The organism is Bradyrhizobium sp. AZCC 1693 (genome assembly GCF_036924745.1).
GTDB lineage: Bacteria > Pseudomonadota > Alphaproteobacteria > Rhizobiales > Xanthobacteraceae > Bradyrhizobium.
Window position 1 is genome coordinate 3,123,355 of record NZ_JAZHSD010000001.1, and the last position, 112,414, is coordinate 3,235,768.

General features: G+C 63.7%; 116 protein-coding genes (1 of these 116 cut by a window edge). 58 read left to right on the top strand and 58 right to left on the bottom strand.

From position 1 onward, the window contains the following. The 3 genes in view from V1293_RS14880 to V1293_RS14890 are tightly spaced (at most 20 nt apart) and all read left to right on the top strand, a layout consistent with a single transcriptional unit that may run on beyond the window. On the top strand, positions 1-464 hold the end of the coding sequence (locus V1293_RS14880) for an FAD-binding oxidoreductase (protein ID WP_334510637.1). It extends 976 nt beyond the left edge of the window; 464 of the gene's 1,440 nt are visible here — the last part of the coding sequence; its start codon lies beyond the left edge, outside the window; the stop codon is at positions 462-464. A 20-nt stretch (positions 465-484) separates the two neighbouring features. After that, on the top strand, positions 485-922 hold the full coding sequence (locus tag V1293_RS14885) for a GNAT family acetyltransferase (protein ID WP_442894352.1): 438 nt from the start codon (positions 485-487) through the stop codon (positions 920-922). A 16-nt stretch (positions 923-938) separates the two neighbouring features. Then, entirely contained in the window at positions 939-1,520 is a 582-nt protein-coding gene (locus tag V1293_RS14890; protein WP_334510639.1) for an NUDIX domain-containing protein, read from the top strand. 61 nt (positions 1,521-1,581) lie between these two features. On the opposite strand, the gene V1293_RS14895 is transcribed toward V1293_RS14890, so the two are convergent. Then, positions 1,582-2,346 (bottom strand): SOS response-associated peptidase, encoded by a 765-nt coding sequence (locus tag V1293_RS14895; RefSeq protein ID WP_334510640.1) that lies wholly within the window; start codon positions 2,344-2,346, stop codon positions 1,582-1,584. Positions 2,347-2,450: 104 nt separating this feature from the next. Between V1293_RS14895 and V1293_RS14900 the strand changes: the two genes are divergently transcribed. The 5 genes from V1293_RS14900 (at position 2,451) to V1293_RS14920 (ending at position 4,945) form a co-directional block, all read left to right on the top strand. Beyond that, positions 2,451-2,924, top strand: a complete 474-nt coding sequence (locus V1293_RS14900; protein WP_334510641.1) for a hypothetical protein — start codon at positions 2,451-2,453, stop codon at positions 2,922-2,924. 99 nt (positions 2,925-3,023) lie between these two features. After that, complete coding sequence (locus V1293_RS14905) at positions 3,024-3,443, top strand: NUDIX hydrolase (RefSeq protein ID WP_334510642.1); 420 nt, start codon at positions 3,024-3,026, stop codon at positions 3,441-3,443. A 63-nt stretch (positions 3,444-3,506) separates the two neighbouring features. Then, positions 3,507-3,884 carry a TIGR02301 family protein gene (locus tag V1293_RS14910; RefSeq protein ID WP_334441483.1) on the top strand — a complete coding sequence of 126 codons (378 nt, stop codon included), beginning with the start codon at positions 3,507-3,509 and terminating at the stop codon, positions 3,882-3,884. A 6-nt stretch (positions 3,885-3,890) separates the two neighbouring features. Then, complete coding sequence (locus tag V1293_RS14915; protein ID WP_334510643.1) at positions 3,891-4,529, top strand: HAD family hydrolase; 639 nt, start codon at positions 3,891-3,893, stop codon at positions 4,527-4,529. A gap of 149 nt (positions 4,530-4,678) precedes the next feature. Further along, a complete protein-coding gene (locus V1293_RS14920) occupies positions 4,679-4,945 on the top strand; it encodes a hypothetical protein (RefSeq protein ID WP_334510644.1) in 267 nt (88 codons plus the stop codon). Positions 4,946-5,085: 140 nt separating this feature from the next. Here V1293_RS14920 and V1293_RS14925 read toward each other — a convergent pair whose 3' ends face one another. Beyond that, positions 5,086-6,420 carry a dihydroorotase gene (locus V1293_RS14925; protein WP_334510646.1) on the bottom strand — a complete coding sequence of 445 codons (1,335 nt, stop codon included), beginning with the start codon at positions 6,418-6,420 and terminating at the stop codon, positions 5,086-5,088. Between the two features lie 137 nt (positions 6,421-6,557). Here V1293_RS14925 and ygfZ point away from each other — a divergent pair, with 137 nt between their 5' ends. The 3 genes from ygfZ to V1293_RS14940 are packed head-to-tail and all read left to right on the top strand — an operon-like array spanning position 6,558 to position 8,684. Next, the gene (gene ygfZ / locus V1293_RS14930) at positions 6,558-7,439 is read left to right on the top strand and encodes a CAF17-like 4Fe-4S cluster assembly/insertion protein YgfZ (protein ID WP_334510647.1); all 882 of its coding nucleotides are present in this window, start codon (positions 6,558-6,560) and stop codon (positions 7,437-7,439) included. A gap of 10 nt (positions 7,440-7,449) precedes the next feature. Continuing rightward, positions 7,450-8,076, top strand: a complete 627-nt coding sequence (locus tag V1293_RS14935) for a DNA-3-methyladenine glycosylase I (protein WP_334510648.1) — start codon at positions 7,450-7,452, stop codon at positions 8,074-8,076. Further along, entirely contained in the window at positions 8,073-8,684 is a 612-nt protein-coding gene (locus V1293_RS14940) for an HD family hydrolase (protein ID WP_334510649.1), read from the top strand. Before V1293_RS14935 ends, V1293_RS14940 begins: the two co-directional genes overlap by 4 nt. Here the strand turns inward: V1293_RS14940 and V1293_RS14945 are convergent. Further along, complete coding sequence (locus tag V1293_RS14945) at positions 8,665-8,883, bottom strand: hypothetical protein (RefSeq protein WP_334510650.1); 219 nt, start codon at positions 8,881-8,883, stop codon at positions 8,665-8,667. The genes V1293_RS14940 and V1293_RS14945 overlap by 20 nt on opposite strands. Here V1293_RS14945 and V1293_RS14950 point away from each other — a divergent pair. Together V1293_RS14950 and V1293_RS14955 are read left to right on the top strand one after the other, a co-directional pair. Beyond that, positions 8,875-9,381, top strand: coding sequence for a tyrosine phosphatase family protein (locus tag V1293_RS14950; protein ID WP_334510651.1), 507 nt, complete (start codon positions 8,875-8,877; stop codon positions 9,379-9,381). The genes V1293_RS14945 and V1293_RS14950 overlap by 9 nt on opposite strands. A 237-nt stretch (positions 9,382-9,618) precedes the next feature. Further along, entirely contained in the window at positions 9,619-12,339 is a 2,721-nt protein-coding gene (locus tag V1293_RS14955; protein ID WP_334510652.1) for a DUF2339 domain-containing protein, read from the top strand. Between the two features lie 102 nt (positions 12,340-12,441). Here V1293_RS14955 and V1293_RS14960 read toward each other — a convergent pair whose 3' ends face one another. The 8 genes from V1293_RS14960 to V1293_RS14995 all read right to left on the bottom strand — a co-directional run bounded on the left by V1293_RS14960 (position 12,442) and on the right by V1293_RS14995 (position 23,046). After that, positions 12,442-14,130: a methyl-accepting chemotaxis protein gene (locus V1293_RS14960; RefSeq protein WP_334510653.1), complete on the bottom strand. Its 1,689-nt coding sequence runs from the start codon at positions 14,128-14,130 to the stop codon at positions 12,442-12,444. Positions 14,131-14,299: 169 nt separating this feature from the next. Further along, on the bottom strand, positions 14,300-14,533 hold the full coding sequence (locus V1293_RS14965) for a DUF6894 family protein (RefSeq protein WP_334510654.1): 234 nt from the start codon (positions 14,531-14,533) through the stop codon (positions 14,300-14,302). A gap of 188 nt (positions 14,534-14,721) precedes the next feature. Next, positions 14,722-15,321, bottom strand: a complete 600-nt coding sequence (locus V1293_RS14970; protein ID WP_334510656.1) for a hypothetical protein — start codon at positions 15,319-15,321, stop codon at positions 14,722-14,724. A 162-nt stretch (positions 15,322-15,483) separates the two neighbouring features. Next, complete coding sequence (gene acuI, locus V1293_RS14975; protein WP_334510658.1) at positions 15,484-16,470, bottom strand: acrylyl-CoA reductase (NADPH); 987 nt, start codon at positions 16,468-16,470, stop codon at positions 15,484-15,486. A 45-nt stretch (positions 16,471-16,515) separates the two neighbouring features. Next, positions 16,516-17,766 carry an MFS transporter gene (locus tag V1293_RS14980; protein WP_334510660.1) on the bottom strand — a complete coding sequence of 417 codons (1,251 nt, stop codon included), beginning with the start codon at positions 17,764-17,766 and terminating at the stop codon, positions 16,516-16,518. Positions 17,767-17,974: 208 nt separating this feature from the next. Next, positions 17,975-19,405 carry a cell wall hydrolase gene (locus tag V1293_RS14985; protein WP_334510661.1) on the bottom strand — a complete coding sequence of 477 codons (1,431 nt, stop codon included), beginning with the start codon at positions 19,403-19,405 and terminating at the stop codon, positions 17,975-17,977. Between the two features lie 519 nt (positions 19,406-19,924). Beyond that, positions 19,925-22,798, bottom strand: coding sequence for a pyruvate, phosphate dikinase (gene ppdK, locus V1293_RS14990; RefSeq protein ID WP_334510662.1), 2,874 nt, complete (start codon positions 22,796-22,798; stop codon positions 19,925-19,927). A 92-nt stretch (positions 22,799-22,890) separates the two neighbouring features. Next, positions 22,891-23,046, bottom strand: a complete 156-nt coding sequence (locus V1293_RS14995; RefSeq protein ID WP_334510664.1) for a DUF3096 domain-containing protein — start codon at positions 23,044-23,046, stop codon at positions 22,891-22,893. Positions 23,047-23,291: 245 nt separating this feature from the next. Between V1293_RS14995 and V1293_RS15000 the strand changes: the two genes are divergently transcribed. Beyond that, a complete protein-coding gene (locus V1293_RS15000; RefSeq protein WP_334510665.1) occupies positions 23,292-23,645 on the top strand; it encodes a DUF1236 domain-containing protein in 354 nt (117 codons plus the stop codon). Between the two features lie 290 nt (positions 23,646-23,935). Here V1293_RS15000 and V1293_RS15005 read toward each other — a convergent pair whose 3' ends face one another. The 7 genes from V1293_RS15005 to V1293_RS15035 all read right to left on the bottom strand — a co-directional run bounded on the left by V1293_RS15005 (position 23,936) and on the right by V1293_RS15035 (position 30,301). After that, the gene (locus V1293_RS15005; RefSeq protein ID WP_334510666.1) at positions 23,936-24,538 is read right to left on the bottom strand and encodes a class I SAM-dependent methyltransferase; all 603 of its coding nucleotides are present in this window, start codon (positions 24,536-24,538) and stop codon (positions 23,936-23,938) included. 3 nt (positions 24,539-24,541) lie between these two features. Continuing rightward, on the bottom strand, positions 24,542-26,686 hold the full coding sequence (gene glyS / locus V1293_RS15010) for a glycine--tRNA ligase subunit beta (RefSeq protein WP_334510667.1): 2,145 nt from the start codon (positions 26,684-26,686) through the stop codon (positions 24,542-24,544). Then, positions 26,686-27,621 (bottom strand): glycine--tRNA ligase subunit alpha, encoded by a 936-nt coding sequence (locus V1293_RS15015; protein ID WP_334510668.1) that lies wholly within the window; start codon positions 27,619-27,621, stop codon positions 26,686-26,688. The genes glyS and V1293_RS15015 overlap by 1 nt, the downstream gene beginning before the upstream one ends. A 211-nt stretch (positions 27,622-27,832) precedes the next feature. Further along, positions 27,833-28,021: a hypothetical protein gene (locus tag V1293_RS15020; RefSeq protein WP_334504901.1), complete on the bottom strand. Its 189-nt coding sequence runs from the start codon at positions 28,019-28,021 to the stop codon at positions 27,833-27,835. A 120-nt stretch (positions 28,022-28,141) separates the two neighbouring features. Beyond that, complete coding sequence (locus tag V1293_RS15025; RefSeq protein ID WP_334510669.1) at positions 28,142-29,053, bottom strand: S49 family peptidase; 912 nt, start codon at positions 29,051-29,053, stop codon at positions 28,142-28,144. Positions 29,054-29,313: 260 nt separating this feature from the next. Beyond that, a complete protein-coding gene (locus V1293_RS15030) occupies positions 29,314-30,081 on the bottom strand; it encodes a tRNA1(Val) (adenine(37)-N6)-methyltransferase (protein WP_334510670.1) in 768 nt (255 codons plus the stop codon). Continuing rightward, a complete protein-coding gene (locus V1293_RS15035; protein ID WP_334510671.1) occupies positions 30,074-30,301 on the bottom strand; it encodes a putative signal transducing protein in 228 nt (75 codons plus the stop codon). The genes V1293_RS15030 and V1293_RS15035 overlap by 8 nt, the downstream gene beginning before the upstream one ends. Positions 30,302-30,434: 133 nt before the next feature. On the opposite strand from V1293_RS15035, the gene V1293_RS15040 reads away from it, so the two are divergent. Continuing rightward, complete coding sequence (locus V1293_RS15040; RefSeq protein WP_334510672.1) at positions 30,435-31,442, top strand: polyprenyl synthetase family protein; 1,008 nt, start codon at positions 30,435-30,437, stop codon at positions 31,440-31,442. A 91-nt stretch (positions 31,443-31,533) separates the two neighbouring features. Here V1293_RS15040 and V1293_RS15045 read toward each other — a convergent pair whose 3' ends face one another. Further along, the gene (locus V1293_RS15045; RefSeq protein WP_334505689.1) at positions 31,534-32,709 is read right to left on the bottom strand and encodes an IS481 family transposase; all 1,176 of its coding nucleotides are present in this window, start codon (positions 32,707-32,709) and stop codon (positions 31,534-31,536) included. 152 nt (positions 32,710-32,861) lie between these two features. Here V1293_RS15045 and V1293_RS15050 point away from each other — a divergent pair, with 152 nt between their 5' ends. Then, positions 32,862-33,491, top strand: coding sequence for a LysE family translocator (locus V1293_RS15050; protein WP_334510673.1), 630 nt, complete (start codon positions 32,862-32,864; stop codon positions 33,489-33,491). On the opposite strand, the gene V1293_RS15055 is transcribed toward V1293_RS15050, so the two are convergent. The 3 genes from V1293_RS15055 to V1293_RS15065 form a co-directional block, all read right to left on the bottom strand. Further along, positions 33,488-34,372 carry a 4-(cytidine 5'-diphospho)-2-C-methyl-D-erythritol kinase gene (locus tag V1293_RS15055; protein WP_334510674.1) on the bottom strand — a complete coding sequence of 295 codons (885 nt, stop codon included), beginning with the start codon at positions 34,370-34,372 and terminating at the stop codon, positions 33,488-33,490. The two genes, V1293_RS15050 and V1293_RS15055, sit on opposite strands and share 4 nt — an antisense overlap. 27 nt (positions 34,373-34,399) lie before the next feature. After that, positions 34,400-36,181: a tetratricopeptide repeat protein gene (locus V1293_RS15060; RefSeq protein ID WP_334510675.1), complete on the bottom strand. Its 1,782-nt coding sequence runs from the start codon at positions 36,179-36,181 to the stop codon at positions 34,400-34,402. 263 nt (positions 36,182-36,444) lie between these two features. Further along, entirely contained in the window at positions 36,445-38,103 is a 1,659-nt protein-coding gene (locus tag V1293_RS15065) for an electron transfer flavoprotein-ubiquinone oxidoreductase (protein WP_334510676.1), read from the bottom strand. Positions 38,104-38,236: 133 nt separating this feature from the next. Between V1293_RS15065 and V1293_RS15070 the strand changes: the two genes are divergently transcribed. After that, entirely contained in the window at positions 38,237-39,073 is an 837-nt protein-coding gene (locus tag V1293_RS15070) for a uracil-DNA glycosylase (RefSeq protein ID WP_334516726.1), read from the top strand. A 16-nt stretch (positions 39,074-39,089) separates the two neighbouring features. Here the strand turns inward: V1293_RS15070 and V1293_RS15075 are convergent, their stop codons facing one another. The 5 genes from V1293_RS15075 to V1293_RS15095 form a co-directional block, all read right to left on the bottom strand. Further along, entirely contained in the window at positions 39,090-40,598 is a 1,509-nt protein-coding gene (locus tag V1293_RS15075) for a glycosyltransferase family 39 protein (RefSeq protein ID WP_334510678.1), read from the bottom strand. Between the two features lie 80 nt (positions 40,599-40,678). Then, positions 40,679-41,470 (bottom strand): ribonuclease HII, encoded by a 792-nt coding sequence (locus tag V1293_RS15080; protein WP_442894239.1) that lies wholly within the window; start codon positions 41,468-41,470, stop codon positions 40,679-40,681. A gap of 58 nt (positions 41,471-41,528) precedes the next feature. Continuing rightward, the gene (locus tag V1293_RS15085) at positions 41,529-42,101 is read right to left on the bottom strand and encodes a GNAT family N-acetyltransferase (protein ID WP_334510680.1); all 573 of its coding nucleotides are present in this window, start codon (positions 42,099-42,101) and stop codon (positions 41,529-41,531) included. A 60-nt stretch (positions 42,102-42,161) separates the two neighbouring features. Next, on the bottom strand, positions 42,162-42,617 hold the full coding sequence (locus V1293_RS15090) for a VOC family protein (RefSeq protein WP_334510681.1): 456 nt from the start codon (positions 42,615-42,617) through the stop codon (positions 42,162-42,164). 121 nt (positions 42,618-42,738) lie between these two features. Further along, positions 42,739-43,899, bottom strand: a complete 1,161-nt coding sequence (locus V1293_RS15095) for a PA0069 family radical SAM protein (RefSeq protein ID WP_334510682.1) — start codon at positions 43,897-43,899, stop codon at positions 42,739-42,741. A 187-nt stretch (positions 43,900-44,086) separates the two neighbouring features. On the opposite strand from V1293_RS15095, the gene V1293_RS15100 reads away from it, so the two are divergent. Further along, complete coding sequence (locus V1293_RS15100) at positions 44,087-44,659, top strand: glycosyl transferase (protein WP_334510683.1); 573 nt, start codon at positions 44,087-44,089, stop codon at positions 44,657-44,659. A 151-nt stretch (positions 44,660-44,810) separates the two neighbouring features. Continuing rightward, positions 44,811-45,743 (top strand): bifunctional helix-turn-helix transcriptional regulator/GNAT family N-acetyltransferase, encoded by a 933-nt coding sequence (locus V1293_RS15105; RefSeq protein ID WP_334510684.1) that lies wholly within the window; start codon positions 44,811-44,813, stop codon positions 45,741-45,743. 126 nt (positions 45,744-45,869) lie between these two features. Here the strand turns inward: V1293_RS15105 and moaB are convergent, their stop codons facing one another. Beyond that, the gene (moaB, locus tag V1293_RS15110; protein ID WP_334510686.1) at positions 45,870-46,433 is read right to left on the bottom strand and encodes a molybdenum cofactor biosynthesis protein B; all 564 of its coding nucleotides are present in this window, start codon (positions 46,431-46,433) and stop codon (positions 45,870-45,872) included. Positions 46,434-46,616: 183 nt separating this feature from the next. Further along, positions 46,617-47,555, bottom strand: coding sequence for a KPN_02809 family neutral zinc metallopeptidase (gene ypfJ / locus V1293_RS15115; RefSeq protein WP_334510687.1), 939 nt, complete (start codon positions 47,553-47,555; stop codon positions 46,617-46,619). A 280-nt stretch (positions 47,556-47,835) separates the two neighbouring features. Between ypfJ and V1293_RS15120 the strand changes: the two genes are divergently transcribed. From V1293_RS15120 to V1293_RS15130, 3 genes are all read left to right on the top strand, one after another. Beyond that, complete coding sequence (locus tag V1293_RS15120; RefSeq protein WP_334510688.1) at positions 47,836-48,969, top strand: site-specific DNA-methyltransferase; 1,134 nt, start codon at positions 47,836-47,838, stop codon at positions 48,967-48,969. A 240-nt stretch (positions 48,970-49,209) separates the two neighbouring features. Beyond that, a complete protein-coding gene (locus V1293_RS15125) occupies positions 49,210-49,536 on the top strand; it encodes a hypothetical protein (RefSeq protein ID WP_334510689.1) in 327 nt (108 codons plus the stop codon). A gap of 161 nt (positions 49,537-49,697) precedes the next feature. Then, the gene (locus V1293_RS15130) at positions 49,698-50,384 is read left to right on the top strand and encodes a glutathione S-transferase family protein (protein ID WP_334510690.1); all 687 of its coding nucleotides are present in this window, start codon (positions 49,698-49,700) and stop codon (positions 50,382-50,384) included. 55 nt (positions 50,385-50,439) lie between these two features. On the opposite strand, the gene V1293_RS36155 is transcribed toward V1293_RS15130, so the two are convergent. Then, positions 50,440-50,649 (bottom strand): DUF1127 domain-containing protein, encoded by a 210-nt coding sequence (locus V1293_RS36155; RefSeq protein ID WP_442894240.1) that lies wholly within the window; start codon positions 50,647-50,649, stop codon positions 50,440-50,442. A gap of 19 nt (positions 50,650-50,668) precedes the next feature. After that, positions 50,669-51,100 (bottom strand): nuclear transport factor 2 family protein, encoded by a 432-nt coding sequence (locus V1293_RS15135; RefSeq protein ID WP_334510691.1) that lies wholly within the window; start codon positions 51,098-51,100, stop codon positions 50,669-50,671. 90 nt (positions 51,101-51,190) lie between these two features. Between V1293_RS15135 and V1293_RS15140 the strand changes: the two genes are divergently transcribed. Beyond that, positions 51,191-52,111: a LysR family transcriptional regulator gene (locus V1293_RS15140; protein ID WP_334510692.1), complete on the top strand. Its 921-nt coding sequence runs from the start codon at positions 51,191-51,193 to the stop codon at positions 52,109-52,111. A gap of 12 nt (positions 52,112-52,123) precedes the next feature. On the opposite strand, the gene V1293_RS15145 is transcribed toward V1293_RS15140, so the two are convergent. Then, positions 52,124-52,741: a glutathione S-transferase family protein gene (locus V1293_RS15145; protein WP_334510693.1), complete on the bottom strand. Its 618-nt coding sequence runs from the start codon at positions 52,739-52,741 to the stop codon at positions 52,124-52,126. A 98-nt stretch (positions 52,742-52,839) separates the two neighbouring features. Here V1293_RS15145 and V1293_RS15150 point away from each other — a divergent pair, with 98 nt between their 5' ends. After that, positions 52,840-53,148, top strand: a complete 309-nt coding sequence (locus tag V1293_RS15150) for a hypothetical protein (RefSeq protein ID WP_334510694.1) — start codon at positions 52,840-52,842, stop codon at positions 53,146-53,148. A 95-nt stretch (positions 53,149-53,243) separates the two neighbouring features. Further along, on the top strand, positions 53,244-54,533 hold the full coding sequence (locus tag V1293_RS15155) for a flavin-dependent oxidoreductase (protein WP_334510695.1): 1,290 nt from the start codon (positions 53,244-53,246) through the stop codon (positions 54,531-54,533). A gap of 132 nt (positions 54,534-54,665) precedes the next feature. Here V1293_RS15155 and V1293_RS15160 read toward each other — a convergent pair whose 3' ends face one another. The 3 genes from V1293_RS15160 to mutY all read right to left on the bottom strand — a co-directional run bounded on the left by V1293_RS15160 (position 54,666) and on the right by mutY (position 58,257). Continuing rightward, the gene (locus V1293_RS15160) at positions 54,666-56,051 is read right to left on the bottom strand and encodes an FAD-binding oxidoreductase (protein WP_334510697.1); all 1,386 of its coding nucleotides are present in this window, start codon (positions 56,049-56,051) and stop codon (positions 54,666-54,668) included. Positions 56,052-56,645: 594 nt separating this feature from the next. Then, positions 56,646-57,065 (bottom strand): PaaI family thioesterase, encoded by a 420-nt coding sequence (locus tag V1293_RS15165; protein WP_334510698.1) that lies wholly within the window; start codon positions 57,063-57,065, stop codon positions 56,646-56,648. A 76-nt stretch (positions 57,066-57,141) separates the two neighbouring features. Continuing rightward, a complete protein-coding gene (gene mutY, locus V1293_RS15170; protein WP_334510699.1) occupies positions 57,142-58,257 on the bottom strand; it encodes an A/G-specific adenine glycosylase in 1,116 nt (371 codons plus the stop codon). Positions 58,258-58,329: 72 nt separating this feature from the next. Here mutY and V1293_RS15175 point away from each other — a divergent pair, with 72 nt between their 5' ends. The 12 genes from V1293_RS15175 (at position 58,330) to V1293_RS15230 (ending at position 69,811) form a co-directional block, all read left to right on the top strand. Continuing rightward, complete coding sequence (locus tag V1293_RS15175; protein WP_334510700.1) at positions 58,330-58,614, top strand: type II toxin-antitoxin system RelE/ParE family toxin; 285 nt, start codon at positions 58,330-58,332, stop codon at positions 58,612-58,614. Beyond that, a complete protein-coding gene (locus V1293_RS15180; protein WP_334510701.1) occupies positions 58,586-58,906 on the top strand; it encodes a HigA family addiction module antitoxin in 321 nt (106 codons plus the stop codon). The genes V1293_RS15175 and V1293_RS15180 overlap by 29 nt, the downstream gene beginning before the upstream one ends. A gap of 31 nt (positions 58,907-58,937) precedes the next feature. Further along, on the top strand, positions 58,938-59,417 hold the full coding sequence (locus tag V1293_RS15185) for a DUF721 domain-containing protein (RefSeq protein ID WP_334510702.1): 480 nt from the start codon (positions 58,938-58,940) through the stop codon (positions 59,415-59,417). Positions 59,418-59,533: 116 nt separating this feature from the next. Continuing rightward, complete coding sequence (locus V1293_RS15190; protein ID WP_334510703.1) at positions 59,534-60,190, top strand: DsbA family protein; 657 nt, start codon at positions 59,534-59,536, stop codon at positions 60,188-60,190. A gap of 227 nt (positions 60,191-60,417) precedes the next feature. After that, on the top strand, positions 60,418-63,882 hold the full coding sequence (smc, locus tag V1293_RS15195) for a chromosome segregation protein SMC (protein WP_334510704.1): 3,465 nt from the start codon (positions 60,418-60,420) through the stop codon (positions 63,880-63,882). A gap of 157 nt (positions 63,883-64,039) precedes the next feature. Next, positions 64,040-65,029, top strand: a complete 990-nt coding sequence (locus V1293_RS15200) for a small ribosomal subunit Rsm22 family protein (protein ID WP_334510705.1) — start codon at positions 64,040-64,042, stop codon at positions 65,027-65,029. Between the two features lie 74 nt (positions 65,030-65,103). Continuing rightward, positions 65,104-65,634, top strand: coding sequence for a hypothetical protein (locus tag V1293_RS15205; protein ID WP_334510706.1), 531 nt, complete (start codon positions 65,104-65,106; stop codon positions 65,632-65,634). 190 nt (positions 65,635-65,824) lie between these two features. Further along, positions 65,825-66,385, top strand: a complete 561-nt coding sequence (locus V1293_RS15210; protein WP_334510707.1) for a LemA family protein — start codon at positions 65,825-65,827, stop codon at positions 66,383-66,385. A 164-nt stretch (positions 66,386-66,549) separates the two neighbouring features. Further along, entirely contained in the window at positions 66,550-67,764 is a 1,215-nt protein-coding gene (locus tag V1293_RS15215) for a M48 family metallopeptidase (RefSeq protein ID WP_334510708.1), read from the top strand. A gap of 125 nt (positions 67,765-67,889) precedes the next feature. Beyond that, positions 67,890-68,642 carry a hypothetical protein gene (locus V1293_RS15220; RefSeq protein WP_214486557.1) on the top strand — a complete coding sequence of 251 codons (753 nt, stop codon included), beginning with the start codon at positions 67,890-67,892 and terminating at the stop codon, positions 68,640-68,642. Between the two features lie 59 nt (positions 68,643-68,701). After that, a complete protein-coding gene (locus tag V1293_RS15225) occupies positions 68,702-69,370 on the top strand; it encodes a hypothetical protein (RefSeq protein WP_334510709.1) in 669 nt (222 codons plus the stop codon). Between the two features lie 108 nt (positions 69,371-69,478). Further along, positions 69,479-69,811 carry a GIY-YIG nuclease family protein gene (locus V1293_RS15230; protein WP_334510710.1) on the top strand — a complete coding sequence of 111 codons (333 nt, stop codon included), beginning with the start codon at positions 69,479-69,481 and terminating at the stop codon, positions 69,809-69,811. A gap of 147 nt (positions 69,812-69,958) precedes the next feature. On the opposite strand, the gene V1293_RS15235 is transcribed toward V1293_RS15230, so the two are convergent. From V1293_RS15235 to V1293_RS15245, 3 genes are all read right to left on the bottom strand, one after another. Further along, the gene (locus V1293_RS15235; RefSeq protein WP_108518430.1) at positions 69,959-70,498 is read right to left on the bottom strand and encodes an adenine phosphoribosyltransferase; all 540 of its coding nucleotides are present in this window, start codon (positions 70,496-70,498) and stop codon (positions 69,959-69,961) included. A gap of 16 nt (positions 70,499-70,514) precedes the next feature. Beyond that, the gene (locus V1293_RS15240) at positions 70,515-72,680 is read right to left on the bottom strand and encodes an anthranilate synthase component I (RefSeq protein WP_334510711.1); all 2,166 of its coding nucleotides are present in this window, start codon (positions 72,678-72,680) and stop codon (positions 70,515-70,517) included. Positions 72,681-72,996: 316 nt separating this feature from the next. Continuing rightward, positions 72,997-73,632 carry a hypothetical protein gene (locus tag V1293_RS15245; RefSeq protein ID WP_334510713.1) on the bottom strand — a complete coding sequence of 212 codons (636 nt, stop codon included), beginning with the start codon at positions 73,630-73,632 and terminating at the stop codon, positions 72,997-72,999. On the opposite strand from V1293_RS15245, the gene V1293_RS36160 reads away from it, so the two are divergent. Both V1293_RS36160 and V1293_RS15250 read left to right on the top strand, forming a co-directional pair. Next, positions 73,601-73,813 (top strand): DUF4253 domain-containing protein, encoded by a 213-nt coding sequence (locus V1293_RS36160; RefSeq protein WP_442894241.1) that lies wholly within the window; start codon positions 73,601-73,603, stop codon positions 73,811-73,813. The genes V1293_RS15245 and V1293_RS36160 overlap by 32 nt on opposite strands. 121 nt (positions 73,814-73,934) lie before the next feature. Continuing rightward, entirely contained in the window at positions 73,935-74,942 is a 1,008-nt protein-coding gene (locus tag V1293_RS15250) for a VOC family protein (protein WP_334510714.1), read from the top strand. A 7-nt stretch (positions 74,943-74,949) separates the two neighbouring features. Here the strand turns inward: V1293_RS15250 and V1293_RS36165 are convergent, their stop codons facing one another. From V1293_RS36165 to petA, 6 genes are all read right to left on the bottom strand, one after another. Next, complete coding sequence (locus V1293_RS36165; protein ID WP_442894242.1) at positions 74,950-75,249, bottom strand: type II toxin-antitoxin system RelE/ParE family toxin; 300 nt, start codon at positions 75,247-75,249, stop codon at positions 74,950-74,952. Further along, entirely contained in the window at positions 75,237-75,464 is a 228-nt protein-coding gene (locus tag V1293_RS15255) for a hypothetical protein (protein ID WP_334510715.1), read from the bottom strand. Before V1293_RS15255 ends, V1293_RS36165 begins: the two co-directional genes overlap by 13 nt. Positions 75,465-75,546: 82 nt before the next feature. Beyond that, positions 75,547-76,446, bottom strand: coding sequence for an NAD-dependent epimerase/dehydratase family protein (locus V1293_RS15260; protein WP_334510716.1), 900 nt, complete (start codon positions 76,444-76,446; stop codon positions 75,547-75,549). A 54-nt stretch (positions 76,447-76,500) separates the two neighbouring features. Beyond that, positions 76,501-77,175: a dienelactone hydrolase family protein gene (locus V1293_RS15265; RefSeq protein ID WP_334510717.1), complete on the bottom strand. Its 675-nt coding sequence runs from the start codon at positions 77,173-77,175 to the stop codon at positions 76,501-76,503. A 237-nt stretch (positions 77,176-77,412) separates the two neighbouring features. Continuing rightward, positions 77,413-79,485 carry a cytochrome c1 gene (locus V1293_RS15270; RefSeq protein WP_334510718.1) on the bottom strand — a complete coding sequence of 691 codons (2,073 nt, stop codon included), beginning with the start codon at positions 79,483-79,485 and terminating at the stop codon, positions 77,413-77,415. 66 nt (positions 79,486-79,551) lie between these two features. Beyond that, positions 79,552-80,082 (bottom strand): ubiquinol-cytochrome c reductase iron-sulfur subunit, encoded by a 531-nt coding sequence (gene petA, locus V1293_RS15275; protein ID WP_334510719.1) that lies wholly within the window; start codon positions 80,080-80,082, stop codon positions 79,552-79,554. Positions 80,083-80,490: 408 nt separating this feature from the next. On the opposite strand from petA, the gene V1293_RS36170 reads away from it, so the two are divergent. The 8 genes from V1293_RS36170 (at position 80,491) to V1293_RS15310 (ending at position 84,695) form a co-directional block, all read left to right on the top strand. Continuing rightward, positions 80,491-80,697: a DUF433 domain-containing protein gene (locus tag V1293_RS36170; RefSeq protein WP_442894243.1), complete on the top strand. Its 207-nt coding sequence runs from the start codon at positions 80,491-80,493 to the stop codon at positions 80,695-80,697. An 11-nt stretch (positions 80,698-80,708) separates the two neighbouring features. Further along, positions 80,709-80,924: a hypothetical protein gene (locus V1293_RS15280; RefSeq protein ID WP_334510720.1), complete on the top strand. Its 216-nt coding sequence runs from the start codon at positions 80,709-80,711 to the stop codon at positions 80,922-80,924. A 189-nt stretch (positions 80,925-81,113) separates the two neighbouring features. Further along, positions 81,114-81,593, top strand: a complete 480-nt coding sequence (locus V1293_RS15285; protein ID WP_334510721.1) for a tRNA (cytidine(34)-2'-O)-methyltransferase — start codon at positions 81,114-81,116, stop codon at positions 81,591-81,593. Beyond that, the gene (gene queE, locus V1293_RS15290) at positions 81,593-82,225 is read left to right on the top strand and encodes a 7-carboxy-7-deazaguanine synthase (RefSeq protein ID WP_334510722.1); all 633 of its coding nucleotides are present in this window, start codon (positions 81,593-81,595) and stop codon (positions 82,223-82,225) included. Before V1293_RS15285 ends, queE begins: the two co-directional genes overlap by 1 nt. Positions 82,226-82,241: 16 nt before the next feature. Next, positions 82,242-82,607, top strand: a complete 366-nt coding sequence (locus tag V1293_RS15295) for a 6-carboxytetrahydropterin synthase (protein WP_334510723.1) — start codon at positions 82,242-82,244, stop codon at positions 82,605-82,607. A 6-nt stretch (positions 82,608-82,613) separates the two neighbouring features. Beyond that, entirely contained in the window at positions 82,614-83,501 is an 888-nt protein-coding gene (gene hemF, locus V1293_RS15300) for an oxygen-dependent coproporphyrinogen oxidase (RefSeq protein ID WP_334510724.1), read from the top strand. Between the two features lie 69 nt (positions 83,502-83,570). Further along, entirely contained in the window at positions 83,571-83,822 is a 252-nt protein-coding gene (locus V1293_RS15305) for a YodC family protein (protein WP_334510725.1), read from the top strand. Positions 83,823-83,966: 144 nt separating this feature from the next. Further along, the gene (locus V1293_RS15310; protein ID WP_334510726.1) at positions 83,967-84,695 is read left to right on the top strand and encodes an HAD family hydrolase; all 729 of its coding nucleotides are present in this window, start codon (positions 83,967-83,969) and stop codon (positions 84,693-84,695) included. 6 nt (positions 84,696-84,701) lie between these two features. On the opposite strand, the gene V1293_RS15315 is transcribed toward V1293_RS15310, so the two are convergent. Genes V1293_RS15315 through V1293_RS15335 form a run of 5 tightly spaced genes read right to left on the bottom strand, consistent with a single transcriptional unit; the run spans position 84,702 to position 88,258 of the window. Further along, positions 84,702-85,463: a TSUP family transporter gene (locus V1293_RS15315; protein WP_334510727.1), complete on the bottom strand. Its 762-nt coding sequence runs from the start codon at positions 85,461-85,463 to the stop codon at positions 84,702-84,704. Continuing rightward, on the bottom strand, positions 85,460-86,719 hold the full coding sequence (locus V1293_RS15320; RefSeq protein WP_334510729.1) for a CCA tRNA nucleotidyltransferase: 1,260 nt from the start codon (positions 86,717-86,719) through the stop codon (positions 85,460-85,462). Before V1293_RS15320 ends, V1293_RS15315 begins: the two co-directional genes overlap by 4 nt. Next, entirely contained in the window at positions 86,716-86,979 is a 264-nt protein-coding gene (locus tag V1293_RS15325) for a DUF6111 family protein (RefSeq protein ID WP_334510731.1), read from the bottom strand. Before V1293_RS15325 ends, V1293_RS15320 begins: the two co-directional genes overlap by 4 nt. Beyond that, positions 86,976-87,626 carry a CoA pyrophosphatase gene (locus tag V1293_RS15330; RefSeq protein ID WP_442894353.1) on the bottom strand — a complete coding sequence of 217 codons (651 nt, stop codon included), beginning with the start codon at positions 87,624-87,626 and terminating at the stop codon, positions 86,976-86,978. The genes V1293_RS15325 and V1293_RS15330 overlap by 4 nt, the downstream gene beginning before the upstream one ends. Before the next feature lie 20 nt (positions 87,627-87,646). Continuing rightward, on the bottom strand, positions 87,647-88,258 hold the full coding sequence (locus tag V1293_RS15335) for a DUF1285 domain-containing protein (protein WP_334510733.1): 612 nt from the start codon (positions 88,256-88,258) through the stop codon (positions 87,647-87,649). Positions 88,259-88,519: 261 nt separating this feature from the next. On the opposite strand from V1293_RS15335, the gene V1293_RS15340 reads away from it, so the two are divergent. From V1293_RS15340 to V1293_RS15355, 4 genes are read left to right on the top strand one after another with little or no spacing between them, the layout of a single operon-like run. Next, a complete protein-coding gene (locus V1293_RS15340; RefSeq protein ID WP_334510735.1) occupies positions 88,520-89,521 on the top strand; it encodes an AAA family ATPase in 1,002 nt (333 codons plus the stop codon). Continuing rightward, positions 89,521-90,465: a DUF58 domain-containing protein gene (locus tag V1293_RS15345; RefSeq protein WP_334510737.1), complete on the top strand. Its 945-nt coding sequence runs from the start codon at positions 89,521-89,523 to the stop codon at positions 90,463-90,465. The genes V1293_RS15340 and V1293_RS15345 overlap by 1 nt, the downstream gene beginning before the upstream one ends. Next, the gene (locus V1293_RS15350) at positions 90,465-93,275 is read left to right on the top strand and encodes a DUF4159 domain-containing protein (RefSeq protein ID WP_334516727.1); all 2,811 of its coding nucleotides are present in this window, start codon (positions 90,465-90,467) and stop codon (positions 93,273-93,275) included. Before V1293_RS15345 ends, V1293_RS15350 begins: the two co-directional genes overlap by 1 nt. Before the next feature lie 3 nt (positions 93,276-93,278). Beyond that, a complete protein-coding gene (locus V1293_RS15355) occupies positions 93,279-95,342 on the top strand; it encodes a hypothetical protein (protein WP_334510739.1) in 2,064 nt (687 codons plus the stop codon). Positions 95,343-95,368: 26 nt separating this feature from the next. Here V1293_RS15355 and zigA read toward each other — a convergent pair whose 3' ends face one another. Further along, complete coding sequence (zigA, locus tag V1293_RS15360; protein ID WP_334510741.1) at positions 95,369-96,574, bottom strand: zinc metallochaperone GTPase ZigA; 1,206 nt, start codon at positions 96,572-96,574, stop codon at positions 95,369-95,371. Between the two features lie 301 nt (positions 96,575-96,875). Between zigA and V1293_RS15365 the strand changes: the two genes are divergently transcribed. From V1293_RS15365 to V1293_RS15375, 3 genes are all read left to right on the top strand, one after another. After that, positions 96,876-97,277 (top strand): DUF2946 family protein, encoded by a 402-nt coding sequence (locus V1293_RS15365; protein WP_334510742.1) that lies wholly within the window; start codon positions 96,876-96,878, stop codon positions 97,275-97,277. Between the two features lie 105 nt (positions 97,278-97,382). Beyond that, on the top strand, positions 97,383-99,767 hold the full coding sequence (locus tag V1293_RS15370) for a TonB-dependent receptor (protein ID WP_334510743.1): 2,385 nt from the start codon (positions 97,383-97,385) through the stop codon (positions 99,765-99,767). A gap of 115 nt (positions 99,768-99,882) precedes the next feature. After that, a complete protein-coding gene (locus V1293_RS15375) occupies positions 99,883-101,673 on the top strand; it encodes a cation:proton antiporter domain-containing protein (protein WP_334510744.1) in 1,791 nt (596 codons plus the stop codon). 50 nt (positions 101,674-101,723) lie between these two features. On the opposite strand, the gene V1293_RS15380 is transcribed toward V1293_RS15375, so the two are convergent. The 4 genes from V1293_RS15380 to V1293_RS15395 form a co-directional block, all read right to left on the bottom strand. After that, positions 101,724-102,236 (bottom strand): GNAT family N-acetyltransferase, encoded by a 513-nt coding sequence (locus tag V1293_RS15380; RefSeq protein WP_334510745.1) that lies wholly within the window; start codon positions 102,234-102,236, stop codon positions 101,724-101,726. Between the two features lie 68 nt (positions 102,237-102,304). Then, on the bottom strand, positions 102,305-103,240 hold the full coding sequence (locus V1293_RS15385) for a glycosyltransferase family 2 protein (protein WP_334510746.1): 936 nt from the start codon (positions 103,238-103,240) through the stop codon (positions 102,305-102,307). Between the two features lie 47 nt (positions 103,241-103,287). Further along, positions 103,288-104,439, bottom strand: coding sequence for a hypothetical protein (locus tag V1293_RS15390; protein ID WP_334510747.1), 1,152 nt, complete (start codon positions 104,437-104,439; stop codon positions 103,288-103,290). Positions 104,440-104,499: 60 nt separating this feature from the next. Continuing rightward, a complete protein-coding gene (locus V1293_RS15395; RefSeq protein ID WP_334510748.1) occupies positions 104,500-104,988 on the bottom strand; it encodes an NUDIX domain-containing protein in 489 nt (162 codons plus the stop codon). Positions 104,989-105,083: 95 nt separating this feature from the next. Here V1293_RS15395 and V1293_RS15400 point away from each other — a divergent pair, with 95 nt between their 5' ends. Beyond that, on the top strand, positions 105,084-105,974 hold the full coding sequence (locus tag V1293_RS15400; RefSeq protein WP_334510749.1) for a metallophosphoesterase family protein: 891 nt from the start codon (positions 105,084-105,086) through the stop codon (positions 105,972-105,974). Positions 105,975-106,006: 32 nt separating this feature from the next. On the opposite strand, the gene V1293_RS15405 is transcribed toward V1293_RS15400, so the two are convergent. The 4 genes from V1293_RS15405 to V1293_RS15420 form a co-directional block, all read right to left on the bottom strand. Further along, positions 106,007-106,708, bottom strand: coding sequence for a glycine-rich domain-containing protein (locus tag V1293_RS15405; RefSeq protein WP_334510750.1), 702 nt, complete (start codon positions 106,706-106,708; stop codon positions 106,007-106,009). A gap of 24 nt (positions 106,709-106,732) precedes the next feature. Continuing rightward, positions 106,733-107,290 carry a hypothetical protein gene (locus tag V1293_RS15410; RefSeq protein ID WP_334510751.1) on the bottom strand — a complete coding sequence of 186 codons (558 nt, stop codon included), beginning with the start codon at positions 107,288-107,290 and terminating at the stop codon, positions 106,733-106,735. Positions 107,291-107,555: 265 nt separating this feature from the next. Then, positions 107,556-107,765: a DUF4170 domain-containing protein gene (locus tag V1293_RS15415; RefSeq protein ID WP_057850593.1), complete on the bottom strand. Its 210-nt coding sequence runs from the start codon at positions 107,763-107,765 to the stop codon at positions 107,556-107,558. A gap of 19 nt (positions 107,766-107,784) precedes the next feature. Further along, positions 107,785-109,422 carry an isocitrate lyase gene (locus V1293_RS15420; RefSeq protein WP_334510753.1) on the bottom strand — a complete coding sequence of 546 codons (1,638 nt, stop codon included), beginning with the start codon at positions 109,420-109,422 and terminating at the stop codon, positions 107,785-107,787. Between the two features lie 346 nt (positions 109,423-109,768). Between V1293_RS15420 and V1293_RS15425 the strand changes: the two genes are divergently transcribed. The 3 genes from V1293_RS15425 to V1293_RS15435 all read left to right on the top strand — a co-directional run bounded on the left by V1293_RS15425 (position 109,769) and on the right by V1293_RS15435 (position 112,347). Then, entirely contained in the window at positions 109,769-111,214 is a 1,446-nt protein-coding gene (locus V1293_RS15425) for a helix-turn-helix domain-containing protein (RefSeq protein ID WP_334510754.1), read from the top strand. A gap of 329 nt (positions 111,215-111,543) precedes the next feature. After that, positions 111,544-111,792, top strand: a complete 249-nt coding sequence (locus V1293_RS15430) for a hypothetical protein (RefSeq protein WP_334510755.1) — start codon at positions 111,544-111,546, stop codon at positions 111,790-111,792. 264 nt (positions 111,793-112,056) lie between these two features. Then, positions 112,057-112,347 (top strand): hypothetical protein, encoded by a 291-nt coding sequence (locus V1293_RS15435; RefSeq protein ID WP_334510756.1) that lies wholly within the window; start codon positions 112,057-112,059, stop codon positions 112,345-112,347. The last annotated feature ends 67 nt before the right edge of the window (positions 112,348-112,414 follow it).

Here is a 112,414-nt window from a genome sequence, read left to right on the forward strand (position 1 = left end):
TGATCGCGGCGAATCTTTCCCAGCGCGCGGGGTTCTGGAAACTCCGCGACGAAATGTCGGCGGCGCAGAAGCCGGAAGGCGGTTCGATCAAGCACGACATCTCGGTGCCGGTTGCGGCCGTTCCCGCCTTCATCGAGGAAGCCAATGCGGCGGTGGTGAAACTCATTCCGGGCTCGCGACCGGTGCCGTTCGGCCATCTCGGCGACGGCAATATCCACTACAATGTCAGCCAGCCGATCGGTGGCAACACCGCCGACTTCATGTCGCGCTGGCACGAGGTCAACGAGGTCGTGTTCGCGATCGTGCTGCGGATGGGCGGATCGATTTCGGCCGAGCACGGCATCGGCGTGCTCAAGCGCGACGAACTGCCCGACGTCAAGGACAAGGTCGCGATCGATCTGATGCGCTGCATCAAGGCGATGCTCGATCCGCTCGGCATCATGAACCCCGGCAAGGTGCTGTGACCGTGACTGCTGCGAAGACAATTCCTGCGCTCGCCATCGCCGACATTGCGGATGCCGACGTCGCCACCGTGATTGCGCTGTGGCAGGCCTGCGGCCTGACGCGGCCGTGGAACGACCCCGCCAGCGACATCGCGCTCGCCCGTCGCGAGCCGAATTCAACGATCCTGATCGGCCGCGACGGTAACGCGATCGTGGCGACCGCGATGGTCGGCCATGATGGCCATCGCGGCTGGGTCTATTACGTCGCCTCCGATCCCGATCGTCGCGCGAGGGGCTATGGCCGCGCGATCATGAACGCGGCCGAGGATTGGTTGCGTGCGGCCGGCATCGCCAAATTGCAATTGATGGTCCGGCGCGAAAACGCCAAGGCAGGAGCATTCTACCAATCAATCGGTTACGCCGAAGCGCAGACGATTGTTTTCGCCAAATGGCTCGACGGCCGCGAGCCGACGCCGTGACGGCCAAAGGAATTCGATGACCATCTCCGATCGCGTCCGCGTCAAGAACGTCGAGATCCTCTCCGACGATTACTACGTGCTGAAGAAGACCACGTTCGAATATCGCCGCGCCAATGGCGAGTGGCAGGCGCAAGCCCGCGAGACCTATGACCGCGGCAACTGCGCAACGGTGCTGCCCTACAATCTCGCGCAGCGCACCGTGATATTGGTGCAGCAGTTTCGCTATCCGGCCTATGTGAACGGCTACGACGATCTCCTGATCGAGGCTGCGGCCGGCGTGTTGGACGGTGAAGCGCCCGAGGTACGGATCCGCGCCGAGGCGGAGGAGGAAACCGGTTATCGGCTCGGCGAGATCAGGAAGATCTTCGAGGCCTTCTCGAGTCCCGGCTCGGTCACCGAGAAGCTGCACTTCTTCGTCGCCGAGTACGAGCCTTCAATGCGCATCAGTAGCGGCGGCGGCCTCGCCGACGAAGGCGAAGACATCGAGGTGCTGGAGCTGCCCGTCGACCAGGCGCTCACCATGATCACCGATGGCCGCATCGTGGACGCGAAGACGATCATGCTGCTGCAATACGTCGCGCTGAATATTTTTAAGTGAGGACCGCTCTATCAACTCGTCGTCCCTGCGAACGCAGGGACGACGAGAGAGTGAGCAACCCTCAAAACAACGAGCCCTGCCCGTCATCCTCCGGCGCGACCGTCACCTTGCGTGGCGCGGCCCGCTTCGCGGGCTTCGGCTCCTCCGCCGTCGGCTCCTCGTCGGTGATCGGCAACAGCAGTTGCGCGTCGTCATTGACGACGCGGTTGACGCGGGTGGAAATCTCGTGCCAGGCGAACTCGCCCTCAGTCGGCCCGCGCAGCAGCGGCATGACGTCGTCGCCATCGTTGGTCCGGCCGTCGAGCCAGCGCTCGAATTCCTCGGGCGCGATCGTCACGGGCACGCGGTGATGCAGCGTGGCGAGATCGCGGCTGGCGGGCGCGGTGACGATGGCGACGCTGTCGGTCTCCTCGCCGTTCGGCCCCATCCAGGTTTCGGCCAGTGCGGCAAAGCCGACCGGCTGACCATCGCGGCGATGGATGAAAAACGGCCGCTTGCGGCCGCTCGCCTCCTGCCATTCGTAATAGCCGTCGGCCGGGATCAGGCAGCGCCGCCGCTTGATCGCATTCTTGAACGCCGGCTTCTCCAGAACCGTCTCGGAGCGCGCATTGACCAGGAGCGTAAATTTGCGAGGATCCTTCACCCACGACGGGACCAGTCCCCAGCGCATCAGCCGAAAATGGCGGCCGCCATTCTCCAGGATGACAACCGGAACTGGCTGAGTAGGCGCAATATTATACCGCGGCGGGAAACTGGGCTGCTCGATATAGCCGAAGATCTGCCGAAGCGCCTCAGGTGGTGAGGTAATGACGAAACGTCCGCACATTATCTGATCAAGATAAGCCTCTGTTTAACGTGTGTTAACCCCAGATGTTAACAGTGGGATAGATGACCTCAATGGCCGCCACAGATGTGCGATCCGATCGCCCCATGCCGCCACCGACAACGGCCCGTATTGACGAGGCGCGTGCGGATCAATTGCGCGCGGCCAACATCAATCCCCGCACCGGGCTCGCCACCGACTACCTGAATCATTTCAACGAAGCCGTCATGCTGCTCGAAATGGTGCCAGACATGCCGGAATGCGCGGAGGATTTCCTCACCTGGACCCCGCTGTCCTACGCCGAGCATTTCTGGGCCTCCAACTTCAAGGCCCGCGACCTCGCGATCGAGGCCTATGAATGCGCCGACCCCAAGGTCCGCGCCAATTTCGACAATCTCACGGCTACCATGACCTCGATCCTGACCGCGGTCGGCAACGCCATGCGCGAGGCCCAGCAGGACAAGACCCGCGCCACGCTGGCCGAGCAGGCCACCGCCTGGGTCAAGCCGCTGGTGGCGCTGGCCGGTGGCGTCATCAACGGCAACACCGATGTCGATGTCGAATCGGTCATGTCGAACTAGCCACGCCACGCCTCACTCCGTCCCGTCGTATTAGACCTGCGCGGACCGATCGGGCATGATCGTTCGCCCAGCAAGTTCCCTGCTTACCGGATTCCCCCCTTGGCTTCCCCTGTCCAGCCGACCCACCCCCAACTCGCCGTCAGCGGCGCGATTTTTCGTGACGGCAAGGTCCTGCTGGTCCGCCGCGCCCGCTCGCCGGGCAAGGGCTTCTACTCGTTCCCCGGCGGCCGGGTCGAATTCGGCGAATCCCTGCACACGGCGCTCCATCGCGAGGTGGACGAGGAAACCGGCCTGAAAATCGAGATTCTGGGCCTCGCCGGCTGGCGCGAGGTGCTGCCCGGGGCCTCTGGTGGCGGGCACTACCTGATCATGTCGTTCGCGGCGCGCTGGACGGCCGGAGAGCCGGTCCTGAACGACGAGCACGACGATTTCAAATGGCTGGCACCGGATGGGCTCGGTGACCTCAAGGTCACCGGCGGCCTCCTGGAGGTCATCGAGGCCGCCCGGAAGCTGGTCTAGGCAGCCGTTCCCGGAGCTTCACACCTTGCCTCCGGCAGATTGAGGGGGCATATCGGCCCTCAAATGCTCAAGCACGCCCTCGCCGCCCTCATCCTGATTTCGGCCTGCCATGTGGCCCCCGTGCGGGCCCAGGATGCCGCCGCGCCATTTGACGGCGATCTGCAGCGGCTGGCCGAGATTCTCGGCACGCTGCATTACCTCCGGGGCATCTGCGGCTCCAATGAAGGGGCGAAATGGCGCAACGAAATGCAGGCGCTGATCGACGCCGAAACCCCGTCCGGCGACCGCCGCGCCCGCATGATCGCGGGCTTCAACCGCGGCTATAACGGCTTTCAGCAGACCTACCGGACCTGCACGCCGGCTGCTTCGGTCGCGATCCGCCGGTATATCGAGGAAGGCTCGAAGATCTCGCGCGACCTCACCGCGCGCTACGCGAACTAGGCAACCATGGACGCGATCTATTTCGACCTCGACGGAACGCTGACGGACCCCAAGCCCGGGATTACCCGCTCGATCCAGTATGCGCTGCAGAAGCTCGATCATCGGACGATGCCTACCGAGGACGAACTGACCTGGTGCATCGGCCCGCCGCTGCGCGCGAGCTTCGTCAGGCTGCTTGGCGCGGAAACGTCGGCCGATCTCGCCGTGTCGTATTATCGTGAGCGATTTTCCGACGTCGGCCTCTATGAGAACGGCGTCTACGACGGCGTCGGCGAGGTGCTGACGTCGCTCTGCGCCTCCGGCCACCGGCTGTTCGTCGCCACCAGCAAGCCGCATGTGTTCGCCGAGCGCATCATCGATCATTTCGGGCTGCGCGATCACTTCGAGCGCGTGTTCGGTTCCGAACTCGACGGCACCCGTGTGGACAAGTCGCATCTGCTCGAATACGCGCTGAAGCAAGCATCGGTCGATCCGGCCAAGACCCTGATGATCGGCGACCGCAGCCACGACATGGTCGGCGCGAAAAACAACGGCATGAAGGGCATCGGCGTGCTGTACGGCTACGGCAGCCGCGACGAGTTGCTGGAGGCCGGTGCGCACCATGTTTGCGCAACCCCGGGAGCGATCCTCGGCTGCATTCCGTGAAACGAGCGGGAACTTTTTCGCCGCCTGAAATTCGAGCAGCGCCGTTAACCTTTCCTAAAGATGTGGTCTAGGCGAGCCCGCGGCGCGTGCTAGAGCTTGTCGCGATAGGATGCGTTCCGCCCTGGTTCGCGCAGATTTCGTTGAGCTTCATGAGCCGCCCAGCCTCCTTCCCGACCGCCCGCGACCCGCTTCCCGATCTCGAGCAGAAGCAGACTGCCCTGAGCTACCTGAGCGAGGCCTGGGCGGAAGCGCGGCACGATGGCGTCGATGGCGACTGCCTCGCGCAGGCGAGCCTGTTCACGGCGCTGGCCGAACTGGTCTCGACCTACGGCGAGGACGCGGTGGCGAAGTTCGTCGATGGCCTCTCGGCTCGCGTGAAGAACGGCGAGTTTTCGCTGAAACTGGCGAAGCAGTGAACTTGCACTGCTGTCATCGCCCGGCTTGACCGGGCGACCCAGTACGCCGCGGCTTCTCGATTCAATCATTGCCGTCTCTGGAATACTGGATCACCCGCCTTCGCGGGTGACGACACTTTCGCGTGGGGCGACACTCTGCCCTACGCCTTCAACGTCTCCAGAAACCGCACCGGCTCGCCGGTTGACGGCGTCGTCACCTCGCCCTGCCACATCACGCGCCTGCCGCGCACGAAGGTGCCGACCGGCCAGCCGGTGACGCGCACGCCGTCATAGGGCGTCCAGCCGGCGCGCGAGGCCACCCATTTGTTGGTGATGGTCTCGCTTCGCTTGAGATCGACGATGGTGAAATCGGCGTCATAGCCCGCGGCGATGCGGCCCTTGCAGGCGATGTTGTAGAGCCGCGCCGGGCCGGCGCTGGTGAGATCGACGAAGCGCGCCAGCGACAGCCGCCCGGCATTGACGTGATCCAGCATCAGCGGCACCAGCGTCTGCACGCCCGTCATGCCCGAGGGTGAAGCGGGATAGGTCTTGGCCTTTTCCTCCAGCGTATGCGGCGCATGGTCGGAGCCGAGCACGTCGATGATGCCCTGCTCGATGCCATACCAGATACCATCGCGGTGATCGGCCGAGCGCACCGGCGGGTTCATCTGGGCGCGGGTGCCGAGCCGCTCGTAGCATTCGGGCGCGGCCATGGTGAGGTGATGCGGCGTCGCCTCGCAGGACGCGACATCCTTGTGGTCGCGCAGATACTCGATCTCCTGCTTGGTCGAGATGTGCAGGACGTGGATGCGTTTTCCCGTCTCGCGTGCGAGATTGACCAGCCGCTGGGTCGCCATCAGCGCGGCGGTCTCGTCGCGCCACACCGGATGCGAGCGCGGATCGCCCTCGATGCGAAGCGGCTTACGCTCGTTGAGGCGATATTCGTCCTCGGCATGAAAGGCGGCGCGGCGGCGGATCACCTGGAAGATGCGGCGCAGGCTTTCGTCGTCCTCAACCAGTAGCGCGCCGGTGGAAGAGCCGATGAACACCTTGACGCCGGCGCAACCCGGCGCGCGCTCCAGCTCGGGGAGATCGGCCACATTCTCACGGGTGCCGCCGATAAAGAAAGCAAAGTCGCAATGCATGCGGTGTCGGCCGCGCTTCACCTTGTCGGTGAAGTTGGCTTCCGTGACGGTCAGCGGATCGGTGTTCGGCATTTCGAACACGGCGGTGACGCCGCCCATCACGGCACTGCGAGATCCAGTTTCAAGGTCCTCTTTATGCGTCTGGCCCGGCTCGCGGAAATGCACTTGCGTATCCATCACGCCGGGCAGGATGTGCAGTCCCCTGCAGTCGATCGTCTCGGCGGCGGACGCCTGCCCCAGCCCGCCGATCGCGACGATCCGGCCGTTGGAAATGCCGATGTCGCGGATGCCCTCGCCGTCCTGATTGACCACAGTGCCGGATTTTAGAATGGTATCAAATCGTTGATTCATCGCTGATTCATTGATCCTCGGACGCCCGCTTCGGGGCTTGTTGGCGGCACCTTAGCGCCTTAACTTCGGATGGGATATCCGCGACCGGTGTTTCCCCAGGAACTTCAAGAGAACGTCAAAAGAGGCCATTTTAACTGATGAAAGCAGCGTTTCTTCCAGACCGGGGCGTGGTCAAGGTCAGCGGCGAGGATGCCCGCACCTTCCTCAATGGCCTCGTCACCACAGACGTCACGCTGCTACAGCCAGGGCTCGGCCGGTTCGGCGCGCTGCTGACGCCGCAGGGCAAGATCACCGCCGATTTCCTGATCACCGAAGCCCCCGCCGGCCATGGCGGCGGCTTCCTGATCGATGCGCCCCGCGCGCTGGCGCAGAACCTCGCCGACAAGCTCGGCTTCTACAAGCTGCGCGCCAAGGTCGCGGTGGAGAACATCTCCGACAGCATGGGCGTGCTGGCCGTGTGGAACGGCGAGCCTGCGATGAAGCCCGATCTGGCGTTCGCCGATCCGCGGCATGAAGCGCTGGGCTGGCGCATTCTCGTGCCCGAAGATCTCAAGCAGAAGGTAGCCGATCTGATCGGCGCCGAGCTCGTCGACAGCGACGCCTACGAGGCCCATCGCATCGCTACGGGCGTGCCGCGCGGCGGACTCGATTTCATGTACAGCGACGCATTTCCGCACGAGACCAATATGGATCGCCTGCACGGCGTGGATTTCGACAAGGGCTGCTATGTCGGCCAAGAGGTGGTGTCGCGGATGCAGCATCGCGGCACCGCGCGCACGCGGATCGTGCGCGTTACTCTCGAAGACTTTTCGCCGGAGACCGGCGTCGCCGTTCTCGGCGGCGACAAGCGGCTCGGCACCATGGGATCGACCGCCGGCGGCCATGGCCTCGCGCTGGTCCGGATCGACCGCGTTGCGGACGCGCTCGATGCGGGACTGCCGTTGACCGCCGGCGGCCTTGCGATCCGCCTGACCGACCCGAACGACGTTCGCACCCCACCGAAGCAGACCGTCGCATGAGCAAATTCCTATGAGCCGCTCCGCGCGCCTGCACCCCGACGGCAAAACACGGTGCCCGTGGCCGGGCGAAGACCCGTTCTACATGGCCTATCACGACACCGAGTGGGGCGTGCCCGAGTATGACGACCGCGCGCTCTATGAAAAGCTGATCCTCGACGGCTTTCAGGCCGGGCTGTCGTGGATCACGATCCTGCGCAAGCGCGAAAACTTCCGCAAAGCGTTCGACGATTTTCAACCGGAAAAGATCGCGCGCTACAGCGACAAGAAGATCCACGCGCTGATGAATGATGCCGGCATCGTGCGCAACCGCGCCAAGATCGAAGGCGCCGTCAACAGCGCCAAGGCCTATCTGAAGATCATGGAAGAAGGCGCCGGCTTCTCCAAGTTTCTGTGGGACTTCGTCGACGGCAAGCCTGTCGTGAACCAGTTCAAGACCACGGCCAGCGTGCCGGCCTCGACACCGGCCTCGATCAAGATTTCAAAAGAGCTCGGCGCGCGCGGCTTCAAGTTCGTCGGCCCAACCATCGTCTACGCCTTCATGCAGGCCACCGGCATGGTCAACGATCATCTGGTCACCTGCTTCTGCCACGAGAACTGCAGCGGCAAACTTCGCAAGCCCCGCCTCAAGGCCAAATGACGACGCTTAAAACGCCCAGCATCGCCAACCGCGCCTGGCAGCGGATGTTGTCGGGGCGGCGGCTCGATCTGCTCGATCCTTCCCCGCTCGATATCGAGATCGCCGATATCGCCCATGGCCTGGCGCGGGTGGCGCGCTGGAACGGGCAGACCAGCGGCGCGCATATTTTCTCGGTGGCGCAGCACACGCTGCTGGTCGAAACCGTGATGCGCGAGCAGATGCCGCGCGTCGACGTCCGCTTCCGGCTCGCAGCACTGCTGCACGACGCGCCGGAATACGTCATCGGCGACATGATCTCGCCGTTCAAGGCGGTGCTCGGCGGCGACTACAAGGTGGTGGAGAAGCGCCTGCTGGCGGCGATCCATATTCGCTTCGGCCTGCCGCCAACTCTCGCCGATGAAATCACCAAGGCCATCAAGGCGGCCGATCGCGGGGCGGCCTATCTCGAAGCCACCCATCTGGCGGGCTTTTCGGAAGGAGAGGCCAAGCGCCTGTTCGGCAGGGACCCCGGCCTGCCCGAGCCCACGGTGCGCGATTATCTGACGCCGTGGACCGCGGCCCGGGCCGAGAAGCAGTTTTTGGCGCGATTCAAGCTGTTGCTCGGTTGATCGCCCCGCGCAAACCTGCTTTCACCGCTTCACCCGCGGGCCTATAATTGCGACAAAACAGGATTAGAGCGGGACGACGTTTCTTCGAATCGCCATCCCGCTCGATCTCTTTGATTTGAGCATGATCTTTTCGGAAAACCGGTATCCACTTTTCCGGATCATGCTCCAGGGAACGCTTCGAAGGATCGCCATGCTTCATGTCTGTTCGCTTGCCGCACTTCCCGAGACCGTAAGAGCCACCGGCGCCAGCCATATCCTCACCGTGATGGCCAATGTCGATCAGGTGCTGCGCCCGGCTTCGGTGCTCGAGGCCAATCATCTGCGGGTGTCGATGGACGACATCACCGAGCAGATGGACGGTTTTGTCGCGCCGGCAGATCATCATATCGAGAGGGTGCTGAATTTCGTCCGCAATTGGGACCGCAGCGCGCCGATGGTGGTGCATTGCTATGCCGGCATCAGCCGCTCAACGGCCAGCGCCTTTGCCGCCGCCTGCGCGCTCAATCCACACCGCGACGAGATCGAGATCGCCCGGCAAATTCGCGCCCGCTCCGCGATTGCTTCTCCCAACCGGCTGATCGTCAGCCTCGCCGACAGGGCGCTGGGGCGCGAGGGCCGGATGCTGCGCGCGCTCGACGAAATGGGCCCGGGCAGCATGACCGTCGAAGGCCGGCCGTTCCAGCTCGATCTGGAATAGAACCTGTGCGCTCCTGAGGGATATGGCACGAAAATGCCATATCCTTTGCTGCGAAGCGTGCGACATTGCCTCCCGGGCTTGATTTGAACTTTTAGCGGACAAAGCCGCACACAGGATTGCAACCGGGCTGCCGACGTGGCCGGTTAACGGCTAGTCATTCGTTTTGACGCGTTTTCTTCACGCGAACCGGTACCCACTTCGCTTGAAAACGCTTTGGAACGCCCGCCTGGAGGCTCCATGTTCGACGACCCCTTCGTTTTCTTCGCGCTCGTGATTGCGATCGTCGCCCTGATCTTCGCGCGGAAGGCCATGAACCAGGTGGCGGAGCTGCGCCAGCGCCTGGAGGCGATCCAGGCGGCACCGGCGGCCGCCGCTGCGCCCATGCCTCCGCCGCTCACGCCGTTTGAAGCGTTCGAGCAGACCCTGCCGCCGGCCTCGACCGCGGCCGCACCGACACCACCGCCCATCGTTCCTGACGTAGAATCTGTCGCGCCTGCTGCGTCCTCCGCAACTTCAGAGCAGGCCGCAGGCGGCGCAACACCACCGCCGCCACCGCCGCTGCCGCAGCCCGATCGTGGCTTCGAGGAAACGATCGGCACCCGCTGGGTGGTGTGGATCGGCGGACTGACGCTGGCACTCGGCGGATTCTTCATGGTGCGCTATTCGATCGAGGCCGGCCTGCTCGGCCCCGGCGTCCGCACGATGCTGGGCGGCCTGTTCGCGCTGGCCCTATTGCTGGCCGGCGAATGGACGCGCCGCAAGGAAAGCATCTCCACGATCGAGGCGCTGCCGATCGCCAACATTCCGGCCATCCTGACGGCCGCCGGAACGGCTGTGGCGTTTGCCACGGTGTATGCGGCCTATGCGCTGTACGGCTTCCTGGTGCCGGCCACCGCCTTCATCCTGCTCGGACTGGTCGCACTGGGCACGCTAGCCGCAGCGCTGCTGCACGGGCCGGCGCTCGCAGGTCTCGGCGTCGTCGGCGCCTTCGTCACGCCGGTCCTGGTCTCATCAGGCAAGCCGGACTTTTGGGCGCTCTACATCTATCTCGCGATCGTCACCGCCGCCGCCTTCGGCCTGGCGCGCGTGAGGCTGTGGCGCTGGCTCGCGGCCACCACGATTGTGTTCGCGCTGTTGTGGACGTTCCCCTGCCTGCAATGCGGTCCATCGATGGTCGGCCCGCATGCGTTCCACGTGCTCGCCGGTTTCATTCTCGCCGCGCTGCTCGTTGTCTGCGGTTTCATGTTCGGCCCGCCCGCCGACGAGGGGCTGGTCGAGCCGATCTCATCCGGCTCGCTTGCGGCCTATTTGCTCGGCGCCACCCTGATCGTGCTGAACAGTTTTCATGCCGACACCGCGATGATCGTGTTCGGCCTGCTGGTGGCCGGCAGTCTCCTGGTCGCCTGGCGCAGCGATGCCGCCGCCGGCGCGGTCGGGGCTGCGGCTGCATTGGCGTTTATCGTATTCGCCGAATGGGCCATTCGCGCCAATCCCGACATGCTGGTGCTGCCTGGCGGCCCGTTGCAAGGCATCGGGCCGAGCGCCACGGACGGATCGGTGTCGCTGCATTTGATCTCGGCCGCGATCTTCGCTGCAGGTTTCGGCGTCGCGGGATTCCTTGCGCAGGGCCGTTCGACAGGACCGATCATACCCGTAATCTGGTCGGCCTCGGCCGTCTTCACGCCGCTGGCGCTTCTGGTCGCGCTCTACGCCCGCATCGCGCATCTCGACCGCTCGATCCCGTTTGCGATTCTCGCGGTGCTGCTGGCTGCAGCCTATGCCGCCGCGACCGAGATCCTGAGCAAGCGCGATGATCGTCCGGGACTACAAGCCTCGATCGCGCTGTTTGCGACCGGCACGCTCGCTGCACTGGCGCTGGCGCTGACCTTTGCGCTGGAAAAAGGCTGGCTGACGATCGCGCTGGCGCTGATGTCGGCTGGCACCGCATGGATTTCGACGCAGCGGCCGATCGCGTTCCTGCGCACGCTCGCCGCCATCCTCGCCGGCATCGTGGTGCTGCGGATCGGCTACGAGCCGCGCATCGCAGGCGAGGCCGTCGGCACCACGCCGATCTTCAACTGGCTGCTGTGGGGCTATGGCATCCCCGCCGCATCGTTCTGGGCCGGCAGCATCTTGCTGCGCCGTGGCGGCGATGATGCGCCGCTACGGACGGTGGAGGCGGCGGCGATCCTGTTCACGGTGCTGCTGGCGTTCATGGAAATCCGCCATGCTGTGAACAATGGCGACGTCTATCGCCAGAGCGCCGGGCTCACCGAGGTCGCGCTGCAGGTTTGCGTTGCGCTGGCCATGGCGATCGGGCTGGAACGCCTCCGCATCCGTACCGGCAGCGTCATTCACAATGCCGGCGCTATCCTGCTCACTGCGTTTGCCGGCCTTGCCGCGGTGTTCGGGCTGATGTTGCTGGAGAACCCGATTCTCTGGTCGATCGATGTCGGCGGCGTCGTGATCAACCTTTTGCTGCTCGGCTACGCCCTGCCTGCGGTGCTCGCGCTGCTGTTGTCCCATGCTGTGGCGGGCAGACGCCCGACCGGCTATGCCAACACGATCGCGGCCGGAGCGCTCATTCTCGCGCTCGCCTATGTGACATTTGAGATCCGGCGGATCTACCACGGCCCGGTCACGGCGCATGGTCCTACCACCGGCGCCGAGCAATATACCTACTCGATCGCGTACCTGGCGTTCGGCGTGGTGTTGCTCGGCATCGGGATTCTCTTCAACTCGCAGCGCGCGCGGCTGGCGTCAGCGGTCGTCATCGCACTGACGATCCTGAAAGCCTTCCTGATCGATATGTCGACCCTGACCGGCGTCTATCGCGCGCTGTCCTTCATGTGCCTGGGGCTGGTGCTGGTGGCGATCGGCTGGCTGTACCAGCGCATCCTGTTCCGCAGGCAAGCGGCATCGCCGCCGCCTGCACCGGCTGCTTCCTCGGGAAGCTGATCAACCAGAGCGTTTTCAAGCGAAGTGGCAACCGGTTCGCGTTAAGAAAACGCGTCAAACCAAGAATCCAGAGCTCTGTTTCGATACCATCGAAACGGAGCTCTAGGCGGCGCGCACCGACTCGAGGAACTTGGCGACCTCGAGCTTGAGACGGTTGCTGTCGCCCGACAGCGACTGCGCCGCGGAGAGAACGTGTGACGAGGCCGTCTCCGTCTCGGTCGCGCCGCGCTGCACATCGGTGATGTTGGCGGAGACCATCTGCGTCCCCTGCGCGGCCTGCTGCACGTTGCGGGAGATTTCCTGCGTTGCCGCGCCCTGCTCTTCCACGGCAGCCGCGATCGCCGAGGAAATTTCTGACAGCTTTCCGGTGGTGCCCGAGATCTCCTGGATGGCGCCGACCGAATCCTGGGTTGCCGCCTGGATACCGGTGATTTGCTGACCGATCTCGCCGGTGGCCTTGGCGGTCTGTTCTGCCAATGCCTTCACTTCGGACGCAACGACCGCGAAGCCACGGCCGGCTTCACCGGCGCGTGCCGCCTCGATGGTGGCGTTGAGCGCAAGCAGGTTGGTCTGGCCCGCGATGTTGTTGATGAGCTCGATCACGTCGCCGATGCAGGCGGCGGCTTTCGACAATTCGCCGACCCGATCGTTTGTCCTTGAGGCCTGATCCACGGCTTCGCTGGCCATGCGCGCTGATTCCTGCACCTGCCGGCTGATCTCGTTGACGGAGGATGCCATTTCCTCGGTGGCGGATGCGACCGACTGCACGTTGGTGGAGGCCTCTTCCGAGGCTGCCGAGACGGTGGTGGCGAGTTCCTGTGCGCGCTCCGCGGTCGAGGTCAGCGTGCCCGCGGAAGCCTCGAGTTCGGTCGAGGCCGAGGACACGGTTTCGACGATCTCGGCGATCATGGCCTCGAAGTGCCGCGTGATGCCGTCGACGCGACGGCCGCGCTCGATCTTGGCTTCGGCATCGCAGGCGGCAGCTTCATCGGCAGCCTTCTTGGCGACCAGCGCATCCTTGAATACCTGCAGGGCGTCCGCCATGGCGCCGATTTCGGTCTTCTCACCGCAGCGCGTCACTTCGGCCGTCAGGTCGCCGCTTCCCAGCGCCCGCATCGGCTTCACGATCGAGGCAATCCCGCTCGAGAGGTCGCGGACCAGATAGATTCCAACGCCGACACCGCAGATCATGACAGCGGCGACAATGCCCAGGACGAGCCAGAATGCGAAATTGTAACCTTCGGCGGCCTGCCGGGTCGCGGTATCCGCGCCCGCATTGTTGAGGTTGATGTCTTTTTCCAGGAACGCATCGGATTCGGCGGCGATGACCGCAACCTTCCTGGAGATGGCTTCGCTCGCCTCATGGGGAATCCGCCCGACGCTCTGGCGCGACAACTCGATCACTTCCTGGACGCCGGTGATATACTTTTCCCAGGCGCGCGCCCAGTTCTCGTAGATCGAGCGCTCTTCGGGAGAGCTGATCATCGGCTCGTAAGCCTTGCGATCTTTCGCGATCCTTTCGAGGATGCCGGCCAGTCTCTTGTCGTTGGCGGCCTTCGCTTCCAGCGTTTCCGCCATGACATGGGCACGGAGCGCAATACGAAACAGATTGATATCCGCACGCAGTTCACCGAGCACCCGGACGCTCGGCAGCCAGCTCGAGGCGATTTCCACCGTATGGGCGTTGATCGCCTGCATGCTGCGGATCGCCAGCAGGCCCATGCCGGACATCGCAATCAGCATGAAAGCGATCACGGCGATGACCTTGGCGCGGATGGAAAGTGCGGACATGGCTGGCTCTCTCAAACGTTGGAGACAGGCGCCGCTGAATTATGAGGAACTGCCATCAATCTTCGATGCGCCGGGAATATTCGGCAACCGTACGCATCAGGTCGCAAGCGATGGTTAATTCGCAGGTCCGTAAAATTACCGGGGTCCGATGCGCACGCGGGATGGAGCGCTAACCGACGGATTCGGCGACCAGGCGAATCCTGAACACGGGTTTCTTGGCTTCGTCCAGAAGCTCCATTTGCCATTCGGCATTCTGTTTCAGGCTGCGCGAAAGGCTGCCGAGCAGGTTACCGCAGACGTTTGTCATCTCGGTCCAGGCGGCCTCGCGGCTTTCGAATTCGGATCCTTGATCGGACGCGCCGGCATAGCTGCCATGGCTGATCCGAAAAAAATACAGCGGCATGATTGATCTCATGTGTTGGGCCGCCTCCCGGCCTTCTCTGCCGGTCACCACTTGGAATGAGATTCGCTACCAGGACATGAATCCGCCAGCCCGTATGACTACGGGTTGGCGTGCGCCGGATGAGGGATGCCGGATGATTCACAGCCGCGCGACCGCTCTCGGGCCGGCTGCACGCGGTGCTTCCGCGATCAGTCGGTCGAGCGGCGGAGCTCCGGCGCGCTCTCGGCCTTGGCCGGCTCCGCCTTCGGCTCGGATTTCACGGGCTCGAGCTTGGCGCTTTCGACCGGCGGCGTTTCGACGCGCCCCGTTACTTCGGCACGTGCGTCGACCGCGCGCGACGGCTCCTCCCGGCGATGCAGCGAGCGCGGTCGCGCCACGGAGCGTGCCATCAGCATCTGCGAGGCGCCCTGATGGCGGAAATCGCAATAGGCGAAGCCCATGCCGGAAACCGAGCCGCGGAATGAGCGATCGTCGCGCTTGTCGAGATTGAAGCACGGCTCGAACGGCAGCCCCTTGATGGAAGCGCAGACGGCCTGTCCGCGAACCTGCAGTGTGTTGCCGGGCAGGCGTACGTGGCGGATCGGCCCCGAGCCGCTGAACTGTACCGAGCCGGCTGCGCCGAGATCGTCGAGGATGCGGCCGGCACCGCGGGTGCCGTCGAAACAGGTAAAGGCGAAGACCTTGCCACTCACGAACCTGCGCGCCTCGTCGGCATTCATGCTCCCGGCCAGCGCAGGAATAATCATCGCACTGGCCGTGACGGCCCCCAGAACCAAACGCGCAAGCATGCAGCTACTCCAACTTAACAAGAGCGCGGGCGCCCGCCTCGGCTTGAGCATGAAAACCGGGACCCCAGTTTGCCGGACCATGCTACAGGCCTCTTTACCCGCTGCTTACCATATCAACAGTGGCAACATTGGAGCAGGTTAGTTGGTAAAGTCTGAACGCCGTTAGAGAATTTTTACCACGATTCGACCGCGGACCTGGCCGGCAAGGATTTGAGCGCCGGTTCCGATGACTTGGTCGAGAGTGATTTCCTGAGTAATTTCAGCCAGTTTACCCTTGTCCAAATCGCTGGCAAGACGGTTCCAGGCAAGCTTGCGCTGGGGCAACGGACACATCACGGAATCGATGCCCAGAAGGCACACCCCGCGTAAAATGAAAGGCGCGACCGAGGACGGCAGGTCCATACCGGCGGCGAGGCCGCAGGCGGCAATAGCGCCGCCATATTTGGTCATCGACAGCAGGTTGGCGAGCGTGGTCGATCCGACGCTGTCGACGCCGCCCGCCCAGCGCTCCTTCGCCAGCGGCTTGGCGGGCGCTGCGAGTTCGGCACGGTCGATCACTTCGGCGGCACCGAGCCCCTTGAGGTAGTCGGCTTCCGACATCCGCCCCGTGGACGCGATGACGTGGTAGCCGAGCTTGGACAGCACGGCAGTGGCGACCGAACCGACGCCGCCGGCGGCGCCGGTCACCACGACAGGGCCGCTCGCAGGCGTCAGGCCATGCTTCTCCAGCGCCAGCACCGACAGCATCGCGGTGTAGCCGGCGGTGCCGATCGCCATCGCTTCGCGCGTCGAGATGTTCCCGGGCAGCCGTACCAGCCAGTCGCCCTTGACGCGCGCCTTCTCGGCATAGGCGCCGAGATGGGTCTCGCCCATGCCCCAGCCGTTGCAGACGACCTTGTCGCCGGCCTTCCATTCCGGATGCGAGGATTGTGCGACGGTGCCGGCGAAATCGATGCCGGCGATCATCGGGAAACGCCGCACTACAGGCGCCTTGCCGGTGACGGCGAGGCCATCCTTGTAGTTCAGCGTCGACCACTCGACCGCAACCGTGACGTCGCCTTCCATCAACTCGGCTTCGTCGAACTGTGTCAGCGCGGCGGTGGTACCCTTCTCCGCCTTGTCGATCCTGATGGCCTTGAACGTTCCCATGGCGAACTCCCCGGACTTTTTGTGTGCTGGGGAGTGTTTACCGCATCAGGCGGGTTGTGCAACCAGGCGCGCTACCGGCTGCTCGACGATCGGCAGGTTGATCAGCGCCGACAGCACGCCGAACATGATCGAGAGCCACCAGATCGGCGTGTAGGAGCCGAACTGCTCGAACACCACGCCGCCGAGCCAGACACCGAGGAAGCCGCCGACCTGATGGCTGACGAAGGCGAAGCCGTACAGCGTGGCGAACCAGCGGGTGCCGAACATCAGCGCCACCAGCGCCGAGGTCGGCGGCACCGTCGAGAGCCAGGTCAGGCCGGTGGCGGCGCCGAATACGATCGCCGAGAAGGTGGTGATCGGAAACGAGATGAATGCCATGATCGACAGCGCGCGGGCGAAGTAGATGAGCGAGAGAATATAGCGCTTCGGATATTTGCTCTGCAGCCAGCCGACGCTGAGCGAGCCGATGATGTTGAACAAACCGATGGCCGCGACCACCCAGCCGCCGGTCCACGCCGCAACCCCGCGATCAGCCAGATAGGCCGGCAGATGTACGGTGATGAAGGCGAGCTGGAAGCCGCAGGTGAAGAAGCCGAGCACCAATAGAACATAGGAGCGATGGCCGAACGCCTCCGCCAGTGCGGTCTTGAACGATTGCTGGTCGCCGACAGGCTCGTTCGACGACGTCGAAGGCGGCGTCGCGATCGCCAGCGACAGCGGCACGATCAGCAGCATCAGCAGAGCGAACACCGTCAGCGCCGCCTGCCAGCCGAAATTGTCGATCATCGCCACGCCGAACGGCGCGAACAGGAATTGCCCGAACGAGCCCGCCGCGGTGCCGGCGCCGAGCGCAAAGCCGCGCTTCTCCACCGGCAGCAGCTTGCTGAACGCCGACAGCACCAGATTGAACGAACAGCCGGATAGACCGAAGCCGATCAGGACGCCGGCGCCGAGATCGAGCGACAGCGGCGCCGTCGAATAACGCATCAGCAAGAGACCGCCGGCATAGAGTAGCGCACCGACGATCATCACACGCAGGATACCGAAGCGATCGGCGATGGCGCCCGCGATCGGCTGGCCGAGGCCCCACAACAGATTCTGCAGCGCCAGCGCGAGGCCGAAGACGTCGCGTCCCCAGGTGAATTCGCGGCTCATCGGCTGGACGAAAAAGCCGAGGCTCGAGCGCGGCCCAAAACTCAGCAGCGCGATCAGGCATCCGCAGATGATGATGACCAGCGGCGTCCGCCAGGTGCCAAGGGCCGCGGATGGACGAAGGTCGCCGGTCGTTACAGCCATGTCAAAACCCCAGAAGGCCAATCGGATGCGCCGATTGGACTTAATGCATCTGCATGAAAACCCCAAGGGGAGCGATGCAAAAATTCTCGCTGCAGGGCAGCCCTGCAAAATCGGCGAGTGCAATCAGAACAATTTATCGGTGGTGACGGCGGCCCGCCAAGACGTCGTCCCTGCCTAGTGCGCAATTGCGCACGGGCGCAGGGACGAGCTACCGTTTCGCACTCGCCTGCTCGGCCGAGCTTTGTGCGGCTTCGGCGAGCCTGGCGGAGATCGCTGCGGTTTCGGCCTGGCTTCCCCAGCTCGGCGCGTCACTGCCGTTACCCCAGGCGCGCGGCCGGTAGAAGGTGTGCACGCCGGTCTTGTACATCTTCTTCATTTCATTGACCCAGGACGGCCGCACCCAATAGGCGTGGTAGTGCGTCGACTTGTCGACTTCCGGCAACCACAGCTGGCCGTCGAGCATCGCTTTCGCGATTTTTTGCGCGCGCTCCCACATGTCGGGCTCGCGGATGACGTCCTTGTTGTTGTCGCAGGCAAAGGTGAACTGGCACGCCAGATGACGGTGCTTGTTCTGGTAGACCACGCCGCACACGGTTTCGGGATATTTGCCGGAGAAGGCGCGGTTCAGCACCACCTGCGCCACCGCGATCTGGCCCCGCACCGCTTCGCCGCGGGCTTCGAAATAGACCGCCTCCGCCAGGCACTTCTCCGACTTGGCGCGCGACTTGTCGTCGAACAAACCGAGACGTTCGGCGGGCGTCTTGGCGCGCTGGTTGTCGGAATTGACCTCGCCCTTCGGCGCAACGCTCTCGCCCATCTCGCCGGCCCGCACCGGACCGTCGGCATCGACCGGCAACGAGGCCATCACCTTCATGTCGGGATCGGGTACAGCGCCCGGCATCACGATGACGGGCTCTTCGCCGGGCTGCCAGCGCTCGATGCTCTCGGGCGAGCCGAGCGACGAACCAAAGAACAGGCTCGAGGTCTTGAAGGAGAAGCCATCGCGCGGGGGCGTAGCCGCAGGTGCTGCCAGCGGGCGCTTGAGGTCCTCGCCCGGCTTGGCTTCGAGCGAGAGCGACATATCCAGCGGCGGTGCGCTCAGCGCGGCCTGCAGCTCGGGATCAAGCGGCGCGCGCTCGGCGGACGGCGCCGTCTCGGCGGTCTTGGCGCCCTTGACCGATGTATTCGATGTCGCGGGATCCTCGGTCGCCGGCGCGCGCCCGGCGGGGCTTGCGGTTTCCGCAGGCGGCGGCGTCACGACGAGGCGATCGCCCTTCAGCGTGCGATCGACCTTGGGAAAATCGGCAGCGTGATAACGCGGCGGCGGCGCGACAAGCGGATTGCGCGTCACTGATCCCGTGATGTGGATGCCTTGATTGTCGAGGCTCGCCAGCCGATAGGTCGCGGTTTGCGGCGAGGACGTTCCGATCGGACGGCCGAAGGAGAACGTCGCGACCTGAATGGTGCCGGCGGAGGAGAATACCCGCTTCTGCCAACGCTCGGCGACGCCGGGCTGGCGCGCCAGTAGCGAAGCGATATCCTGATATCCGATCTCGGTCGGCATCAATGCGAAGACGCAGAGACCGAGGCCGAAGGACGCGAACCGCGCGCCCTTCGGCTGGCTACGCAACACAAACATTGTACGCTCACGCAACGCTTACACGATCGAACGTCAGTACATCCGTGCAATTCGACCTAATTTGTTGGTATCGAATTTAGGTTGCCGGGGAGTTAATCGGCGTGACCTGCGTACTACACGCAAGACATCACGGGATTTTCGCGGATCGCATGAGAAACGTTGGTAAACAGGCGGGCGACAAAAGTGGTAAACATCCCGTCAACGAAATTGATGAAGAAATTTTTGCGCATGTGCGCGAAGCTCACCCACATCGCCTGCGAGTTCCAATTCACTCTATCGTGCTGAAGTGTTCAGTCGTCATTGCGAGTCAACGGGTCGCGCGCGCGCCCGATGACGGGCTCCGCGAAGCAATCCATCGCGCGGCATAACGGATGGATTGCTTCGTCGCTTGCGCTCCCTTGCGCAAATGCTTCGCGTTTGTCGCAGGCAACGACGACTCTCACGTGCGCGTCAAAACGCAAATGCCCGGGACAAGCCCGGGCATAACGTCGTCTTCGTGATTGTCAGTATAGAGAAAGCTTATGCTTGGCTCGCAACCGTCTTGCCGAGCGCGGCCTGCGCGGCGGCGAGGCGGGCGATCGGCACGCGGTAGGGCGAGCACGAGACATAGTCGAGACCGATCTCGTGGCAGAACGCCACCGAGGCCGGATCACCGCCATGCTCGCCGCAAATGCCGACCTTGAGACTGGGCCGGGTCTTGCGGCCGCGGGTGACGCCGATCTTCACTAGCTCGCCGACGCCATCGCGATCGACCGAGATGAACGGGTCGATTTCCAGGATTCCCTTGCTGACATAGGTGCCGAGGAAGCTGGCGGCATCGTCGCGGCTGATGCCGTAGGTGGTCTGGGTCAGGTCGTTGGTGCCGAACGAGAAGAACTCCGCGGTCTGCGCCACGTCGCCGGCCATCAGGCACGCGCGCGGCAACTCGATCATCGTACCAACCTGATAGGCGAGCTTCTTGCCGGTCTCCTTCATCACCGACTGCGCGGTGGCGTCGATGCGCGCCTTGACCAGGTCGAACTCGGCCTTGGTCGCGATCAGCGGCACCATCACCTCGAGGCCGACGGCCTTGGCGGTGCGTTTTTCGGCTTCGACCGCCGCCTCGAAGATCGCACGCGCCTGCATCTCGGCGATCTCAGGATAGGCAATGGCGAGCCGGCAGCCGCGGAAGCCCAGCATCGGATTGAACTCGGCGAGATCGCGGGCGCGATCGGCGAGCCGGCGCGGATCGGTGTTCATCGCGCGCGCGACTTCCTCGATCTCGGCCTGGGTGTGCGGCAGGAACTCGTGCAGCGGCGGATCAAGCAGACGGATCGTGACGGGCAAGCCCTTCATGATCTCGAACAGCTCGACAAAATCCGCGCGCTGCATCGGCAGCAGTTTTGACAGCGCCGCGCGGCGCGACTGCTCGTCCTCGGAAAGGATCATCTCGCGCACGGTGCGGATGCGGGTTTCCTCGAAGAACATGTGCTCGGTGCGGCACAGCCCGATGCCCTCGCCGCCGAATTTGATCGCGGTGCGCGCATCTTCCGGCGTGTCGGCATTGACGCGGACGCCGAGCTTGCGAACCTGATCGGCCCAGCCCATCAGGGTACCGAATTCGCCCGACAGTTTCGGTTCGATCATCGGCATCCGGCCGGCCAGCACCTGGCCCAGCGAACCGTCGATGGTGATCACGTCGCCGGTCTTGAAGGTGCGGGAGCCGATGCTCATCGTGCCACGGCCGTAGTCGACGCGGATGGCGCCGCAGCCGGAGACGCAGGGCTTGCCCATGCCGCGCGCCACCACGGCGGCGTGCGAGGTCATGCCGCCGCGGGTGGTGAGGATGCCTTCAGCCGCGTGCATGCCGTGAATGTCTTCCGGGCTGGTTTCGACGCGCACCAGGATGACGTTGCGGCCGTCGGCCTGCAGCTTGGCGGCTTCGTCGGACGAGAACACGATCTCGCCCGATGCGGCGCCGGGCGAAGCCGGCAGGCCGGTCGCGATCACGTCGCGCTTGGCTGCGGGATCGATGGTCGGATGCAGCAATTGATCCAGCGAAGCCGGATCGATCCGCATCACCGCGTCCTTCTTCGAGATCAGGCCTTCATTGGCGAGCTCGACGGCGATGCGCAGCGCCGCTTTCGCCGTGCGCTTGCCGCCGCGGGTCTGCAGCATCCACAACTTGCCCTGCTCGACCGTGAACTCCATGTCCTGCATGTCGCGGTAGTGCTTTTCGAGCAGCGTGTAGAACCGCGTCAGTTCCTTGAACGCCTCCGGCATCGCGCTTTCCATCGACGGCTTGTCGGAGCCGGATTCCTGGCGCGCTTCCTCGGTGATGTCCTGCGGCGTGCGGATGCCCGCCACCACGTCCTCGCCTTGCGCGTTGATCAGGAATTCGCCGTAGAGCTTGCTCTCGCCGGTGGAGGGATTGCGGGTGAACGCGACACCGGTCGCGGACGTCTCGCCCATGTTGCCGAACACCATGGCCTGCACGTTGACGGCGGTGCCCCAGGATTCCGGGATGTCGTGCAGGCGGCGGTAGGTGACCGCGCGCGTATTCATCCAGGATGAGAACACCGCGCCGATCGCGCCCCACAATTGCTCGTGCGGATCCTGCGGAAAATCCTTGCCGGTCTCGCGCGCCACGGCTTCCTTGTACTTGCCGACCAGTTCGACCCAGTCGTCGCCGGAGAGATCGGTGTCGAGCGTATAGCCCTGGCCATCCTTGAAGGTGTCGAGGATGTCCTCGAAGTGATGATGCTCGAAGCCGAGCACCACGTCCGAATACATCGTGATGAAGCGGCGATAGCTGTCATAGGCGAAGCGACGATCGCCGGAGAGCTCGGCGAGCGCTTCAACCGTCTTGTCGTTGAGGCCGAGATTGAGCACGGTGTCCATCATGCCCGGCATCGAGGCGCGGCCGCCGGAGCGGACCGAGACCAGAAGCGGATTCTTCGAATCGCCGAACGCCTTGCCGGTCAGCTTGCCGACATGGTCCAGCGCCTTCTCGACTTGCGCCTTCAATGCGGGCGGATAGGATTTGTCGTGCGCATAAAAATACGTGCAGACCGAGGTCGGAATGGTGAAGCCCGGAGGCACCGGCAGGCCGAGATTGGCCATCTCGGCGAGGTTGGCGCCCTTGCCGCCCAGCAGGTCGCGCAGGCCCGCTTTGCCCTCCGCCTTGCCGTCCCCGAAGGTATAGACCCACTTGCCGGATTTTACCGCCTCCATGGCCGGCTTGCGCACGGCCGCCTTCTTGGCGGCGACCTTGGCGACCGGCTTGGCCGGGGCCTTCTTCAGCGCCTTGCGGGCGGAAGGGGCAGCGGCGGCGGCCTTGGGTCGGGCCGATGACTTTGATTTCGCTGCAGATTTTGCTGCAGCCTTCTTGGACTTCGCGACGGCTTTGGCCATGGATTCCAACTATCCGAAAAAGGGAGAAGATTGCGCGCCTTACACCATTTTGAGGGGTTCCGCGCAAGCCGCGAAACCTCGCTTTTCCCGCGCTAGAACTTGAACATCCTGAACACGCCCAGGCCGGCCAAGCCGACTACGATCAAGTAGATGGCGACGATGAAATTGAGGAACCGCGGCATAATCAGAATCAAGACTCCCGCGATCAGGGCGACGATCGGGGAAATGTGCGCAGCAGTGATAGTCATTGAAGTCTCCGGGATGATGGGGGGCGGGAAATCGAATCGAGGGCGGCAACTTAGCCGCTGGCGCGGCGCGGGAATAGCAAGACGCTTAAGCCCTTCAAGGGGTTCCAGCCTCCGCAACAATTCCCCAGAAATGCCGCGTATGAGACCGCGTTTTTGCCGGAACAATGCCGCACGGGATGAATTGGCCCGCATTGTATGCGCTGGCGAAGAAGCCGGCGCCTCTTCTCGCGACGAAGGAGTTGACCATGCGGAACAGACTGTTTGCCATTGCGGCGATCGCCGGCGCGATGGCGGCCCCGATCGCGGCCCAGGCGCAGACCACCGGGGTCAGCGGCGGAAATACGGTCGTCATCGGCGAGCACGAAGGCATCGCTGCCGACCAGCGTTCGGCCTTCCGTGAATACATCGTGCGTGAACGGGTGCCGAACTACACAATTTCCGAGCGTGTGACGGTTGGCGCCGTGCTGCCGGAAACCGGCGTTACCTATTACGACGTGCCCCAATCGTTTGGCATCACGCCCTATCGCTACACCGTCGTGAACGGCCAGACGATACTGGTCGAACCGCGATCGCGTCGCATCGTTCAGGTGGTCGATTGACCTCAGTAGCCTGAACGATTGGTCCGGGCGCCGCGCAAGCGGATGTGCGCGAGATACGACCGGACACGAAGCCCCGTCCGGCGTCCCCTCCGGACGGGGTTTTCTTTGCAAACAACTCTCGTGTCCCGGACGCGGTGCAGCTTGGGCGATGCAACGCATCGTCCGGCAGCGCGGCTCCGCAGAGCCGGGACCTGCATGTCGATGGGCCTTACGTATCGGTGAGCAATGGGCCCCGGATCAGCAGCGCACCGCTTCGCGCTGCGCAGCATCCGGGGCACGGGCAGCGAGCGCTATTCCCGGATTTCCAGTCCCGGCTTCTTCACGACGAGCCGGTGAATCTTCTTTCCCGATGACGCGCTGACCGCCTCTTCATCGAGCAGCACCGTCGTTGCCTTCAGTTCCGCCAGTACTATCGCCGGATCGAAGGCCACGTACAGCCGGCCCTGCGCGTCGCGCTGGTCGGCGCCCTCGGTGACGCGCCAGCTCAGATAGAGAATGCCGCTGGGCTTGACGATATCGAGCAGACGGCGAACCGACGCCGCAATCTGCTTGCGGTCGAGATGCATGATCACGGTTTCGCACAGGACGTTGTCGAACGTGCCGACGCCGCGCAGCTCGGGCAATTCGGCATGCGCGAACTTGAACGAGGGATATCGCCGGCGCGCCTCGTTGAGCAGGCCCTCCGAGGCATCGAAGCCGGCAGCTGAAAACCCGTTCGCGTGGAGCCAAGCGACCTCGCGGCCGCAGCCGCAGCCGATATCGGCCGAAGTGCCGCCGCGCACGAAAAACCGCTCGACGACTTCCTGCAGGTCGACAGGCGCCGGCTGATCGTGCCAGTTCTTCGCGAACGCCGCCGCATCCAGTTCGTAAGCGGCGAGCGTCTGACGGTCCATGATCTAGCCTTCGATCTTCGAAAAATCCGCAACCGCGCGGGTCGCCGCGCGGATCTCGTTCAGGAGCTTTAGTCGGTTCTCGCGCACCTTGGGTTCATCGTCATTGACCTTGACCTTGTCGAAGAACGCATCGACCGCCGGACGCAGCTTTGCCATCGCGCTCATTGCGCTGGCGAAATCTTCCTTGGCGACGGCGGCGCCGGCTTCGCTCTTGACCTGATCGATCGCGCTGGCGAGCGCCTTTTCCTCAGGCAGATTGTAAAGCCCGGCATCCGGGGCGCCGTCAAACCTGCGCTTGTCCTTTTTCTCCTCGATCGCAAGAATGTTACTCGCGCGCTTGGTCCCTGCAAGCAGGTTCTTGCCGTCGTCGGTGTCAAGGAACTTTCCGAGCGCATCGACGCGGCGGACCACCAATAGCAGATCGTCCTGACCGCCGAGCGAGAACACGGCATCGACGAGATCGTGACGCGCGCCCTGGTCGCGGAGCTGGACTTTCAGGCGGTCGGCGAAGAAGGCGATGACGTCCATTGCGATTTGCGGAACCTGCTGCCCCTTCCAAGGTACCGAAATATAGCCCGCCACAGGCTTCGCCACTTGCTGGTAAATGCGACGAGCAGGCTCCGCGAGAAGCAAAGCGGTGCCAACCCGCAGGTTGTTTTCAACAATCAGCCTGATCGCACCCAATGCAGCGCGACGCAGCGCATATGGATCCTTGCTTCCCGTCGGTTTTTCGTCAATCGCCCAAAAGCCAACAAGCGTGTCGAGCTTGTCTGCAAGCGCGACTGCTACACTTACCGGATCAGTCGGCACACGATCCGCCGGCCCTTGCGGCTTGTAGTGCTCCTCACTGGCGACAGCGACGGAAGCATCTTCGCCCTGCGCCTGCGCGTAGTACTTCCCCATCAAGCCCTGCAGCTCGGGGAATTCGCCGACGACTTCAGTGAGCAAATCGGCTTTCGCCAGATGGGCGGCGCGCTTGGCCTTTTCGACGTCGGCGCCGACCAGCGGCGCGATCTCCGCCGCCAGCCGCTCGATCCGCCTGATCCGCTCCGCCTGCGTGCCGAGCTTCTCGTGAAACACGATCTGCTCAAACTTCGGCAGGCGCGCTTCGAGCTTCGTCTTCACGTCGGTGTCGTAGAAGAACTTCGCGTCCGACAGCCGCGCGCGGATCACGCGCTCGTTGCCGCCGATGATGGTCTTGCCACCATCAGTAGCTTCGATATTGGCGGTGAGGATGAACTTGTTGCTGAGCTTGCCCGTCTTGGGATCGCTGACGACAAAGCATTTCTGGTTGTTGCGGATGGTGGCGCGGATCACCTCATCCGGGATCGACAAAAATTCCTTGTCGAAGGAGCCCATCAGCGCGACCGGCCATTCGACGAGACCGGCGACCTCGTCCAGCAGCACCTGGTCCTCGACCAGTTCAAAACCTTGCGCGAACGCCAATTGCTTGGCGTCCGCCAGGATGATGTCCTTGCGCGCCTGCGAATCGAGCACGACCTTCGCGGCCTTCAGCTTGGCTTCGTAATCCTCGAAGCGGCGCACCGAGATCGCAGCCGGCGCCATGAATCTGTGGCCGAACGTGGTCTGCCCGGCCTCGATGCCGTCGACGGAAAACTTCACCACGTCGGGCTCTTCGGTCTCCGGACCAAAGGTCGCGATGATCGAATGCAGCGGCCGCACCCAGGAGAGCGAGCCTGATTTCGCCGAACGCTCGCCCCAGCGCATCGATTTCGGCCACGGGAAGGTTCTGACGATGACCGGCAAAATCTCGGCCAACACATCGATCGTGGCGCGTCCCGGCTTTTCGATCAGCGCGATGTAGAAATCGCCCTTCTTCGGGTCGGTTTGAATCTTGGCGTCTTCGATCCGGGCCAGACCTGTCGCCTTCAGGAATCCCTGGATCGCCGCATCGGCGCCGCCGACGCGCGGGCCGCGGCGCTCTTCCTTCAGGTCGGATTGCCGCGCCGGAACGCCGTGCACGGTGAGCGCCAGCCGCCGCGGCGTCGCGAACGCTTTTGCGCCCTCATAGACGAGGCCTTCGGCAACGAGCTTGTCGGTGACCATGCGGCGCAGGTCGTCCGCCGCCTTCGCCTGCATGCGCGCGGGGATTTCCTCGGAGAAGAGTTCCAACAGGAGATCAGGCATCAGACCGCCCTGCCAGCTTCGGTGTGAACCCAGGCGTCGCCGCAGGCTTTTGCCAGTTCGCGCACGCGCATGATGTAGCTCTGCCGCTCGGTCACCGAAATCACGCCGCGGGCATCCAAAAGATTGAAGACGTGGCTTGCCTTGATGCACTGGTCATAGGCCGGCAGCGCCATCAGATGTTCTTTCCGATTGCTAGTCTCATTCCACCCGGCCGCGAGGTATTTCCGGCAGGCGTCTTCCGCCATCTTGAACTGCTCGAACAGCATCGCCGTATCCGCGTGTTCGAAATTGTGCCGGGAATATTCCTGCTCGGCCTGCAGGAAGACGTCGCCATAGGTGACCTTGTCGGCGCCGTCGCGGCCGTTGAAGTTGAGATCGTAGACGCGGTCGACGCCCTGCACATACATCGCCAACCGCTCGAGCCCGTAGGTGAGTTCGCCGGCGACGGGCGCGCATTCGACGCCCGCGACCTGCTGGAAGTAGGTGAACTGCGACACCTCCATGCCGTCGCACCAGCACTCCCAGCCCAGCCCCCACGCGCCGAGCGTCGGGCTCTCCCAGTCGTCCTCGACGAAGCGGATGTCGTGCAGACTCGAATCGATGCCGATGGCAGCTAGCGACTTCAGATACAGGTCCTGAAGGTTCGGCGGCGATGGCTTCATGATCACCTGAAACTGATAATAGTGCTGCATCCGGTTGGGGTTTTCGCCGTAGCGGCCGTCCTTGGGCCGCCGCGAGGGCTGCACATAGGCCGCGTTCCAGCGCTTCGGGCCAAGCGCACGCAGCGTCGTCGCAGGATGGAAGGTGCCGGCGCCCATTTCCATGTCGTAGGGCTGCAGGATCACGCAGCCCTGCTCCGCCCAGAACCGTTGCAGGGCAAGGATGAAGCCCTGGAACGAACGTTCCGGGCGCATATGGGCAGGGAGTGCGTCCATCGGCAGAATCGGTCTCGCAAAGGGGGTTTAAGAAGCGCGGGACCGTATCGACGCGGAGGCAGGGAATCAAGGCGGTGCCGGTGGTATGGCACCGCGGTGTCATTCCGGGCTGGCGCGCTAGCACCAGACCTCAGGTGCGCAAGGGCGCACCGGGGAATATCGAGATTCCGGGTTCGTTGCGCTTCGCGACACGCCCCGGAATGACCAGCAGCTAGCCCGGCCGATAAGCGCCGGTGACGGGGTCGCGGCGCAGCGTCGGAATATCGCCCGTCTGGGCCTCGGCGACGCGTGCCAGGCGCGCTTCTTCCAATTCCCTGTTGATCCGGACGGCAGTCTTGTAGGCCCATCGGACCACGGCAAGCCCACCCAGGGCACCCGCGAATGCGATCAGCGGCGGCATCGGTCGATCCTTGTCGTTCACGTGTCAGCCCCCAATGGATGCATTCTCGCCCAAGCCAGCCTGCGCCGCAATTCCGCTTTTGGGACTAAATGGCGCGGCTCGTTGACCTCGAGTTGATTTCTAGAACCCGAATTTGGCCCAAATCGCCCGGGTTTCGAGCGCGGAAATCAGGTCATCCGGCAGTCCCCCGATACCGTCGAAGGCAGCCAGCGAACCTGCCCCCGGCGACCTCCGGCCCAACAGCCCGGCGAGCATGCCGCTTGCGGGCGCGATGACAGGCGTCAGCACCTTCTCGCCATAGCGCTCGCGCAGCGTCGAGCGGAGATCGCCGATCTTGTCCGCCAAGCCCAGCGACACAGACTTCTCCCCCGCCCAGTACTCGCCGGTGAACAAGACGTCCTCGGCTCCCTTGAGCCGCTCACCGCGGCTGCCTTTGACCAGCGCGATGAAGATGGCGTGGATCTCGCGCTGAAGCGCCTTCAGGCGAGCCACGTCGTCGGGATCTTCCGGCAGGAACGGGTCAAGCATCGCCTTGTGCTCGCCTGCCGTATAGAGCCGCCGCTCGACGCCGATCCTCTTGATCAGGTCCTGAAAACCGAAACTGCCGCCGACCACGCCGATCGAGCCGAGGATCGAGGACGGATCGCAGAATATCTCGTCGCCCGCGCAGGCGATCATGTAGCCGCCCGAGGCCGCTACGTCTTCGACGAACGCCAGCACCGGCAGCTTCTTTTCCGCTGCAAGCTGCCTGATCCGCAAATAGATCTGCCGTGACTGCACCGGTGAGCCGCCGGGCGAATTGATCACCAGAGCCACCGCCTTGGCGTGTCTGGTGGCGAAGGCGCGTTCGAGCGTTTTGGCGATGCCCGCCAGCGTCAGGCCGGGCCGCAACGGCGTCACCGCACCGATGACGCCCGACAGGCGCACCACCGGGACGACGGGGACGTCGCGCCGGAATTTTGCCGGAATGAGTTGCTTCACCCCGTCAATGAGGTTCGGCAATCCCGCGCGATCACTTATTTGTTCACTCATGCCGTTACCTCGAATTAACCATTTTTTATCGCGCCACTGTCATTGCAAAGACCGAAACGCCTGTTTGGGCCGGAACGCCTTTTGCATTGCAGACGTTAAAGCTGCAATGGGGCAGCGGAGACTGACATGAAAATCTACCTGCTGATAATGCTCATCGGCAGCCTTCTGGCCGCGATCCACTTTACATCGGCGCCCAAACAACAGTCAGAGACGCTTCCGCAATAGCGTCCTGTTCCGGGGATTGGGCGTGCGAGCCCCCCTTACGGATTGGCGAGCGGCAAGCTCCCCTTCCCGGCTAGTATCTCCTGCACCCTTCTATCGGGTACGCCTGGCTCTTCATTGAGCATCAGGGCGGGATGGATTTGCGTCGGTGCCCGCCCACCCTTGGTGGCGCGAACCAGGATGCGATTGGCAGGCGCCTGCGGCTCGCCGTGAACCGGCAGGAGCTGCAAGCTCCCGAAACCGTGATCGAGCGCCGAGAGCACCTCGGCAATTCCGTCGGCGCGCCAGATCAGCGTCAGCGCGCCCCTCGATTTGAGAATGCGCCGCGCCGCGTGAACCCATTTCGAGAGCGTCGTTGCGGTCGCCATGTGCGCGATCCGGCGCGCGGTGTCCGGCGAGACGCGATGCCGCGCGGGATCGTTGAAGGGCGGATTCATCAGCACCGCATCGACGCTATCAGGAGCTAATCCGGCAGCGGCAAAGGCTGTGGCATCCGCTTCCACGTCGAGTACGATCACGTCAGCTTGAATCGCATTCGCATCCGCATTGGCGCGCGCAAGGCCCGCCAGCGCCGCATCGATCTCGACCAGGACAAGATCGATGCCGGCCACGCGTCTGGCAACCGCCAGGCCTGCGGCCCCGACGCCGGCGCCGAGATCGACGACGCGGTCGCCCGAACGGGCCGCGGTTGCGGCCGCCAGCAGCACCGCATCGTGACCGGCGCGGTGTCCCGATTTCAGTTGCTTCAGACGCAATTGCCCGCCGAGAAACGCATCCTCACTGAATTCGAGGACGGGATCAGTCATCGGGACGCAATTCGTGAGCCAGCCCGGCCTCGGCCAGCAACCGGCGCGCCGCGCGATTGTCGTCCTCGTGAACCAGGATACGGCGCGGCAGAATGCCGAGCGATCCCTCGATGACGCTCATGTTCTGGTCCAGCACCAGATGATGGATATTGGCGCCGTCGAGCAGCGCGCCGACCGCGGAAACCAGCACGATATCGTTGGTCCTGACCAATTCCCGCAACTGACACGCTCCTTTTCGTCCCGGGTGCGACGGCGGCATGGACCTGTCAACCACTTCGTGCCCTTGCCGCCCTAGCCGGCACTTTCTATTGTAGAACAAGGATAGTGCGAATTGGCCAAAATTGGAGACCCGCGTGGCGGTTATTGTACCCTTCGAAAGCCCGAACGCTTCGATAGATGCGCTGGTCGGGCTCGTCGCCGCCGACATGGAGCGGGTCAACGCCACAATCCTGTCGCGGACGGGGTCGGAAGTCACCATGATTCCGGAGGTCGCCAACCACCTGATCTCATCCGGCGGCAAGCGCCTGCGCCCGATGCTGACGCTGGCGATGGCCCAACTCTCCAACTATTCCGGCGACGGCCATATCAAGCTCGCCGCCGCGGTCGAGTTCATGCACACCGCCACCCTGCTGCATGACGACGTGGTCGACGAAAGCGAGTTGCGCCGCGGCAAGCTGTCGGCGCGGATGCTGTGGGGCAATGAGGCGAGCGTGCTGGTCGGCGACTTCCTGCTCGGCCAGGCCTTCCGCATGATGGTCGAGGTCGGCTCGCTGCGCGCGCTGGACATTCTCTCCTCCGCCGCGGCCACCATCGCCGAAGGCGAGGTGATGCAGCTTGCGGCCGCCAAGAACACCGCGACCACCGAGGACGAATACCTCGCCGTGATCAGGGGCAAGACGGCAGAACTGTTCGCCGCGGCTTGCGAGGTCGGGCCCGTGATCGCCAACCGGCCGAAGGCCGAGCAGACCGCCTGCCGTTCGGTCGGCATGAATCTCGGCATCGCATTCCAGCTCGTCGACGACGTGCTGGACTATGGCGGCAAGGCCGCGAAACTCGGCAAGAACATCGGCGACGATTTCCGCGAGGGCAAGATCACGCTGCCGGTGGTGCTGGCCTTCCGCCGCGGCAATGACAGCGAGCGCAAGTTCTGGGTCAAGGCGCTGGAGCGTGGCGAGATCGGCGACAGCGACCTCGATCACGCCATCGGCCTGATGACCAAGCACCGCGCGCTGGAAGACACGATCAGCCGCGCCCAGCATTACGGCGCGATGGCCGTCGACGCGCTGGCGCTGTTCCCGGCCTCGCCGATGAAGACCGCGCTCGAACAGGTCGTGGCGTTCTGTTTGGCGAGATCGCATTGATTGCCGCTTCCGTCATACCCCATATCCAGTACGCCGCGGCTTCTCAATGGAACACTGATGCCTCTGGAATACTGGATCACCCGCCTTCTGTTTAGTCCGGAGACATGGCTGACACCTGTTCGGACACATCACTGACAGGTTGGTCATTGGTCAAGTCGATCGATGCGACCTGCCAACTGGCAAAGAAGATACCGTAGTGGCCGTCGCGATCGAGCGGGCGGATGGCAAGGCGCTCGCCGACGAAGGCTTTCGGAACTTTCCAGAACTGTCCCTTGAAAGAGATGTAGCTTCGGGTCGGCGAGACGGTCCGAACCGTCTCGCCGAGGTCGTATTGCACCTCCGGAATACGGGCCGGCATCGCACGTGAACTCGGCCGAAAGCGGTCGGCGGGGACGCTCATATCGAGGCCTTGGTGAGGCCGCTCCAGATTGTAGACCATGCGCCAGGCGTCGAGGGCGCGCTGGACCTCCGGCAGGGTGCGGAAGGGGCGCATGGCAAACACTTCGGCGTTGAGGGTGCGATGGAAGCGCTCGTTCTTGCCGCGGCCCTGCGGGTGGCACGGTCTGGCATGCACCACCCTGATGCCGAGCTTGAGCAGCCACACCTTCAGCCCGGTCCAGCGACCGCCGGACGTATCACCCCAAGGTGAGCCGTTATCGATATAGAAGGCCTCCGGCAGGCCATAGCGGCGGAACGTGGCCGTCAGATGCTCCTGCACCGTGGGACGCTGCTCGTTCTCACACGCCTTCAGGCACGGGACATAGCGCGAATGATCGTCGATCACCGTCAGCGGATGGCATCGCGTCCCGTTGGCGAGTGGCATGTGGCCCTTGAAGTCCATCTGCCACAACTGATTGGGAGCTTCCTTCTCGAAGCGATGGCCTGGATTGGGCGGCGCATTCTCGCTCGGCTTGATCCGGTCGTTCCGACACAGGATCCGATGCACGGTGGACGGCACTGGCACAGCCTGCCCATTGCGCTTCAGGCAATGGGCGATCTTGCGTGCTCCCCAAGCAGGATGCTTGTCGCGCACAGTTACGACCCGCGCCTCCACGGCAGCGGCGCTGCGCTTGGGCATCCGCTTCGGACGACGGGACTGATCCGAAAGCTCCCGATCGCCGGCCTGCCATCGCCTCAGCCATTTGTAGCCCACATCAGGACTGATCCCGAACCGCCGGCAGAGCTCCCGGCGGTTCGCTCCTTCCTGCAAGGCAAGTCGCACGAACTCGCGTCGCTGATCCATTACTGACACCTCGCTCCACGGCATGGACGGCTCCCGAATCGACCAATCCAGCCAATTTTGATGTGTCAGCTATGTCTCCGAACACCCGTCAGTGATCTGTCCGGGCTAAACACTTCGCGGGTGATGACAGCGCGTGGGTTTCGCTGCGCTCTACCTATCCTACAACGGAGATCGCATTGAACGGCACCAATTTCACATTGTTTCTCCTGGCCGCACTTGTCATCGCCGCCGTGCCCGGCCCTGGAATCTTTTACGTCGCCGCGAGAACGCTGTCGGGCGGCAAAAGCGCGGGTATCGCCTCAACATTCGGGACTGCGCTCGGCGGGCTCGTGCATGTGATCGCGGGCGGGCTTGGCGTCTCGGCGATTATCCTTGCCAGCGCCGAACTGTTCACCGCGCTCAAATTCGCCGGCGCGCTCTATCTGGTCTGGCTTGGCATCAAGACGTTTCGCGAGGCGCGCAAATGGTTGCCGCAGCAGGCCAGCACCATCGGCGATGAGCGGGCGTTTCGGGAGGGCGTGCTGGTCGAAGCGCTCAATCCAAAGACCGCGGCGTTCTTTCTGGCCTTCATTCCGCAATTCCTGGACCCGGCCGGCAGCTATCCGGCGCTCCAGTTCATGGCATTGGGCCTGATCTCGGTGGCGCTCAACACGCTGGCCGATGTCGTCGTGGTGATGATGGCCGCCACGGCGCGCGCCGGTCTCACGCGCCATCCGAATTTGCTTCAACGATTGCGACAGGGCTCGGGGCTGTTCATTGCGGGCCTCGGTATTTCACTGGCGCTGGCGCGGCGGCCAGCTACCTAGCTCAGCGTTCCCGCATGCACCCACCAGCCGGGGTGATCGCGCCGGAGCTTCTCTGCTGCACGGCCGGCTTCGGCGGTGTTCTCATAGATTGCAAAGCAGGTGGCGCCCGATCCGGACATCCGCGCCAGCCAGGCGCCGTTGGTGGCGTTGAGCGCCGAGATCACCTCACCGATCAGGGGCTGGACGCGCATGGCGGGCGCTTCCAGATCGTTTGAACTGGCGGCGAGCGCTTCGACCCAGTCTTCGAGCGAGGCGTCCTCGCCGGGCCAGCGGTCCTGCAGCAACACGTCGGTGGCGCCGACCAGCAATTCGCCGTTGCGAAGGCCAAGGGCGTTAAAGACGTCGCGGGTGGCGACGGGAACGCCGGGATTGACCATCACGCAGGGCATTTTCGGCAAGCTGAGCGGCTGCAGCGTTTCGCCGACGCCGGTCATGACGCAGCCGCGCGAGTTGACGCAGACCGGCACGTCGGCGCCGGTCAGTTGCGCGACCTCGATGATGCGGGGATCGTCGAGCGCGAGCCCGTTCAGCTGCGAAAGCAGCCGCAGCGCCGCCGCGGCATCGGCCGAGCCTCCGCCGATTCCGGCCGCCACCGGCAAGGCCTTGTCGAGCGAGAAGCTGCCGGCCTTCATGTCCGGTACGCGCTCGGCCAACAGGCGCGCGGCCTTGAGCACCAGATTGTCCGACGCCTCGCCGCAGGCCTGCGCCAGCGGTCCCGACATCTTCAAATCCAGATCGGAACCCGGCGTCAGCGTCAGCCGGTCGGCGCAATCGGCGAACGCCACCACGCTTTCGAGATCGTGAAACCCGTCTGCACGGCGGCCATTCACCCGCAAGGTCAGGTTGACCTTGGCGCGAGCCTCGTCACTCAATACCGGCATTGCCGAACAGCCCCCACAATCCTTCCGTCAACCGCCCCTGCCGTCTTCTTTCTTCTTGTCGGCGGAAGCCGCAGAAGAAGTATCGTCGGACAGACCGTTGGCAATCTTGGCTTCGATCTTCGGCAATTCCTCCGCCTCGGGCTTGAGGTCGCGGGCATGGGCCCACTGGAATTTGGCTTCCAGCGTCCGCCCGACGCGCCAATAGGCATCGCCGAGATGGTCGTTGATGGTCGGATCCTCGGGCTTGAGATCGATCGCGCGCTCGAGATTCTTTACCGCGTCCTCAAAGTTACCGATCCGGTAAAACGCCCAGCCGAGCGAATCCACGATGTAGCCGTCGTCGGGGCGCTGATCGACGGCGCGCTTGATCATCTTCATGCCTTCGTCGAGATTGATGCCCTGGTCGATCCAGGAATAGCCGAGATAGTTCAGCACATGCGGCTGCTCGGGCTGCAGTTCGAGCGCCTTGCGCATGTCGACCTCGGCCTTGTTCCACTGCTTGGAACGTTCCTCGCAAATGCCGCGATAGTAGTAGGTGACCCAGGTGTTCTTGTCGGTCACCCCGGGCATCGCGTCGATCGCCTGCGTATAGGTCGTGGCGCAATCGCCGAATTTCTTGCGGCCGCGCTCGATGTTGCCGAGCGCCATGATGGCTTCGATATCTTTCGGCGCTTCCGCGGTGACGCCCTTCAGGATCTTGATCGCCTCTTCGCTGCGGTCGGCGGCGTCGAGATTGGTGGCAAGCTGGATCTGCGCGTTGCGCTTGAGCGGCGAACTCGCCGGCATGCGCTCGTAGACCTTGATCGCCATCTGGGGCTTCTTCACGGACTCGTAGAGATCGGCGAGCGACAGCAGCGCCAGCGGATGACTGGGCTGCAGGTAGAGCGCGAGCTGCAAATAGACCAGCGCCAGATCCTCGCCGCCGCGGCGGGTCAGCGTGGCGCCAATGCCGTACAGCGCCTCGGCCGCGCCGGCCTGCGCCGAATCGACCAGCGGCGGCAGCTTCTTGCCGGCCCTGGTGTCCCGCAAGCCTTCCTGCACCAGCGGATGCCGCGGCAACTTCTTGTCGAACGCCTCGTAAATGCCGGCCGCCGCCGCGCCATCCTTGTTGCGCGACAGCCAGCGTGCATAGGCATCCGAAACGCGCAGCATGGAATCGTCGAGCTTGTAGGCCCGCTCGAAGCGCGCGCCGGCATCCTTGTCCTTGCCCGAGATCTCCAGGAGCATGCCGGTGTGGAGATCCTTGAAGATCGGATACCATTCAGGGCCGGTCAGCTTGTCGATATTGGCAACCGCCGCCTTGGCATCGCCCGCGCCGTAGCTCGCCCAGCCCGACAGCAGCGTCGCCACCAGGTCGGTGATCGGTCCGCGGATCGACTGGTTGATGTTGAGCTGCGCCGCCGGATATTTCTTCTGCTTGAGGTCGCGCACGCCGACCACCAGCCGCGCCACGCGGTTCGCCTTGTCCATCGTCAGGATGCGATCGGCGAGCTTGACGGCCTCGTCGATGTCGCCGTCCGCAAGCGAGGAGATGAAGGCGCGGTCCAGCAGTTCGTTGTTCTTCGGATCGGTGCGCAGCGCGGAGCGATAGAACGCCGCCGCAGAAGCCGCGTCGCGCTCGACGCTGGCGTGGCGCGCGGCGAGATAGCTGCCGGACGTCGTCAGCGATTTGAGATCGGCCTTGCTCGGAAATTGCGCGGCGTTATCGCCCGTGTGTTCAGGCGTCTGGGCCAAAACCACAACCGGCGCGGCCAGTGCGGCGAGGGTAATTGCGGCGAAGGTCCAACGATTCATACGAGTGGAAAGCATCACGTTCGCCTTGCTCCAGGATGTATGGCGGGATCGTTACGATCGGTCTCGAATGCAAACCCAAGCGGCGGCATCTCGGGCAGCGACAATGCCGCTTTTGGCCCTTAACCGCAAGGATAGGGGTTGGCGAATCGATTGGCAGATTAGGCCCTTAGGGCTCCGATTTAGCCAGCCCAACCCGGTAACGCTTTTACTATGGCGGTATCGTGGCCGGAGGCGGTATCACCCTCCTCCCGCTCACGCAATCGTGGTCTACGGCCTCGCTACATACCCTGATAGTTGGGCCCGCCGCCGCCCTCGGGCGGAACCCAGGTGATATTGCCGTTCGGGTCCTTCACGTCGCAGGTTTTGCAGTGGACGCAGTTCTGGGCGTTGATCTGGAAACGCGGACCCGAGGCCTCCTCCACCCATTCGTAAACGCCGGCCGGGCAATAGCGGTTCGACGGACCTGCATAGACATCGTGCTCTGAAGTCTTTTGCAGGTTCATGTCGGCGACCTTGAGGTGGATCGGCTGGTCCTCTTCATGATTGGTATTGGAGAGGAACACCGAAGACAGCTTGTCGAAGGTCAGCTTGCCGTCCGGCTTGGGATAGGCGATCGGGGTGTGCGCCTTCGCCGCATCCAGCGTCTTGCGGTCGGGCTTGGCGTGCGACTGGGTTCCGAACAGCGAGAAGCCCAGCGTATTGCACCACATGTCGAAGCCACCAAGCGCCACGCCGATGATGGTGCCGAACTTCGACCATAGCGGCTTGACGTTGCGAACCCGGTGCAAGTCCTTGCCTACGGCGGAATCCCGCCAGGCGTTTTCGTATTCGACCAGTTCGTCATTGGCGCGGCCGGCGCCGAGCGCGGCGGCGACATGTTCGGCGGCCAGCATGCCGCTGCCCATCGCATTGTGCACGCCCTTGATGCGCGGCACGTTGACGAAGCCTGCGGCGCAGCCGATCAGTGCGCCGCCCGGGAAACTCAGGCGCGGCACCGACTGATAGCCGCCCTCCGTTATCGCGCGCGCTCCGTAGGAAATCCGCTTGCCGCCTTCGAACACGGTGCGAATGGCGGGATGCGTCTTGAAGCGCTGGAATTCGTCGAACGGCGACAGATACGGGTCGTCGTAATTGAGATGCACGACGAAACCGACCGCCACCTTGTTGTCGTCGTAGTGGTAGAGGAACGAGCCGCCGCCGGTCGAATTGTTGAGCGGCCAGCCGAACGAATGCTGGATCAGGCCCTTCTGGTGTTTTGCGGGATCGATCTCCCAGACTTCCTTCAGGCCGATACCGAATTTCGGCGGCTCGCTTTTCGCATCGAGCGAATATTTGGCGATCAACTGCTTGCTGAGGCTGCCGCGCGCGCCCTCCGCGAACAGCGTGTATTTGCCCAGCAGTTCCATGCCGCGCGTGAAAGAATCCTTGAGGCTGCCATCCCTGGCGATGCCCATGTCGCCGGTCGCGATACCCCGCACCGCGCCGTTGTCGTCGTACAGCACTTCGGCCGCGGCAAAGCCCGGATAGATTTCGACGCCGAGCGCCTCCGCCTTCGGCCCCAGCCAGCGGCAGACATCGCCGAGCGAGCCGATATAGCAGTGATGGTTGTACATCAGCGGCGGCATGACGAAGTTCGGCAGCCGGATCGCGCTGGTCGCCGTGGTCCAGTAGAAGCGATCGTCCTTGACCTGGGTCTTCAGCGGGCAATCCGCATCCTCGCGCCAATCGGGGATCAGCTTGTCGAGCGAGACTGGATCGATCACCGCGCCCGACAGAATATGCGCGCCGACCTCGGAACCCTTCTCCACCACGACGATGCTGAGATCGGCATTGAGCTGCTTCAGCCGGATCGCCGCGGCAAGGCCTGACGGCCCGGCGCCGACGATCACGACGTCGAATTCCATGGATTCCCGAGGAGGAAGCTCTTCTGCACTCATGATCTGATCTCAGCCCAATTGAGAACGGCTCTAAGGGCTCGTTGTTTCCGATTTTTGCGCCGATAACAACCATGGAAATGCGACGCGAGGCGTTTCACGCCGGCGCGATCCATATTAGATTGGCATAATGGATTTGATCCCCGAACCCGCGCCTAATGTCAGGCAATTGCTGGCTTTTTATCTGGAAGCCGGGGTCGATTGCGCGTTGACGGAGGAGCCGGTCGATCGGCTGAGCGAGCCCGACGCCCCGATCGCCCCTGTCCCGGCCCGCGAGACGGCGCCACCCCGCCCGATCAGGGAAATGCCCGCCGCGACGCCGGCAGTTCCGCGCAGCGAAATAGCGCCCCCGCCGGAAGCGGCCATCGCCATCGCGCGCGAGGCGGCGCGAACGGCACCGACGCTGGAAGCTCTGCGTACGCTGCTGGAAAATTTCGAGGGCTGCGCGCTCAAAAACACTGCGACGCGGCTGGTGTTTGCCGACGGCAATCCCGAAGCACGCATCATGTTCGTCGGCGAAGCGCCCGGGCGCGACGAGGACATCGAGGGCCTGCCCTTTGTCGGACGTTCCGGCAAACTGCTCGACCGGATGATCGCGGCGATCGGGCTCGACCGCAGCAAGGCCTATATCGCCAATGTGATCCCCTGGCGGCCGCCCGGCAACCGGACGCCGACGCCGCAGGAGACGCAAATCTGCCTGCCATTCATCCAGCGGCAGATCGAGCTCGTGAACCCGGACGTGCTGGTGACGCTCGGCAATCCCTCGACGCAAACGCTGCTGTCGACCCGCGAGGGCATCATGAGAACCCGCGGAAAATGGTTCGACTACGACACCGGCAGCCGCACCATCCGCGCCACGGCGACGTTCCACCCCGCCTACCTGTTGCGCTCGCCGTCCTACAAGCGGATGTCGTGGCAGGACCTGCGCGCCATCGCGAAGGCGCTGGAGCAGACAGCGCCTTCATCATCCTGAGGGGCCGAGGGACCGACTACGGCGCCTTCGGCCGGACGATGGCCCAGCCGACGCGCAGCAAGGGCTGGCGGCCGTTCACCATCGATTCGAAGACGCGCGGTACTTCCGGCACCAGACCGGGAAAACGTTGCGCGATCTCGGGAGGTGGCGTGCCCGAGGTGTCGGAGGCGCGCCAGACCACGACGCCGCCGGTCTGGTTGAATTTCGCGACCGACAGCCACGGCGTTCGTTCCGGCGTGGCGTCGAGCAACAGATGCGGGCGCCCGCGGCTCATTGCGATGAAACTCGCCAGTTGTGGATCGCCGGCCACGGCGCGTAGCCGCCGATTGGTTCGCCGTTCGAAATTGTCGCCGAAGAAATGCGCAATCGCTTTCGCCGGCAGCGAGGTCGGCACTTCGGCAGATCCGGTCCACGGCAGCAGAATCGTGGTCGCGATCGCGACGAGGGCGGGAGCGGCGAGCGCCGCGGCCCAGACCGTGCGCAGCATGCGCTGACGCCGCAGATAGACCAGATCGCCGGTCGCCACGATCACGGCAAGCCCGGACATCAAAAGCGCAACGCCTGCGCCGCCCACGACGTAGTCAAGATTGAACAGCCCCGCCAGGAAACTTCCGAGCAGCGCCGGGGCGACGGCGAAGAAATAGACGAAGTCGCGCGCCAGCGGATCGACCGGCGGCCGGTAGATGATCGGCGCTTCCCCGGCTTGGCGGGCGAACCAGCCGGAATTGAGGATCGCAAGCAGCACGATGGCGGACATCGCGAGCACCAGGCCTGTGAGCAGCCAGCCCCATTGCAGGACGCGCGCGCCGAGATCGGAGATCGCGGGCCACGGCGGCATGGCGAGTGCGTCGGCGCGGAGCAGCCAGACCAGATAGGGCAAGACCAGGACGGCGATCACGAGCAGCGCATAGAGCGGATCGAGCGACATCAAGACACGCCGCCCCCGCGCGGTGGCAACGGCAAATCCGGCGAGCAGCAGCAGCAGTCCGGGCGCGGCCGACGTCGTCAGCAGCAAAAGCCCGGCCTCGATCGACCAGGCGAACCACGCGTTGCGCCGGTTCTGGCCGATCAATTGCCAGGAATGCAGCAAAAGCAGCGCCCATAGCGGGCGCGCCAGCACCAGCGGGCCAAACTCGACGCCGGGCGAACTGAACGCCACCACCGTCATCGAAAGCAGTACCGCGAGCACCGCCTGCTGGCCGCCGACGATCGCGCGGGCCAGGTGATAGTAGATCCAGAAGGTGACGACGGCGCAGACTTGCGCCAGCAGATAGACGCCGAACATGTTGTTTCCGGCGGCGCGGAAGGCGATGTCGGCAAGCCAGAACGCCAGCGGCGGACCGAGCCAGGTTCCGACCTGGTATTCCCGTCCGAAGGCCAGCGCGGTCGCAAGGTCGCCGGGCGGGCTGCCGTAGAGCAGCATCGGCAGGATCAGCCAAAGTCCGGCCTGGGCCAGCACCACGATCCAGACCACCAGCCGCGGCCGGGCGCGGATCAGTTCGACAACGAGCGAGGTGAAGCGCATGAAACGTCCGAATGCCGGGCCGGGCAGCCCTGTCCACAGGGACGTTTGATAGAGCGCAGGAGCCCCCGAGGCAACCGGCCTCAGATCGAGATTGAAACGTCGGAAGCAATCTCCCCGTCGACAGCGAAGAGATCGGGCTCGACCGTCTCTTCGACCGTCTCAGGGTAATGTTTCAGCCGCGCGGCGATCACCGGCGCAAAAAATCGGCGGTGGTGGATGCTCGGGCCTAGCCGGTCCAGCGCCTCGCGATGTTCCGGCACGGCGTAGCCCTTGTGGGTTTCGAAGCCGTAGCCCGGGCAATCCAGCGCCAATGCGCACATCAGGCGGTCGCGCGTCACCTTGGCGATGATCGATGCCGCCGCGATCGACATGACGATGCCGTCGCCACCGATCACCGCGTCACAGTCGCAGGGCGCATCGATCTTGTCGCGGCCGTCGACAAACACATGTTTCGGCATCTCGGGCAGCGCACGCACGGCGCGCGCCAGCGCCCAGAGCGAGGCGCGCAGGATATTGTCGCGATCGATCCGTGCGGGCGAAGCAAAGGCGACCGCAAAGGACGATGTCGCGCAGATCTCCTCAAACAATTCCTCGCGGCGCTCGGCGGTCAGCCGCTTGGAATCGTCGATACCCTTGGGGATTCGCTTCGGGTCCAGCACCACGGCGGCGGCCACCACCGGACCCGCCAGCGGCCCGCGTCCGGCCTCGTCGCAGCCGGCCACCGGCCAGACGCCGCGCTTGATCAGCCCCCGCTCGCGGCGAAAGCTCGGCGGCGCGACCGCGATGACGCCCTTGAGAGGCTCGGCCTTTTCCATGCCTGCCTTCTTATCGGTTTTTTTGGCGTTTTTCTTGGCGGACTTGTCCCGAATCATGCCGGGATCGTGCGAAAGCGCGGGCCCCGGCGCAACCGGAAACCCGGCACAATTCCCGTTATTCAGCGCGCCGCCGCCACTCCGCGGCCTCAATCACATAAACGCTCCGGCTTCCGCGCCTGGGGTCCGTCATGGTTTCCAGATGGCGCATGCCGAGCTTCTCGAGCGCGTGAATGGACGGTGCATTTCGCGGATCGACAAGTCCGAGCAATCTGCCGCATTTGAGTCGATCAAACCCAAAGGCGAGTTGCGCCTCGCCGACTTCGGTTGCGATCCCCCTGCCCCATGCCCGGCGCGCAAGGACAAATCCGATTTCAAAATCGTCGGCCCCCAGCGCCTGGCATGGAGACAAGCCGGCAAAGCCGATGGCTTCGCCCGCGGGCTTTTCGGTCAGAACCGCCATCCCTGTGAGGCTTTCGCCGAAGGTGAATGATCTCCGGATGAAATCTTCGGCGGCGTCCCTTGCCATCGGAGTTCCGGAAAAGGCAAAGCGCATCACATCGCTGTCGCCAAGGATCAGATCCTGCAGAATCGGTATATCCTCTTCGACCGCAGCGCGCAGAATCAGGCGCGTCGTCGTCAAGATGACGAGCGGCTGCTTTTTCGATCCCGGCGTGGGTTTCTGGTTCATCAAGCCGAAATACCGCACTTCGCCGCCAGATAGAAGTGGCACAGCCATATCATCTTGGGTTTAATCCGGCAGGTGAACCCGCCGGTCATCGCCGACCTCGATGCCGGGCGCGACCACGACTTCCCAGGGATGGTTGTCGGGATCGCCGAAATAGCCGGAGTAGCCGCCATAATCGGTCTTGTGCGCGGGCTTCAATAGCGACGCGCCGCAGGGGATGGCGAAATCCAGCACGGCGTCGACCTCCTCGACGGAGCCGCAATTCCAGGCGAGCGTCGTTCCGCGAAAAGTTTTCGGCCGAGGCTCATCCGGCAGCGTGACGTCGCGGGCGAGTTGATCCCACGGGAACAGCGCGATCAGCGTGCCGCCGGTGTCGAAGAAAGCGACCGCCTCGCCGGTTGCGTGCATTTTTCGGGCAAAACCGAGCGCTTCGTAAAACGCGATGCTGGCGCGCATATCCGTTACGCCGAGCGTTATGACCGTGAACCGGGGAACAGGTTTCGGCGATTTTCCGCTCATCTTACTCTCCAACGTCATTAACATCATCGCAAGCGACGAAGTTCCGTGACGACATGGATTGCTCCCGCCTTCGTTCTTTGAGCTACGGCGGACACGTCGCTTGCGCTCGCAATAACGGCTTCTAGAACAAACTCAGTTGCTGTCCGCTCCGCTTCGGCTTGACGAAATGATCTGTCGTCAGTTTCGCGCGGCGCTTGTTGAGGCCGAGCTTTTCGCAGGCGATTTCGAACCGGCGTCCGATCATCCAGGCCATCGGGCCGGTGCCCTTCATCCGCGTTCCCCATTGCGAGTCGTAGTCGCGCCCGCCGCGCATGTCGCGGATCAGGGTGAAGACGTGACGGTAACGGTCGGGATAGTTCGCCATCAGCCATTCGCGAAACAAGTCGCGCACTTCCAGCGGCAGCCGCAGCAGCACGTAGCTTGCTTCCTTGACGCCGGCATGGGCCGCGGCGTCGAGAATGCGTTCGATCTCGGAATCGTTCAGCGCGGGAATGACGGGGGCGACCATCACAGTTGCTGGAATGCCGGCCTGCGACAATTGCCGCAGCGCCTCCAGCCGCTTCGGCGGCGTCGAGGCGCGCGGCTCCATGGTGCGCGCAAGCTTGGGATCGAGCGTGGTCACTGATATCGCAACCTTGGCCAGATTGCGTTTCGCCATCCGCTGCAGAATATCGATGTCGCGCGTCACCAGCACCGATTTGGTGACGATGCCGACGGGATGGCCGGCCCGATCGAGCACTTCGAGAATGCCGCGCATGATTTTGTGTTCGCGCTCGATCGGCTGATAGGGATCGGTGTTGGTGCCGATCGCGATCATGCGCGGCTCGTAACCCGAGGCGGCCAGTTCCTTCTCGAGCAGTTCCGGCGCGTCCGGCTTGGCGAGCAGCTTGGATTCGAAATCGAGCCCGGGCGACAGACCGAGAAAGGCGTGGGTCGGCCGTGCGAAGCAATAGACGCAGCCATGCTCGCAGCCGCGATAGGGATTGATCGAACGGTCGAACCCGATGTCGGGCGAGTCGTTGCGGGTGATGACCTTGCGCGAGGTATCCAGCGACACCGTCGTCTTGAACGGCGGCAGCTCGTCCAGGCTCTGCCAGCCGTCGTCGAAGGCGACCCGCGCCTCGGCCTCGAACCGGCCGCTCTCGTTGGACTGCGCGCCGCGCCCGCGCCGCCGCTTGCGTTCGATGGCGACCGCAAGCTCATGAAAAGGTGTCGCACCCGCCGGCTCGGAGGGCGCCGTGACCGGCGGGTGCTTGAGGGCATGAGAGGATGCTCGGCTCATGAAGCGAACATAGCATGCCAAAAGAACAAATCAAGAACAACATCGACAATTCACACGAAGCGCAAACGCCGGAAGAGCCGCCGGCCGCCACTGCCACAAAATAACTGCGCGCAAACGGCTGCTTTGATCGTGACAAGGTGATAACGGTGCAGCGTTTTCCACCGTTTGAGCCATCGAAGCCTCATCCATGTTGAGCGTGATCATTCCAACCGAAGGGGTCGAGCAGCCCGCCGTCGCAACGCTGGCGGCGCTGGTGCCGGGCGCCGCAGCCGGCGTCATCCGCGAGGTGCTGCTGGTCGACAGGGCCGGCAATGGCGTGATCGAACGGGTGGCGGACGTCGCCGGCTGTCGCTTTCTCAGGTTTGAAGGAACACGCGCCGCGGCGCTGGCTGCCGGCGCGCGGGCGGCGCGCTCGCCATGGCTGATGTTCCTGCACGCCGGCGCGGTGCTCGACAATGGGTGGATCGACGAGACCACCCAGTTCATCCAGAACGTATCGAGCAGCGACCGGCCGCGCGCCGGGGTGTTTCGCTATGCCCGCTCGCCCTATGGCGACGCGCGGCTGCGCGACGGCTTCAAATTCGTCGCCCGCATGATTACCGGGCCGTCGGCGGAACAGGGGTTGCTGATAGCGCGCGATCATTATGAGCGGCTTGGCGGCTACCGGCCGGATTCGCGTCGTTCCGAGACGCGGCTGTTGCGCCAGCTCGGCCGCTCGGCGCGCACCCAGTTGCGCAGCCGGATCATGGTCGTCGCCTAAAGCGGTACACCGCAGGGCCCAGACACAAAATATCGAAAACAACCCCATGCAAAGTAGAGCGGGCCTGGCGCCTCGCAGGATGCCTGCGGTCAAATATATACTTGCCAAGAGCAACTATATATTTGACAATGGCAAATATCGAGGGAGTATCATGTCCCAACTGGATTCCGAACATGAAGTCGCGGCGGTTCGCGCCTTTAACCGCTTTTACACCCGCAAGCTCGGCGTGCTGGACCAGCAGCTCCTGAAGAGCCCCTTCTCGCTGAGCGAGGCCCGGGTGCTGTACGAACTCGCCCACCGCCAGGATCTCTCGGCAAAGGAGATCGGCGCCGAGCTGGGCCTCGATGCCGGCTATCTCAGCCGGATCGTGCAGAATTTCGATGAAGGCGGATTGATCACCCGCGAACCGCTGCCGTCCGACCGCCGGCAATACCGGCTCGCATTGACCGCCAAGGGCCGTCAGGCGTTCGCCAAACTCGAGCGCAGTACAAAGGACGACGTCGCGGCGATGCTTGGCTCGCTGCCGCACGGCGGCAGGGAGCGCCTGATCGGGGCAATGGCCGACATCGAGCGCCTTCTCGGCGACGATATCAGTGCCGCACCACGACCGGCGACGCTGCGCGAGCCGCGCCCCGGAGACATGGGATGGGTGGTGCAGAGCCATGGCGCGCTCTACGCCCGCGAATACGGTTGGGATTCCTCGTTCGAGGGGCGCGTAGCGGAGATCGCGGCCAAGTTCCTTAGCTCGTTCGACGCATCGCGGGAACGCTGCTGGATCGCTGATATCGAGGGAGCACAGGTCGGCTCGATATTTCTGGTGCGGCACACCGACGACGTCGCCAAGCTCCGATTGCTGCTGGTAGATCCCGCCGGGCGCGGCCAGGGCCTCGGTCATCGGCTGGTCGCCGAATGCATCGCGTTCGCGAAGGCCTGCGGTTATCGCAGAATCACGCTGTGGACCCAGAGCATCCTGGTCGCCGCCCGCAAGATCTATCAGGAAGCCGGATTCAAGCTGGTCGCCACCGAGCCGCACCGCAGTTTCGGCCAGGACCTGATCGGCGAAACCTGGGAACTGGAACTGTGAAGCCGGGGCGTCGCGATAGTCAGCGGCGCGTTACGCCTGAACTCATCGACTTCCATATCAAGCGTGCGCATCAATTGCGCATCGAAGCCTGGCGTAACATGTGGCGCGCGATAGGCGCGCTGCTGATCAGGCTGAAGCGCCTTGTGCTTTAGGCCGCCTTAGGTGCTCGTCCAGCCGCGGCATGATCTCGACGAAATTGCAGGGGCGCGTGCGGTAATCAAGTTGAGCGGCGAGGATGCCGTCCCATGCATCGCGGCAGGCCCCCGGCGATCCCGGCAGGCAGAAGATGAAGGTCGCCCCCGCTACTCCCGCGGTGGCGCGGCTCTGCACCGTCGAGGTGCCGATCTTGGCGTGGCTCAGCATGTGGAAGGCGATGGAAAAGCCGTCCATCCGCTTTTCGAACAGCGGCTCGACCGCCTCCGGCGTCACGTCGCGACCGGTGAAACCGGTGCCGCCGGTGGTGATGATGGCATCGACGCCCTCGTCGGCGATCCATCGCTTGATGATGACGCGGATCGCATCGATGTCGTCGACGATGATCTCGCGCGCGGCAAGAAGATGACCGGCCGCGGTCAGCCGCTCCGCCAGCGTGGCGCCCGATTTGTCATCGGCCAGCGAGCGCGTATCCGAGACCGTCAGCACCGCGATGTTGAGCGGCACGAATTGTTTTGATTCATCGATGGAGGACATTTCGCTCGATCCCTCGTGTCCCGGACGCGGTGCAGCGTCTTCACGCTGCTCCGCAGAGCCGGGACCTAACTCAAAGTAGCGTCACACAACACGGACCCCGGACCAGCAGCGCATCACCATAGCGCGTCGAAGACGCGCGTGAACGCGCTTTCGGTGCTGCGCAGCATCCGGGGCACGAGACCGTCACAACGCGCCTTGCGCAAACGTGTTGCAGGCCTGCACCGTACCCTGCTTGTAGCCGGTCATGAACCATTGCTTGCGCTGCGCCGCGGAGCCGTGGGTGAAGCTATCGGGCACCACCCTGCCCGTCGACTGCCGTTGCAGCGTGTCGTCGCCGATCGCGCTTGCCGTGGTGAGCGCCGCCTCGATATCGCCGGCTTCGAGGAAGCCCGGACGTTTCTTCTCCTCGCGGTTGACCCAGACGCCGGAAAGACAATCCGCCTGCAATTCGACCTTGACCTGCAGCGCGTTGGCTTCGGCCTTGCTGCCGGCCTGCTGCTGCAGCCGCGTCACGCGCGGCAGGATGCCGAGCAGATTCTGGATGTGATGTCCCGCTTCATGCGCGATGATGTAGGCCGTCGTGAATTTGCAGGCGCTGCCCGAACAGCCGCGGAAGCGCGTTTCGACTTCGCGGAAGAAACTGGTGTCGAGGAATATCTGCTTGTCCGGCGGGCAGTAGAACGGCCCCATCGCCGACTGCGCCATGCCGCAGCGGCCGCCATTGGTGGCGTTGCGAAACAGCACGATGCGCGGTCCCGTGTAATTCTGTCCGCTGGACTGGAAGATCTCGCTCCAGCGGTCGTCGATCTCGCCGAGAATGCCTGAGATCATGCTGCCGACTTCGTCCTTCGGCGCGCCGGTCTTGGCCGGCCCCGACCGGCGATCGGTCTGGTAGGTTGGCGCCTGTCCGCCGCCGGTGAGGATTTCGGCGCCGCCGATCAGGATGCGCGGATCGATGCCGAAGGCATAGCCGACCAGGCCGAGCACGATGATGGTGCCGATGCCGAGTCCGCCACCGCCCATCGGCAGGCCAAACCCGCCGCCACCGCCACCCATTCCGCCGCCGCCATCGTCGCGACGGTCTTCAATGTCGTCGCTGCGGCGGAAATCATCGTAACGCATGGCGGTATTTCCTCATCCCCGGCTGATTGCTCGAATACCTAACGCTGCAATCACGTAAAATTTCCATTCCGTTAATCAATAGCCCGCCCGGCAAAAATTGCCTAGTGCGCAAGCGGCCCGCAATCTCTGCGAGCAATGTTCCCCTGCAATCTCTTTGCGCAATGTTTGCCCATAACATTCTTGGTTAAGTCGATTTTTACTTTGCGCGGTCAATGTATCGCCAGTCGGTTGTTTAGTCCCGCGTCGCCGACAGCGTCGCCTGAGTCAGAGTAATTGAGTCATGGTAGTGTCGCGTCGCGGGGCGTCTGTAAGGGCGCCCCGCACTAAATTTGAGTCTGAGTCCAGCGCTCGTATCGTCGTCGGCGATTGCGTCGCCGAGATGTCGAAGCTTCCGGCGGGTTCCGTCGATCTGGTATTCGCAGATCCGCCGTATAACCTGCAGCTGAAGGGCGACCTCAAGCGCCCCGACGAATCCCATGTCGATGCCGTCAACGACGACTGGGACAAGTTCTCATCGTTCGCGGCGTACGACGATTTCACCCGCGCGTGGCTGCTGGCCTGCCGCCGGATCATGAAACCGTCGGCGACGCTGTGGGTGATCGGCTCCTATCACAATATTTTCCGCGTCGGCGCGATCATGCAGGACCTCGGCTTCTGGGTTCTCAATGACATCGTCTGGCGCAAGACCAATCCGATGCCGAATTTCCGCGGCCGCCGCTTCACCAATGCCCATGAAACCATGATCTGGGCGGCGCGCGACGAGAAGGCCAAGGGCTATACGTTCAATTATGAAGCCCTGAAGGCCGCCAACGAGGACGTGCAGGCGCGTTCCGACTGGCTGATCCCGCTTTGCACCGGCGAAGAGCGCCTCAAGGGCGCCGACGGCAAGAAAGTACACCCGACCCAGAAGCCCGAGGGCCTCCTGGCGCGCGTGCTGCTGTCGTCGTCGAAGCCCGGCGATCTCGTGATTGATCCTTTCAACGGCACCGGCACGACGGGTGCCGTGGCAAAACGTCTCGGCCGCCGCTACATCGGCTTCGAGCGCGACAAGACCTATGCGAAAGCGGCCGAAGCGCGCATCGCAGCCGTCGACCCGCTGCCCGAGGCGACGCTGGCGCCGTTCATGACCGCACGCGACGCCCCCCGCGTGGCGTTCTCCGAACTGATCGAGCGCGGCATGATTCCGCCCGGCACCAGGCTGGTCGACTCCAGGAAGCGTCACGGCGCGCTGGTTCGCGCCGACGGCGCCATCATGCTCGGCGACAAGGTCGGCTCGATCCACCGCATCGGCGCGGTGGCGCAGGGCTCCGGCGCCTGCAACGGCTGGACCTTCTGGCATGTCGAGACCAAGAACGGTCTGAGGCTGATCGACGAACTGCGCGCCGAAATCCGCTCCGGGATGGCGGTGGGGTAAGCCCTCGTTTCACATCATCATCAGACGTCCAGGCACGGCCACGGCCGCGCCAAAGCACCCCAGCGTGCGCATGGCTCGCCGGGCCGAAGATGGCGCCAAATGCGGCTTGCCCATAGCCCGCGCAGCCGGCGTGATCCGGCGGCATGCCAGCCGTGTCATGCACGCGGGTGGCGATGCGCCTTTTCGCCCCCATTTAAGAAGATACCTGCTACATTCATTTGCCCATAAGAGATTGCTCCCATGCGCACGCGAGGCTCCGAGTCGTTCATCGTGCTGCCACTGCTGCCGATCTTCCTGATCGGCTTGTTTCCAATACTGCTGTTGAGTTTGATGGGTCCCGCCGGACTGATCATCCTTGGCATCCTGGTCGCCAGCGCGGGCTTGACCGACATTCTCGACGCCAGCGGCGCCTTCAGCGAGCAGATCATCGTGCACGGCTATACGCGAGGATCGGAGCGCACGGGGCAACGAACGGCGCTGCGCTCGGAAATGCGCTTCGCATCGGTCATGATCGCTGCCGGCGCCGGCCTTGCGGTCGCCGGCATAGGCGGTCTGGCGCTGTCGTAAGAGCGAGCTTCGCTCGTCTCGAGAGCGCCGGTCTTAGCCTGGTCACAAACTCGTCGCTTGCGCATCCCGCAAAAATTTGAGCATGGACGTGACACAAGGCGGCAATGCCGCCGCGTGCCGCAGCAAGTTTCCATGACAAGAAGCAATGGGGAAAATTCCAAATGCTCAAATTCTATTTCAACGGATCGCCCAACCCGACCAAGGTCGCCCTCTTCCTCGAGGAAGCCGGCCTCGCCTATCAGCCGGTCGCCGTCGACACCCGCAAGGGCGATCAGTTCAAGCCGGAATACCTCGCCATCAATCCGAACGCCAAGGTGCCCGCGATCGACGATGACGGCGTGAAGGTGTTCGACAGCAACGCCATCCTGCTCTACCTCGCCGAAAAGACCGGCAAGTTTCTGCCAGCGAACACACCGGCCAACCGCGGCGAATTGCTGTCATGGCTGATGTTCGCCGCCACCGGCGTCGGCCCGTATTCCGGCCAGGCCGTCCACTTCAAGCATTTTGCGCCGGAAAAAATCGACTACGCGCATAACCGCTACCAGTTCGAGGCGCAGCGGCATTTTGGCATCCTCAACGACCACCTCGCCAGCCGCCGCTATATGGTCGGCGACACCTACACCATCGTCGACATGGACGTGTGGGGCTGGGCCCGCATGCTCCCCTTCGTTCTCGGCGAGGATGCGGTCGCGAAATATCCCAACGTCAAGCGGCTGGTCGATGAGATCATGGCCCGGCCTGCGGCGGCAAAGGCGATCGAGCTGAAGGATAACTTCAAGTTCAAGGCCGAGATGGACGACGAGGCCCGCGGCAACATGTTCAAGCACATGTCGGTGAAGGCGGCCTGAACAGACCTATCCAGCAGAACGGCGCCCCAAAAGGGCGCCGTTTCATTTTCAGTACTCAGTCGTGCCAGAACGGCTTGGCCACCTCAGTGGCAACTTCCGCCCAGCACGTGCCGATATCCTGCAACTCGCGCCCGCTCATCGCGGCCAATTGACGCCTTCTATGGCTGCGCTTCCGCCAGGTGCGCACAAGCGCGAGCGCGTTTGCCGCGACGGCAAAGGCTCCGGATTTTTGCAAGCCAGGTCGTCGATGCGGCCTGCTCTCCACGCAAACACTGCTCAATCGCTTAAACCGCGGCGGCAAGTTTTCGCTCTGCCGGAAATGGCCCAAGCACGCGCTCGACCAGCGCGGAATCGCAATATTCCTTGATCTCCTTGATCTTGCCGTCCTCGATGCGCCAGACCATGCAGTACTGGTTGTCGTAGCGCACGCCGGACTTGGTGACATTGTCGCCGCGGGCTTCGACCACGACATAATCGCCTTCCGCGATGAAGTTGGAAGCCAGCGTGCGCGGCCGCACGGCGAAGAACGAGCGGAAATGGCCCATCAGACCGTTATTGATCGCATCGCGGCCTCTGAATTCGTGCGACCAGGAATACTGGCCGGTCACGATCCAGGTGGCATCCTCGGCAAGATTGTCGACGAAGGTGGTCCCGCTCCGGTTGGCGGAATCCGTGTAGACCTGCTGCACTAGTTTCTTGTTCGCTGCTGCGCTCATGGCGACGTCTCCTTTTGATCTATGCTGCAGATCATCGCGCGCCCCGCATCATTCTTCCAATCGATAGCGAGTATGATATATATTCACCTCATGAATTTGAATTCGCTTGACCTCAACCTGCTGGTGGCGCTCGACGCGCTGCTCAGGGAAGCCAATGTCAGCCGTGCCGCGATGCGGATCGGGCTGTCGCAGCCGGCCGCCAGCCACGCGCTGCAGCGGCTGCGCGACCTGATCGGCGACCCGCTGCTGGTTCGGAACGGCGCGCGGATGGAACTGACGCCGCGGGCGCAGGCGCTGCGCGCGCCTTTGGCGCAGGCGCTCGATCAGGTGCGCGCGCTGTTCATTCCCGACGAGTTCGACGCCGCGAGGAGCGAGCGCCAGTTTCGCCTGATGATGCCGGATCTGGCGGTCGAGCTCCTGATGCCGCCGCTGATGGAGAAGATCACAAAGATAGCACCGAACGTCCGGATCGACGTGGTGCCGTGGCGGGGGCCTGCGATCTTCGCCGCCGAATTCGCCCGCACCATCGACATGGTGATCTCGATCGGCAACGCTTTCACCGGATTTCACCGGCAGCGGCTTTACGCCGACAGCGACGCGCTCGCGGTGCGGCATGGTCACCCCATCGGCGCGCGGCTGAAGCGGCCGGACGTGTTTCTCGACGCGCGGCATGTCGCGGTCGTGATCCGCGGCCAGAGCGAGGACCTGATCGACATCTGGTTGCGCCCCAAGGGCATCGAGCGGCGGATCGCGCTGGTCGTCCCGGGCTATATCGAGGCGCTGCATGTCGCCGCGCGCACCGATCTCGTCGCCTTCGTGCCGCGCCGCCTGATCGGTGCGCTATCGAAGCAGTTGTCGCTGACAACGATCGCGCCACCGCTCGATCCCGGGATCGACGAGCAGTTCATGTTCTACCCGACCCGCGCCCGGATGGACCCCGGCTCGATCTGGCTGCGCAACATCATGCTCGGCATCGGCCGCGAGATGGAGCGCGGGAAAAAGGCTGCGTAGCTCCCTACGCGTTCAGCTCTTCTCCTCGGCGAGTACCTTCTGCACCGCCGGCCGTTCCGACATCCGCTTGCGGTGAGCCGCCACCTTCGGCAGCGTCGCAAGATCGACGCCGTCGCTCTCCAACCAGCCGGCGATCGTAAACAGATAGGGATCGCAGATCGTATACTGCTCTCCCATCACCCATGGCCCCTTCAGCATGTCGCGCTCGATCAGCGCGAACCCTGCGGCCATGGTTTCCGGCACCTTGCGCTTCATGTCGGCGACCGAGGACTCTTCGACGGCCCAGCGATAGCCGCGCATCTTGTGGGCGTGAGAAACATGCACCGTCGAGCAGAGATAGCTGTTGAAGGACTGCGCCTGCGCAAAAGCGAAGGGATCATCAGGCACCAGTCTGGCCTGCGGAAAGCTCTGCGCGATGTAGGCGAGGATCGCCGGCGTTTCGGTCAAGGTGCCACGGTCCGTCACCAGCGCCGGCACCCGTCCCTTCGGATTGATCGCAAGATATTGCGGGGAGGTCTGCTGGCTGTTCTTGAAGTCGAGCCGCTCTGCTGCGTACGGGGCGCCGGCCTCTTCCAGAGCGATATGCGAAGCCAGCGCGCAGGTGCCGGGGGCATAATAGAGCTTGAACATGTTGATCCTCACGTGGGGAAGCCCAAGGTTAACCGCGCGCCTGTCCGCCGTCCATCCCCGGAGCGTTGATGCGCCCCTGCGCCAACGCATAGCCCGGCGTGCGCGCCACGGAGGCGTTCACGCCGCGTGCTGTCGGCCGATGGATCATCCCGCAGGGCACGCCGCATTTTTGTCTCCCGAGCTTCGTGAAAGGGCGAGTTGCCGCGCTTCAGGTCAGCCGGCCGGGCGCGCGGCTCGAGTTCATGAGCGGTATCGATGTGCATCACCATGTCGTCCGCTTCCTCTGGCGCCTGGTGCGCGCGAATGGAACCTGCGGCGATACGTCGATCGATTTTGGCGAGGTCGGTCCCGACGGCCGGCTGGTCAAAATCGTCGGCTTCTTCGGTGCTCCAACTCCGCTCGGCTGAATAGTCTGCCGCCGTGAGCCTACCGCCGGCTGCCTTCGCAGTTGCCCCCTTACCGCCTCTCATGTCATGACGCCAGGCAGTAAGAGGGGCGCAACATGACTGTTCTCATCGCGGGTGGCGGCATTGGCGGACTGACGCTGGCGCTCAGCCTGCACCAGATCGGCGTTCCCGCCAGGGTCTTTGAAAGCGTGCCCGAGTTGCGGCCGCTCGGGGTCGGCATCAACGTGCTGCCGCATGCGGTGCGCGAATTGATCGAGCTCGGGCTGCACGACAAGCTCGATGCGCACGCTGTCCGCACCAAGGAGCTCGCGTATTTCTCCAAACATGGCAAGCCGATCTGGAGCGAGCCGCGCGGCGTCGAGGCCGGTTACAAATGGCCGCAATTCTCGATCCATCGCGGCACGCTGCAGCAGATCCTGCTCGATGCAGCGATCGAACGGCTGGGAAGGGAGAACATTCTCACCAGCCACCATCTCTCCGGCTGGAGCGAGACGGAGAACGGCGTCCGCGCCGAATTCATCGACAAGGCGACCGGCAAATCGCAAGGCAGTTTCGACGGCGCACTGTTGCTTGCGGCCGACGGCATCCATTCGGCGGTTCGCGAAAAGCTCTATCCCGGCGAAGGCCCGCCGATCTGGAACGGGCGCATCCTGTGGCGCGGCATTACCGACAGCGACGCCTTCCTGTCCGGCCGCACCATGATCATGGCCGGCCACGAGATCCTGAAATTCGTCTGCTATCCGATTTCGAAACAGGCAGACAGCGCGGGCAAATTCCGGATCAACTGGGTGGCCGAACGGCACATGCCGCCGACCTATCAGTGGCGGCGCGAGGACTATAACCGGACCGCAAGGCTCGAAGAATTCCTGCCCTGGTTCAAGGACTGGAAATTCGACTGGCTCGATGTGCCCGGCCTGATCGAGAACTGCCCGCACGCCTACGAATATCCGCTCGTCGATCGCGATCCCGTTGCGCAATGGACGTTCGGCCGCGTCACGCTGATGGGGGATGCCGCGCATCCGATGTACCCGATCGGCTCCAATGGCGCGTCGCAGGCGATTTTGGATGCCCGCGTCGTCACCCGCGAGATTCTGGCCCATGGTCCGACCAATGCCGCGCTCGCAGCCTATGAAGCCGAGCGCAGGCCGGCCACCACCGATCTCGTGATGCTCAACCGCCGCAACGGTCCCGAGCAAGTGATGCAGATGGTCGAAGAGCGCGCGCCCGACGGCTACAACGTCGTCACCGACGTGCTCTCGCTGCAGGAGCTGGAAAACATCGCCGCCAACTACAAACGCGTCGCCGGCTTCCAGGTCGAAGGCCTCAACGCCAAGCCGCCGATCGTCCAAATCGCGCGCGACGCGACGCAGGCGAGCGCGGGATAACTATCTCTTCGTCAGCGCAGGCGGCGAACACCATCGTCGACGCCTCGACGCAACCCTGAGCGTTCTTTCGTTCCATGAAACGAAAGAACGCTCCGACGGGAAGCTTTGGGCGAGGCCGAACCGCGGCGGCGTCTACGAATGCAGCGGCCTTATATTCTGGTTCACGCGGAAGAAGTTCTTCGGGTCGTACTTGGCCTTTAAGGCAACGAGGCGGTCGTAGTTGTCGCCGTAGGTAGCCTTGAGTCGGCTGTCGTCACCGTCGTCCATCATGAAATTCACGTAGCCGCCGTCAGCCGAGTAAGGATGCACGGCCTCCCAGTAGCCCTTGGTCCAGCGTGTGATTTCGCCCGCCTTTTGCGGGTTGGGATCGATGCCCGCAATGACCATCGACCAGGTCGCATCGCGCGTGTTCCAGGCGGTGTCGCTCTTGCCGACGCGACGAACAGCGCCGTCGATCGGATAAAGATGCATGAGCGAGAGCGCGCTGGGCAGTTTCCGTGCTTGCGCGATATGGGCCTCAATCGCTTCGTCGGTCAGTTCCTTGACGAAATCGCCGCGCCAGTACCATTGCAGGCCCTTCGGGAAGAACGGATCGAACATGGACTGGAGGGAGGGATAGGGCATCACGCCCATCCAGTTGAAAAGCGGCGGGGGCAACTCACCGAGCAAACTCGCCATGACCGACTCGCCGTCTTCTGCCGGGCCGTTGTAGCAGGCAATGATGGCGCAGGCGTGCTTGCCCTGATGCTCCACCGGGAACGGATCCATCGGTGGCACAGTCTTCAAGCCGACGAATATCCCGAGTTCCTCCGGAGCGCCTGGCAGGAAATCTCTGTACTTCCGCATGATCGTCGGGGCTTCTTCGAGATCCCAGAAGACAGGTCCGGCATAGACCATGCTCACCGGATGAGCCTGGAACAGGAAGCTCGTAACGATGCCGAAATTTCCGCCACCGCCGCGCAGGCCCCAGTAGAGATCGGCGTTCTCCGATTTGTTCGCGGTAACGATGCGACCGTCGGCGAGCACGACGTCCGCCTCCAGCAGATTGTCTATGGTGAGACCGTACTTGCGGGTGAGGTACCCGGTGCCGCCGCCCAGCGTGAGGCCGGAGATACCCGTGGTCGAGACAATGCCGGCCGGAACGGCGAGCCCATAGATATGCGTGGCGTGATCGACGTCGCCCTGCGTGCAGCCGGGACCGACGCGGACGGTGCGGGCGGCGGCATTGACCCGTACGCCTTTCATCATCGACATGTCGATCATCAGTCCGTCGTCAACGCTACTGAGGCCTGGCCCGCTGTGCCCGCCTCCGCGGATCGCAACCTGGAGATCGTTCTGCCTTGCAAAATTCACCGCGGTGACGACGTCAGCAGCGTCGATGCATCGCGCTATCATGACTGGACTCTTATCGATCATTCCGTTGTAGAGACTCCGGACAGCGTCATAGTCGGCATCGCTTTGCCAGATGACGGGACCACGCATGTTGCCGATGAAGGTTTCGGTGGCCATGACTTGCATGATGTCCTCCTATTTCCACAAATGATCGGCCAGTTGGTGAGGTCTCTCCCCCGCTATCGGATCTCCTGGACTGGTAAAGGTCTCGGCATCGATCGACACCGTCTCCAGAAATTGCGGTGCTCTGGATCACACGGTATTCGACGCTGCAGTTTCCATGCGCACTCGTGTCAGACCGTCTTCATGAGATAATGCTGGCGCATTTCAACCAGGCGCGCCCGGATATAGCTGCGATAAAGGGAATTGATGAGTATCCACATGACCGAACCTCGTAGTCTGGCCATGCGTCATCATATCCCGCGACTGTTTCAGGGCAACTTCAACAGTCGTGGAAAATGGCTTCGTCGGAACCAGACAAAGCGCTTGACGGAATCGGGAGCCGACGAAACCTCGGTTATCGGTTACCGCTGGTCCGCCCAATTTTCGGCGGCGAGATGCCAGCGGTCATGATCAATTGCAAACAGGCACTCGCGGAGGCGAGCACCAGCGAAACTATGCGTGCGCGGGATATCCGTTGCGTTGCGCCAGATCAAACGACGGAAGCCGTGGCGCTGGCGACCAAGCGAAGTGACGAATTTGTGCCCCTCGCCGCCCGTTCTAGCGAATAGCCTTCGCCGTCTCGACCAGCCGTGCGCTGGTCGTGGCCGTCGCCAGCAGCGTGCCATCCTCAGCCATCAGCCGCCCCTCCACGAAGGCGACGGTCTTGCCGAGCTGGGTGACTTTGGCCTCGCCCGTGATCGGCCCGGGCTTGGCCGGTGCGAGATAATTCACCGTCATGGTGATGGTCGCCGTGTAGAGCTTTCCGTCCGTCATGGTGAACACCGCCGGCCCCATGGTGTCGTCGAGCATCGCCGAGAGAATGCCGCCCTGCACGAAGCCGGCCGGGTTGCAGAAATCCCGCTTGCCGTCGAAGCCGATGCGGATCCAGCCCTCCTTCGGCCGCGCGTCGAGCACGTGCCAGCCGAGCAATCTGGAAGAGGGCGGCGTGGGGATATTGTCGAGCGCGGTAGCGATCATGGGAACCTCCGTGAGGCTTCCCTTCTAAGGCAGTCCTGCTGCCAGCATGGTGTCAGCAGGTTTCGGCGCGTCGCGCCTAGATGTCCAGCCCGTGCGCAATCGCCTTGCGCATCACATTGGGCAGCGCCTCATCGGCGAGCGTTGCGATCGGCACCCAGCGCATATCCTGCGGCGCCCGCGTGCGCGCAGCCACTTGTGCGGTATAGACCACAAGCTCCAGCGGAAAATGGGTGAATACGTGGGTGACGACGCCTGCCTTGCGATGCCAGCGCTCAATCCCCCTCAGCGCGGGTGCCTGCTTGAGCGCAATCTTGTCGTCCTGTCCGGCCAGCCATTCCGAGCCCGGTACTTCGGTCATGCCGCCGAGCAGGCCTTTTTCTGCCCGGGAGCGAACCAGGAGTTCATCACCGCGCGTGACGATGAAGGCGGCCCCGCGGCGCAGCGTACCCGTCTTCTTCGGCGCCTTGCGCGGAAAGGTCTCCTGATCGCCGCGTGCACGCGCCACGCAATCGTCATTCAGCGGACACAGCGCGCAGGCCGGCTTCTTCGGCGTGCAGATCGAGGAGCCCAGATCCATCAACGCTTGAGCGCTGTCGCCGGCGCGAGACTTCTCGTCGCCGGCCCGAGATTCGCCGAGCAGTGTCGCTGCCAGTTCCTGAATGCGCGGCTTGCCCTGCGGCAGCGGCTCGTCCACCGCAAACAGCCGCGACACCACGCGCTCGATATTGCCGTCCACCGGCATGGTTCTGATGTCGAAGGCGATCGCGCCGATCGCCGCCGCCGTATATGGGCCGATCCCCGGTAATTTGCGCAGGCCTTCCTCGGTATCGGGAAACACCCCGCCATGATCGCGCAGCACGGCCACCGCGCAGGCATGCAGGTTGCGCGCGCGCGAATAGTAGCCGAGCCCGGCCCACATCCGCAGCACGTCGTCCTGCGAGGCGCGGCCGAGCGAGGCCACATCCGGCCAGCGCGCCAGAAACTTCTCGAAATACGGCCCGACCGTTTTGACGCCAGTCTGCTGCAGCATGATTTCTGAGAGCCAGACCCGGTACGGATCAGCCCGCTCGCCCGCCGCCGCCCGCCACGGCAACCGGCGGCGGTGATGGTCGTACCAGTCGAGCAGCAGCGCCGGGCGGGAGACGCTGTGTTCTGCGGTGGTCTGTTTCTTGCTGGCGACGAGTGAAGACACACTTCACCATAAAATCGGATTCGAGCCATGACCAGAGTTTACAAGCTATAACGCGACGCGTTATAGTAACGTATGATTCAAAGCTTCGCCGATCCGGAAGCAGAGTTGATCTGGTCCGGCAGGCGAAGCCGGAGACTGCCGACCGAGATTCAGAATGTCGGACTGAGGAAGCTTCGTCTATTGAACCAGGCTCGGGTACTCGCCGATCTCCGTGTTCCGCCGGGCAATCGACTTGAAGCTTTGAAGGCAGACCGGCAAGGACAGCATTCAATCCGGATCAATGACCAATGGCGGATATGTTTCGTCTGGAATGAGGGAGGACCGACCCATGTCGAAATTGTCGACTACCACGACTAGAAGCGGGTTGCTTCAAAACCCGCATCCCGGCGAAATCCTGCTTGAAGAGTTCCTCAAGCCGATGGAGCTCAGCCAGAACGGACTGGCGCGCGCGGTTCACGTCGCGCCGCGCCGCATCAACGAGATCGTGCTGGGGAAGCGGGACATTACGGCCGATACCGACTTGCGGCTGGCGCGCTACTTCGGTCTATCGGAGGGATTTTTCCTCGGGTTGCAGATGGACTACGATCTGATGCAGCGGCGGCGTGAGATCGACCGCGACCTGAAGACGATACGGCCGCGTGCGGCGTGACCCGGGCCGCCGCCACGATTATAAGACATCCATGGCAAAACCCGGCCCGATCTCGGCAAAACCGCTTTCCGTCCTGCTCAGCGACGTATTTTCCGACGCCTACGCCAAGCAGGGATTTGCTGCGCGCGAACTCGTCACGCGCTGGGCCGACATTGCCGGCCCCGATATCGCTGCCCATTCCGAGCCGCTGAAGATGCAATGGCCGCGGCCGGTGGAGGGGCAGCCGCAGGAACCGGCCACCCTGATATTGCGGGTGGAGGGCCCGATGGCGCTGGAGATCCAGCATTCGTCTGACGTCATCCTGCAACGGGTCAACCGCTTTTTCGGCTGGAGCGCGGTCGGGCGGCTGGCGCTGCGGCAGGCCCCGCTGTCGCGCCGCAATCGCGCGACGCCTTCCCGCGCGCCGGACCCGAAATCGGTAGCGAAGGTGGCCGAAACCCTGTCGGCGGTAGAGGACGAGGAACTGCGCGCCGCACTGGCGCGGCTCGGCGCTGCGATCAAGCGAAATTGAGCCCTGGGCGCAGCGCCGCCGCTGCAACCCGCCATTGCCACAACTGGCGTTTCAAGCTAGCGAAGGCTTCTTTTCGTACTTCTTTCGGGCGTGAACGCGCCATTCGGGAGCAGACTTTGATGATCACGCGCCGCGCCTTCACTGCCGCCCTGTCGCTGACCGGGCTGACCGCCCTCGCCGGCTTCTCGCCGCTGCGGCTGATCACGGATGCGATGGCGCAGGGCGCCGCCGACGTCGCCAAGCCGCAATCCCTGCCGGACATGGCGCTTGGACCGGCCAACGCAACCGTCACCATCACCGAATATGCCTCGATGACCTGCCCGCATTGCGCGGCATTCACCGAGAAAGTGTTTCCGAAAATCAAGTCGGAATTCATCGATAGCGGCAAGATCCGTTTCGTGTTCCGCGAATTCCCGCTCGACATCAAGGCCGCCGCGGGATCGATGCTGGCGCGCTGCATCGCCAAGGACGACGCGCCGAAATTTTTTGCCGTCATCGACCTGCTGTTCAAGCAGCAGAACGACTGGGTGGTAAAGAACACCACGGAGACGCTGACCCGGATCGGCAAGCAGGCCGGCCTCGCCCAGGCGCAGGTCGAGGACTGCCTGAAGGATCAGGCGCTGCTCGACAAGATCGCGGCCGACCAGAAGTTCGCCGCCGAGGTGCTGAAGGTGCAGTCGACACCGACCTTCTTCATCAACGGCGAGATGCTCAAAGGCGAGCAGAGCTTCGAGGAGTTCTCGAAGCGCATCAATTCGATTCTGAAGAGCTGATTCGCGCGGGTCGGATTCATTCGAGCCCATAAGTCCAGCAAAAGGCTCGACAAAAGCGCCTCAAAAGCCTTGGGAAAAGCCTCCGGGAGCCGTTGCCCTTCGGCCTCAGCCTCGCCATTGTCGCGCTCCAGAAGAGCCGCAATGGGCTATCCATCCACACCGACATTGCCTTCTATGGTATTGTCACGGCAGGGAGATTCGCGCCCGGCCAACAGAGATTTGTGTTCATGAAACTCACGCGCCTCCGCCTCCACGGTTTCAAGTCGTTCGTTGAACCCACTGATTTCATGATCGAACCTGGCCTCACCGGCGTGGTCGGACCGAACGGCTGCGGCAAGTCGAATCTGGTCGAGGCGCTGCGCTGGGCGATGGGCGAAACCTCGCACAAATCACTGCGCGCTGCCGACATGGATGCGGTGATCTTCGCCGGTTCCGGGAACCGCCCGGCGCGCAACCACGCCGAAGTTGTCATGACGATCGACAATTCCGATCGCACGGCGCCGGCCGCAGTCAATGATAGCCAGCTTCTTGAGATCTCTCGCCGCATCGAGCGCGAGGCCGGCTCGGCCTATCGCATCAACGGACGCGACGTGCGCGCGCGCGACGTGCAGATCCTGTTTGCCGATGCCGCCACCGGCGCGCGTTCGCCGGCGCTGGTTCACCAGGGCAAGATCGGCGAGATCATTCAGGCGAAACCCGAACAACGCCGCCGCGTGCTGGAAGACGCCGCCGGCGTCGCCGGACTTCATGCGCGCCGCCACGAAGCCGAGCTGCGGCTGAAGGCGGCCGAAACCAACCTCACCCGCGTCGAGGACGTGATCGGGCAATTGTCCGGCCAGATCGACGGGTTGAAGAAGCAGGCGCGCCAGGCCATCCGCTTCCGCGAAGTCGCCGCCAAGGTGCGCAAGGCCGAGGCCACGCTGTTCCACCTGCGCTGGCTGGAGGCCAATGCCGACGTCGCGGAAGCCGGGCATACCCACGACATCAACGTTCGCGAAATGGCCGAGCGCACCCGCGAGCAGGCCGAGGCCGCACGCATCCAGGCGATCCGCGCCTCCGAACTGCCTGCGCTCCGCGAGGGCGAGGCCCGCGCTGCGGCGGGGCTGCAGCGGCTCACCAATGCGCGCGAACAGCTCGACCGCGAGGAAGAGCGCGCCAAGGAGCGCGTCGCCGAGCTCGACCGGCGGCTGACGCAATTTGCCGCCGACATCGCCCGCGAACAGCAGCAGACCTCAGATGCCGAAATCGCGCTGCAGCGGCTCGACACCGAAGACGCCGAGTTAAAGGAAGAGATCAAGTCGCGCGTCGAAAAGCGCTCCGGCGTTGATGAACGCGTTTCCGAAGCGGAGGCGACGCTTTCCGCCGCCGAGCGCATGTTCGGCGAACTCACTACCGCCCTCGCCGACCTCACCGCCAGGCGCAATCAGCTCGAGGCCGGTGTACGCACCCACCGCGACCGGCTGGCCCGGCTCGATCAGGAAATCACCAGCGTCCAGGCCGATGAGCAAAAGCTCAGCGACGAGACCGGCAATCTCGGCGACCTCGACGCGCTCGCCGCGGCGATGGAGACCGCGCAGGAAACGCTGGCGGTGTCTGAGGCCGCCGCACAGTCCAGCGAGACCGGCCACGTCGCCGCGCGACAGAAGCTCGAAGCTTCCCGCGGCCCGCTCACCGAGGCCGAAAAGCGCGTGCAGCGGCTTGAGACCGAAGCGCGTACCATTTCAAAGCTCGTTAACGGCGAAACCAAGAATCTGTGGCCGCCGATCATCGACGGCGTCACCGTTACCAAGGGCTATGAGAAGGCGCTTGGCGCCGTGCTCGGCGACGATCTTGACGCGCCCGTCGATCCCTCGGCGCCGATGCGCTGGACCAATGCCGGTGCAAGCTTCGATGATCCGGCCCTGCCCGACGGCGTCGAGGCACTCGCCGCTCACGTCGAGGCGCCGTCCGAACTGGCGCGCCGCCTCGCGCAGATCGGCGTCGTGCCAAAGGAGCGCGGCGCGGAACTCGTTTCGCAATTGAAGACCGGCCAGCGGCTGGTGTCGCTGGAAGGCGATGTCTGGCGCTGGGACGGTTTTGTCACAGCCGCACATGCCCCGACCGGCGCCGCGCGGCGTCTCGCCGAGCGCGCGCGCCTGGTCGATATTGAGCATGAGCTGGAGCAGGCCCGCACCGACGCCGCCAATAAGCGGCAGGCGCTGGAAGACGCCGAGGCCGAACTGAAGGCGGCCTCAGCCGCCGAATCCGCCGGCCGCGAGGCCTGGCGGGCCGCGCAGCGCGAAGCCGATGCGGCGCGCGAGCGCCATGCCGCGACAGAGCGCGAGATCAATCGCCACGCCGCGCGCAAATCGGCGCTGACCGAAGCCCATACCCGTCTTGCCGCCGATCGCAGCGAAGCCGAGGCGGCGCATGAGAGCGCCAACGCCGCGCTGGCCGAGTTGCCGCCGACCCTCGACACCGAGACGAGGCTCAACGCCGTTCGCTCTGAGATTGACGGGCACCGCCGCTTTGCAGCCCAGGTGCGGGCCGAAGCCCAGGCGCTGGCGCGCGAGGCCGAACTGGCCGACAAGCGTGTGCAGGCGATAACGGCCGAGCGCACCGAATGGCAGAACCGCAGGCAGAGCTCGGCCTCCCAGGTCGCCACCGTCGAGGCGCGCATCACCGAAGTGACGGCCGAGCGCGCCGAGCTTGAAAATGCACCGGCCCTGTTTGCCGAAAAGCGCCGCGCGCTGATCAACGAAATCGAATCCGCCGAAACCGCCCGCCGTGTCGCCGCCGACGCGCTCGCCGCCGCCGAGAGCGTGATGGCGCAGACCGACCGCGAAGCCAAGGCTTCGCTCGAGGCGCTCTCCTCTGCCCGCGAGGCCTGCGCCCGCGCCGAGGAACGCATGGAAGGCACCAAGCGCCGGCTTTCCGACATCGAGCGCGAAATCCACGACATGCTCGAAGTCGAGCCGCATGCGGTAGCGGCGCTCGCCGAGATTGAGCCGGGCGCGGAACTGCCGCCGCTTTCCGAGATCGAGGAAAGCCTCGAAAAGCTGCGCCGCGACCGCGAACGTCTCGGCGCCGTCAACCTGCGCGCCGAGGAAGAGCTGCGGGAGGTCGAGACCCAGCATACGGCGCTGACAACCGAACGCGACGACCTCGTCGAAGCCATCAAGCGGCTGCGCCAGGGCATCCAGAGTCTCAACAAGGAAGCCCGCGAGCGGCTGCTGACCTCGTTCGAGACCGTCAACGAGCACTTCAAGCGGCTGTTCACCGAACTGTTCGGCGGCGGCGAAGCGGCGCTTCATCTGATCGAGAGCGATGATCCGCTGGAGGCCGGCCTGGAAATCATCGCAAAACCGCCCGGCAAGAAGCCGCAGACGCTGTCGCTGCTCTCGGGCGGCGAGCAGGCGCTGACGGCGCTGGCGCTGATCTTCGCGGTGTTCCTCACCAACCCGTCGCCGATCTGCGTGCTGGACGAAGTCGACGCGCCGCTCGACGACCATAACGTCGAGCGGTTCTGCAACCTGCTGCACGAGATGACGTCGTCGACGGAAACCCGCTTCATCATCATCACGCATAATCCGATCACGATGGCGCGGATGAACCGGCTGTTCGGCGTCACCATGGCCGAACGCGGCGTGTCGCAACTGGTCTCGGTCGGCCTCGACGACGCCGTAAAAATCCTCGACCAGAACGTGGCGTGATCTTTCTTCCCTTCTCCCCTTGTGGGAGAAGGTGGCGCGAAGCGCCGGATGAGGGGTATCTCACCGCGCACTCGGTATTCGCGGAGAGAGACCCCTCACCCGTCTTCGCTTCGCGAAGCCACCCTCTCCCACAAGGGGAGAGGGAAGAGAACACGAAATGACCTCACCCGACCTCCCCGCCGAACTGAGAGCCGCGCTCGACGGCAAGCTGCGGGGTTTTTCGCGCAATGACGCCGCCGGACGGGCTGCGTCGATCTCAAAGACCTACCGCGACGGCGGCGGCTCCGGCGCCATCCGCTCGGAGGCCGATGCGCTGGCCTACGCGCTGGCGCGGATGCCCGCGACTTATGCCGCGGTCACGGCCAGCCTGAACGCGCTCGTAGAGGTCAGGCCGGATTTTGCCCCGAATAGCCTGCTCGATGTCGGCGCCGGGCCGGGCACGGCCACATGGGCGGCGGCTGAGGCATTCCCATCGCTGCAAAAATTTGCGCTGCTTGACGCAAACGTCACCTTGCGTGCGCTGGCGCTCGACCTCGTCAGCGACAGCTTTCGCCTGCGTGACGTCAGCTACGAACGCGGAGAAGCCCGCGCCGCCCTGACCAGCGCGGATACGGCCGACCTTGTGGTGGCGAGTTACATGATCGGCGAGATCAGCGATGCCGAACAGCGCGCGCTCGCCGAACTGATGTGGGAAAAGACCCGCGATACGCTGCTTGTGGTCGAACCCGGAACGCCTGCCGGCTATGCCCGGATCATCGCGTTGCGTGAGCGGCTGATCGCGTTGGGCGCGCATGTCGCCGCGCCCTGCCCGCATGACGGCAAATGCCCACTGCAAGCACCCGACTGGTGCCATTTCACCCAGCGCCTGCAGCGCTCGCGCGCGCACATGCAGGTCAAGGGCGCGGAGGTGCCATTCGAGGATGAGAAGTTCGCCTATGTCGCGCTGACACGCGCACGAATAGAAAAACGTCCGGCCCGGGTATTGGCGCAGCCTGAAGTGACGAAAGCCGCGGTCGTAACGAAATTATGCACGACCGACGGACTTGTCTTTGCAAGCGTTCCGCGTCGCGACAAAGCCGCCTATCACCGGGCGCGCAAGCAACGTTGGGGCGAAACCTCCGAAACCGGCATCAGGGAGACCAACTGAGGAAGTTTTCAACTATTTGAACATAGTGATATCGATCTATTATCAAGGATTGCACCTTGATCTGGATCGGGCACATGGCCGAAAGCTATCCTCATATCGAGCGACCGGGCCAAAAACTCGTTTTTGCTTCGCGCGAACCCGTGTTCAATTCGGTCGGCTCGCTCGGGTTACTGATCTGCTGTGCAATCCTTGTCGTTGGGATCTACATCTACGCCTTGGCTGCGGGGAGCACGACTACACCCTCTCTGCCAGAGAACGCAGGTATCCTCATTGCTCTTCTGTTCTTTGCATGCATCTTCTTCCATGTCGTCACGCGGCAATGGATCGCCGAGATTGACCTGATTGCGCGACGGCTCAAGATATCTCGGCGATCTTTCGGCCGATGGACAAAGGCTATTGTCGATTGCTCTCTTGATGAATGCATTGCTTTCGGAACGATCGAATACAATACAGATGGCCACATCGCATACGGCGTGTACGTACAATTGACAAACGGCAAGCGACACGCGATCCCGCTGACGAATTCCGGTTTCGCCGAGGCAGCGAGGGTTGCATCGCAATTGTCGGCCGCAACCGGAATACAGCGGGTCGACACCAGATTTTGACCTAAGGATCAGTCCCATGGGGGGCTCATCCCGCTCTACCAGGCAGCCTTCCTGGCCGGGACGACACCCCGCTTGAACTTATCCCGCCTTACATCCGACTAAAGCCATGCCCCAGATTGCGGGTGGGCTGCCGCGCGGCCGGTTTTTCGTCTAGTTTCCCTGCCTTTTCGTCCCACAGGAGTTGTCCGTCATGTCGACCGGCTGGATCGTTCTCGGCGTCATCGTCATCATCGTGCTGTTTGCCTTCGGTGCGTATAACCGCCTGGTCGCGCTCAGCCAGCGCGTCAGCCAGGCCTTTGCCGATATCGACGTGCAGCTCAAGCAGCGCCACGATCTGATCCCGAACCTGGTCGAGACCGTGAAGGGCTACGCCTCGCACGAGCGCGGCACGCTCGACGACGTCATCAAGGCGCGCAATTCCGCGATGGCGGCGCAGGGGCCCGCGCAGGTGTCCGCCGCCGAAAACCAGCTCAGCGGCGCGCTCGGGCGCCTGATCGCGCTGTCGGAGGCCTATCCGGACCTCAAGGCCAACGCCAATTTCCAGCAGTTGGCGGGCGAACTGTCCGACCTCGAAAACAAGATCGCGGCCAGCCGGCGCTTCTTCAACAACGCGGTCCAGGAATACAACACCGGCATCCAGCAGCTTCCCGCCGCGCTGTTTGCCGGCATGTTCGGCTTCGCCCGCAAGGAATTCTTCGACCTCGGCGCCAGCCGCACCGAAGTCGAGGCCGTGCCGACCGTGAAGTTCTGATCGAGATGGCGCCTCGCTCTCCCCGTCATTCCGGAGCGTCGCGGAGCGACGAACTATGGTGCGCAATTGCGCACCTGAGAATCTCGTTCAATTCACAAACCTCTGGATTCCGGGTTCGCGCCGTTGGCGCGCCCCGGAATGACAGCGGTTAGCGAAAGCCCATCATGGCCGCGTATGGTCTCTACACGCATATCGCATCGAACAAGTTTCGTTCGATGCTGCTGCTCGCCGGCCTGTTTCTCCTGATCTACGTGCTGGTCTTTGCCGGCGCGCTGGTCGCCGAAGTGCTGATGCGCGGCGACAAGTCGGTCGACTATTACCTGATGCGCGCCTCGCGCGACCTGATCGCGGCCTTTCCCTATGCGACCGGCGCTGCCGCACTATGGATCGTCATCGCTTATTTCTTCCACCAGAACATGATCGACGCCGTGACCGGCGGCGAAAGCGTGACGCGGCAGCAGCAGCCGCGGCTCTATAATCTCCTGGAGAATCTCTGCATCTCGCGCGGCATCCCGATGCCGAAGCTGAAGGTGATGGACAGCCCGGCGCTGAACGCCTTCGCCGCCGGCCTCAACCGGCGGCAATATTCCGTCACGGTGACGACAGGCCTTCTGCAGGCGCTCAACGACCAGGAGATCGAGGCCGTGCTCGGCCACGAGCTCACACATATCCGGAACGGCGACGTGCAATTGATGGTGGTCGCGGTGATCATCGCCGGCGTGATCGGCTTTTTCGGCGAACTGTTCTTTCGCATGTTCACCAACCTGTCGTGGAACTCGAGCGGCGGGTCGTCATCTTCGTCGTCATCATCGTCCGACCGCGACAGCAAGGGTGGCGGCGGCGCCATCATCGCGATCATCATCGCAGTGGCGCTGATTCTGCTGGCCTGGCTGTTGTCGCAGGTCGTCAAGCTGGCGCTGTCGCGGTCGCGCGAATTGCTGGCCGACGCCGGCTCGGTCGAACTGACCAAGAATCCCGATGCCATGATCACGGCGCTGCGCAAGATCGAGAACCGCGGCGAGCTTCCCGGCGCAACGTCCGCGGTCATGGAGCTCTGCGTCGACAACCCGCGCGAAGGATTTGCCGACCTGTTCGCGACCCATCCGTCGGTCGACGCACGCGTCAAGGCGCTGGTGCAGTTTGCTGGCGGTCATGATCCCGGCCCGATGGCCTTGCCCGATACGGCGGATGAACCCGACGAGCCGGAGGAATCGGCCACCGGGCAACTCCAACCGCCAGTTCCCCGCGGCCCGTGGAACGATGCCAGCGAGCCCGCCGGCGTTCCGGGCACGCGCCCCGGCCCCCCCGGAGGGCCCTTGGGGGCGACACCGCTGAGCAGCCGCCCCGTCGCCGCCCCCGGATTAACGAATTCCGTATGAATAATAATGGCGATGGCCGTCTAAGGAATTGAATTCTCCCTTGTTTCTGCCATGTTCGCGCCCAAAGCAGGGAATGGGGCCTCCCGGTCGCTCCCGCGGTCGGAACTGCTGTTCAAGGGAATTCCATGGCAAAGCCAGTCGTGATTGTGGTGGGCGCGGACAAGGGCGGGGTCGGCAAGACGACCGTGTCGCGTACGCTCCTGGATTACTTCAGCGCCAATAACGTGCCGACCCGGGCATTCGACACCGAATCGCCGCGCGGCACCCTGAAGCGCTTCCACCCCGACATCACCGAGATCGTCGACATGACGACGACTTCGGACCAGATGAAGATATTCGATACACTGAACGCGGCCAGCCCGTCCGTCACCGTGATCGACGTCCGCGCCGGACTGCTGTCCCCGGCGCTCGCCTCGCTGCGCGACATCGGCTTTCTCGACGCGGCCAAGGCGGGTCAGATCACCTTCGCCGTGTTCCATATATTGGGCCCCTCGATCGCCTCGCTGGATGAAATCGCCGAGACCGCAGGTTTCATGCAGGGCGCCAAGTATTTCCTGGTGAAGAACTTCATCAACGACACCCAGTTCTTCCAATGGGACCAGTCCACCTACAACTCCTACTTTCACCGTATCAAGGACGCTACCGACCTCGTCATCCCCAAGCTCAACGAAATGGCTTATGAGCAGGTCGAGGTCTCCTCGGTGCCGTTCCTCAAATTCGTCGCCAACAAGGGCAAGGAGGACGAAGCCGCGAACTACTCGTTCGTGTTGCGCGGCTATGTCCGGCACTGGCTCGCCAACGTCTGGAGCGAGTTCGACCGCATCAAGCTGACCGATCTCGTCGGCGCCAAGCCTGGCGTGCGCGGCGGTGAAAAATAGTCGCGCAGCCGCCGCGATGGGGCTGGAATAGGCGAAAAATTCCTTTGATATAGCGGGTGATGAGCGCCACCCCTGTCTACATCATCTGCTCGCCTCGACCGCTGGTCGGCAAGACGCTGCTCGCGCGGCTGTTGAGCGAATTCCTGCTGCTGAAAGACGGTACGGTGTCCGCCTTCGACATCAACCTGAAGGAACCGTCGCTGCTCGAATATCTGCCGCGCCTGACCGAGACGGCCGACGTCATGGACACCTACGGCAAGATGCAGCTCATGGACCGCCTGATCGTCCATGACGGCATCGCCAAGGTGATCGACCTCGGCTTTCATGCGTTCGACGAGTTCTTCAAGATGACCAACGAGATCGGTTTCCTGAAAGAGGCCGCGCGGCGCAGCGTCGCGCCGATCATCCTGTTCGTGGCCGATACCGACCGCGTTTCCGCGCGCGCCTATCCGACGTTACGGGAGCAGATCCCGCTGAAAGCGCTGATTACGATCGACAACGAGCATGTGGTGCGCGGCGAACTGCCCGAGGAGATGGGCCTGGGGCGGGTGTTGCGAATAACGGCCCTGCCCTCGTTCCTGAAGACCTATGTCGACCGGCTGAGCTTTTCCTTCACCGACTACCTGCGCAACGAGAGGGACTCGTCGACCGAACTGCACCAGTGGATCCGCAGGAACTACACCGGCTTTCGCGAGCTTGAGTTCAGCCTGCTCGCCCAGCGGCCCTGAAGCTCTTCGGCCGGTTCGACGAACAGCGAATATTACCCGGGCAATATTGACGTAACCCGCCTCGTCTGGTACCGCCTCCGCCTGACCGCAACTGGCGAGGCCATCCCCGTGACATCAGACAGAAAGGCGGCGATCGCCGCCTACAAGGAGCGGAAAACCTTCGCAGGGGTTTTTGTCATCCGCTGCAAGGCCTCAGCCAAGGCATGGGTCGGCCAGACACCCAATCTGGAAAAGATCCAGAACCGGATCTGGTTCACGCTGCGCCAGGGCAGCCACCCCCGCCGCACCCTGCAGGCGGCATGGACCGCGCATGGGGCGGACAGCCTGACGTTCGAGGAATGCGAACGGCTTGAAGAGGAAGAGGCGCCGTACATCCGCGATGCGCTGCTGAAGGAGCGCGCGCTGCATTGGCGAGCGCAGCTCGGCGCCGAGGCGGTGTGACCCCAGCCGTCGTCCCTGCGAACGCAGGGACCCATACCGCGTTGCTCTCGCGAGGAGGCGAGATGGCGGTCGCCTGTTCAAACAATTAGCGACGGTGGCTATGGATCCTGCGGGGACGACGGGGGAAGCTGTTCGAGTAAAGCTAACTCAATGCCCTTCGAACGCCATCAGCGTACGCACCGGCACTTCCATCGCGCGCAATTTGGCGGCGCCGCCGAGATCGGGCAGATCGATGATGAAGCAGGCCGCGACCACATTGGCGCCGATCTGGCGCAGCAGCTTCACGGCGCCTTCTGCGGTGCCGCCGGTGGCGATGAGATCGTCGACCAGGATGACGCGCTCGCCGGGATGGACCGCGTCGGCGTGCATTTCCATTTCATCGAGGCCGTATTCCAGCGAATAGGCGATCCGTACGGTGGTATGCGGCAACTTGCCTTTTTTGCGGATCGGGACGAAGCCGGCGGAGACCTGATGCGCCACCGCGCCGCCGAGAATGAACCCCCTCGCCTCGATGCCGGCGACCTTGTCGATCTTCAATCCGGCCCAAGGCTGCACCAGTTCATCGACCGCGCGGCGGAAGGCGCGCGCATCCGCCAGCAGGGTGGTGATGTCGCGAAACAGGATGCCCTTTTTCGGGTAATCCGGAATGGTGCGGACGGTGGCCTTGAGGTCATGATCGAATGTCATCGGTATCTCGCAATCCTCAATTGACTGGCACGTTCAGACGAAAGGCGTTTTCGACGATCCGCAGTCCGACCTCGCCGCCGAGCGACATCAGCGATTCCGGGTGAAACTGCACGCCGCCGACCGGCAGGGTCTTGTGTTCGATCGCCATCGCGACACCGTCCTCGGTGGTCGCGGTGACTTCGAGCACTTCCGGCACGCTGTCGCGCTCGACATAGAGCGAATGATAGCGGCCGATCACGATCTCATTGGGCAAGTTCTGCATCAGCCGCCCGCCGCGCACCTGAATTCGCGAAGGCCGTCCGTGCGCGGGGTGGGTGAGCTGGCCGAGCTGGCCGCCGAAATATTCGCCGATCGCCTGCACGCCGAGGCAGACGCCGAATATTGGAAGCTTCCGGTCGAGCGCCGTGCCAATGGTTTTCGAAATCCCGAAATCCTCCGGACGACCCGGGCCCGGCGACAGCACCAGCAAATCCCAGCTCTTCTGCTTCAGCATCTCCTGGGCATGCACGTGCCGGACCACGGTGACGCTGGCGCCAACCTGCCGGAAATAATCCGCCAGCATGTGCACAAAACTGTCGTCGTGGTCGATCAAGAGTACCTTGCGGCCGGAGCCGGTGGCATCGGGCGCAAACGTTGACAGCGGTTTTGGCGCGTCGCCGCGCAGCGCCTGGAACAGCGCCGCCGCCTTGACCTGGCATTCGCGGTCTTCGGCGGCAGGATCTGAATCGAACAGACAGGTGGCGCCGACGCGCACTTCGGCGAGGCCGTCCTTCATGCGGATGGTGCGGATGGTCAGCCCGGTATTGATGCTGCCGTCGAAATTCACCGCTCCGATCGCGCCGGCATACCAGCGCCGCGACGAACGCTCATTGTCCTCGACGAACTGCATCGCCCACAATTTCGGTGCGCCGGTCACCGTCACCGCCCAGGCGTGGGTCAGGAACGCGTCGAGCGCATCGAAGCCCGGGCGCAGCATGCCTTCGACGTGATCGACCGTGTGGAACAGCTTTGAATAAGTCTCGATCTGCCGCCGCGCCAGCACCTTGATGGTGCCGGGAATGCAGACGCGCGCCTTATCGTTGCGGTCGACGTCGGTGCACATGTTGAGCTCGAACTCGTCTTTCTCCGAGTTCAACAATTGCCTGATCTGCTCGGCATCGCCGATCGCATCGACGCCGCGCGCGATGGTGCCCGAGATCGGACAGGTCTCGACCCGCCGACCGTCGGAGCGCACGAACATTTCCGGCGAGGCCGACACCAGAAATTCGCTATCACCGAGATTCATCAGCGCGCCATAGGGCGACGGGTTGATGCGGCACAGCCGCTGGAACACTTCGGCCGGCGAACGTTCGCAGGGCTCGGCGAAGAGCTGCCCCGGCACCGCCTCGAACAGGTCGCCGCGGGCGAATGCCGCTCGCGCGACCTCGACGGTTGCCTGATATTCGCCGGGCGCGTGATCGGCAAAGCCCTGCCGCGGCGTTTTGGCGTAAGCGCTCTCAGCGGTGTCGCGCGGCAGACCCTTGGTGGATTTTCCTTTCCAGGCGAAATCATAGCTCAGCACCACGCCGCGGCCGGTGGCGCGGTCATAGGCCAGCAGGCGATCCGGCACATACAGCACGATGTCGCGCTGGTCGCTCTCCCGCGTCCGCTTTTGCACGAGGTCCTCGATCTGGAACACGAGGTCGTAGGCGAAGGCGCCGAACAGGCCGAGCAGCGGGTCGTCATTGGCTGACAAGGCGGCGACGAGATCGCGCACCAGCGACATCACGCTGGCGCGGCGGGTGCGCTGGTCTTCCTCCACCGGCGCGGCGCCGCGAATGATGTGGCCGGCGAGACGCGTCGGGCCACGCTCCGAGATGACCACACAGGGCTCGCGCAGCACGTCGCCCAGGAACGCGATCAGTACCTCGCCCCGCGCATTCAGCGCAGAGAGCGAGAAGTTGGAGCCTGCGGTTTCCAGCACCAGCGGCGGATCGGCAAAGCCGAGGTCGAAACTCTCGTAGCGGCCCGGCACCGTGGTGCCGGAGGACAGCACCACGCCACGGCGGCGGTCGAGCAATTCGATCAGGTCATCAAGGCGCTTGGCATTGCCGGTGAACTGCTCGACGGCACGCGAGATCGCCAGACCGCCGCTGGTCCGGTATTCGCTGTGCTCGGGCAGGGAGAAGGCTGTCCTGTTCATGTGATCCTCTTACGAAACTTCGCCAGGGAGCGCCACACAGGACAAACGAAGGGACCGTCGCACTGCGATGGCGACCTTCGACGATTGAAAAAATGAAATCGCACCGGCCACCTCTTAGGAGGTGCGCCACCACAGACGGGAGGGGCTGGCAACAGTGTTCATGGACGGTAAACACCACGACCGCGCCGCCGCGTCAAGGCCACCTCTGCTCCCGGAGCATGCCCGCCTCACCTCCTGGACCACCAATGCAGGTGAGCAAGAGCGAAAATCTGGCCGGCCCGGACACGCCCTGCTACAAATACGACCTAAAGTGGCGTTATCTGCCAATGGTGGGATCGGGGTAAGAAGAATGGGAATTTTGGATTTTCTGTTCCGGCGTTCGACGCCCGTGCAAATGACATCCCCTGCCCCAGTGGACCACTTCGCAGCCCTTCGCGAGCGGCGCGACCTGCGATGGCGACAATGGCTTCAAAACGTCGAACATCCCTTCGAGCTTGTCCCGGGCGCCCAGGCACAGGCCGCATTCGAAGCAGCGCAGGCCCTCGGTCGCACTCAGAACTTTTCTCCACTGATCGTTCAACCGGGCTTCGATGCGCCGATTCGAGCCGAGCCGATGAGCTTGAAAGACAGCAAAATCAGGACAGCGGAAGAGTATTTTGACTGGCGCGCTCGGGAACTCGCAGCCGACACGGACGACCTCATACTGTTCGACCACGTCAACGAGGTCGAACCGATCGCCGCCGAAGGTCTCTATATGATCGATATGTTGAGCGAAACGAGACCCCTCTCCCTTCATGCCGAGGTCGCGATTTTGCGACTGCCTTGCGCGGAGAACTGGAGAATCCCGTTGTTCGTTCCGATCGCGCCACCCAACGATTCCAGATCCGAAGGCGAGGAAATCGGCGTCGAAAAGCAATGGTATGAGCGATTTCGGGGCCGAACTCTGCTGCATTGGAGATCGCTCCTGGCAGTTCAGAGTAACCCGTCCTCCTCGCGACCATGGCGAGGCGGTCAAGCTGTTGCGTCAACATTACCTGTATGCGTGGCAGGACGACGCCTATGAGCAGGAAACGATCGAGAACAGTGCTGCGGCACTTCGGGTCAGCACCCACTGGATGTTCTTTTGGCAGTGAATGCGCTCGTCGGGCATTCAAAACGGGCGTTCACCGTGGACGAGACGGAAAATGCGCGTAGCATCCGACCCAAGCAGCGGCGCTTTCAACGCGCAAGGATTGCAAACGAGGGAGGCAGGCGATGGCATTGCTGGGTCTGGGATATGCCGGTTTCGGATCTGATAACCTCGAGGACTGGCGGCAGTTCGGGACCGGCCTGGTCGGGCTGCAGGCGGTCGAACGCGGCAATTCGCTGCTGGCGTTCCGGATGGACGACCGCAAGCAGCGCATCGTGATCGACCGCGCGATGGGCGAAGGGGCGCGTTTCTTCGGCTGGGAGGTCGCAGATAGCGCGGCGCTGGATGCGCTGGCGGCGCGGCTGGAAAAATCCGGCGTGGCTGTCACGGCCGAGCCGCAGACGCTGGCCGACGCCCGGCGCGTCCGCAGCCTGATTTCGTTTCGTGACCCTGCCGGCAACCGGCTGGAGGCGTTCTACGGCGCCGAAATCGACGATACGCCCTTCGTGCCGGGGCGATCGATTTCGGGATTCCGCACCGGGCCGCTGGGCCTCGGGCATGCCGTGCTCACAGTCGAGAACATCGAGCCCATGATGGCGTTCTATGTCGACGTGCTCGGCTTCGGGCTCTCCGACTACATCTCAAAGCCGTTCCGCGCTTATTTCTTCCATGTCAACGCGCGGCATCACAGCCTCGCGCTGATCGAAACGGGGCGGAACGGCATGCATCATCTGATGGTGGAGTTGTTCTCGCTCGACGATGTCGGCCAGTGCTACGACATCGCGCTGACGCAGGAGGACTGCGTCGGCGTCACGCTCGGCCGGCACACCAACGATTTCATGACCTCGTTCTACGCCAAGACGCCGTCGGCCTTCATGATCGAATGCGGCTGGGGCGGCCGCGAGATCGATCCCGCGACGTGGCAGCCGGTCGAGATGCATGACGGCCCAAGCCTGTGGGGCCACGAACGCGTCTGGCTGCCGGCAGAAGACCGCGAGGTCGCGCGCGAGATGCGCATGCGCGCCGCGGCATCGGGCTTGCGCGCGCCGGTGCAGGTGATGGAAGGTAATTACAAGCTGATGTCGGGCACGTGCGCGTGGTGGGACGGGGTGCGCGGGAGCGGATCTCGATAGCGGGCCCCTATCCCTGAATTTCTTCCGGCGCATCACGACGCGCATGTCGGACGTGAACGATAACCAGATCATCCCCTCGAACGCTGTGGTAGACGAGGTATGGATAGTGGGCCGTCGGAAACACCCGAACACCCAAGATGTCCGTCTCTCGTCCCAAACCAGGATATTCCGTCAGCAGGCGGCTCGTTGCACGTATTTGAGCCGAGACGGCGGTTGCCGCGCGCGGGCTGTATTGCGCAATGTGTTGGTAGATCTCCGCAATATCAGTGCGGGCACGCCGAGCGTACCGCAGCCTCACAGGCCACACTTCTTCCAGAGTGCAGCCATTTCCTCATCGCTTGCGAACTCTCCGCGTTCGGCCTCTCGGAGACCTTCAAGCACTGCGGCGCGATGGGCCTCGGGCACAACGAACGGATCGCTCCCGGCAGCGGCAATCTGCTCCAGCACTTCCGCAACATAGGCTTGCCGGTCTTCAGGCAGCTTGCGCACCTTTTCGATGGCGTCTTCGAGAACCTTGGTCATTGAAGCAATCTACATCAACCCGGGGCGAATTGCGAGATGCGGTACCCCGCTGCATGCGAATGCGGGGTGCTAAGGCCCGGCTCTACTCCCGGTAACACCCCTGCTCGATCTCTTCGATCAATCCGCGCGCGTTCGGTTTCCAGCCAAGCTGCCGCGCGCGCTTTGCCCGCACCCGGCTGTTGGACGCCATCGTATCCTCCGTCGTGCCCTCGCCCCATTCGGCGGCGGCTTCTGCCATCGACATCGCCGCAGGCGGTCCCGCAAAACCCAGCATGCGGTTGATCGCCGCGCAGGCTTCGCGCATCGAATTCTCGCCGTTCTCGGCGAAATAGAAGCTGCCTGCCGGCGCCTTCTCGATGGCAAGCGCGTAGAGCGTCACGAGATCGCCGATATGAACGTTCGACCAGATGTTCTCGCCGGGGCCGGCATGGGCCGCATTGCCGCGCTTTTTTGCCAGGCTGATCAGCAGCGGAACCTGCACGCTGTCTGGTCCGGCGCCAAGGCCTGTGCCGTAGATCAGGCTCGGACAGATGATCACCGGCCGGCAGCCCTTGTCGCGGTGGGAGAGAATGAATTCGTTCAGCGCGACCCGCGCCGCGCGCGCAGGCGATGGCGTGACCGGCGCGTCTTCGTCGAAGATTGCATCCGACCGCTCGCCCCTGGCGCGCGTGCCGACAATGCTCGATCCCGATGTGTGGATGAACGGCTTGGCGCTACCGGCGAGCGCGCCGAGCAGGCTTTCGACCGCGCCTCTGTGATCGGCATTCGCCGCATTGACGACGACGTCGGCGGCCTGCGCCGCCTGCGCCAGAATTTCTCCGTCATCCAGCGTCCCCAGCAAGGGCTGGATGCCGCGCGCGCGAACCGCCTCGGCCTTTTCGGGCGAGCGAACCAATCCGGTCACTTGATGTCCGGCGGCGATCAGATGCGCCGCGACCGAGCCGCCGATATAGCCCGACGCGCCCGTGCAGAAGATTTTCATTCCTGAACCTCAAGCGGGCCGTATTGAACTCGGCGACGGCCCGCGATGCGCATCTCACCCCAGATGCTTCTTGAAAAACTCCGTCGCCCTGCCCCAGGCGAGTTCGGCGGCCTGACGGTCGTGGACCGACTGCCGCTGCTCGTTGACGAAGGCGTGCTCGGCGTCATAGCGGAACAGCTCGAGCGACTTGCCGGCGGCCTTCATGCCCTGCTCGAAGGCATCGACCACCTGCGGCGTGCACCAGTCATCCTTGTTGGCGAAATGGGCCTGCAGCGGAATTTTCACGTCCGCGGGCTTTGCCGCCTGCTCCGGCGGAATGCCATAGAAGACCACGCCGGCCGCAAGTTCCGGAATTTTGGTGGCGCCGATGATGGTCACCGCGCCGCCGAGGCAGAAGCCGGTCAACCCGACCTTGGCGCCGTTGCGCGACAGATATTGCGCGGCGCCGCGCACGGTCTGCGTGGTGGCGTCCATGAAATCCAGCGAGTTCATCTCTTTGCCGGCCGCATCGGTGTCGTGATACGGCACCACCGTGCCGTTGTAGAGATCGGGCGCCAGCGCATCGAAGCCCGCCACCGCGAACCGGTCGCACAGGCCCTTGATCTGGTCCTGCAGACCCCACCATTCCTGGATCACGACCACGCCCGGCGCATTGCCACGCGCAGCGTTGGCGAGGTAGCCGCTGGCATCCTTGCCGTCCGGCCGCTTGAAAGTGATGCTGGTACCCATGGGATCCTCCGCGCTGATTTCTGGATGATTGACCGGCATTTTGTCCGCAGTGCGTTCCGGAAGCAATCCGGCGCTACGTCATTCCGGGGCGATGCAAAGCATCGAACCCGGAATCTCGAGATTCCCCGATGCGCAATTGCGCATCTGAGGTCTGGTGCTTGCGCACCATCCCGGAATGACACTCACCCAACAAAAAAGCCCCCGCAGGGGCTTTTCCGAAAATCGCGTGCACCTTGATCAGTGGGCGTTGGCCCAGACCTTCTTCTTGGTGAAGTACAGCAGCACGGTGAGCAGGATCAGGAACACGAATACCTGCAGGCCGAGCGCCTTGCGCGCCTCCATATGCGGCTCCGCAGCCCACATCAGGAACGTGGTGACGTCCTTGGCGTATTGCGCAACCGTCGCCGGCGAGCCGTCGTCATAGGTGACCTGGCCGTCGTTCAACGGCTTCGGCATCTTGATGGCGTGGCCGGGGAAATATTTGTTGTAGTTGGACCCTTCCGGCAGCGTGACGCCGGCCGGCGGCTTGTCCTCGTAGCCCTGCAGTACCGCAGAAACGTAATCCGGGCCCTGCTCCTGATATTGGGTGAAGAAGTCGATGACGAACATCGGGAAGCCGCGCTTGTAGGAACGCGCCTTGGTGATCAGCGACAGATCCGGCGGCAAGGCGCCGCCATTGGCCGCGCGCGCCGCCTGCTCGTTCGGGAACGGCGACGGGAAATAGTCGGCGGGTCGGCCCGGCCGCTCGAACATCTCGCCCTGATCGTTCGGGCCGTCCTTGATCTTGTAGTCGGAGGCGAACGCCTGGGCCTGGGCGACCGAATAGCCGGGACCGCCAGCTTCCGCGAGGTTGCGGAAGGCGATGTAGGACAGGCCGTGGCAGGAGGAACAGACCTCCTTGTAGACCTTCAGGCCACGCTGCAATGCGCCGCGATCGAACTTGCCGAACGGACCCGAGAACGACCACTTCTGTCCGGGCGGAGAAGCGCCATGATCCTCGGCGCGTGCGTCCTGAACGCTGCCGGCAAACAATCCGCCCGCAACGAGCAGTGCAATTACCGCCGAAGCCATGGTTGCGCGCTTGCCGCCGGACTTGGCCAGCACGTCATCGGCGATCGAATTCGGCACCGGACGCGGCTTCTCGATCCGGGCGAGCAGCGGCAGCAGGATCAGGAAATAGGCGAAGTAGCAGACGGTCAGGATACGGCCGACGATCACATAGATGCCTTCCGGCGGCTGGGCGCCGAGATAGCCGAGCCCGATGCAGACGACGACGAACATCCAGAAGAACTGCTTGGCCAGCGGGCGATACTTCGACGAACGCGTTTTGGCGCTGTCGAGCCAGGGCAGGAACGCCAGGATGATGATCGCGCCGAACATCGCCACGACGCCGGCGAGCTTGTTCGGGATCGAGCGCAGGATCGCGTAGAACGGCAGGTAGTACCATTCGGGCACGATGTGCGCGGGCGTCACGCCGGGATTGGCCGGAATGTAGTTATCGGCATCGCCGAGATAGTTCGGCATGTAGAAGATGAACCATGCAAAGAACAGCAGGAAGCAGGAGACGCCGAACATGTCCTTCATGGTCGCGTAGGGCGTGAACGCTACCGTGTCCTTTTCGGTCTTCGGCTCGACACCGGCCGGATTGTTCTGGCCAGCCACATGCAGCGCCCAGATGTGCAGCACGACCACGCCGGCGATCACGAACGGCAGCAGGTAATGCAGCGAGAAGAAGCGGTTCAGCGTCGGATTGCCGACCGAATAGCCGCCCCACAGCAGCGTCACGATGCTCTCGCCGAAATAGGGCACCGCCGAGAACAGATTGGTGATGACGGTGGCGCCCCAGAAGCTCATCTGGCCCCATGGCAGCACATAGCCCATGAAGCCGGTCGCCATCATCAGCAGATAGATAATGACGCCAAGGATCCAGAGCACCTCACGCGGCTCCTTGTACGACCCGTAATAAAGGCCGCGGAACATGTGGATATAGACGGCGAAGAAGAACATCGAGGCGCCTGAGGCGTGGATGTTGCGCAGCAGCCAGCCGTAATTGACGTCGCGGACGATCAGTTCGACCGACTTGAAGGCGAGATCGGCGTGCGGCGTGTAGTGCATCGCCAGGATCACGCCGGTCAGGATCTGCACGACCAGCATCAGCGAGAGGATGGCGCCGAAGGTCCACCAGTAGTTCAGGTTACGCGGCGTCGGATACGCCACGAACGACGAATGCATGAGTCCCATGATCGGGAGGCGCCGTTCGATCCACTTCAAGGCGGGATTGGTCGGCTGGAAATCGGATGGTCCGCTCATTGATGCGATCCTGAGGAAGTAAAACGACGCGACGGGTTAAGGGATCTCGGACTGGCGTCCGGGCCCTTAGCCGATCTGGACTTTTGTATCGGAAACGAATGTGTAGGGCGGTACGGCCAGGTTCGCTGGCGCCGGTCCCTGACGGATGCGGCCCGAGGTATCGTACACCGAACCGTGGCACGGGCAGAAGAAGCCGTCGTAAGCGCCCTCATGGGCGATCGGGATACAGCCGAGATGGGTGCAGATGCCGATCACGACCAGCCACTGGTCATGGCCCGGCTTGACCCGCGCCTCATCGCTCTGCGGATCGGGCAGGCTCGATACCGGCACCTTGCGGGCCTCGTCGATCTGCTTCTTGGTCCGGTGGCTGATGTAGATCGGCTTGCCGCGCCAGAACACCTTGATGTCCTGTCCTTCGGCGATCGGGGTCAGGTCGACCTCGATCGGCGCGCCGGCCGCGATCGTCGAGGCATCCGGATTCATCTGGGAAACCAGCGGCCACACCGTGGCAGCCGTGCCTACGGCGGCGACGGCTCCCGTTGCAACAAAAAGGAAATCACGGCGTGTCGGATGGTCCGCCGAAGACGCTGTCGTCACGATTCCAAGCCCTTTCTTATCTGCAGCCAGCGGAACCGCCCCGGACGCGCCAAAAGCGCTATCCAGAAGAGGCTGCCGGCGCCCGCGGCCCCCGCGGCGGCAGAAAAAACCGCTTTTCCTCCCCCAATCCCGGCGGAACAAGCAGTCCAGAATCGTTCTATTGGCACCCTTGCCGTAAGAGCGCAAGCCCGCTATCGGCTCGCAAGCGTGCAATGCACTAAATCCGCGCCCGACCGTGATTTATTCAATACGTTTCACCCAGGGCAGACGGCTTCGAGCGCGGTGTGGACTGGCCTCGCTTGGTCCGGGAATTCCCCGGAAAGCCAGCATTTTTCGGCGAATCCGGTTACCGCCGGTCGCTTTACTTTCGTTGGCAGAAAATGCGGGCCACATGATATGATATTCGCCATGAAGAAGGATCGGCCAATTGTATCGCGAAACCGCGACGTGATGGGCGGCGCGGCCGCTTTCCACGGGACGAGAGTTCCTGTGCAGACCCCGCTGGACTACCTCCGAGCCGGGGAATCAATCGACGATTTCCTCAAGGGATTCCCGTCCGTCACGAGGGGGCCTGTCATCGCTTTCCCTGAAGAAGCGAAAGACCGGGTCGTATGACAAGAGATCAGGTGAAAGAGGTAATCGAGCGTGTGCTGACTTGGCCCCGAGAGCGGCAGGAAGACGCCGTCCAGATGCTGCTTGCCTTGGAAGCCCGAGAGGGTGAGCTTTATCATCCCGATGATGACGAGTGGGCAGCCATCGAAGAGGGTTTCGCTCAAGCCAGGCGTCGCGAGGCCGTATCGGCCGACGAGGTCGCCGCTCTTTTCAAGCAACGCGGTTCATGACGCTCCGGTTTACGCCCCGCGCGCGGGACGATCTCCGGGAATTCGCAACGCAAGAGCGCCGGAATTGCGGAGCCGACTGGTCACGCGATATCCATACCGGATCCACTATTTCGTCGAGGACGCCAATGTCTGGATCGTTCACATCCGACATTCCGCGCGGCGTCCCCTGGATGAACAGACTTGATTCGAATGCACATCGCCCTTTTCCAGCCTGATATCCCCCAGAACACCGGGACGATTCTGCGCCTGTGCGCGTGCCTGGGCATGGCCGCCCACATTATCGAGCCGGCGGGATTTCCGATCTCTGACCGGCATTTCCGTCGGGCGGGCATGGACTACCTCGACCATGTCGCCATTACCCGCCATGACTCATGGCCAAAATTCGAACAATGGCGTAACGAAGCCGGGTCCCGGCTGGTGCTTCTTACGACCAGGGGAGCCGGTTCCTATCTGGATTTCAGTTACCGGCAGGACGATGTCCTGCTGTTCGGACGGGAATCGGCAGGCGTACCCGATGAGGTCGCCTACGCCGCCGATGCCCGGCTGGTGATCCCGATCAGGCCGGGTTTGCGTTCGCTCAATGTGGCGATGGCGGCGGCCATGGCATTGGGCGAAGCGCTGCGGCAGACAGGTTCCGCGATCCAGGCGGATGCGGTCCAGGAGAAATAGTGAGCTACGCGGTCAAAGAGATATTCCTGACCTTGCAGGGCGAAGGCGCACATGCCGGCCGCGCGGCGGTGTTTTGCCGTTTTTCCGGCTGCAACCTCTGGAGCGGCCGCGAACAGGACCGTGCCGGCGCCACCTGCAAGTTCTGCGATACCGACTTTGTCGGCACCGACGGCACGCTGGGCGGCCGCTACGCCACCGCGGACGAACTCGCCGACGTCATCGCCGGGCAATGGACCGGCGAGAATACCAACCGCTATGTGGTCCTGACCGGCGGCGAGCCGCTGCTGCAGGTCGATTCCCCCTTCATCGATGCGCTGCATGCGCGCGGCTTCGCCATCGGCATCGAGACCAACGGAACGATCGAACCGCCCGCGGGCATGGACTGGGTCTGCGTCAGCCCGAAAGCCGGCGCCGAGCTCGTGGTGCGCCGCGGCCACGAATTGAAGCTGGTGTATCCGCAGGCCGGAGCCGCGCCGGAAGATTTTGCCGGGCTCGATTTCGAACGTTTTTCACTGCAGCCGATGGACGGGCCTGACGTGATCGAAAACACCGCGCGCACGGTCGACTACTGCCTGCGCCATCCGCAATGGCGGCTCAGCCTGCAGACACACAAGACACTCGGCATCAGATAGGACCTAGACTCTCAAGATGTGGGAACTGACGAAATCATTTCGCTTTGAGGCTGCGCATTCGCTGAAGGGAACGACCTTCGGCGCGGCCAGCGAGGAAATTCACGGCCACTCGTTTCGCGCCGAGGTCAGCGTGCGCGGCACGCCCGATCCCGAGACCGGCATGGTGCTCGATCTTGGCCTGCTAGAACGCAGCATGGAAGAGGTCCGGAAAGCACTCGACCACAAGCTCCTGAACAAGGTCGAAGGGCTGGGAACACCGACGCTGGAAAACCTGTCGCGCTTCATCTGGGAACAGGTCCAGCACGCCGGCAAGATCACCCGCGTCAGCGTCCACCGCGACAGTTGCAACGAGAGCTGCACATACTTCGGGCCGCAGGGCTGAGCGCCAATGGACATGTCACTCATCGAAGATCGCAAGACGCGGGCGCGGAGCTGGTTCGAAGCGTTGCGCAACGATATCTGCGCAGCCTTCGAACGGCTGGAAGACGACGCGCCGGCGTCGCTCTATCCCGGCGATGCCGGGCGCTTCGTGCGCACGCCCTGGGACCGCACCGATCACACCGGCAAGCCCGGCGGCGGCGGCGTGATGTCGATCATGCGCGGGCGGCTGTTCGAGAAGGTCGGCGTGCACTGCTCCACCGTGCACGGCGAGTTCGCGCCGGAATTCCGCGCGCAGATTCCGGGGGCGGCCGACGATCCCAGGTTCTGGGCATCGGGCATCTCGCTGATCGCGCACATGCACAACCCGCATGTACCGGCCGTGCACATGAACACCCGTTTCGTTGTCACCACCAAGGCATGGTTCGGCGGCGGCGCGGATCTGACGCCCCTGCTCGACCGCCGCCGCACCCAGGCGGACCCGGACACGCAGGCGTTCCATCAGGCGATGAAGGAAGCCTGCGGAGGACCGGACGGGGTGGCCGACTACGACAAATACAGGAAATGGTGCGACGAGTATTTCTACCTGCCGCATCGCAAGGAAGCGCGCGGCGTCGGCGGCATTTTCTACGACTGGCACGATTCCGGCGACTGGGACGCCGACCTCGCCTTCACGCAGGACGTCGGCCGCGCCTTCCTGAAAATCTATCCCGAACTCGTCCGGCGCAATTTCGCTCTCCCCTGGAACGCCGCCGATCGCGAGGAGCAGTTGATCCGGCGCGGACGCTATGTCGAGTTCAACCTGCTCTATGACCGCGGCACAATTTTTGGGCTGAAGACCGGCGGCAATGTGGATTCAATTCTCTCGTCGATGCCGCCGGAGGTAAAGTGGCCATGATCGCATGATCAGCTTGTCATGACCGATCGCTAGAATGCGGTTCGTGTCATGCAATCAAAGGAGCAGATCATGGAATTGAAACCGGGCGACGTCGTCATGCTGAAATCCGGCGGCCATCCGCTCAGCGTGGTGGAGGTCAACGACGGCAAGGTCGCGTGCGTGTGGATGGGCAATGAAGGCGATCTCTTTCGCGAGACGCTGCCACTAGCCGTCCTTGAACTCGCCGAGCACGATACGTCGGATGACGAAGAGGAAGATGAGGAAGACGACGAAGAAGACGATGACGAAGAAGAGGACGAGCACGCCAGCAAAGTCGCCTGAGCGAATTTCGACGTCGCCCGGCATCCACGGCCCGGCGACGTCGTTTCCCGGAATTGGACCCCGCGCGGGGGATCTGATATTCGCGGCAGATCGGCCGCGGCTTGCCGCGGCCGGCAGCGCTGGAAGCGAAATGGCCGTGAAACGATGACCCACCTGCCCCGCGCCATGCTGATCGACATGGACGACACCATCCTGTCGGCCTATGGCCGTCCCGAGATCGCCTGGCACAACGTCGCCGCGGAATTCGCCGCCGAGTTCGGGCCGTTAACCTCGCAACAGGTTGCCACCGCCGTTCTGGATTCCGCGCGCAAATTCTGGGCGGTCGCGGGAGCCGAATGGCGGCTGAAGCTGGATGAGGCGCGGCGCATCACCGTCGGCAACGGATTTGCCGCCCTTGCCGCCGGCGGCCATACGCTGCCCGAGGACCTTGCGGTACGGCTCGCCGACCGCTTCACCGCCTACCGCGAAGAGGAAATGTTCGTCTTCCCCGGCGCGCACGACGCTATCGACGAATTGAAGGCGCGCGGCGTCAAGCTCGCGCTGGTGACCAACGGCGCCGCCGGCGCCCAGCGCGCCAAGGTCGAGCGCTTTGCGCTGTCGCACCGCTTCGATCACATCCAGATCGAGGGCGAGCACGGTTTCGGCAAGCCGGACGAGCGCGCCTATCTGCATGCCATGCAGACGCTCGGCGTCACCGCGTCCGAGACCTGGATGATCGGCGACAATCTGGAATGGGAAGTCGTCGCGCCGCAGCGGCTCGGCATCTACGCCATCTGGATCGACGTGCATGGCGACGGCCTGCCCGCGGACTCCGCCGTGAAGCCCGATCGCATCATCCGCTCGCTGACGGAGTTGCTGCCCCGCGAGCGCTGATAGAGATCAGTGCCGCAGCGCCGCCGTGATCATGACCACACCGCCGACCATCACGGCGGCGTCGAGGATCGCGGTGTGGATATGCATCGGCATGCGCTCGACGAAGGCTTTTGCGACGAACGCGCCGGGAATCGCGATGGCGCCGATCAGGAGGGCAAAGGCCAGCACCTGCGCCGTGACGACGCCGGCCAGGCCGAATACCGAAATCTTGATGAGGCCGGTCACGACCGAGATCACGGCGTCGGTGGCGATCACCGCCGCGCCCTCGAGCCCCGACGCCATCAACAGCGACAGCAGGATCACGCCGGAACCTGATGTGCCGCCGACCAGCACGCCATAGCCCACCGCACTCGCGCCGAGGCCGGTATCGCCGATCCTGATCTCGCGCTTCCTGGCCAACCGGCGCAGCGGCACGCTCAGCATCAGCATGCTGCCGATTACCAGCGCCGCGCCCGCGCTGGTCAGCCGCGTATAGCCATAGGCGCCGAGCGCGGTAGTCAGCGCGGCGGCCCCGATCACGATCAGGGCGCGGCGCCGGTCGGCGTAACGGAAATAGGCCACGAAGCGGCTGATATTGGTGATGATCGCTGATATCGCGATGATCGGCACCACAGGTTCCGCCCCGATCAGCGGCACCAGAACCAGCGGCATCAAAGCGCCGGTGCCGTAACCGGCAAGACCGCCGATGATGGAGGCCAGCAGCGCCATGCCGCCAACCAGCACGAGTTGGCCGAGCGAAATGTCGGCGAAGCCGGCGAGAATGCTCACAGCCGGTGATCGCGGGTGAAACGGGCGGCGGTCTGGTCGGCGATCGCGGCAAGCGCCGATGCATCCAGCGGAAAATCCGCGGCCAGCCAGGCGTCTTCCGCAAGCGTGAGCACGTGACCGAGCGCGGGGCCCTCGGCAATGCCGCGGGAGATGAAATCGGCCGCCTTCAGCGGAAATTTCGGTGCGCTCCAGCGCTGCGGCAACGTTGCGAGGTCGCGCCAGCGTGCGGCGCCATTGCTGATGCCGCCTGCCCGCGCCCATGCCAGCATCAGCCGGTCGCGGTAGGGAACCTCGCCGAGCCGATAGAGAAGCTGCCGCGCCCGCGCGTCGTCCTTGCTGGCGAGCCGCCACCAGCGATGGCCCATCGAGTCCAGTGCCTTGGTTTCCGCGTTGGAAAGGCGAAGCCGCGCCGAGACGCGCCTGGCGTCCTCGGTTACGGCGACCGTGAGCGCGGCGAGCCGGCGCACGGCGTTCGGCGGCAGGCCTAAAGCCCGTTCGGCCGCGATCATCGCCGCGAACGTCCCGGTGTAGGTGACGCCGCCGAAGATCGGCAGCAGCAGCCCGGCATCCGCCATTGCCTGCACCGCAACCGTGGCGCCTTCCGCGATCAACAGCTTCAACATCTCCATGCGCACGCGTTCGGCGGAAAGGCTCGAAAGTCCCGCGCGCCCGTCGATGCAGGCGAGATATCCGGCACGGTCGGGCTCACCCGCCCCGTAGGCGGCATGCATGCGAAAGAAGCGCAGGATGCGCAGATAATCCTCGGCGATGCGCTGGCTGGCGTCGCCGATGAAGCGCACGCGCTTGGCTTCGATATCGGCAAGCCCGCCGACATGGTCGTGCACGATACCGTCGGCATCGACGGAAAGCCCGTTGATGGTGAAGTCGCGCCGTTCCGCATCGCGAACCCAGTCGCGCCCGAACGCAACCCTGGCCTTGCGGCCAAAGGTCTCGGTATCCTCGCGCAAGGTCGTGACCTCGAACGGATGCGATTCGACGACCAGCGTGACCGTGCCGTGGTCGATGCCGGTCGGCACGCATTTGATGCCGGCCGCCTTGGCGCGGCGGACCACCTCGTCGGGCAGTGCCGTGGTTGCGATATCGATGTCGCCCAGTGGAATTTTTAGAAGCGCATTGCGCACGGCGCCGCCGACCACGCGGGCTTCCTCGCCATCGCCATTGAGCAACGCGAGCACGCGCGCCGCCGGACCAGATCTGAGCCAGGGCGCCTCTGACAGCACGCGGGCCTCGCTCATTTCTCGACTCCGGGAACCAGCTTGCCGTTTTCCATATGCGCGGGAACGTAGGTCGAATCCGGCGGCGCGCCGGAGAATTGCGCGAGCAGGACGAAGCTGATCACGACCAGCAGCAGCGATCCCAGCACCAGTTTGGCGACGAGATGCGCCGGCCAGGAGGACGACACCAGCACGCCGGAACGGGTGGCAATCAGGAACAGCGCATAGGCCGCGAAAGGGATCAGGAAAATAGCGATCTCGGTCAGAACCGGACGGATCATGCGAGATAAATCCGCTCATACAATACGCGCAGGATGCCTGCGGTCGCGCCCCAGATGTAGCGCTCGGCGAACGGCATGGCGTAATAGGAGCGCTCCATGCCGCGGAATTCCTTGGAATGGACCTGATGGTTCTCGGGATTCATCAGGAACGCAAGCGGCACCTCGAAGGCGTCGACCACCTCGCCTTCGTTGATCTTAAGCTTGAAGCCGGGCTTCACGCGCGCCACCGTCGGCAGGATGCGAAACCCGAACGCGGTTCCATAGAGGTCGAGGTAGCCGATCGGCTCGATGAAGTCGCGCTTGAGGCCGACTTCCTCCTCCGCCTCGCGAAGTGCGGCGTCGAGCGGGGAAGCATCGGTGGCGTCGATCTTGCCGCCGGGAAAGGAAATCTGGCCGGCGTGGCTGGACAGATGCGGCGAGCGCTGCGTCAGCAACACGGTCGGCTCGCGGTGATCGACCACCGGGATCAGCACCGCCGCCGGTCGCACCGGCTGCTCGCGCGCCACGATCTCCAGCATGCGATCGTTGCCCGCATCGCCGGTTTTCGGAATGATCTCGGGATCGATCAGGCCGGCAGGCACGTCGAAGGTCAGCCTGGCCTGGCTGCGCGTGAAAAACTCCACTGAGCTGATCGGAGCCGCCTCCATCTTTTTCAGTACCGGCTCGTTCAAACCGCGTCCCTCACCTGCTTCGCATCCGCCATCGCAAAGAACTCGCCGCCGGACTCGATGCCGAACATCGGCTGACCATCGACCACCCGCTCTTCCCCCATGTCAACCAGATCGTAATAGAGCGCGCGGGTCACCTTCGCCCACAGGTCGGCGCGGACGTGCAGATAGGGCGTCAGCCCGCCGTCGGCGGCCATCTCGAATCGCAGGCGGTGTGTGGAATCGCATGTCACCCAGTCGTCAACGTTGGTGCGAAAGCGCAATAGCCGGCCGCGATCGCCGGCCTCGATGTGCATCTCCACAGCCAGGAAAGGTGCGTCGTCGACTCGAATGCCGACCTTTTCGACCGGGGTCACGAGAAAGTGCTTGCCGTCCTCGCGCTTCAGGATGGTCGAGAACAGCCGCACCAACGCCGGCCGCCCGATCGGCGTCCCCATGTAGAACCACGTACCGTCACCGGCGATTCGCATGTCGAGATCGCCGCAGAACGGCGGATTCCACAGATGCACCGGAGGCAGCCCCTTGCCGGCCGGAGTGGCGTTGGCGGCTTCCCGCGCAGCGACAGTTAGTCCTTCGAGGCCCTGAGTGCCGGTTTGCCCTTGCTTTGCCATTGTTTGCCCTGAGTCTCGGCGCCTCATCTGGCACGATTGGTGCACACGTATACCGAGATATGTGTTCCCGACGATGTGTGTCCGTACTATTGCGGATGGGTCGCCATATCGTGATGCCGTTCATACCCCGAAATACCGATAATGTGGGGATACTTTAATTCAACGAATACATGGCCTTTGCACAGGTTTAGCATGACGTTCGTGGCATGACGACGCAACCAGCGGTGTCATGAAGCGGTTAGACGGTTGAAGGAGAGAGACATGGCGAGTGCAGACGGTGTCGAGAAACTCGAGGACGCGATCGTCCGGTCGGCTGAGCAAGTCGCCGGCCAGATCCGCGCCGCAAAGGAGGCGATCTCCACCGTCATCTTCGGCCAGGACCGGGTGATCGAAAACACCCTGGTGACGATCCTGTCCGGCGGCCACGCCCTGCTGATCGGCGTTCCCGGCCTCGCCAAGACCAAGCTGGTGGAAACGCTCGGCATCACGCTCGGGCTTGACGCCAAGCGCATCCAATTCACGCCGGACCTGATGCCGTCGGATATTCTGGGCGCCGAGGTGCTGGACGAGAGCAATACCGGCAAGCGGTCATTTCGCTTCATCGCGGGGCCTGTGTTCGCGCAGCTTCTGATGGCCGACGAGATCAACCGCGCCAGCCCGCGCACGCAATCAGCGCTGCTGCAAGCCATGCAGGAACAGCACATCACCGTTGCAGGCGCGCGGCATGATCTGCCGAAGCCCTTCCATGTGCTCGCCACGCAAAACCCGCTGGAGCAGGAAGGCACCTACCCGCTGCCCGAAGCGCAGCTCGACCGCTTCCTGATGGAGATCGACGTCGATTATCCCGATCGCGACGCCGAACGCCGCATCCTGTTTGAAACAACCGGCGCGGAAGAGACGCTCGCCAAGGCCTCGATGAACGCGGAAATCCTGATCGCGGCGCAGCGGCTGGTGCGGCGCCTGCCGGTCGGCGACAGCGTTGTCGAGGCGATCCTGTCGCTGGTGCGCGCGGCGCGCCCGAGTTCCGAAGACGGCGGTGACAAGCTGATCGCCTGGGGTCCGGGCCCGCGCGCCAGCCAGTCGCTGATGCTGGCGGTTCGCGCCCGTGCGCTGCTCGACGGCCGCCTCGCGCCCTCGATCGACGACGTGCTCGATCTCGCCGAGCCTATTCTCAAGCACCGCATGGCACTGACCTTCTCGGCGCGCGCGGAAGGCCGCACCATTCCCGACGTAATCAGACAATTGAAGACGCGGATCGGTTGATGGCCGCAGAGACCAGCCACGAGACCAGGGAGATTCTAGCAATCCGACGTGCCGATGGCGAAAGCCGAACGCTCGCCGCTTCGCTCCCCCGTCTCGTGCTCGAAGCCCGCCGTATCGCAGCCAACGTCATCCATGGCCTGCATGGCAGGCGCCGCGCCGGCGCCGGCGAGAGCTTCTGGCAGTATCGCCGCTTTGTCTCCGGCGAGCCGTCGCAGAATGTCGACTGGCGCCGCTCGGCGCGCGACGATCATCTTTATGTCCGCGAGCAGGAATGGGAGGCCGCGCATACCGTCTGGCTGTGGCCCGACCGCTCGCCCTCGATGGCCTTTGCCTCCAAGGGGGCGCGCGACTCCAAGCTGGAGCGCGCCCTGATCGTTACATTCGCACTCGCCGAACTGCTGGTTGCGGGCGGCGAACGCGTTGGCATTCCCGGCCTGATGAATCCGACCGCAAGCCGCAACGTGATCGACAAGATGGCGCAGGCGATGCTGCACGACGATGCCGTGCGCGCCAGCCTGCCGCCGTCCTTTGTGCCGGCGGCGCTGGCCGAAATTGTCGTACTGTCCGACTTCTGGTCGCCGATGAGCGAAATCAGGACGATGCTCGCTGGGCTTTCGGCTTCCGGCGCCCATGGTTCTCTGATCCAGGTCGTCGATCCCGCCGAAGAAACCTTTCCCTATGCCGGCCGGATCGAATTCGTCGAGCCGGAAGGGTTCGGCGTCATCACCGCGGGCCGCGCCGAGAGCTGGGCCAGCGACTACGTCGCGCGCGTCGCACTGCATCGCGACGAGATCCGCAGCGAGACCAACAGGCTCAGCTGGTTGTTCTCGACCCACACGACCAGCCGTTCCGCCGCCGAACTGCTGCTGTTCCTGCATGCGGGCATGATGGCAGCCAAGGGAAGCGTGCACAGCTCAACGGTCAAGGCGGGGCGTAGCGCATGATCGCGGGCCTCCCCTTAACCTTTGCGCAACCGCTGCTTCTGCTGGGCCTGTTGAGCCTGCCGGTGCTGTGGTGGCTGCTGCGCGTCATGCCGCCGCGGCCGAGGCGGATCGAGTTTCCGCCGACGCGGCTGTTGTTCGACATCAGGCCGAGGGAAGAAACCCCGTCGCGAACGCCGTGGTGGCTGACCTTGCTGCGGCTCGCCGCCGCCGCACTGGTCATCCTCGCCGCCGCAGGCCCGATCTGGAATCCGCAAACCGGGGTCGGCGGCAGCAACGCGCCATTGGTGATCCTGCTCGACGACGGCTGGAGCGCGGCCGCAAGCTGGGACACCCGGGTCAAGGCCGCCGATGAGTTGATCGCCAATGCCGACAATGACCGCCGCGGCGTTGCGCTGGTTCCACTCTCCGATCCTGCGCGCGACATCACGCTGATGCCGGCCGGCACCGCGCGGGTCGCGCTGCGTCAGATTGCGCCAAAACCCTATTCGATCGACCGCGTCGACACGCTTGGCTCGCTCGACCGCTTCCTCAAAGCCACCGGAGATGCCGAGATCGCGTGGCTGTCGGACGGTATCGACACCGGGCGCGGCATCGAATTCGTCGAAAACCTCGGCAAGACCATCGGCGAGCGCAAGCTGACGGTGTTCGAGGGTGGCGCGGCCCCGGCGCAGGCATTGGTCGCCGCTGAGAACGCCGCGGCGAAGATGACGGTCAAGGTGTTGCGCACCACCAGCGGCGTCGCAGCCGGCGTGGTGCGCGCGATCGACGCCAAGGGCTCGCCGATCGGCGAGGCGCGCTACGCATTCGGCATGCAGGATCGCGAGAGCGAAGCGGCGTTCGATCTGCCGGTCGAACTGCGCAACGACATTTCGCGGCTGGAAATATCGGGCGAACGATCGGCGGGCGCGGTGCAACTGCTCGACAAGCGATGGCGGCGGCGCGCCGTCGGCGTCGTCACCGGCGCGACCAGCGATACCGCCCAGCCGCTATTGGCATCGACCTTCTATCTCACCCGCGCGCTGTCGCCATTCGCCGACGTGCGGCTCGGCGATCGCGGCGCGGCGCAACAGGTGATCGCGCAATTCCTCGATCAGCGGCTGCCGATGATCGTGCTCGCCGATGTCGGCACGCTCTCGCCGGAAATCCGCGAGCGGCTGAACGCATGGATCGATCAGGGCGGCGTGCTGGTGCGTTTCGCAGGCCCCCGTCTGGCGCAGGCCGATGACGATCTGGTGCCGGTGAAACTGCGTCGCGGCGGCCGCATCCTTGGCGGCAGCCTGACCTGGGAAAAGCCGCAGCATCTGGCTTCCTTTGCCGCCGACGGACCGTTCGCGGGCCTCGCGGTACCCAAGGATATCACCGTGAACCGGCAGGTGCTGGCCGAGCCGGACGCCGTGCTCGCCACCAAGACCTGGGCGTCGCTGGAAGACGGCACGCCGCTGGTGACCGGCGAGCATCGCGGCAAGGGCATTGTCAGCCTGTTCCATGTCGGCGCCGACTCGCGCTGGTCGGACCTGCCGATGTCCGGCAGCTTCGTCGAGATGCTGCGGCGGATGGTCGACATGTCCGGCTACACCGCAAAGCCCGGCGCGGGCGTTGCAAGCGAGGCGACCAATGTCGAGACCGTGGCGCCGCTGCGCACCCTCGACGGCTTTGGCGCATTCGGTCCGCCGCCCTCGACCGCCAAGCCGATGCCGGCGGATTATCGCGACCGCGCCACGCCAGATCATCCGCCAGGCTTCTACGGCCCGGCCGATGGCCCGATCGCGGTCAACACACTGGCTTCGGCCGACCGCATCGCGCCGCTCGATACATCCTCCCTGCGTGCGCAGCGCGCCAGCTACACCAACGCCGAACCGCGCGATCTGCGCGGCATCCTGCTGTCGTCGTCGCTGGCGCTGTTCCTGATCGACGCGATCGTGGTCGCGATGCTGGGTGCGGGCCTTGCCGCCTTGTGGCGGCGGCGCACGGCAGCGGCCAGCATTGTGCTGGCCCTGATCCTGTCCGCGGCCCCGATCGCGCCTTCGCCGGCGCGTGCCCAGGGCAACGACGAATTCGCCATCAAGTCGGTATCGCAGACGCGCCTTGCCTATGTCGTCACGGGAAATGCCGACGTCGATTCCATCGTCAAGGCCGGCATGGCCGGACTGACGCTGTTCCTGGCGCAGCGCACGGCGCTGGAAGCCGGCGATCCCGTCGGCGTCGATCCCGCGCGCGACGAACTGGCGTTCTTTCCGCTGATCTACTGGCCGATCGTGCCGGGTGCGCAAAAGCCGCCGCAGGATGCCATCAACCGTATCGACGCCTACATGAAACAGGGCGGCACGGTGCTGTTCGATACCCGCGACGCCATCGAGGCGCCGCCCGGCGAGAACGGCGCGGCGCAGACGCCGGGCATGCGCACCTTGCGTGAAATTCTGTCCTCCCTCGACGTGCCTGAACTCGAGCCGGTGCCGCGCGAGCATGTATTGACCAAGACGTTTTACCTGCTGCGCGACTTCCCCGGCCGCTTCAACTCGGGCCAGACCTGGGTCGAGACGCTGCCGCGCGAGGATGAGGACGATGCAGCCCAGCGGCCTGCGCGCGGCGGCGACGGCGTCTCGCCCATCATCATCACCTCGAACGATCTCGCCGGCGCCTGGGCGCACCGCCCGGACGGGCAGCCGATGCTGCCGCTGACCCCGGGCGAGCCGCGCCAGCGCGAATTCGCCTTCCGCTCCGGCGTCAACATCGTGATGTACACCCTGACCGGCAACTACAAGGCCGACCAGGTCCACGTGCCGGCCCTGCTCGAACGGTTGGGGCAATAGGCCATGAGTTACGGCATCGCGTTCACCCCCCTTGTTCCGACGCTCGTGCTGTGGATCGCGCTGGCCGCGATTGTCGCGATCGCGGCGCTGCTGCTGCTCGGGCGGTCGCGCGGTGCTGCCGTGCGCGTCGCGGCGCTGGCGCTGATCCTGCTGGCACTCGCCAACCCCTCCTTCACCCGCGAGGACCGCGAGCCGTTGTCCTCGGTCGCCGCCGTCGTGATCGACAAGAGCCCGAGCCAGAACTTCGGCACCCGTAACCAGGAGACGGCCAAGGCGCAGGAGGCGCTGGTCGATACGCTGAAGAAGATCAAGGGATTGGAAGTCCGCGTCGTCGAGGCCGGACAGGCCGACGGTGAAACCGACGGCACCAAACTGTTCGGCGCGCTGTCCTCGACGTTGTCGGACGTTCCCGTCGACCGCGTCGCCGGCGCGTTCCTGATCACCGATGGCCGGGTGCATGACATCCCCGCCAATGCCGCCGCCGTCGGCTTCCAGGCGCCCGTGCACGCGCTTGTCACCGGACGTAAGGACGAGCGCGACCGCCGTATCGCCGTATCGGCCGCGCCGCGCTTCGGCATCGTCGGACAGCCCCAGACTATTACCTACCGGCTCGACGACCAGGGCGTCACCGGCGAGCGCGCCAAGATCGTGGTTCGCCGCGACGGCGAGGTGATCAGCGAGCGCACGCTCGTAAGCGGCCAGACCTCCAATGTCGAGGTCGACATCAAGCATGCCGGGCCGAACATCGTCGAGATCGAGGCCTCGCCGCTCGAGAACGAGCTGACGCTGGTGAACAATCGCGCCGTGGTCGCGATCGAAGGCGTGCGCGACAAGCTCCGCGTGCTGCTGGTGTCAGGTGAACCGCATTCCGGCGAACGCACCTGGCGCAATCTGCTGAAGTCCGACGCGAGCATCGACCTCGTGCATTTCACGATTCTGCGCCCGCCGGAGAAACAGGACGGCACGCCGATCAACGAATTGTCGCTGATCGCGTTTCCGACGCGCGAATTGTTCCAGCAGAGGATCAACGAATTCCAGTTGATCATCTTCGACCGTTACGCCCGCCAGGGCGTGCTGCCAATCGCCTATTTCGACAATATCGCGCGCTATGTCCGTGCCGGCGGCGCGGTGCTGGTGTCGGCCGGGCCCGACTACGCCTCCACGACCAGCATCTGGCGCACGCCGCTGGATACGGTGTTGCCGGCAGAGCCGGTCGGCGTCACTGAAAAACCGTTCTATGCGCATCTCAGCGATGCCGGCAAACGCCATCCGGTGACGCGCGGCCTCGAAGGCTCCGCCAGCGAGCCGCCGCGCTGGAGCCGCTTCTTCCGCACCGTGGATACGCGTAATGCGATCGGCTCGCCCGTGATGACCGGCGCCGACGGCAAGCCGTTGCTGCTGCTGTCGCGCTTCGGCGAAGGTCGCGTCGCGCTGCTGCTGTCGGACCACATCTGGCTGTGGGCGCGCGGCTACGAAGGCGGCGGGCCGCATCTGGATCTGCTGCGGCGGACGTCGCACTGGCTGATGAAGCAGCCTGATCTGGACGAAGAAGCACTGCGCCTGCAGATCCAGGGCAAGGACCTCGTCGTGCTGCGCCAGACCATGGCCGACAACGTGCCGCCGGTGACGGTGACGTCGCCAAGCGGCGCCACCAAGGAGCTTGAACTGACGGCAAGCGAGCCCGGCACCTGGCGCTCCACCCTTCCCGCCAACGAACTCGGGCTGTGGCAGGCAACCGATGGTGCGCTGAAGGCCCTGATCAATGTCGGGCCGACCAACCCGAAGGAATTTTCGGAAGTCACGTCGACCACCGGGATGCTGAAGCCGCTGGCGCAGGCCACCGGCGGCGACGCCCGCCGCGTGGTTGATGGCGGAAGCGTCGACCTGCCCCGCGTGGTTCCGGTCCGCGCCTCCGGCATCTTCCACGGCGACGGCTGGATGGGCGTGAAAATGCGCGACGCCAGCGTCGTCAAGGGCGTCGGCGTACTGCCGATGTTCGCTGGCCTGATCGGGCTGTTGCTGCTGCTCGGCGCATTCGCGGCGACGTGGGTGCGCGAGGGGCGGTAGGCGCGGCACTGAGCCCGCAGATCGCTCTACGCAGCCTCGTCCGCGCGCCGCCATTTCGGGAATGGATCGACGAGGCCGGACCATTCCGCGATTCGCATTCCCGGTTTTCCCGGTACAAGGCACGCGTCAAGCCGTGCCGATATCGCCGCCTGATCCATACTCGTGCCGATGAAGACGATCTCCTGCCGGCGGTCGCCATACACCTCGCTCCAGTTCTTCTTGAGCGATTGCCGCCAGAACGGATCGTCTGGCCAGCGATCGGCCGGCACGTTCGCCCACCAAAATCCCAGCCCCTCGGTTCTGACGATCGCGCCGGCTTGGCTCAGCTCACCAAGCCATTGCGGGCGAGTTGCGATCCAGAAATGTCCCTTGGCGCGGATGACGCCTGGCCAGCTTTCCTGCAGGAATTGATGAAATTTCGCAGGGTTAAACGGCCGACGCGCGCGATAGACGAAATTCTCGACGCCATATTCTTCGGTCTCAGGCGTATGGTCTGCAAAACCATAAAGCTCCTTGAACCACAGGGGGTGTTGCTGCGCGCGTTCGAAGTCGAAGCGACAGGTATTGAGTATGCGCTCCAGCGGCACATTGGAGAAATTGGTCTCGATGATATCGGCCTCGGGATTCAGAGAGCGGATGATCATCCGGGCGGAGTCGCGTTGTCCCGGCGACGCCGCATCGATCTTGTTGAGCACGATCACGTCGGCAAATTCGATCTGCTCGACCAGCAGATCCACCAGTGTGCGCCTGTCGCCTTCGAGCCACTCGCCGCGATCCTTCAGGAAAACGGTGGAAGAATAGTTTTGCAGCAGGTTGACGGCGTCGACGACGGTGACCATCGTGTCGAGCATGGACACGTCGGACAGGCTTTCTCCTTCTTCCGAGCGGAAGTCGAAGGTCGCAGCTACCGGAAGTGGCTCGGAAATCCCGGTCGACTCGATCAGCAGGTAATCGAACCGCTCACTCTCGGCCAACGCGCGCACTTCCTTGAGCAGATCATCGCGCAGCGTGCAGCAGATGCAGCCGTTGGTCATCTCCACCAGCTTTTCGTCAGTCCGTGAGAGGTTCGCACCGCCATCTCGCACCAGGTCGGCATCGATGTTCACCTCGCTCATGTCGTTCACAATCACCGCCACCTTCAGGCCCTGGCGATTGTTGAGCACGTGGTTCAGCAAAGTTGTCTTTCCAGCCCCGAGGAAGCCGGACAAGACGGTGACGGGGAGTTTTCGCATGGAGATCAAAAAGCCTCTTCAGTTTGCGGGGCCCTAACCGGGAAAGACGGCGCATAGGTTCCATCAGCCATTGTTATGTTATAACATAACATCAACATCGAAAGCTCTGTCAATCGCTCGCCATATGCTCCATGGCGGCTCGGGCTCCGGTGTTGCGCAAATCCCACACCATCGCGCCATTTGTTGGACGACAGCAAGGATCGCGATTGACACTCCGCCGTCTTTCTCGATTGTTACAATGTAACATCGGCTGGCCAAAGATGCTTTGGACTGCTGCCCCGGGGACAAGGCGTAAAGCATCGTGAACTGGTTCCGAAAACACGTGAAAACCGGCTCGCGGCTGGCGCTGTTTGCGCTTGCGATCCAGTTTGCGCTGTCGTTCGGACATTTCCACGGGCAAGTCGCTCGCGCTGCTCAGGCCGGGTTGGCCGATGCGGATCTCGCCATTGCCGCTACGCTGGCCGAGCAAGCGGCGCGGTCCGAAGCTGCACAGCAGCCTTCCAACCACGATACCGACCAGCCAACTTCCGACTGCGCGATCTGCGCCGTTCTCTCGCTGGCCAACAATTTCCTGCTCGCCACGCCTCCGTTGCTGGAACTGCCGCAGGCGGCCGAGCTTTTGCACCTGACGACCGGCGCCGAGTTCGCGCACCTCGGCTCGTTTCATCGCGCGTTCCAGTCCCGCGCGCCTCCCGTCTCCTGACATCGATTGATTGATGCGCCCCTGAGGGAGAGCCGCGCCACTCGCGGTTTCCCAGGGAAAAATCGAAATCGATCCGTCGCACATCGACGGAATCAGGATGGGAAAATGACATTCAAGAAGAAACGAGCGTTCCATTACGGTGGAGCAAGCTGGCTATTGCTATGCGCGATGGCCGACGGCGCGATGGCACAGGCCACGCCACCGGCATCAACGCAACTGCCTGAGATCACGGTGACGGCGCCAAGCCCGATCGTGCGGCGTAAGCCTGCACCATCGAGAGCGCCGGCGCGCGTTGCCCGCGCAGCGCCCGGCCAAAATCGCGAACGTGCGCCGGAGCCCCAGGCCACGCCGGTCGCCGCCGCGCCCCAACAGGGCGTGCTGCCTGTCGTGACCGATCAGTTCGCGACCGTCACGGTCGTGCCAAACGAGGAAATCCGCCGTTCCGGCGGCGCGACGCTCGGCGATCTCCTGTTCTCCAAACCCGGCATCACCGGCTCCAGCTTCGCGCCGGGCGCCTCTAGCCGGCCGATCATCCGGGGACTCGACGTCAACCGCGTCGGCATCGTGGAAAACGGCACCGGCGGCGGCGGCGTCTCCGACCTCGGCGAGGATCATTTCGTCCCCATCGATCCCCTCGCCACCAATCAGGTCGAAGTCGTGCGCGGGCCGGCAGCCTTGCGCTACGGCTCGACCTCGATCGGCGGCGTCGTCAGCGCGACCAACAACCGCATTCCGGAGGCCCTGCCCTCCTGCCCGGCGGCGCCGTTCCAGAGCTACGGGCTGCCAGTAAAAGCGCCGCTGGCGGAGGTGCAATCCTCGGGCTGCGTCACCGTCGAGACCCGCACCGCCGTCAGTTCGGTCGATCGCGGTGTCGAAGGCGGCATCCTGCTCGATGCCGGCGGCGGCAATTTCGCGGTTCATGCCGACGCCTATGGCCGCAAGGCCGGCGATTACAACATACCGGGCTATCCCTACCTGTTCGACCAGACGCGGCCCGTCAACGGAAGGCAACCGAACTCTGCCGCGCAAGCCGACGGCGCTTCGGTCGGCGGCTCCTACATCTTCCATGGCGGCTTCATCGGCGCCGCGATCACGCAAAACGATTCGCTGTACCGCATCCCCGGCATCGACGGCGCCGATCACCAGACCCGGATCGATGCGCACCAGACCAAGTTCTCGGCCAAGGGCGAATACCGGCCGGACGCAGCGGCGATCGATGCCGTCAGGTTCTGGGCGGCTGCGACGGACTACAAGCACAACGAGATCGGCCTCGCCGATCCCGCCGACCTCTCGTCATTGGGCGTGCGCCAGACCTTCACCAACAAGGAGCAGGAAGGCCGCGTCGAGGTGCAGATGGCGCCGTTCAATGCGCGCTTTGCCGCCGTCACCACCGCGTTCGGCCTGCAGGCAAGCCACCAGCAACTGACCGCGCCAAGCCCGGACGATCCGGGCAGCCCGCTCAACGGATTGTGGGATCCCAACAGGAACACCAAGGTCGCGGGCTACGTGTTCAACGAGTTCAAGTTCAGCGAGACCACCAAGGCGCAGATCGCCGGCCGCATCGAGCATGTCAGCCTCAGCGGGACAACGCCTTCGTTCATTCCCGAGCTGTTCGACCTCAACGCCAATCCCGGCGATATCGGGCCACCGGTCGCCCGCAACCTGAATTTCACGCCGAAGAGCGCCAGCATCGGCCTGATCCAAGATTTACCGGGTCAACTGGTTGCCAGCGTCACCGCTCAATATGTCGAGCGCGCGCCGAAGCCCGCGGAATTGTTTTCGCGCGGCGGACATGACGCGACCGGCACGTTCGACATCGGCAATCCCAATCTCGGCATCGAAACCGCCAAGACGATCGAGATCGGATTGCGGAAGGCGACAGGGCCTTTCAGGTTCGAGGCAACCGCCTACTACACCAAATTCAATGGCTTCATTTATCGCCGTCTCACCGGCAACACCTGCGAGGATGTCGCCTGTGTCGGCCCCGCCGATCCGGCTGCTCCGCTCGAATTGAACCAGGCGATCTATTCGCAACGCGACGCCACCTTCCGCGGCGGCGAGTTCCAGAGCCAGTTGGACGTCGGACCGCTCAACGGCGGCATCTGGGGCATCGAGAACCAGTTCGACGTCGTGCGCGCGACCTTCAGCGACGGCACTAATGTCCCGCGCATCCCGCCGGTGCGCGTCGGCGGCGGGCTCTTCTGGCGTGACGCCAACTGGCTGACACGGATCAACCTGCTGCACGCCTTTGCGCAGAACGATATCGCTCCGATCGGCGAGACGCCGACCGCGGGCTATAATCTGCTGAAGGCGGAGGTCAGTTACCGCACGAAACTCGATCCGACCTGGTTCGGCGCGCGGGAAATGACGGTCGGACTCGTCGGCAACAACCTGTTGAACGAGAACATCCGCAATTCGGTGTCCTACACCAAGGACCAGGTGCTGATGCCGGGCCTTGGCGTGCGCGCGTTCGCCAACCTGAAATTCTAGGATGCGCGCTCATGGGTGGCGTTAGCCGGTCGTACCGGCTAACGTCTGCATGACGGTGGCTATCGGGATCGATCCTCCGTTACATGTATCGCACCCGCCGGACGAACAGGGATAGATGCCTGCGCCGATCAATGTTCACGTCTATAGCGACGCTCTCGTCTTGCTCGGCACCGCCGGCGTGGTCATTCCCTTGGTGCGGCGGTTCGGCCTCAATCCCGTCCTGGGCTATCTCGGCGCCGGTGCGATCCTCGGTCCCCTCGGGTTGGGATCGTTCATCGGAAGCTTTCCGTTTCTCTATTGGTTGACCGTCGTCGACGCCAAGAACGTCTCCGGCATTGCCGACCTCGGTATCGTGTTCCTGCTGTTCCTGATCGGCATGGAACTGTCGTACGAGCGCCTGAAGTCGATGCGCCGCCTGGTCTTTGGGCTCGGCGGCTCGCAGATCGTGCTTTCGACTGCGGTGATCGGCGGTATCGCCGCCCTTGTGGGCAACAAGCCTCCGGTCGCGCTCATCCTCGGTGCATGCCTCGCGCTGTCCTCAACCGCCATCGTCGTCGAGGTGCTTTCCAGACAGGGGCGACTGAACACCACTGCGGGCCGGGCCAGCTTCGCAACCTTGCTGGCGCAGGATCTGGCAGTGGCTCCGCTCCTGCTTTTCATTTCGATCTTCGGCACTGGCGAGGCCGGTTCGGTCGTCGCTACACTGATCCTGGCGCTGACGAACGCCGCGCTTGCACTCGGAGTGATCGTCATTGTGGGTCGCGTCGTGATGCGTCCCCTTTTCCGTCTGGTCGCATCAGCCGGCATGAGCGATTTGTTCGTGGCGACGACGCTGTTCGTGATCGTCGCAACCGGGGTCGCCGCAGCCGTGGCCGGGTTTTCAATGGCGCTTGGCGCCTTTGTCGCCGGCCTGCTGCTTGCCGAGACTGAATTTCGCAAGGCGATCGAGACCGCCATCGATCCCTTCAAGGGCCTTTTGCTCGGCCTGTTCTTTTTCACGGTCGGCATGAACATCGATTTCCGCGAGCTTGCCCGCGATCCGGTCTGGCTGATTGCCGGCGCCGTTGGGCTCATTGCGGTGAAATCGGTCATCCTGATCGGCCTCGCCCGGCTGTTTCGTCTTTCCTGGCGCGCGGCCATCGAAACGGGCCTCCTGCTCGGCCCGGGCGGCGAGTTCGCCTTCGTCGCGATCGGCATGGCGACAACGCTCGGTCTGATCGATGCCAAGGTGTCGAGTTTCACGGTCGCGCTGACGTCGCTGACCATGGTGCTCATTCCCGCGCTTTCCCATGTCGCGCGGCGGCTCGCGCCGATGGTGCGCGAAGACAAACCATTCGATCCCGAACTTGCCGTTGCGCCGAGCGGCGGGACCAACCATGCCATTGTCATCGGACATGGCCGGGTCGGACAAGTCGTCTGCACCATGCTCGATCGGCACAAATTCCAGTACATTGCCGTCGACAATGACGCTGCGGCCGTGCCGGAGCAGCGCAGACAGGGACGCACCGTCTATTACGGCGATGCGACCAATCCGGAGTTTTTGAAGAGTTGCGGCCTCATGGACGCAGCGGCGGTCATCGTCACCATCGGCGAAGCCAAAGGCATCGACGAAATCGTCGCCCAGGTCCGTGCACTCAGAGAAGACATGCTGGTGGTGTCGCGCGCCCGCGACGCCGAGCATGCGCGGCATCTTTATCAGATCGGTGTCACCGACGCGGTGCCCGAGACCATCGAGGCAAGCTTGTTGTTATCGGAAGCGGCCCTGATCGGCCTCGGCGTGGCCATGGGACTGGTCGTCGCGTCCATCCACGAAAAGCGCGAGGAATTCCGGCACGAATTGCAGCAGGCCGCGAGAGGGACCCGGCCTGCCGCAGAGACGACCGGCGTCCGGAAACCGTCTCGCTGACCTGAGACCGACGCCGGGCCGTGTCCACCGTCCCGGCCGATATTGCTGCTCTACCGCGCCTTGCTCCAGTCCGGCCGGATCTCGCCGGAGACGCCCTCGAACGCGCCCTCGACCAGTTCCGCCACCAAAAGGCGGCTGTAGTCGACCGGGCCCGGCATGATCACCTGCCCCTTCGGGATGACCTTGAAGCCGACGCGGCTGTAATAGGGTTCGTCGCCGACCAGAATGACGAGCCGATGGCCCTTGGCCTTGGCGTCCTGCAGCGAGCGATCGAGCAGCATGCGCCCGACGCCGCGCTTTCGAAACGGCGGCTCGACCGTCAACGGCCCGAGCATCAGGGCCGGCGTGTCGCCGATGCAGATCGGCAATTGCCGCACCGAGCCGACCAGCAATGTGCCGATCCTCGCCGTGAACGAGAGGTCGAGCAGGTGATCGACATGCTCGCGCAGGCGGTACGCGCTCAGCACGAAACGGCCGGGACCGAATGTGCGCTCGTGCAGGCGTTCGATCGCCTGCGCGTCCTTTGGTGTTTCGGCCAGAATGGTGACGTCGAGTTCGCTCATGATGGGGCGCGGGATAGCATCTGGCGGCGGCGCGGTCCATTGCCGGAGGCGGCAATCCCCGTATTGCCTTAATCCATTTTGATGGCCGGCTGGGACAAGTAAGCCAAAAGCTTCATTTCGCGCCGGCCGCGCGTCACCGTATCCAGCACCAGCCCCGAGCTTACCGATAGCACTGCCACGATCATCAGGCCCATCGACAGCACCGCGGTCGGCAGCCGTGGAACGACGCCTTCCTCGAGAAAGGTGATGATCACGGGGATCGCGAGGCCAATCGAGACCAGCATCAGGAAGGCGCCGATGGCCGTGAAGAACCGCAGCGGCTTTTCCGACCGGTACAGCTTCAGGATGGTGCCAAGGATCCGGAAACCGTCGCGCCAGGTGTTGAGCTTGCTGAACGATCCCTCGGGGCGGGCAAAATAAGGTGTCTCGATTTCCATCACCGGCAGCGCCAGTTCAAGCGCGTGGACGCTGAGCTCGGTTTCGATCTCGAAACCGTCGGACAGCACCGGAAAGGATTTGACGAAGCGGCGCGAGAACACGCGGTAGCCGGAAAGGATATCCTTGAACGCCTGGCCGAATACCGCGGAGAGGAAACTCGTCAGCATCCAGTTGCCGGCGCGGTGGCCGGGCCGGTAGGCCGCGACCGACTGGTCGACGCGAAAGCCTACCACCATATCGAGGTGGTCGTTGACCAGCGCATCGATCATGCGCGGGGCGCTCGGCGCGTCATAGGTCGCGTCGCCGTCGACCAGCACATAGATGTCGGCATCGACATCGGCGAACATGCGCCGCACCACATGTCCCTTGCCCTGGCGGCGCTCGCTGCGCACGATGGCGCCGGCCGCGCGCGCCACCTCGACGGTGCGGTCCCTGGAATTATTGTCGTAGACGAAAATCTCAGCCGTCGGCAGCGCCTTGCGGAAATCGGAGACCACGGTGGCGACCGCGGCTTCCTCATTGAAGCACGGAACCAGAACCGCTACCCGCAGCGCAGGTGTCGTCATTGCCGGTTCACCGAATCAAGTCTGTCCATGGAGCATTTATACCGCAGTCAGGCTTTGGCCGGTTGAGGGAAGGCCGCACTGTCCGCGGCCCGTTCGCCGCGCAGATCGAGCGTTGCGAACAGCAAGGTCCAGAGCGAGAGCATGTCGATCGGAACGATATAATATGGCGTAAATATCGGATGGGTCATGAAGAAAATCAGGTTTACCGCGAGGTTTAGGGCCACCAGGAGGGCGACCTGTCTGGCGCGGCCTTGATCGAAGCGCCACAGCCAGGCGGTCCAGGCGGCCGATATCGCCAGCAAGGTAAACTGCACATCTACGAAATAGCTTAACAGGACGCTTGCATTCAGTTCGGGCGGCACGACGTCGACGCTGCCATAGGTCGTTGCGAACGGGCTCCCCGCATTGATCGCATTCGCGATCAGCGTCGGCGCTATTCCGATCACGAACGCCACACCGAACGAGAGACCATGCAGGAACGTTACCCTGCTTCTTGCGCGCAAGAAGGCGCCGGCAAGGTAGAGGCAATAACCCGCCGCCAGAAACAGGTTGGGCAAACGGAAATTGACGGAGAGGCCGATCAGCAGCCCAATCAGGGCTATCAGAAAGCGCCGATGCCGCGGCCGAGCCACGAAAAACGTCGCCGTCAACAACCCCGCAGCCGCGCAGACCATCATGGTTGGCGGCACCGAGTAACTCGCCTTGCTCGGGTTGATCATCAGGTAGAGCGCCGCGAAGCCGAACACCGCGGCCAGCGTGAGCGATACCGGCTCGCGTGCGCGGAACATCGCAAGCAGCGCAAATACGAAGATCGTGACATTGGCCAGCGCGTAGAGCGGGATTACCTGAAATCCGCTGGGAAACATCGCCAGCGCAAACCCGGTGCCGGGCGGGTATTGCATGACATGTTTGTCGGAAGCCGGAATGAAGGGATGACAGGGAGCGCGCTTCACGTCGTTCCATTCCGCGTAGCCGATCTCCTTCAACTTGTTTTTGAGATAGTGATCGTCGTCGAAAGTGACGTTGGTATCAATGCCGCGGAGGCCGAACCTCTCGAACAGGTGTGCCTGCCGCAGATAGCAGACGTCGTCATAGACGCCGCGGCTTTCGCTCCAGCGCGACATCGTCCAGATATTGCTCGCCAGCACCGCGAGCAGGCCGAAGCCGCAGAGGAGCTTGAAAATTTTCATCCTGCCCATGTCGAATCCTGTTTGCCCGCTTCTAGGCGCTGCAAGGGCGCGAAGCAACCGCGCCACCCGTCAGCGCCAGGTCGCAATCGGCGCCACACCGTCGAGAACTTCCGCTATCCGGAGCCGTGTACCCCTGGTTGTCTCCGCCGGCAGTGCACCTGCCGCATAAAACCCGCACTCCACGATCTCGTGGTTGGGTTTCGGCAGGCGGTCCTGCCGGAACTGCCTGACGACATAGACCGCGACGTGGTCGCGGCGGGAGACGTGGCCATTGAAGAACAGGCCGTGCAGGACCGGCTCCCCGGTCAGTTCGATCCGCCCCTCTTCCACGAGCTCCCGCCGCAAGGCTTCGAGAAGGGTTTCGCCGACCTCGACCCCGCCGCCCGGCAGGTGCCAGCCGGCGACATAGCTGTGCCTGACCAGGAACACCTTGTCGTCGCCATCGAGCACGACGCCGCGGACCCCGAGCGTCATGCCACGGGCCATCCGCCAATAGAGGTGGAAGGCCCGCCGCAATTGCGGTTCGAAACGTTTTCGCCAGTGCTGCAGCGCCGTCACGCAAACCTCGGATGGACAGCTATCACGTTTGATCCTTATATCCCCGACATGATCGTGCGACGGCTCTATATCACAGCAAGTGCGGCGGAGCGCGAATGACCGATACCTTCACGCTGGCGCATCTGTCCGATCCGCATCTGCCGCCGCTGCCCGCGGCGCGGCTTCGCGATCTCGCGGGCAAGCGCGCGCTCGGCTACCTCAACTGGACCCGCAACCGCCACAAATATCACCACCGCGAGGTGCTGGACGCGCTGGTCGCCGACATGCACGCGCAGCGGCCGGACCACATCGCGGTGACCGGCGATCTCGTCAACCTGGCGCTGGAGGCGGAGTTTACGCCGGCCCAGGCCTGGCTCGAAAGCGTCGGCACGCCGCAACAAGTCACGGTCGTTCCCGGCAATCACGACGCCTATGTGTGGGCGACGCGGCACCATTTCATCGGCACATTCGAGAAGTATCTGCGCGGCGATGCCGAGGCGGACGGAACGCGGTTTCCGTTCGTACGCCGGCGCGGCCCGCTGGCGCTGATCGGGGTGTCCTCGGCGGTGCCGACGCTGCCGCTGATGGCCACCGGCCGGCTTGGCCGCGCGCAGCTCGATGCGCTCGACCGCCATCTGGCGCAGATGTCCGCCGATGAGGTCTTCCGGGTGCTGCTGGTGCATCATCCCTTGCAATCGAGTTCGCGGATGAAGCGGCTTACCGATTCGAAGGCACTCCGTGCCGTGCTGAAGCGGCGCGGTGCGGAACTGGTGCTGCACGGCCACGACCACATCCATTCGACGATGTGGCTCGAAGGCGCCGACGGCCAGATCCCCGCGGTCGGCGTGCCGTCGGCCTCGGCGCTGGCGCACCGGCACTATCCGGCCGCGGCGTACAACCTGTTCTCGATCGCGCGCGAAGGCAACCGATGGCGCTGCGTGCAGACCGTGCGCGCCATCGACGCCGACTTCCGCGTCAAGCAGATCAAGCAGGCGACGCTGCTCTAGCGACAGTCCGCGCTCGCAATACGGCGACGTCCTCAATCCCCGCCGCCGCAACCGCCGCCCCCGTCGCCACCACCACCGCCGTCGCCGCCGCCGCTGTCACCGCTTACGTCGCTTCCGGTATCGCCAAATCCGTTCGAACTGCCATCGAACGACGTATCTGCGAAATCGCCGCCGCAATACGCAGCGCCGCTGCCGTTCTTGCGCAGCTCTTCGCAGTCGGGCTGATAGACGAACCCGTTTGCGATATTGAGCTTGCTGTCGAGCGCAAACAACAGCGGCAAGCGCGTCGGACGGACCGGATCGATGTTTTCGTATTTGCAGCAATACCACCAGACGCGGCGCAGGCCCTCGTTGCTCTTGCGATGCTCGCTGAGGACGACGGCGGGCGTGTGGTGGAGGAAGCCGCCGAACGCGCGCCGGCAAAACGCGTCGTAGTCGCGCGTGTACAGGATGAATTCGTGCCAGAGGTCGTCGGCGACCTGCGAGGGCATCGAGACGTGGCGCTTGCCGCTCATCAGGTAGGCGAGGAAAAATTGCCGCAAGCCCCGCGAGACCAGCGCGCTGTCCTTGCGCTCAAAGCCGGGGTGATGCTTCTGCAGCCGCTCGAGCAGGCCGCGCGGCCAGCGAAAGGTGCGGATGAATTCGGCGCGGCGCAGCTGAAGCCACCGCGGGACGATCGCGACCAACAGAGCCGCCCCGAGACCCATCAGCGCGAACGCGACAACCGGAGACATCAGGACTGCCCCGGTCCAGACTAATTACAGGCCACGCAACGCGGCATACAGCGCCAATCCGAACAGCGCCACCGCGCCCAGCAGGAAGCCGAGCACGAACATGCCGAAGCCGCGGCGGCGCGGCTTTTTCTCCACGGCCGGCTCGGCGGCCACCGGCGTTGCCACCATCGCGTGTTCGCGCTCGATCATGCGGCGCGCGACATAGCCGGTGACGGCATCGACGATGACGGGCACGTCATGCGACTCGGCGATCACGATGCGGCCGAAGCGCGTATCCTGCACGAAGCGGTAGATGCGCTTGTCGCGCCCCATCACGATATGCGCCACCACGTCGATCCACAGCCGCGGCGTCTCGCCCTGGCTGACGCCGCGATCGAACAGGTCGACCTGCTCCGGCACCTCGGCAAACAGCGGATCGAGCGCCTCGTTGAGGATCTCGAGCCGGGCGACCTCGGCATCGCGCAGTTCGACCACGACGCCGGTGCGGTCGGCCGCCTCGATGCGGGCCTGGCGGAGCGCGTCGCGCAGCCGCGTCGGTCGCATGTCGCGGGCCTCGTTGCCGGTGTTTTGCGCGTTTGACATCGTAAGCCGCCTTTATCCTGGGAGGGTGGGCCCGGTTAACCTAGCAGTAACTATGTTGCGCGCAATGGCTGTTTGTTTGCAATAGCTTAGCGGTCCACTGGGTTTCGGGTCTGCGGCGGCGACCCCTCACCCCTGCCCTCTAAGAGCGAGCTTCGCTCGTCTCGACCCCGTAAAGGACGGGGAGAGGGGGAAGCGTCAACGCAAACGGCCCCACCCGGTTTTCCGGATGGGGCCGCCTGTCCTTGGGCCGTTTCCTTAAGGTTTATCAGGCCGAGACGCGGGAGGGCTCTTCGACGATCGAAAAGCGTACCCCGGCCTTGTGGCGGTTCTCTTCCGAGACCGCGCGCCAGGCATCCTCGGCCTCTTTGCGGGTCTTGAAGGGTCCCTGTACCTGGGCCGAGCCTTCCACGAGCTTGTGGAAGTTCATCGATCCGAACTCGCCGCCAATCACCCAGAAATTGCTGCCTTTGGTCATTGTCAGTCTCCTTCCAGCGTTAGCCGAACTGGTTCATCGTGTTGTGGGCGCCGCCCGCCTTCAAGGCGGCTTCGCCGGCGAAATATTCCTTGTGATCGTCGCCGATATCGGAGCCGGCCATGTTCTGATGCTTGGCGCAGGCGATGCCCTGACGGATCTCCTGACGCTGAACATTCTTCACATAGCCCAGCATGCCCTGCTCGCCGAAATACTCCTTCGCGAGATTGTCAGTCGACAGAGCTGCCGTGTGATAGGTCGGCAACGTGATCAGATGGTGGAAGATGCCGGCACGCTTTGATGAATCGGCCTGGAAGGTGCGGATGCGCTCGTCGGCTTCAATGGCCAGTGGCGTATCGTCGTATTCCGGCTTCATCAGCTCGGCCCGATTGTACTTGCTGACATCCTTGCCGGCTTCCTTCATCGCGTCGTAGACCTGCCAACGGAAGTTGAGCGTCCAGTTGAACGAGGGCGAATTGTTGTAGGCCAGCTTCGCGTTCGGAACCACCTCGCGAATGCGGTCGACCATCTTGGCGATCTGCTCGATATGCGGCTTCTCGGTCTCGATCCACAGCAGGTCGGCGCCGTTCTGCAGCGAGGTGATGCTGTCGAGCACGCAGCGATCTTCGCCCGTGCCGGCACGGAACTGGTAGAGGTTGCTGGCAAGCCGCTTCGGACGCATCATCTTGCCGTTGCGGTTGATGATGACATCGCCGTTCCTGGCGTTGGCGGCCGTCACTTCCTCGCAATCCAGGAAGCTGTTGTACTGATCGCCGAGGTCGCCGGGCTGGTGGCTCACAGCGATCTGCTGCGTAAGGCCGGCACCGAGCGAGTCGGTGCGGGTCACGATGATGCCGTCTTCGACGCCCAGTTCGAGGAAGGCGTGGCGACAGGCCCGGATCTTCGCCAGGAACACCTCGTGCGGCACAGTCACCTTGCCGTCCTGGTGGCCGCACTGCTTTTCGTCGGAGACCTGATTTTCGATCTGCAGCGCGCACGCACCTGCTTCAATCATCTTCTTTGCGAGCAGATAGGTCGCCTCCGCATTGCCGAAACCAGCGTCGATGTCGGCGATGACGGGCACGACATGGGTCTGGAAGTTGTCGATCTTTTCGATCAACGCCTTTTCCTTGGCCTGGTCACCCGCCTTGCGAGCGGCGTCGAGGGCGCGGAAGGTATCGTTGAACTCGCGGGAGTCCGCCTGACGGAGGAAGGTGTAGAGCTCTTCGATCAGCGCCGGCACCGAGGTCTTCTCGTGCATCGATTGATCAGGAAGCGGTCCGAACTCGGAGCGAAGTGCTGCGATCATCCAGCCGGAGAGATACAGATAGCGGCGATCGGTCTTGCCGAAATGCTTCTTGACCGAAATCAGCTTCTGCTGCGCGATGAAGCCATGCCAGCAACCCAGCGACTGGGTGTACTTGGTGGGATCGGCGTCATAGGCAGCCATATCGCTGCGCATCAGCGCCGCGGTGTACCGGGCGATGTCGAGGCCGGTCTTGAAGCGGTTCTGCAGGCGCATGCGCGCCACGGCCTCGGCGGTAACGCCGTTCCAGGTCGGCTTGGTCTTGAGGAGCGCCTCGGCAGCTCCGACCTCGCTCAGATAGGAAGCCGGTCCCTGGATAGCCGGGTCGCTGATGCCACGTGGCTGATAGTTCATGTGCTTGATCCTTTAATCGACATTCGTGACAGTGCGTTGCGAAACGTGCTGAGAGCTAAACGCCAAACTTCCCAATTCGTATAGATACCTTGATTTCGAATGGTGATGTCATGTAACATATGAACTTGTCATATATGTTATTTTGTAAATCTTGTCACAAAAGGGCAGCGGAACTGCCCATTTCTCCCTCTCCCCGCTCCTCTTCGCGGGGGAGAGGGTCGGGGTGAGGGACTCTCTCCACGCATTCGACTCGCGGAGAGAGCCTCTCACCCGGCGCTGCGCGCCGACCTCTCCCCGTAAAGAACGGGGAGAGGCGGAACCCGTTGAAAGAGCTAGGAACCCTGCCATGGCCACCGACTCCGGAAAAAAGCTTTTCGTCGGCCCCCGCTTCCGGCGAATCCGGCAGCAACTCGGGCTGTCGCAGACCCAGATCGCCGAGGGGCTCGGGATTTCGCCGAGCTACGTCAACCTGATCGAGCGGAACCAGCGCCCGGTGACGGCGCAGATCCTGCTGCGGCTGGCCGAGACCTATGACCTCGATTTGCGCGATCTCGCCACCGCCGACGAGGACCGTTTTTTTGCCGAGCTGAACGAGATCTTCTCCGATCCGCTGTTCCGCCAGATCGACCTGCCGAAGCAGGAACTGCGCGACCTCGCCGAACTGTGCCCCGGCGTGACGCATTCCCTGCAACGGCTGTATGCCGCCTATACCGAGGCCCGCCGCGGCGAGACGCTGGTGGCGGCGCAGATGGCCGACCGCGACGAGGGCTCCCGCTTCGAGGCTAACCCGATCGAGCGCGTGCGCGACCTGATCGAGGCCAACCGCAACTATTTTCCGGAACTCGAACAGGCCGCGGAAAACCTGCGCGACGAGCTGAACGTCTCTGCGGAAGAACTGTTCGCGGCGCTTTCGGCGCGGCTGCGCGAAAAGCATTCGATCGTGACCCGCATCATGCCGGTTGACGTGATGCGCGAGACGTTGCGGCGGTTCGACCGGCATCGCCGGCAATTGCTGATCTCCGAACTGGTCGACGGCTCGGGCCGCGCGTTCCAGCTCGCGCTGCAGATTGGCCTCGCCGAATGCGGCGCCAGTATCGATTCCATCGTCAATCGCGCCGGCCCGCTCGACGACACGCCGCGGCGGCTCTATCGAATTACGCTGGCGAATTACTTCGCCGCCGCGGTGATGATGCCCTATCAGCCGTTCCACAGCGCGGCCGAGACGCTGAACTACGACGTCCACGTGCTGGCGCAGCGTTTCAACGCCGGCTTCGAGCAGGTGTGCCATCGCCTGACCACGCTGCAGCGGCCGAACGCGCGCGGCGTGCCGTTCTTCCTGCTGCGCGTCGACAATGCCGGCAACGTCTCGAAACGGTTTTCCTCCGGCACGTTTCCGTTCTCGAAGTTCGGCGGCACCTGCCCGCTGTGGAACGTGCATTCGACCTTCGACACGCCGGACCGCCTGCTCAAGCAGGTGATCGAACTGCCCGACGGCACGCGCTATTTCTCGATCGCGCAGATGGTGCGCCGCCCCGTGGCGCCGCACCCGCAGCCGCAGCCGCGCTTTGCGATCGGCCTGGGCTGCGAAATCCGCCATGCGGCAAAACTCGTCTATGCCGCGGGGATGGACCTGGAGAAGGCCGAGGGCACCCCGATCGGCGTCAACTGCCGGCTCTGCGAGCGCGAGAACTGCGCGCAGCGCGCCGAGCCGCCGATCACGCGGACGCTGATTTTGGACGAGAACACGCGGCGGGTGAGCTCGTTTGCGTTCTCGAATGCACGGGAGTTGTGAGGGCACCGTCTCTCTCACCACGTCGTCCCTGCGAACCGCAACACGCGCCCGGCGCTTTCGCGTCCACCGCAGCCCGGCCCAACGTTCGTGACGATCGCGATACGCCCCTCTTGCGGGCCGGGATGGCCGGAGTTGAGCACGCGGCGGATTGCGCTGTTGCTGATCCGCGCCTCGCGAGTTGCGCCACCTGAACACGAGATTTCGGCGCGAAGATGAAGGCTTGTTCATCAGCATTACATCATTACATCGGACCGCGGACGCAATCGGGAAAAAATGGAACATCAGCGCGAACGAGACGTTTGCTTGGTTTCCTACAACAGGAGAGACCAATGCTGAAAACGTTGATTACCGTGGCGACCGTGCTGCTGACGACGGCGGCGTTTGCACAGGGCACCACGAAGTCTCCGGGTTCCTCCGGGTACGCCCCGGGACAGAAGATGCAGAAGAGCACGACTTCGACCGCGCCGGGTGCGTCGGAATACGCGCCGGGACATCAGAAGAAAACGGCGAAGGGCCATTCGAAAAGCGCGCCGGGTCATCAGACGACAACCGGATCGGCTGCGAAGAAGACGTACTAGTTCTCCAACAGCGCGGCCCGGGAGCAATGCCGGGCCGTTTTGCGTGCGCGTGTCCGCAGGTTCGATCTTCTACAGGTCTCTGGCATCGGCGCAGTGCGATGCATCAATCGACCGCTTTCTCTCGCCGGAAAGCCGCTTCTGTGTCCCGCTGGTGACGATCACATTTAAAACGTGGGTATTCCTCAATTTTGCGATGGAACTGCCAAGCCGATTCGCTAGTTTGAAAGCAGCGATTCCCAGAACTCGCGGATGGATGCAGGCCCGATGTTGCGACGCGTCAAGCTGATGAACCCGTTCGAAATCGTCCAGGACCGGATCAGTCAGGACCGGATCAGTCAGGACCGGCCGCAGCCGGTCGAGCGGAAGGTGACCAATCGTGCCGCCCGCTCCACACCGGTCTGCGACGCCTGCGGTTCCGACGACATCATCTGCCACGCCACGGCGCAGTGGAGCAACGAGGCGCAGGAATGGCAGCTCGCCAACACCTTCAACCAGCCGGCGCGCTGCAACACCTGCCAGAAGGATTGCAACCTGGTGTGGCTGACACTGAACTAGGGCTGCGTTCACCTCGCGCATCACCAATTTGCCCCCAAGCGCTGTGGGTGACGCCGCGCTCGTCATG

Excerpts from the sequence above, each read along its gene's own strand:
- V1293_RS14890 (WP_334510639.1), top strand. The coding sequence starts at position 939 with ATGACCATCTCCGATCGCGTCCGCGTCAAGAACGTCGAGATCCTCTCC.
- V1293_RS14895 (WP_334510640.1), bottom strand. The coding sequence starts at position 2,346 with ATGTGCGGACGTTTCGTCATTACCTCACCACCTGAGGCGCTTCGGCAG.
- V1293_RS14900 (WP_334510641.1), top strand. The coding sequence starts at position 2,451 with ATGCCGCCACCGACAACGGCCCGTATTGACGAGGCGCGTGCGGATCAA.
- V1293_RS14910 (WP_334441483.1), top strand. The coding sequence starts at position 3,507 with ATGCTCAAGCACGCCCTCGCCGCCCTCATCCTGATTTCGGCCTGCCAT.
- V1293_RS14915 (WP_334510643.1), top strand. The coding sequence starts at position 3,891 with ATGGACGCGATCTATTTCGACCTCGACGGAACGCTGACGGACCCCAAG.
- V1293_RS14920 (WP_334510644.1), top strand. The coding sequence starts at position 4,679 with ATGAGCCGCCCAGCCTCCTTCCCGACCGCCCGCGACCCGCTTCCCGAT.
- V1293_RS14925 (WP_334510646.1), bottom strand. The coding sequence starts at position 6,420 with ATGAATCAACGATTTGATACCATTCTAAAATCCGGCACTGTGGTCAAT.
- ygfZ (WP_334510647.1), top strand. The coding sequence starts at position 6,558 with ATGAAAGCAGCGTTTCTTCCAGACCGGGGCGTGGTCAAGGTCAGCGGC.
- V1293_RS14935 (WP_334510648.1), top strand. The coding sequence starts at position 7,450 with ATGAGCCGCTCCGCGCGCCTGCACCCCGACGGCAAAACACGGTGCCCG.
- V1293_RS14940 (WP_334510649.1), top strand. The coding sequence starts at position 8,073 with ATGACGACGCTTAAAACGCCCAGCATCGCCAACCGCGCCTGGCAGCGG.
- V1293_RS14950 (WP_334510651.1), top strand. The coding sequence starts at position 8,875 with ATGCTTCATGTCTGTTCGCTTGCCGCACTTCCCGAGACCGTAAGAGCC.
- V1293_RS14945 (WP_334510650.1), bottom strand. The coding sequence starts at position 8,883 with ATGAAGCATGGCGATCCTTCGAAGCGTTCCCTGGAGCATGATCCGGAA.
- V1293_RS14955 (WP_334510652.1), top strand. The coding sequence starts at position 9,619 with ATGTTCGACGACCCCTTCGTTTTCTTCGCGCTCGTGATTGCGATCGTC.
- V1293_RS14960 (WP_334510653.1), bottom strand. The coding sequence starts at position 14,130 with ATGTCCGCACTTTCCATCCGCGCCAAGGTCATCGCCGTGATCGCTTTC.
- V1293_RS14965 (WP_334510654.1), bottom strand. The coding sequence starts at position 14,533 with ATGCCGCTGTATTTTTTTCGGATCAGCCATGGCAGCTATGCCGGCGCG.
- V1293_RS14970 (WP_334510656.1), bottom strand. The coding sequence starts at position 15,321 with ATGCTTGCGCGTTTGGTTCTGGGGGCCGTCACGGCCAGTGCGATGATT.
- acuI (WP_334510658.1), bottom strand. The coding sequence starts at position 16,470 with ATGGGAACGTTCAAGGCCATCAGGATCGACAAGGCGGAGAAGGGTACC.
- V1293_RS14980 (WP_334510660.1), bottom strand. The coding sequence starts at position 17,766 with ATGGCTGTAACGACCGGCGACCTTCGTCCATCCGCGGCCCTTGGCACC.
- V1293_RS14985 (WP_334510661.1), bottom strand. The coding sequence starts at position 19,405 with ATGTTTGTGTTGCGTAGCCAGCCGAAGGGCGCGCGGTTCGCGTCCTTC.
- ppdK (WP_334510662.1), bottom strand. The coding sequence starts at position 22,798 with ATGGCCAAAGCCGTCGCGAAGTCCAAGAAGGCTGCAGCAAAATCTGCA.
- V1293_RS14995 (WP_334510664.1), bottom strand. The coding sequence starts at position 23,046 with ATGACTATCACTGCTGCGCACATTTCCCCGATCGTCGCCCTGATCGCG.
- V1293_RS15000 (WP_334510665.1), top strand. The coding sequence starts at position 23,292 with ATGCGGAACAGACTGTTTGCCATTGCGGCGATCGCCGGCGCGATGGCG.
- V1293_RS15005 (WP_334510666.1), bottom strand. The coding sequence starts at position 24,538 with ATGGACCGTCAGACGCTCGCCGCTTACGAACTGGATGCGGCGGCGTTC.
- glyS (WP_334510667.1), bottom strand. The coding sequence starts at position 26,686 with ATGCCTGATCTCCTGTTGGAACTCTTCTCCGAGGAAATCCCCGCGCGC.
- V1293_RS15015 (WP_334510668.1), bottom strand. The coding sequence starts at position 27,621 with ATGGACGCACTCCCTGCCCATATGCGCCCGGAACGTTCGTTCCAGGGC.
- V1293_RS15020 (WP_334504901.1), bottom strand. The coding sequence starts at position 28,021 with ATGCCGCCGCTGATCGCATTCGCGGGTGCCCTGGGTGGGCTTGCCGTG.
- V1293_RS15025 (WP_334510669.1), bottom strand. The coding sequence starts at position 29,053 with ATGAGTGAACAAATAAGTGATCGCGCGGGATTGCCGAACCTCATTGAC.
- V1293_RS15030 (WP_334510670.1), bottom strand. The coding sequence starts at position 30,081 with ATGACTGATCCCGTCCTCGAATTCAGTGAGGATGCGTTTCTCGGCGGG.
- V1293_RS15045 (WP_334505689.1), bottom strand. The coding sequence starts at position 32,709 with ATGCCGTGGAGCGAGGTGTCAGTAATGGATCAGCGACGCGAGTTCGTG.
- V1293_RS15055 (WP_334510674.1), bottom strand. The coding sequence starts at position 34,372 with ATGCCGGTATTGAGTGACGAGGCTCGCGCCAAGGTCAACCTGACCTTG.
- V1293_RS15060 (WP_334510675.1), bottom strand. The coding sequence starts at position 36,181 with ATGCTTTCCACTCGTATGAATCGTTGGACCTTCGCCGCAATTACCCTC.
- V1293_RS15065 (WP_334510676.1), bottom strand. The coding sequence starts at position 38,103 with ATGAGTGCAGAAGAGCTTCCTCCTCGGGAATCCATGGAATTCGACGTC.
- V1293_RS15075 (WP_334510678.1), bottom strand. The coding sequence starts at position 40,598 with ATGCGCTTCACCTCGCTCGTTGTCGAACTGATCCGCGCCCGGCCGCGG.
- V1293_RS15080 (WP_442894239.1), bottom strand. The coding sequence starts at position 41,470 with ATGATTCGGGACAAGTCCGCCAAGAAAAACGCCAAAAAAACCGATAAG.
- V1293_RS15085 (WP_334510680.1), bottom strand. The coding sequence starts at position 42,101 with ATGAACCAGAAACCCACGCCGGGATCGAAAAAGCAGCCGCTCGTCATC.
- V1293_RS15090 (WP_334510681.1), bottom strand. The coding sequence starts at position 42,617 with ATGAGCGGAAAATCGCCGAAACCTGTTCCCCGGTTCACGGTCATAACG.
- V1293_RS15095 (WP_334510682.1), bottom strand. The coding sequence starts at position 43,899 with ATGAGCCGAGCATCCTCTCATGCCCTCAAGCACCCGCCGGTCACGGCG.
- V1293_RS15100 (WP_334510683.1), top strand. The coding sequence starts at position 44,087 with ATGTTGAGCGTGATCATTCCAACCGAAGGGGTCGAGCAGCCCGCCGTC.
- V1293_RS15105 (WP_334510684.1), top strand. The coding sequence starts at position 44,811 with ATGTCCCAACTGGATTCCGAACATGAAGTCGCGGCGGTTCGCGCCTTT.
- moaB (WP_334510686.1), bottom strand. The coding sequence starts at position 46,433 with ATGTCCTCCATCGATGAATCAAAACAATTCGTGCCGCTCAACATCGCG.
- ypfJ (WP_334510687.1), bottom strand. The coding sequence starts at position 47,555 with ATGCGTTACGATGATTTCCGCCGCAGCGACGACATTGAAGACCGTCGC.
- V1293_RS15120 (WP_334510688.1), top strand. The coding sequence starts at position 47,836 with ATGGTAGTGTCGCGTCGCGGGGCGTCTGTAAGGGCGCCCCGCACTAAA.
- V1293_RS15125 (WP_334510689.1), top strand. The coding sequence starts at position 49,210 with ATGCGCACGCGAGGCTCCGAGTCGTTCATCGTGCTGCCACTGCTGCCG.
- V1293_RS15130 (WP_334510690.1), top strand. The coding sequence starts at position 49,698 with ATGCTCAAATTCTATTTCAACGGATCGCCCAACCCGACCAAGGTCGCC.
- V1293_RS15135 (WP_334510691.1), bottom strand. The coding sequence starts at position 51,100 with ATGAGCGCAGCAGCGAACAAGAAACTAGTGCAGCAGGTCTACACGGAT.
- V1293_RS15140 (WP_334510692.1), top strand. The coding sequence starts at position 51,191 with ATGAATTTGAATTCGCTTGACCTCAACCTGCTGGTGGCGCTCGACGCG.
- V1293_RS15145 (WP_334510693.1), bottom strand. The coding sequence starts at position 52,741 with ATGTTCAAGCTCTATTATGCCCCCGGCACCTGCGCGCTGGCTTCGCAT.
- V1293_RS15155 (WP_334510695.1), top strand. The coding sequence starts at position 53,244 with ATGACTGTTCTCATCGCGGGTGGCGGCATTGGCGGACTGACGCTGGCG.
- V1293_RS15160 (WP_334510697.1), bottom strand. The coding sequence starts at position 56,051 with ATGCAAGTCATGGCCACCGAAACCTTCATCGGCAACATGCGTGGTCCC.
- V1293_RS15165 (WP_334510698.1), bottom strand. The coding sequence starts at position 57,065 with ATGATCGCTACCGCGCTCGACAATATCCCCACGCCGCCCTCTTCCAGA.
- V1293_RS15175 (WP_334510700.1), top strand. The coding sequence starts at position 58,330 with ATGATTCAAAGCTTCGCCGATCCGGAAGCAGAGTTGATCTGGTCCGGC.
- V1293_RS15180 (WP_334510701.1), top strand. The coding sequence starts at position 58,586 with ATGTCGAAATTGTCGACTACCACGACTAGAAGCGGGTTGCTTCAAAAC.
- V1293_RS15185 (WP_334510702.1), top strand. The coding sequence starts at position 58,938 with ATGGCAAAACCCGGCCCGATCTCGGCAAAACCGCTTTCCGTCCTGCTC.
- smc (WP_334510704.1), top strand. The coding sequence starts at position 60,418 with ATGAAACTCACGCGCCTCCGCCTCCACGGTTTCAAGTCGTTCGTTGAA.
- V1293_RS15200 (WP_334510705.1), top strand. The coding sequence starts at position 64,040 with ATGACCTCACCCGACCTCCCCGCCGAACTGAGAGCCGCGCTCGACGGC.
- V1293_RS15205 (WP_334510706.1), top strand. The coding sequence starts at position 65,104 with ATGGCCGAAAGCTATCCTCATATCGAGCGACCGGGCCAAAAACTCGTT.
- V1293_RS15210 (WP_334510707.1), top strand. The coding sequence starts at position 65,825 with ATGTCGACCGGCTGGATCGTTCTCGGCGTCATCGTCATCATCGTGCTG.
- V1293_RS15215 (WP_334510708.1), top strand. The coding sequence starts at position 66,550 with ATGGCCGCGTATGGTCTCTACACGCATATCGCATCGAACAAGTTTCGT.
- V1293_RS15220 (WP_214486557.1), top strand. The coding sequence starts at position 67,890 with ATGGCAAAGCCAGTCGTGATTGTGGTGGGCGCGGACAAGGGCGGGGTC.
- V1293_RS15225 (WP_334510709.1), top strand. The coding sequence starts at position 68,702 with ATGAGCGCCACCCCTGTCTACATCATCTGCTCGCCTCGACCGCTGGTC.
- V1293_RS15235 (WP_108518430.1), bottom strand. The coding sequence starts at position 70,498 with ATGACATTCGATCATGACCTCAAGGCCACCGTCCGCACCATTCCGGAT.
- V1293_RS15240 (WP_334510711.1), bottom strand. The coding sequence starts at position 72,680 with ATGAACAGGACAGCCTTCTCCCTGCCCGAGCACAGCGAATACCGGACC.
- V1293_RS36160 (WP_442894241.1), top strand. The coding sequence starts at position 73,601 with ATGAGCGATTTCGGGGCCGAACTCTGCTGCATTGGAGATCGCTCCTGG.
- V1293_RS15245 (WP_334510713.1), bottom strand. The coding sequence starts at position 73,632 with ATGCAGCAGAGTTCGGCCCCGAAATCGCTCATACCATTGCTTTTCGAC.
- V1293_RS15250 (WP_334510714.1), top strand. The coding sequence starts at position 73,935 with ATGGCATTGCTGGGTCTGGGATATGCCGGTTTCGGATCTGATAACCTC.
- V1293_RS15255 (WP_334510715.1), bottom strand. The coding sequence starts at position 75,464 with ATGACCAAGGTTCTCGAAGACGCCATCGAAAAGGTGCGCAAGCTGCCT.
- V1293_RS15260 (WP_334510716.1), bottom strand. The coding sequence starts at position 76,446 with ATGAAAATCTTCTGCACGGGCGCGTCGGGCTATATCGGCGGCTCGGTC.
- V1293_RS15265 (WP_334510717.1), bottom strand. The coding sequence starts at position 77,175 with ATGGGTACCAGCATCACTTTCAAGCGGCCGGACGGCAAGGATGCCAGC.
- V1293_RS15270 (WP_334510718.1), bottom strand. The coding sequence starts at position 79,485 with ATGAGCGGACCATCCGATTTCCAGCCGACCAATCCCGCCTTGAAGTGG.
- V1293_RS36170 (WP_442894243.1), top strand. The coding sequence starts at position 80,491 with ATGAAGAAGGATCGGCCAATTGTATCGCGAAACCGCGACGTGATGGGC.
- V1293_RS15285 (WP_334510721.1), top strand. The coding sequence starts at position 81,114 with ATGCACATCGCCCTTTTCCAGCCTGATATCCCCCAGAACACCGGGACG.
- V1293_RS15295 (WP_334510723.1), top strand. The coding sequence starts at position 82,242 with ATGTGGGAACTGACGAAATCATTTCGCTTTGAGGCTGCGCATTCGCTG.
- hemF (WP_334510724.1), top strand. The coding sequence starts at position 82,614 with ATGGACATGTCACTCATCGAAGATCGCAAGACGCGGGCGCGGAGCTGG.
- V1293_RS15305 (WP_334510725.1), top strand. The coding sequence starts at position 83,571 with ATGGAATTGAAACCGGGCGACGTCGTCATGCTGAAATCCGGCGGCCAT.
- V1293_RS15310 (WP_334510726.1), top strand. The coding sequence starts at position 83,967 with ATGACCCACCTGCCCCGCGCCATGCTGATCGACATGGACGACACCATC.
- V1293_RS15320 (WP_334510729.1), bottom strand. The coding sequence starts at position 86,719 with ATGAGCGAGGCCCGCGTGCTGTCAGAGGCGCCCTGGCTCAGATCTGGT.
- V1293_RS15325 (WP_334510731.1), bottom strand. The coding sequence starts at position 86,979 with ATGATCCGTCCGGTTCTGACCGAGATCGCTATTTTCCTGATCCCTTTC.
- V1293_RS15330 (WP_442894353.1), bottom strand. The coding sequence starts at position 87,626 with ATGGAGGCGGCTCCGATCAGCTCAGTGGAGTTTTTCACGCGCAGCCAG.
- V1293_RS15335 (WP_334510733.1), bottom strand. The coding sequence starts at position 88,258 with ATGGCAAAGCAAGGGCAAACCGGCACTCAGGGCCTCGAAGGACTAACT.
- V1293_RS15340 (WP_334510735.1), top strand. The coding sequence starts at position 88,520 with ATGGCGAGTGCAGACGGTGTCGAGAAACTCGAGGACGCGATCGTCCGG.
- V1293_RS15345 (WP_334510737.1), top strand. The coding sequence starts at position 89,521 with ATGGCCGCAGAGACCAGCCACGAGACCAGGGAGATTCTAGCAATCCGA.
- V1293_RS15355 (WP_334510739.1), top strand. The coding sequence starts at position 93,279 with ATGAGTTACGGCATCGCGTTCACCCCCCTTGTTCCGACGCTCGTGCTG.
- zigA (WP_334510741.1), bottom strand. The coding sequence starts at position 96,574 with ATGCGAAAACTCCCCGTCACCGTCTTGTCCGGCTTCCTCGGGGCTGGA.
- V1293_RS15370 (WP_334510743.1), top strand. The coding sequence starts at position 97,383 with ATGACATTCAAGAAGAAACGAGCGTTCCATTACGGTGGAGCAAGCTGG.
- V1293_RS15375 (WP_334510744.1), top strand. The coding sequence starts at position 99,883 with ATGCCTGCGCCGATCAATGTTCACGTCTATAGCGACGCTCTCGTCTTG.
- V1293_RS15380 (WP_334510745.1), bottom strand. The coding sequence starts at position 102,236 with ATGAGCGAACTCGACGTCACCATTCTGGCCGAAACACCAAAGGACGCG.
- V1293_RS15385 (WP_334510746.1), bottom strand. The coding sequence starts at position 103,240 with ATGACGACACCTGCGCTGCGGGTAGCGGTTCTGGTTCCGTGCTTCAAT.
- V1293_RS15390 (WP_334510747.1), bottom strand. The coding sequence starts at position 104,439 with ATGGGCAGGATGAAAATTTTCAAGCTCCTCTGCGGCTTCGGCCTGCTC.
- V1293_RS15400 (WP_334510749.1), top strand. The coding sequence starts at position 105,084 with ATGACCGATACCTTCACGCTGGCGCATCTGTCCGATCCGCATCTGCCG.
- V1293_RS15405 (WP_334510750.1), bottom strand. The coding sequence starts at position 106,708 with ATGTCTCCGGTTGTCGCGTTCGCGCTGATGGGTCTCGGGGCGGCTCTG.
- V1293_RS15410 (WP_334510751.1), bottom strand. The coding sequence starts at position 107,290 with ATGTCAAACGCGCAAAACACCGGCAACGAGGCCCGCGACATGCGACCG.
- V1293_RS15415 (WP_057850593.1), bottom strand. The coding sequence starts at position 107,765 with ATGACCAAAGGCAGCAATTTCTGGGTGATTGGCGGCGAGTTCGGATCG.
- V1293_RS15420 (WP_334510753.1), bottom strand. The coding sequence starts at position 109,422 with ATGAACTATCAGCCACGTGGCATCAGCGACCCGGCTATCCAGGGACCG.
- V1293_RS15425 (WP_334510754.1), top strand. The coding sequence starts at position 109,769 with ATGGCCACCGACTCCGGAAAAAAGCTTTTCGTCGGCCCCCGCTTCCGG.
- V1293_RS15430 (WP_334510755.1), top strand. The coding sequence starts at position 111,544 with ATGCTGAAAACGTTGATTACCGTGGCGACCGTGCTGCTGACGACGGCG.
- V1293_RS15435 (WP_334510756.1), top strand. The coding sequence starts at position 112,057 with ATGTTGCGACGCGTCAAGCTGATGAACCCGTTCGAAATCGTCCAGGAC.